This window comes from Aeromonas sp. QDB63, from assembly GCF_027707425.1.
In the GTDB taxonomy this organism is placed as follows: Bacteria; Pseudomonadota; Gammaproteobacteria; order Enterobacterales; family Aeromonadaceae; genus Aeromonas; species Aeromonas caviae.
In genome coordinates this window covers 54,481-150,430 of the sequence record NZ_JAPCIS010000002.1, presented here as the reverse complement: position 1 = coordinate 150,430, position 95,950 = coordinate 54,481, and the positions used below count along the sequence as shown (strand labels likewise).

The window sequence follows — 95,950 nt, the reverse complement described above, 5'->3', positions numbered from 1 at the left end:
AGAATGGTGGCTATGACGGGATTCGAACCTGTGACCCCCGCATTATGAGTGCGATGCTCTAACCAACTGAGCTACATAGCCAACCGTGCTTCCAGTGAGTCGTTGCCTCGTCACTGTGCGGCCGGAATTATGCGTATCTGGCTCTGGGGCGTCAACCCTTTTTTTGTTTGAAAAAACGAATTTGGGTGCGTTTGGCGAGTTATTGGCCGCTGTCGTGCAAAAGCCCAACAATCTGGTTTTTTTTACGACATTCGCACCCAGATCGCGCCTCTGGCCAGATAAAAAAGAGGCCAGCAAATGCTGGCCTCTCATGGGGTTAGACGTTGAACAGGAAGTTCATGATATCGCCATCCTTGACGATGTAGTCTTTCCCTTCCGCGCGCATCTTGCCTGCTTCCTTGGCGCCTTGCTCACCCTTGTAGGTGATAAAGTCGTCGAAGGCGATGGTCTGGGCGCGAATAAAGCCTTTTTCGAAGTCGGTGTGGATCTTGCCCGCGGCCTGCGGGGCGGTGGCACCGACCGGAATGGTCCAGGCACGTACTTCCTTCACCCCGGCGGTGAAGTAGGTCTGCAGCTTGAGCAGCTCGTAACCGGAACGGATCACCCGGTTCAGGCCCGGCTCCTCAATCCCCAAATCAGCCATGAACTCGGCGCGATCCTCGTCGTCCAGCTCGGCGATGTCCGCCTCGATGGCGCAGCAGACCACGACCACGACGGCGTTCTCGGCGGCGGCGATCTCACGGACCTGATCCAGGTAGGGGTTGTTCTCGAAGCCATCTTCCGCCACGTTGGCGATGTACATGGTGGGCTTGAGGGTCAGGAAGTTGAGGTGGCTGACGGCGTCCAGTTCTTCCTTGTCCAGCTTCATGCCGCGGATCATCTGGCCGTTTTCCAGCGCCACCTTGATCTTCTCCAGCACTTCCACTTCCAGCTTGGCGTCCTTGTCGCCGCCCTTGGCACGCTTGGACTGGCGGTTGATGGCGCGCTCGCAGGCGTCCAGGTCGGAGAGGGCCAGCTCGGTGTTGATCACCTCGATGTCGTCGGCCGGGGAGACCTTGCCCGCCACGTGGACGATGTTCTCGTCTTCGAAGCAGCGCACCACGTGGCCGATGGCCTCGGTCTCGCGGATGTTGGCCAGGAACTGGTTGCCCAGGCCCTCGCCCTTGGAGGCACCGGCCACCAGGCCGGCGATGTCCACGAACTCCATGGTGGTCGGCACGACCCGCTGCGGGTTGATGATGGCCGCCAGCTGGTCGAGGCGGGGATCCGGCATGGGGACCACACCCGTGTTCGGCTCAATGGTGCAGAACGGGAAGTTGGCGGCTTCGATGCCGGCCTTGGTCAGCGCATTGAACAGGGTGGATTTGCCTACATTGGGCAGGCCCACGATACCGCATTTAAAACCCATGGATAGTTACCTTACGTGATGGATGCTGTGGGAGGGCCGCAGAACCTGTCCACGCTCTTGCTGCGAGGCTGTGATCAAGGCTCATGTGCTGCTCGGAATCCTCACGTATGACTATACGCTCCGGTTCCTGCGCTGCGCTTTACCTTGCTGACAACCTCTCGTTACAGAGCATGAACAGGTTCTTGGGCGACCCCGTCATATTGTTCGACCCTGACGCGTGTCAGGCATCTGTATTCAGACTTTCTCGGCCTTGAAGCTGTGCAGGCGATGCATGGCCTTGGTCATGTCCTGCTTGAACAGGATGTCGGTGGCGCGCAGGGACTCGTCCAGCGCGGCCTCGATCAGGCTCTGTTCGCTGCTGGGGGCCTTGGTCAGCACGAAGCCGGCCACCAGCTCCTTGGCGCCGGGATGACCTATCCCGAGACGCAGGCGGAAGAAGTTATTGTTGTTGCCCATCCTGGCGATGATGTCCTTGAGGCCGTTGTGGCCGCCGTGGCCGCCACCCTGCTTGAACTTGGCGATGCCGGGGGGCAGGTCCAGCTCGTCGTGGGCCACCAGGATCTCTTCCGGGGCTATCTGGTAGAAGCGCGCCAGCGCCGCCACCGCCTTGCCGGAGAGGTTCATGTAGGTGTTCGGGATGAGCAGCCGCACATCCTGCCCGTCCACCAGGATGCGGGCGGTATGGCCGAAGAACTTGGGCTCTTCGCGCAGGCTGACATTGTGCCAGCGGGCCAGTTGCTCCACATACCAGGCCCCCGCGTTGTGGCGGGTCTTGGCATATTCGGGGCCGGGATTACCGAGCCCGACAATCAGTTTGATTTGACTTGTCACGCTTGATGTCTTCACTCGCTACTTGCCATGAGCGGATGGCCCTGGGCAATGGGACGCAATATTCTAGCCGCCGACTGGCGAACACTCAACCAAAGTGCGGCAGCGGGGAGGATAACGGCCGTGCATGGCGGCCAGAACGGGCATCGCCCGGCCCTTGTCTGCCGTGCCAGCCGCCCTCATCGGCGCACCAGGGCGGGATCGAGCGGAAACAGAAAAACAAAAACCGCCATTCGGCGGTTTTTGTCACGACAGGGCCTATCAATGCTCGAACATGGCAGAGATGGACTCTTCGTTGCTGATGCGGCGAATCGCTTCGGCCAGCACGGAGGAGAGGGTCAGCTGCTTGACCTTGCCGACTGCCTTCATCTCCGGGGTGAGCGGGATGGAGTCGGTGATGATCAGCTCGTCGATGACCGAATTCTTGATGTTTTCAACGGCGGTGCCGGAGAAGACAGGGTGGGTCGCATAGGCGAACACGCGCTTGGCACCACGCTCTTTCAGCGCTTCGGCCGCCTTGCACAGGGTGCCACCGGTGTCGATCATGTCGTCGACGATGACGCAATCGCGACCGGCCACGTCGCCGATCAGGTGCATGACCTGGGAGACGTTCGGGCGGGGACGACGCTTGTCGATGATGGCGATGTCGGTGTCGTCCAGCAGCTTGGCGATGGCACGGGCACGGACCACGCCGCCGATGTCCGGTGACACGACCACGGGGGATTCGAGGTTCTTGGCCTTCATGTCTTCCAGCAGCACCGGGCTGCCGAACACGTTGTCGACGGGGACGTCGAAGAAGCCCTGGATCTGCTCGGCATGCAGGTCAACGGTCAGCACACGGTCCACACCCACGCTGGAGAGGAAGTCGGCGACGACCTTGGCGGTGATGGGCACACGGGCGGAGCGGACGCGGCGGTCCTGACGGGCATAACCAAAGTAGGGGATAACGGCAGTGATACGGCCAGCTGAAGCACGACGCAGTGCATCCACCATGACGATCAATTCCATCAAATTGTCGTTGGTCGGGGCACAGGTGGATTGAATGATGAAGATATCGCCACCGCGTACATTCTCGTTGATCTGTACGCTGATCTCGCCGTCGCTAAAGCGACCTACGGCAGCATTGCCGAGTTTGATAAACAGGCGATCTGCGATCTTCTGGGCTAGTTCCGGCGTTGCGTTACCAGCAAACAGCTTCATGTCAGGCACGGTTTGAAACCTCGGGGTTGCATCCAGTATGTGGGGAGTCTGATTTTAGACCCGTATCGTTTGGGGGCAAACGATTTAGCAAGATGACGGACAAGGTCTCTGGGCGATGTCGAGGATGGCGTCTCATCACCCGCAGGGTGGGTGGACGGGAATCCACCTTGAGCGCCATCGCGTCAGATTGGCCCAAGACACATCGACGAGGTCAACACCTCCCGATGCTGCCTCAACAAGGAGAGAGTTGGCTGGGGTACTAGGATTCGAACCTAGGAATGGCGAGATCAAAACCCGCTGCCTTACCGCTTGGCGATACCCCAATCACTCACTTGTTGCAAAGTGACGAAGAGTGGTGATATGTTCTCGCCCTTGGCGACAAACCCATCCCAGCCTTCCGGCACTCTTGCCAACACCTTCCGAGCAGCCATTTCGTCTTCAAATCGAGCAAAGACGCAGGCGCCAGTGCCCGTCATTCTTGACGGCGCGTATTCTAGCAACCAGCCGAGCGCATTGGCAACCTCGGGGTGGCGCTTTTTCACCAGCAGCTCGCAATCGTTTTTCCACTCTCCTGCCAGCAGATTGTCCAGGGTCATCTTGGGGGTGTTGCGGGGCAGGTCGGGATCCTGGAACACGGCGGCGGTGGCCACATGGCAATCCGGCTTGAGTACCAGGTACCAGGCATCCGGCACCTCGATCTGTTGCAACCGCTCCCCCACGCCTTCGGCGAAGGCGGCCTTACCCCGCACGAACACCGGCACGTCGGCGCCCAGCTGCACGCCGAGCTCGGCCAGCTCGTCTTCACTCAAGCCGGCTTGCCAGAGGTGGTTCAGGGCCACGAGGGTGGTGGCCGCGTCCGACGAGCCGCCCCCGATGCCACCGCCCATGGGCAGTACCTTCTCCAGCCGGATATGGGCTCCCTGCGGACTGGCCAACCGGCTCTGCAACAGTCGCGCAGCCCGGATGATGAGGTTCTGTTCATCGGGCACGCCGGGAATGGCCGGGCTCAAGGTGAGCTGGTCGCTGCCGGGGATCGGCTCGAATTCGAGCCAGTCGCCGTGGTTGAGGAAGATGAAGAGGGTCTGCAGTTCGTGGTAGCCATCGGGGCGGCGGCCGTTGACGTGCAGGAAGAGGTTGAGCTTGGCCGGGGCGGGCCAGCGGATCGGCGTCTGGTCGTGCATCATGGTGCCAGGGTCCACTCGTTGATCTGCAGCTTGAGACGGCTCTCCTGCCCGGTCATGGTGAGCAGGTGGGGTAGGCGATAGCCGTCCTGATCCCGATAGTCCCCGTAGACGATCTGCCACTGGCCGTCGCGCACGCTGGCGAGGCTAGCATCGGGGTTGAGCTCGAATTCGGCCTGCCCCGGCAATCCCTTGATCCACTCAGGCAGCCCGGCCACCGGAATGTGCCAGCCGGTGAGCTGATAGACCAGGGTTTCAGCATCCTGGCTCTGGTGCTGTTTTCCGTCGTTGTCGAGCAGAGTCACCTCGCCGCCGGTACGGGAGAGCTCCAGAATATGGGTGCCGATGAGGCTGGTGAGGTTGAGGCGATAGTCGTCGCCGTTTTGCTGCCAGTTGAGGCGGGCGCTGCCCTTCTGGCGGGCGGTGATGATGGCCATCTTGCCCGACAACTGCCAGTGTGTGAGGCGTTCGAGGCGGGCGCGCTCCTGCTGCCAGTTGACCTGATCCCGCTGGGGTTGGGTGGTGGTACAGCCCGCCAGCACCAGCAGGCAGGCGAGGGAGAAGATACGCAACAACAAGGTGGAGCTCCGCAGATGAGGTTTGCGACAGTATAAGGGGCGGCCGTATTGCTTTTAAAGACTTACCCTTTCTCGTACAATTGTCGGCCTCTACACCCTGTGCATGAAACGATCATCACCCACCCATGAGTCTGCTTGCCCTCGGAATCAACCACAACACCGCCAGTGTCGCCTTGCGGGAGCGGGTCGCCTTTGGCCCGGACCGCATCGATCGCGCCCTGCGTGAGCTGGTGGAGCAGCCTGGCGTCAGCGAGGCGGTGATCGTCTCCACCTGCAACCGCACCGAGCTCTATTGCAGCCTGGAGCAGGGGCAGGGGGAGCAGGTGCTGAACTGGTTGCAGCGGTTCCACGCGCTGGAGGCGAGCGAGGTGCTCTCCGCCATCTACCGGCACCAGGACGAGGAAGCGGTGCGACACCTGATGCGGGTGGCCTGCGGCCTCGACTCCCTGGTGCTCGGGGAGCCGCAGATCCTGGGGCAGATCAAGCAATCCTACGCCCACGCCCAGCAGGCGGATGCGGTGAAAGGATCCCTGGAGCGCCTGTTCCAGAAATCCTTCTCGGTGGCCAAACGGGTGCGCACTGACACCGAGATCGGCGCCAGCGCGGTGTCGGTGGCCTTCGCCGCCGTGAGCCTGGCCCGCCGTATCTTCTCCGATCTCTCCCAGACCAAGGTGCTGCTGGTGGGCGCCGGTGAAACCATCGAACTGGTGGCCCGCCACCTGCGCGAGCAGAGCGTGACCCGGATGATGGTGGCGAACCGGACCCTGCAACGGGCCCAGTTGCTGGCAGAGGAGTTCGGTGCCCAGGTAATGACCCTGGAGGAGATCCCGGACTACCTGCACGAGGCGGACATCGTCATCAGCTCCACGGCAAGCCCCCTGCCCATCATCGGCAAGGGCATGGTGGAGCGGGCGCTCAAGGCGCGTCGCTTCAAGCCCATGTTCCTGGTGGACATCGCCGTGCCCCGCGACATCGAAGCCGAGGTGGACGAGCTCTCCGATGCCTATCTCTACACGGTGGACGATCTGCAGGGCATCATCGAGCAGAACCTGGAGACCCGCAAGCGGGCGGCCGCCGAGGCGGAACTCATCGTGCAGGAAGAGCGCGACGAGTTCATGGGCTGGTATCGCAGCCAGCACTCGGTGGATCTCATTCGCGATTATCGCCATCAGTCACAGCAGGTCGCCGACGAAGAGTTGCAGCGGGCCCTGCTGGCCCTGCAACAGGGTGAAAATGCCGAGCAGGCGCTCAAGGCCATGGCCCATCGCCTCACCAACAAGCTGATCCACGCACCGACCCAGGCCCTGCGCCAGGCCGCCGCCCAGGGGGACAGCCACAAGCTGGCCCAACTGCGTCAGGTGCTGGGATTGTCACAAGAATCATAGTGTTGGGACGGCCCTTTGCCGTCCCGTCCTCCATCGAGAATCCAAGAGTCATGAACCCCTCATTGATCAGAAAGCTGGAAGGCCTCATCGAGCGCCATGAAGAAGTACAGGCCCTGCTCGGGGAGCCCGGGGTCGCCTCGGATCAGGACAGATACCGCGCCCTGACCCGGGAATACGCCCAGCTGGAAGATATCGTTCACGCCTTCCAGCGTTTCCGCCAGGCCGAAGAGAACCTCGACACCACCCGGCTGATGCTGGAGGAAGAGGATGCCGAGCTGCGGGAGATGGCGCAGGAGGAACTGCCGCTCGCCAAGGCGACCTTCGAGGAGCAGGAGCAGGCGCTTCAGGTGATGCTGTTGCCGCGCGACCCCAAGGATGACAACAACTGCTATCTGGAGATCCGTGCCGGTGCCGGTGGCGACGAAGCGGCCATTTTCGCGGGGGATCTGTTCCGCATGTACTCCCGCTACGCCGAGCGTCAGGGGTGGCGTGTCTCCATCGTCAGCTGCAATGACGGCGAACACGGTGGCTACAAGGAGGTGATCGCCAAGGTGGACGGTGAGCACGTCTACGGCCGCCTCAAGTTCGAGTCCGGCGGCCACCGGGTGCAGCGAGTCCCCGAGACCGAATCCCAGGGCCGGGTGCACACCTCCGCCTGTACCGTGGCCGTGCTGCCGGAAGTGCCGGAAGCCGAGCAGGTGGAGATCAACCCCTCCGAGCTGAAGATCGACACCTTCCGCGCCTCCGGTGCCGGCGGCCAGCACGTCAACAAGACCGACTCCGCCATCCGCATCACCCACCTGCCCACCGGGCTGGTGGTGGAGTGCCAGGACGAGCGCTCCCAGCACAAGAACCGCGCCAAGGCGATGTCGGTGCTCTCCGCTCGCCTGCAGGCGGCCGAGGACGAACGCCACCGCGCCGCCGAGCAGAGTACCCGCCGCAACCTGGTGGGCTCCGGGGATCGCTCCGAGCGCATCCGCACCTACAACTATCCCCAGGGGCGTCTCTCCGAGCACCGGATCAACCTCACCCTCTATCGTCTGGGCGAAATCCTGGAAGGGGATCTGGACTGCGTGATCACCCCCCTGGTGCAGGAGTATCAGGCGGATCAGCTCGCCTCCCTGGCCGAGAGCAACTGATGCAGATCCAGCAGGCCCGCGCCCACATCATGGCGACCCTGGCCTCCGGGGAATCCCCCCGTGCCGACGCCGATGCCCTGCTCTGTCATCTGCTGGATTGTCGGCGCAGCTATCTGATGACCTGGCCGGAGCACGAGCTCGATGCCGCCCAGCAGGCGACCCTGGCGGGCTGGCTTGCCCGTCGCCTCAATGGTGAGCCCATTGCCCACCTCATCGGCGAGCGGGAGTTCTGGTCGCTGCCGCTGAAAGTGAGCCCGGCCACCCTGATCCCGCGCCCTGATACCGAGGTGCTGGTGGAACAGGCGCTGGCCCGCCTGCCGGGCGGCCCCTGCGCCCTGCTGGATCTGGGCACGGGCACCGGTGCCATCGCCCTTGCGCTCAAGTCTGAGCGACCGGATGCCGATGTATGGGCGGTGGACAGGATGCCGGCCGCGGCCGCGCTGGCCCGCACCAACAGCGCCGCCCTGGGGTTGCCCATCGAGGTGCGCGACGGCAGCTGGTTTGCGCCGCTCTCGGATGCACCGCGCTTTGCGATGATCGTCTCCAACCCGCCTTACATCGACGGGACGGACCCCCATCTTCACGAGGGGGACGTGCGCTTCGAGCCGCGCTCCGCCCTGGTGGCGGAGGAGCAGGGGCTGGCGGATATCCGCCTCATCGTCACCCAGGCGCCCGCCCATCTGGTGCCAAGTGGCTGGCTGTTGCTGGAACACGGCTGGGATCAGGGGGAGGCGGTGCGTCAACTCCTGCTGCAACAAGGCTACGTCCAGGTGGAAACCGTGCGCGATTACGGCGATAACGAGCGGGTGACCCTGGGGCGCCTGGCTCAGTGATATGACGGGCGGGCCCGGTCTGCCCCTGTTCAAGGAAATCTTATGTATGTTGTTCTCAAGCATCTGCACCTCACCCTGATTGCCGGGGCCGTGCTGATGTTTATCCTGCGCTTTTACTGGTTGCAGACCGGCTCCGCGCTGGCAGGGGGCGCCCGCACCCTCAAGATCAGCGGCTGGCTCAACGGCCTGGTGGTGCTCTCCGGTGTGCTGCTCTGCATGGTACTGGGTCTCAACCCCCTCAACAACGCCATTCCCTGGCTGGCCGAGAAGCTGACGTCCATCCTGGTGGTGGCGTTTCTGGCCATGATGGCGCTGCGCCTGGCCCGTAGCAACGGCATCCGCTGGTTTGCCTTCCTGGGTGCACTGGGGTGGATCTTCTTTATCGCCAAGCTTGCGGTGCAAAAGCAGGCCAGCCTGTTCGGCTAGGAAGGATGACGATGATACGTGTGGATGAGTGGACCGACTTCGAGGCTCACGATCTGGCCGAGCTGGCGCTGTCGGTGAGCGACGAGATCCGGGGCCATGGCGGCACGGGAGAGGCCGAGCTTGCCCTCCTCGATGCCTGGCTGGACGAGACGATTGCCGAGGGAGACTGCGACGAGGTGCGCCGTCAGCTGTTGCAGGGTTTCTACCAGACCCTGGGCTTTCGTGGCGACTGGCAGGATTACTTCTCGTCCGCCAACTGCGATCTGGACCAGGTGCTGGCAAGGCGCAAGGGGATCCCGGTCAGTCTCGGCATCCTCCTCATCCAGCTGGGTCGCAAGATAGGGCTGGATGTGGAGGGGATCTGCTTCCCCGGCCATTTCCTCCTGAGTTTTGCCGGTCTGGACGGGGAGGTCTATGTGGACCCCTTCAACGGTGATGAACTGAGCCGGCACCGCATCGAACTGCTGCTGCGCGGTGCCCTCGGCAACCTGGCGAGTCTGAGCGATGATCATCTGCAGCCATCGGGGCAGTGGGAGATCATCGAGCGCTTGCTCAATGTCAGCAAGGGCGCCCTGCTGCGCGAGGAGCGCATGACGGAGGCGTTGCGCTGCAGCGAGCTGCTGCTGCGCATGAAGCCCGGCGATCCGCTGGAGACGCGGGATCGGGGCTTCATCTATGAGCAACTCGATTGCCCGCGCTTTGCCGCCGACGATTTCGAATACTTTATTGAACAATGCCCTGATGATCCCGTGGCCGATGTGCTGAAAACCCAGCTGGCCACCCTGGACCTCAGTCCCAAGCCCCTCCATTAAGGATCCCTGAGATGGAACAGAAGAATATCAAGGTCAACCAGATCGACGTCGCCAACGACAAACCTTTCGTGCTGTTCGGCGGCATGAACGTGCTGGAATCCCGCGACATGGCGATGGCGGTGTGCGAGAAGTACGTGGAAGTGACCAGCAAGCTCGGCATCCCGTTCGTGTTCAAGGCGAGCTGGGACAAGGCCAACCGCTCCTCCATCCACTCCTATCGCGGCCCGGGTCTGGAAGAGGGGATGAAGATCTTCCAGGAGCTGAAAGCGACCTTCGGCATGCCGGTGATCTCCGATCTGCATGAGCCCCATCAGGCCAAACCGGTCGCCGAGGTGGTCGACGTCATCCAGCTGCCCGCCTTCCTGGCGCGCCAGACCGATCTGGTAGAGGCCATGGCCCGCACCGGCAACGTCATCAACATCAAGAAGCCGCAATTCTTGAGCCCAAGCCAGATGAAGAACATCACCGACAAGTTCGAGGAGTGTGGCAACGATCGCCTGATCCTCTGCGAGCGCGGTGCCAACTTCGGCTATGACAACCTGGTGGTGGACATGCTGGGTCTGGGCGTCATGAAGAAGAGCACCGGCGGCTATCCGGTCATCTTTGACGTCACCCACTCCCTGCAGTGCCGTGATCCCCTGGGAGCGGCCTCCGGCGGTCGCCGCGAGCAGGTGACCGAGCTGGCTCGTGCCGGCATGGCGGTGGGCCTGGCCGGTCTCTTTATCGAATCCCACCCGGATCCGAAAATTGCCCGCTGCGACGGCCCGAGCGCCTTGCCGCTGGAGAAGCTGGAAGGCTTCCTCAAGCAGATGAAGGCCATCGACGATCTCGTCAAGGGCTTCGAGCCCCTCGATACCTCCGCCTGATCGCGATTTCTACTATCAAAAATGCCCCGCCATGCGGGGCATTTTTATTTCCGTCATTTTCATTTGGTGCTCTTCGGCGTCCATTGCGACCATGTTTCCGTGGTGTTAATGATGTTAAGTATATTGTGTGGTTGATGTCTCTTATTTGCTTCTTATGACATGCAAAAGTAGCGACCGTCAGGATGGCAAAAAGGTATGAAGCGGGTGAGATAACCCTATTTCTCGCCGCAGACTGCTGCATGCGTTATTTGCTGTCAGTGGAGTCACACTTATTAACAGGACGTTGAGCATGCACAAGAAAATTGTCAGTAGCCTCTATTTTCAGGTGATATTGGCAATCACCATCGGAATATGTCTGGGACATGTCTATCCGAGTCTGGGCGCAGATATGAAACCCCTTGGTGATGGCTTCGTTAAATTAATCAAGATGATCATCGCCCCCGTCATTTTCTGTACCGTGGTCACCGGCATTGCCGGCATGGAAAGCATGAAGGCGGTGGGCAAAACCGGTGCCATTGCGCTGATCTATTTTGAAGTGGTGAGCACCCTGGCCCTGATCATCGGTCTGTGCGTGGTCAACGTGCTGCATCCCGGGGCCGGTATGAATGTGGATCCCTCCTCACTCGACGCCAGCGCCATCTCCGTCTATGCGGATCAGGCCCAGTCCCAGGGGATAATTCCCTTCCTGCTGGATGTGATACCGGCCAGCGTCATCGGTGCCTTTGCCGGCGGCAATATACTCCAGGTGTTGCTGTTTGCCGTCCTGTTCGGATTTTCCCTGCATCATATCGGGGAGAAGGGAAAACCCATCTTCAATATCATCGATGGTTTCTCCCAGGTTATTTTCGGCATCATCAACATGATCATGAAACTGGCGCCGATCGGGGCATTTGGTGCCATGGCATTTACCATAGGGAAATACGGTATTGGTTCTTTGGTGCAGCTGGGGCAATTAATTGCTAAATAACTGATCCCAATAGTGCTACACCTTCGCTGTACCATAGCCATTCCCCGGGAAAGGAGACACGGTATCCATGAAGTGTTTCACTTGGGCCAGCAGGCTGGCCATTCCTCTGCATTGATGATTGCGCGTGATGGTTTCATGTAACTTGTGCCACAGCCGTTCGATGTGATTAACCCAAGGGCTGTAAACTGGCTGGAACACCAGGCAGAACTTGGGGTTCTTCTTCAACCATCGCTCGGTCTGTTTGCTTTTGTGAATGATGTAGTTATCGAGGATCAGTGTGATGGTTTTGGCTCGTCGGTAGTGGCGACGCAGCTTTTCCAGCATGGCGATAAACAGGGATGAGTTTTTCTTTATCCCGCTGACGTAAAGTACTCTTCCATTGCCTGCATGGAGAACGCCTGCCAGGTAATGTTTGGCGTTCTTTCCAGGTGTGACAACCCGCTTTTGCTGCGCTCTGAACATCCAGTCGGCCCCTAATTTGGGATTAAGGTCTATATCGACTTCATCCTCATAAAACACCGGATTATCTGCATCACAGCGGGCCAGTGCCGCGTCGATATTAGCCATTTTCTCCTGATAGGCAGGGTCTTTTATCCGCAAGGTCGGCACGGGCCTTCGCCAGACAATGCCCATATGCGGTAACCATCGGCGGAGCGTGGAGGCTGCCATATTGAGCCCCATTAACCGATTGATTTTGATAGCCAATAGTTCGGTACACCAACGGCTGCGCTGATAACCAAAATCTTGCGGAGAAAACTGCATGAGCAGCACCAGTAAGGTGACAATCTTGGCGACAGGTAAGATCGGGGCACGGCCAGCCGGTAAGGCTTCTAACGCCCCCACACCTTCATCCCGATACCACCGAAGCCAACGGCCGATGGTCGAGCGAGCAGCGCCGGTAAGGTGATGAACATCAGTGATCGTGCGTCCTTCATGTAACAGCAAGATGGCCATCAAGCGACGAGCATGCCCTTTATCACGCGTGGCATGGATGATTTTGTGAATGCGGCGCCGTTGTGGTCGTGGCAGGGGTGGTAGGATAGGCATCAACTCAGTCCTTTTGGTGTGGCTTGTTTTGTTTCGCGCCTAATGAGATCGCACAAACTGGACTGAGTTCCCTTCTTCCTGTGATCTACTATTCGGAACAGCTATTTAGCTTCTATCTGACCTGCCTGCTGTTTATTTTCCTGGTGCTCGGCAGTATCGCCAAAGCCAATGGCTTCAGCATTGTGCGCTTTATTGCCTATATCCGGGAAGAGCTGTTGATCGTGCTCGGAACATCCTCGTCGGAATCCGTATTGCCGCGCATGCTGGTGAAAATGGAGGCGCTGGGCTGCAAGAAATCGGTGGTGGGTCTGGTGATCCCGACCGGTTACTCATTCAACCTGGACGGCACCTCCATCTATCTGACCATGGCAGCCGTCTTCATCGCCCAGGCGACCAACACCCCGCTGGACCTGTTCCATCAGCTCACCCTGCTGGTGGTGCTGCTTATCTCCTCCAAGGGGGCGGCCGGAGTCACGGGGAGTGGCTTCATCGTGCTGGCAGCCACCATCTCGGCGGTAGGGCATCTGCCGCTAGCCGGGCTGGCGCTGATCCTCGGGATTGATCGCTTCATGTCGGAGGCGCGCGCCCTGACCAACCTCATCGGCAACGGGGTGGCGACCCTGGTGGTGGCCCGTTACTGCGATCAGCTCGACGAGGCCACCATGCAGGACGCCCTGGCGAAACCCGTGGTGGCAAGGCCGGTGGACCTGCGAAGCTGAACCAGGTTCCGGCGGTGATCATCACCCATGAAAAAACGGCCCGAGGGGGCCGTTTTTTTATCTCTTTACGCAGGGTGCCTTACAGGCTCTGGGTGAAGGTGCGGGTGACCACGTCACGCTGCTGCTCCGGGGTCAGGGCGTTGAAACGCACGGCGTAACCGGAGACGCGGATGGTGAGCTGCGGGTATTTTTCCGGGTTGGCGATGGCGTCTTCCAGGGTTTCGCGGCGCAGTACGTTGACGTTCAGGTGCTGCCCCCCTTCGACCACAGGCTCTTGCTGAACCGGCAGTTCACGGTATTCGAATTGACCCAGGTCGGAGAGGCTGACTTCCTGATCGGCGGCAAAGCTGTCGCCCTTGGCGCAGATGCAGCGAGCCTGTTGTTTATCTTCGTCCAGCAGCCAGAAAGAGTTCAGCAGAGCGGCGTTGGCGGACTGGGTGATTTGGATGCCCTTGATCATGGTATGACTCCTCATAGGAAAGCGAATTCAACGGTAAGCACATTACCCTGATGTTTTTAAACCACCTCTTGGAAGGAATGATTTAACGGGGCCTTGCCTTACACCTTTACTTCGTTGGGGCCATATATACCACGACGGTAATATTACGAAAATTGATCCAAATCAATAAAACCCCATTTTACGTGCATTGAAAGGGATTAAATCATTGAGTTGAATCAAAAACAGATCATTTTTCTGTTTTTGTAAGATATATGAATTATGCATTTTTTATTATTCATATCTAGTAATTTAACTACACCTTTAGGGTTTATTTCTGGCGTCAGCGAAAACCGGCCTGCCCAGAGGCCTGTCCGAAGGACGTCCTGTTATTCCTGTGTCGACGCAGTACCGGTCATTGCCCGTGAACGCCGCCGCCACTTCCCAGGCTGGCAAGGCTGAGCCTGACCTCCATGCGGTTGCGTCTTGGGGGCGAGGACCCTATCCTGAGCCCCTTGCTCTATTGACCGAGGAGATAGCGGTGCCAAGCTGGACAGAAGGCGGGGAGTGGGGAGAGGGAGAGGCTGGCATGCCAGCCAGGATGGAAGGAGTGGATTCGCAACGAGAGGAGACGGGTGTGCTGACCTGGAAAGATGTGATTGGTTCGGAGAAAGAGCAGGCGTATTTCATGGACACCCTGGCCACCGTCAGGGCCGAGCGGGAGGCGGGCAAGGTGATCTATCCCCCGGCGACCGAGGTATTCAATGCCTTCAAACTGACCGAGCTGGATGACGTCAAGGTGGTGATTCTGGGGCAGGATCCCTATCACGGCCCGGACCAGGCGCACGGCCTCTGTTTCTCCGTCTTGCCCGGAGTGCGCACGCCGCCGTCCCTCGTCAACATCTACAAGGAGATGCAGCGGGATCTGCCGGGTTTTGTCACACCCAATCACGGCTTCCTGGAATCCTGGGCCAGACAGGGAGTGCTACTGCTCAATACGGTGCTGACGGTACAGGCGGGCATGGCGCACTCTCACGCCCACCTGGGGTGGGAGACCTTTACCGATCGAGTCATCGAGCGGATCAATGCCCATTGCCAGGGAGTCGTCTTCCTGCTGTGGGGCGCTCATGCCCAGAAGAAAGGGCGCTTCATCGACCGGTCGCGCCACCATGTGCTGAGCGCCCCCCATCCCAGCCCGCTCTCTGCCCATCGCGGTTTCATCGGTTGCGGCCACTTCTCCGAGGCCAATCGCCTGCTGGTCCAGCAAGGACGCAGTCCCATCGACTGGCTCTCGGTCTGCGCCGATCCGGCGGCCTGACGCCTTGAATGCACAGGGGAAATGGTCTCCCCTGTGCCCCCTGCGGTGAGAGGCTGGTGCAGCCGCTGTCTGCATCCGACTTGATTGAGTGCAAAGTTCAGGCAATAAATGACCGTATACTCGAGACAGACGTTTTCTCATTTCAGTGCAAGGAGTGCCCATGTTATCCAGTCTGCATAAGGACCACCTCAACATCACCCGGTTGCTGACGTTGCTCAAGCAAAAGCTGGCGGCCATTCGCAATGAGCAGCCGGTGAGCTACTTCCTGCTGCGGGATGTGGTGGATTATCTGCGCGAGGTATCCGACAAGTACCACCACCCGAAGGAAGACATGATTTATGACTACTACCTGAAATACAGGGTGGTGGAGGGGGAGGTGGCCAACCGGCTGCACGAGGAGCACGCCCGTCTGCTGGATGCAGGGACCGAGCTCAAGGAGATGGTGGAGATGATCCTGATGGATGCGGTCATCCCGCTGGATCAGTTCGTGGCCCGTCTGGAGCAGTTCATCGAGCAGCAGGAGGCGCACATGAACTATGAGGAAGGGGTCATCTTCCCCCATCTGCGCGACTCCCTGACCGAGGATGACTGGCGTCATCTCGAACAGCTCTGGCAGAACCGGGCCATCAATGATCCCCTGTTCGGGGCGGAGGTGAGCCAGCATTTCCAGGCGCTGGCCAAACAGCTCTCGCTGCCTGCAGCCTGACAGTAGGTTCACCCATAAAAACAGCGCCCCGGTCAATCCGGGGCGCTGTTTTTATGGCTCCAATCGCTGGAGTGAAACATGGGCGACGTGGGCGTATCAGAGCTCCAGGTCGTCCGATCCTTCATAGGCGATGTCGATGGCCTGCAGCTCCTTTTGCAGGCGGTGCTTGTCTTTAAGCGCCTCAATCTCACGCCATTTGCGTTTTTTTCCCGTTGTCCCGCGGCTACGTGAACCCAGCTCAACGACCTCGTCAAAATCGAAGTTGAACATGTCCATGGCTCCCTCCTTGGTTTTATGGTTTTCACCATCCGTATAACACGACGCCTTTGAAAATAAAACGTTTTTATGACGAAGTTGTGACAACCGGAAACAGGCACAAAAAAACCGGGCTGCCCTTTCGGGAGCCCGGTTTTTGCGGCGCCACTTCGCTCTGTGAGAGCCGTGTGGCGAGCGGCCTTACAGGTGGCTTGCCAGCATGGTTTCCAGCTTGCCCTGGTCGATGGCGAACAGGCGGATGCCTTCCCCCAGTTTCTCGACGGCCATGGCGTCCTGGTTCAGCTCCCAGCGGAATTCGGCTTCGGTCATCGGGGCCGGTTTGGCTGTGCGCTCGCCGGTGTAGTCCAGCTTGCGCACCACGGTGCCTTCGGCCTTGCTCAGCTCTTCCAGCAAAGCGGGGCCAATGGTCAGGCGGTCGCAGCCGGCCAGTTCCAGGATTTCGCCGGTGTTGCGGAAGCTCGCGCCCATGACCACGGTCGGGTAGTCGTGCTGCTTGTAGTAGTTGTAGATGGCGGTGACGGAGACCACGCCCGGATCTTCACTGGCGGTGTAGTCACGGCCGTTCTTGGCCTTGTACCAGTCGAGGATGCGACCGACGAAGGGGGAGATGAGGAAGGCGCCGGCTTCGGCACAGGCACGGGCCTGGGCGAAGGAGAACAGCAGGGTCAGGTTGCACTGGATACCCTCTTTCTCCAGCACCTCGGCGGCACGGATCCCTTCCCAGGTGGAGGCCAGCTTGATCAGGATGCGATCATTGCTGATGCCGGCTTCGTTGTAGAGGCGGATCAGCTTGCGGGCCTTGGCGATGCTGGCGTCGGTGTCGAAGGAGAGGCGGGCGTCCACTTCGGTGGAGATGCGGCCCGGGACGATTTTCAGCACTTCGAGGCCGATGTTGACCGCCAGCTTGTCGCCTGCGTCGATGATTTGCTGTGCCTTGTCCTGGCTCTGGGATTTGGCCCAGGCAATGGCGTCCTGGATCAGGGCTGCGTACTCGGGGATCTCGGAGGCCTTGAGTACCAGAGAGGGGTTGGTGGTGGCATCGATGGGCTGGTAGCGCTTGATGGCTTCGATGTCGCCGGTATCGGCAACCACTGTGGTCAGGGCTTTCAGCTGGGTCAATTTATCGGCCATGGCAAATATCATCTCTTTATGAGGGAGCAATCCCAGGGTGGTGGGCATGAGACGGCAGTTCTGAAATTAAATTACAAGATCCCGGCGGCTCAGGCTCAGAAAGGGGCGATGGGCAGGCCCCATCGTCATTGCCTGCCTAATTAATACGGATGTGGCGCATCCTGCAATAGGGGGGCTTGTATGCGAATCAGCCAGGTGGTGAAAGCGGTACCGGCTGTCGAGTGAAAGTGTTTGATAAAAAACGAGTTTTATTCATGGTGTGGCGGCTGGCTCCGACATAGAAAAGCGCAATTATTTTGGTGGATTCATGAATTTGTGCGGGAGGTCACATAAATAGTTCTGTCAGCTACTTGAAATTTAATTACGTGTAAAACGTTTTGCGTTACAACCCCTTGCCGATGAGGCATGAGAGGCAAACGCTTGTCTCCCTGATGTCGTTTCACTCAGCGGTTTTTACCCCCATGGGATGAGTTGTAAAATGGTTCTCTATTGGCTCCAATTTGTGAGGGGCTGGGTTGCACATCAATTTTTGTTGATTTATTGCGTGCTAAATGAAGCTTTTTTGCATCAAATTGCTCGTTTTTTGTCTCCCCAGTGAGCCCTGTCACTATTCTGAATTCCCTCGCTATGCTAGATTCCGCCCCTTCGGCGCAATGCTGGTTCGGAAATTGACAGAGAGCGGTCAGCGCAGACTGGCCATGGATGTGATAACAACGAGAGAATTATGGACACCTTGATTGCAATGATTAACGACCTGATGTGGGGAGCCGTGCTCATTTACCTGCTGATCGGGGTCGGTATCTTCTTTACCTTCCGCCTGGGCTTTATCCAGATCCGCCACTTCGGCCACATGTTCTCGGTCCTGCGCAACAGTCGCAAATCCGACAGCGCCGGCATCTCCTCCTTCCAGGCTTTGTGTACCAGCCTGGCGGCCCGTGTCGGGACGGGCAATCTGGCCGGTGTGGCCGTCGCCATCTATCTGGGTGGCCCTGGCGCCGTCTTCTGGATGTGGCTGATCGCCTTCATCGGCATGGCCACCGCCTTCGTGGAGAGCACCCTGGCCCAGCTCTACAAGGTCAAGGATGAGGATGGCAACTACCGCGGCGGCCCCGCCTACTACATGGAGCGCGGCCTCGGCATGCGCTGGATGGGAGTGGTCTTCTCCCTCTGCCTGCTGCTGGCCTTCGGTCTGGTGTTCAACGCGGTGCAGGCCAACTCCATCAGCTTGGCCATGAACGTCGCCTTCGGCATCCCTGACTGGGTGAGCGGTCTGGCCCTGGTGGTGCTCTCCGGTCTCATCATCTTCGGCGGCATTCGCGGCATCGCCCGCTTTGCCGAGCTGGTGGTGCCCTTCATGGCGATCGCCTATATCCTGATGGCGCTGTTCGTGGTGTTCATGAACATCAGCGAGCTGCCGGGTATCTTCGCCCTCATCATCAAGTCTGCGTTCGGCATCGAGCAGGCAGGTTCCGGCGCCATGGGCTATGCCATCTCCCAGGCGATGATCAACGGCATCAAGCGCGGCCTCTTCTCCAACGAGGCGGGCATGGGCTCTGCTCCCAACGCTGCCGCCACCGCCACCCCCTATCCGCCGCACCCGGCCTCCCAGGGTTATGTGCAGATGCTGGGGGTCTTCCTCGATACCATCGTCATCTGTACCTGTACTGCCGCCATCATCCTGATGTCCGGCCAGTTCGAGCCGGGTTCCGGCGTGACCGGTGTCGAGCTGACCCAGCGCGCGCTCTCCTCCCAAGTGGGCGGCGGTGGCAACATCTTCATCGCAGCGGCCATCTTCTTCTTCGCCTTCACCTCCATCGTGGCGAACTACTCCTATGCGGAGACCAACCTGGTGTTCCTCGAGCACAACCACAAGGGTGGCCTGATGCTGTTCCGGATGTTCGTGCTGGGCATGGTGATGTTCGGCTCCGTGGGCGAACTGCCGACCGTGTGGGCTCTGGCGGATGTCTCCATGGGGCTGATGGCCATCGTCAACCTGGTGGCCATCCTGCTGCTCTCCGGCGTCGCCATCAAGCTGGCCAAGGACTACAACGACCAGCTCAAGGTGGGCCGCGTGCCGACCTTCGATGCCAACAAATACCCCGAGCTGCGCAGCCAGCTGGAAGAGGGGATCTGGGACAACCCGGGCAAGAAATAAGCCTGCGTTGCAAGGTGATTGAAGGGGAGCCATGGCTCCCCTTTTTCATGGGTAAAAAGAGGGAGCGGCTTCACACTGACTTCACAGAGCCTCATCGGCAGCACACCTCGCGGGACTATGCTGGGTTCATCACTCGCCGCCATGGCGATACCTTGCTAACGACAGTCAGGAGACATGCAATGCAACAACGACAATCCATCCTGTGGGGCGCTCTGGCCACCCTGATGTGGGCCGGTCTGGCTCATGCCGGTGACAAGGCGGCGACCGATCCCCTGCGCCCCGTGGTGGATGCCAGCATCCGGCCGCTGCTCAAGGAGCACAGGATCCCGGGCATGGCGGTGGCCGTGCTCAAGGATGGCAAGGCCCACTATTTCAACTACGGTGTGGCCGATCGGGAGCGCGCGGTCGGTGTCAGCGAGCAGACCCTGTTCGAGATAGGCTCCGTGAGCAAGACCCTGACCGCGACGCTGGGGGCCTACGCCGTGGTGCAGGGGAGCTTCGAGCTCGATGACAAGGCGAGTCTGTTCGCCCCCTGGCTCAAGGGATCCGCCTTTGACAACATCACCATGGGGGAGCTGGCTACCTACAGCGCGGGCGGCTTGCCGCTGCAATTCCCCGAGGAGGTGGATTCGCTCGAGAAGATGCAGGCCTACTACCGCCAGTGGACCCCAGCCTACTCGCCGGGTTCCCATCGCCAGTACGCCAACCCCAGCATCGGGCTCTTTGGCTATCTGGCGGCGAGCAGCATGAAGCAGCCGTTCGATCGCCTGATGGAGCAGACGATCCTGCCGGGGCTTGGCCTGTACCATACCTACCTCAATGTGCCCGAGCAGGCCATGGGGCACTACGCCTACGGCTACTCGAAGGAGGACAAGCCCATCCGCGTCACTCCCGGCATGCTGGCGGACGAGGCCTACGGCATCAAGACCAGCTCGGCGGATCTGCTGCGCTTTGTGAAGGCCAACATCAGCGGGGTGGATAATGCGGCCATGCAGCAGGCCATCGATCTGACTCACCAGGGCCAGTATGCGGTGGGGGAGATGACCCAGGGACTGGGCTGGGAGCGTTACCCCTATCCCGTCAGCGAGCAGACGCTGCTGGTGGGCAACTCCCCGGCGATGATTTACAATGCCAACCCGGCGGCGCCCGCGCCCGCTGCAACAGGGCACCCTGTGCTCTTCAACAAGACCGGCTCGACCAACGGCTTCGGGGCCTATGTGGCCTTCGTGCCGGCCAAAGGGATCGGCGTCGTCATGCTGGCCAATCGCAACTACCCCAACGAGGCGCGCATCAAGGCGGCCCACGCCATCTTGACGCAACTGGCCAGGTAATGGAGCGCCTTCGCTGAGCCTTGAGGGCACGCCGCATCGCCGCGTGCCCGTTACCTCGGACCCGACCCCTCAAGGGCGACCTGGCAGGGGGCGGGTCGATGAGCATGCCAGTCCGGGCCTCTCCTGCGGGAGATGTCCGGATTGGCATCCACCGAGTGCCATCTCGTCACTAGGCCCCGGCAGGCCGCCCGCTCTATAGTGCCCGGCATCTTCCTCTGCTTTTGCAGGATTGAGTTGTCAATCTCGCTGACAGCGCACCTGTGATGGTGAAACCTGCTGCTATGGAGCCTTCATGGGTATGTTTCTGCTGTGTACTTTTCTGATGATCATCCTCTATCCCCTCGGGATCGATCTCTATCTGGTGGCCGTGCCCCGCATTGCGCAAACCCTGCAGGGGAGCGAGGCGCAGATCCACACCGCTTTTTCCATCTATCTGCTGGGCATGGCGGCTACCGTGCTGCCGGGGGGCATGCTGGCGGATCGGCATGGCAGGCGCCCCGTGGTGCTGGGGGGCGCCCTCATCTTCGTGGTCGCCTCCCTGGTGGCGGCGGAGGCGACCGGCATCGCCCAGTTTTATCTGGGGCGTTTCTGGCAAGGGGTGGGCGCTGGAGCGCTCTACATCATGACCTTCACCGTGCTGCGGGATGTGCTGAGCCAGGCGCGCCTCGCGATGGCTCTCTCCCTCATCAACGGCGTGATCTGCGTCATTCCGGTGCTGGCTCCCGTACTCGGTTATCTCATCCTGTCGCACTTCGAGTGGCGCGGCATCTTCGTGGGCATGGCGCTGGTGGCCGCCATCAGTGCCCTGGTCAACCTGCGACTGCTCAAGGAGACCCGCCCCGCCCGCCAGCCTGCGGGGGTATCGCCGCTGGCCCTGCTGGGCACGGCCCCCTTCATGCAGCGCGCCTTGCTGACCAGCGCCAGCGTGACCGCCATCCTGGTCTATGTGAGCGTCTCGCCCCTCGTCCTGATGACCACGTTCGGCCTGCCTCCCGAGCAGTACACCCGGCTGATGATGGCGATGGCCGGGGTGAGCATGTCCGCTTCCTTCCTGACCCCCTTGCTGCTGCGCTGGCTCGGCAAGGCAAGGGTGCTGGCGCTCTCCCATCTCGCCTACCTGCTGGCCTTGCTCGCCCTGTTGTGCAGCAGCGGGCCCGAAGGCGGCCTGTCCTGGCTGCTGGCGGGGTGTGCCCTGGTCTGCATCGGGTTTTCCTGCGGGTTCGGGGTGGCGATGGGGGAGGCGCTGGATGTGTGCGGGGATCAGGTGGCATCGGCCAGTGCCCTGCTCTGCATCATGCAGATAGGGTTGTCCGGGCTCTTCATCTGGGGGATGGGCCATCTGGGGATGCCTGCGCTCTGGATGCTGATCCTGGCACTCCTGCTGGCGCTGCTCGGTTACTTGGTGGTGAAGGTGCTGCTACCATGGCGTGCGGTACGGCGAGTCCGGGCTCGGGGATAGGAGAGAAGTGATGCGCAATCTGGGTGAACTCGATTTGAACCTGCTGGTGGTCTTCAGGCACCTGATGCAGGAGCGCAGCGTGGCGGGGGCGGCCAAGAAGCTGTGTGTCACCCCGTCGGCGGTGAGCAAGGCGCTCGGCAAGCTGCGGGACTGGTTCGGGGACCCCCTCTTCGTGCGCGTGCACCAGGGCTTGCAGCCGACCAACCTCTCCCTGACCCTGGCAGAGGAGCTCAAGACCTGGTTCCAGCTCACCGAGAGCATCAGCACCCTCAACAGCGAGGCGATCCCCGAGGGGGCCCGCTTCAGTCTGGTGATGGAGTCCCCCTTTGGCATCAGCTTCCTGAGCGAGCTGCCCACGACCATCTACCAGAAGTACCCTCACTCCGTGGTCAGGATGCTGGGCTGGGATCACCACTCTCTCAACGACATCGTCAACGGGGAGGCGGATCTCGGCTTCTGTGCCCGGGAGACCCACGGCCGCTCCCATGCCAGGGTCAACCGGCTGCCCTATTACATCGATCACGAGGTGCTGTTCTGCGATCGTCCCGTGGTGTTCCTGCGCAAGGATCACCCCTTGCTCGGGCAGACGTGGTCGCTGACCCGCTTTCTGGCCTGCCCCCAGGTGAGCGTGGTGTGGGAGGCCAGCGACAGCTGGGCACTGGATGATCTGCTGGAGGACGAAGGCCACAGGCGGCAGGTGCCCATCATGGTGGCGAGCTTCGAGCAGGCGCTGCACATCGCCACCAAAAAGAGCCACGAGCTGATCGCCGTGGTGCCCTCATATTGCGCGGACTATGCCGCCAGACACCACCCCGACCTCATCCCCATGCCGTTGCCGCTGGAAGAGTCCCTCTATGCCCAGCTGGAGATCGCCTTCATCCTGCTGTGGCACAAGCGCCACAATCAGGATGCCAAGGTGATGTGGTTGCGGGGGGAGATCCGGCGGCTCTATGGCCTGGCCGCAGCGGGGATGACGCGTTTTGCCTGGAGCGAGCCCATGGGGAGCGGGGCGGTGAAAGAGAAGCAAGGGGGAGGAGGCTCCCCGGTTTAGTCGTACTGCTCTTCCATCCAGGCTTCGACGATGAGCTGGGCGGAGACGCCGTCCACGCTCCCCTTGTCCAGCGCCTTGTAGCCGCCACGTTCAAACAGGCGGGCGCGGGCATCCGTGGTGGTGAGCCGCTCGTCCTTGAACTCCACCGGCTTGCCGAAGCGACCGTGCAGGCGATTACCGAACTTGCGAGCCCGCACCGTGATCTCCTGGTCCGTGCCATCCATGTTGAGCGGCAGACCGACGATCAGCAGATCCGGTTGCCACTCCTTGATCAGCTTCTCTATCTCGTCCCAGTTGGGGATGCCGTCGTTGGCCTTGAGGGAGCGAAGGGGGCGGGCGCTGCCCGTGAGCTCCTGGCCGATGGCGACGCCGATGCTCTTGGTGCCGTAGTCAAAGCCCATGATGCTGCGTGATGACATGGGGTCTCCTCGAAATGGATGGATAAATGAAGGGGAAAGCCCCCTCCCTGTCTCCCCCTGCTCGTGAGGGGGGGGCCGGGGTGTCAGCTATGGCCCACCTGGCTGGAGAGGTGCAGGGGGTTGACCCCAATGCTCGCGGCGGCTTGCTGCCAGCGCAGGTGGATGGGGGTATCGAAGACCAGCTTGGGATTGGGGGGGATCACCAGCCAGGCGCCATCCACCAGCTCCTGCTCGAGCTGGCCTGCACTCCAGCCGGCGTAACCGAGCGCCACCAGCCAGTGGTCCGGCGCCTCGTCGGTGCCCAGGGTCTCCAGGATGTCCTTGGAGGTGGTGACCATCATCTCGTCGCTCACCTGCAGGGTGGAGTTGAAGCCCGGGCGGAAGCTGTGCAGCACGAAGCCGCGATCCCCGTGCACCGGGCCCCCCTGCAACACCGGCTGTTTCATCTCGGCGGTGGCGGGGGGATTGAGGTTGAGCTTGGCCAGCATGGCGTCCAGGGACATGTCGACCGGAATGTTGACCACCAGTCCCATGGCGCCTTCGCTGCTGTGTTCGCACAGATAGACCAGGGAGCGCTGGAAATAGGCGTCCGTGAGGCTCGGCATGGCGAGCAGAAAGTGATTTTGCAGTGTTTGCATGGAGCGTATGTATCTCTTAGCGTGCAAAGGTATTTGGGGTGATTATGGCAGTTGATGGCGGCGGGCAAAACCGCTTTTTGCCGGCAGTCAAAGGGGCCTTCACGGCCCCTTGTGTGTGTTTCCTCGCTGCGGCAACGGGTCGCTGGGCAAGGGGTCAGCGGCCCAGCCGGCGCTCGATGGCGTCCATCAGCATGCCGGTAATGGAGACGTCGAAGGCCGCCTCAATCTCGCGGATGCAGGTAGGGCTGGTGACGTTAATCTCGGTCAGGCGATCGCCGATGATGTCGAGGCCGACGAAGATGAGCCCCTTCTCTTTCAGGGTCGGGCCTACCGCGCGGGCGATGGCCCAGTCCGCGTCACTCAAGGGGCGCGCCTCACCACGGCCGCCGGCCGCCAGGTTGCCACGGGTCTCACCCTGGGCCGGAATGCGGGCCAGGCAGTAAGGTGCCGGTTCACCGTCCACCACCAGCACCCGCTTGTCGCCATCCTTGATGGCGGGCAGATAGGTCTGCGCCATGCAGTACTGGCTGCCGTGAGAGGTTAATGTCTCGATGATGACGCCGACGTTGGCGTCATCTTCCTTCATGCGGAAGATGGAGGCGCCTCCCATGCCGTCGAGCGGTTTGAGGATGACGTCCTTGTGTTTGGCGTGGAAAGCCCGCAGCTTGTCTGCTCTGCGAGTGACGAGCGTGGTCGGGGTGTGCTCGGCAAACCAGGCGGTGTAGAGCTTTTCGTTAGCGTCGCGCAGGCTCTGGGGCTTGTTGACGATAAGGCAGCCCTCATCCTCGGCCCGTTCCAGCATGTAGGTGGCGTAGATGAACTCGGTGTCGAAGGGGGGATCCTTGCGCATCAGGATCACGTCCAGGCTGGAGAGCGGCTGATCCACCACCTCGCCCAGCGTGTACCAGTCGGCATAGTCATATTTGACGGTGAGCGGACGCATGGTACCGAAGGCGCGACCGGCCTCCATGTAGAGATCCTTCATCTCCAGATAGAACAGCTCGTAGCCGCGCTTTTGCGCCTCTTCGAGCATGGCGAAGCTGGAGTCCTTCTTGATGTTGATGGCCGAGATGGGGTCCATCACGATGCCGAGTTTAATGGTCATCCGAGTTTCCTTCCTAATGGCTCGATTGGATGTGATGACCCCCTCCCTGCCTCCCCCTTCACAAGGGGGAGGGGCCTGTTGCTCCCTCCCCTGCGAAGGGGAGGGCTGGGGTGGGGTCGGCTGTCAGGCCAGATCGCCAAAGCGGCACTGAAGCGCAGTAATTGCCGTCAGGGCGGCGGTTTCGGTGCGCAGCACCCGCGGCCCCAGCAGCATCTCCTTGAAATCTTCCTGCACGGTACGGGCGATCTCGTCGCTGGACAAGCCCCCTTCCGGGCCGATCAGCAGGCGCACGCCGTGCTCGGGGATGGGCAGGGTGTTGATGCTGTAAGGGGCGCGCGGGTGCAGGTTGAGCTTGAGCTCCTGGGTCTCTTCCGCCAGCCAGGCGTCGAGCTCCATCGGCATGCGCACCTCGGGCACGGTATTGCGACCGCACTGCTCGCAGGCGCTGATCACCACTTTTTGCCACTGTTCGCGTTTTTTCTCCAGCCGATCGGCGGGCAGCTTGACGCCGCAGCGCTCGGAGAAGAGGGGCGTGATGCAGGTGACGCCGAGCTCCACGGATTTCTGGATGGTGAAGTCCATCTTGTCGCCGCGGCTGATCACCTGACCCAGGTGGATGGCAAGGGGGGACTCCACCGAGCGGGTCTCGCAACTGTCGATGGTCACCTCAACGGACTTCTTGCCCACACTGGTGATGGTGGCGGGGTACTGGTGGCCGTCGCCGTTGAACAGCTCGAGCTGCTGGCCCGGCTGCATGCGCAGCACGCGGCCGATGTGATTGGCACCGTCTTCTGACAGGGCGAGGGTCTGGCCAACCTGCAGGCTGGCCGGTTCATAGATACGTGGAATGCGCATGGCTGATAGTCAGTCTCTTGCTTGGAAACCCTTCAATACCCTACTGCACGGCGGCGAGCAAGGCTCGCGAGACAGAGAGTGAAGGGATTCAGGAGGAGGGGGACGCTCCCCCTCCCTGGTCAAATGGGGTTATTGGCACTGCTTTTCAATGAAGGGATTGGTATTGCCCTGCAGCTTGCCGATACGGCGGTTGCGCTCGCACTCCCAGCGATCAGCCGGATACTGCCTGTCCCAGGCTTCGTAAAGCTTGCGCTGCTGGGCCGCCAGACGCAGTCCGTACTGCTGGCTCATGTAGAGGTAGGCGCGGGCGATCTGGCCACGCACCGGCCCCTTGGGCGGCTGCACCTGGCGCTCCTTGAAGTCCACCAGCATCTGGCACTTACCGTACTGGTTCGGTTTGCCGTTCCAGTCGCTGAAGCGGAAGTTCGCCCGATCGCCGTTCACCTCGCCGATGGCGGGGAAGAGGTTGTGCATGTCTCCCTCCATCCTGTTGAACTCGTCGCTCTTGCCGCAATTCTTGCGACCCCCGTCCTGCCAGCACTGGAGCTGGTGGCCGAACTCCCAGGCGGGCACCACGTGCTCCCATTCGATGCGGGAGGCCCGCTCGGCCTGCTTGCGCGGCAGGTAGCCGCAGCTCTCCCAGTCGGGGGCCATCTTCTTGCCGCTGAACTTGATGTTGCAGCCGCAGTAGAAGGTGACGGGGTGGCTCTGGTAGAGCTTGTTCAGATCCTGCTTGGCGGCGCGAAAGGTCTGGATGTTGTCGGCATGGGCCGGGGCGCTGACCAGCAGGGCCAGGCAGAGGGAGAGCAGAGGGCGAAACATGAATATCCTTGGCAATGAGACAGTTGAATGAAGTAAGCGCGCACCCTATCACAGGAGCGCGACACGGGGTGACTCAATCCGCCGTCGTGTCGCGCTGCCACACCAGGGGCTGGCGACAGCGGCGGCAGTGATAGCGGGCCTCGCCGCGCATCACCTTGTTGTGGCGGCGCACGGAGAGGGGATGCTGCTGGCAGGCGCAGGCATACACGAAGGTGCGCTGGGCCAGCACCCCCAGATCGAAGCTGTGGGTGGTGCTGGGTTCGAGACCGAACAGCTCCCGCATCACCGACTGCCACTGGCGGCCGTGGGGCAGTACCCGGCTCTTGCCGCGCCCCTCTCCCCAGAGCGCATAGACCAGCAGGTGCGCCACCTCGTGGGGCACCACTTCCCTGAGAAACGCCTGCTGATTGGCCTGATAGAGCGTCGGATTGAAACGCAGCTCCCAGGTTTGCAGCCGAGCAGACCCTGCCGCCCGGCCCCGCATGTTGCAGTGGACTTGCGGGCGGGGAAAGGTGCGGCCAAGGCGTGTTTCGGCCTGTACAAAGCAGGCCTCGACGCGCGCGAGCAGCGTCTCGATGAGGGCGGGGTCAAGCCGGGTGGCAGTGGCAGGCATGGGATCCTCGGGACAGGACACAAAAGCAAAAGGGGAGCCAGGCTCCCCTTTTATCACAACCTCGAGCCTTACAGGCCGGCGGCAGCGCGCAGCAGCTCGGCCTTGTCGGTCTTCTCCCAGGGGAACTCGTCGCGGCCGAAGTGGCCGTAAGCGGCGGTTGCCTGGTAGATCGGGCGCTTCAGATCCAGCATCTCGATGAGACCATAGGGGCGCAGCTCGAAGAACTCGCGCACCAGCTTGACCAGCAGGGCTTCGGCTACCTTGCCGGTGCCGAAGGTTTCGACGCTGATGGAGGTGGGCTCGGCCACGCCGATGGCGTAGGAGACCTGCACTTCACAGCGATCCGCGAGGCCTGCGGCCACGATGTTCTTGGCCACGTAGCGGGCGGCGTAGGCGGCGGAGCGGTCCACCTTGGACGGATCCTTGCCGGAGAAGGCGCCACCACCGTGACGGGCCATGCCGCCGTAGGTGTCGACGATGATCTTGCGACCGGTCAGACCGCAGTCACCCATGGGGCCGCCGATGACGAAACGGCCGGTCGGGTTGATGAAGTACTTGGTGTCCTTGTTGATCCACTCGGCCGGCAGCACCGGCTTGATGATCTCTTCGCGCACCGCTTCCACCAGATCGCTGTGGCTGATGGAGTCGCAATGCTGGGTGGAGAGCACCACGGCATCGACACCCAGGATCTTGCCTGCGTCGTCGTAGGCGAAGGTCAGCTGGCTCTTGGCGTCCGGACGCAGCCACGGCAGGGTGCCGTTCTTGCGCACTTCTGCCTGACGCTTCACCAGCAGGTGGGAGTAGGTGATGGGCGCGGGCATCAGCACGTCAGTTTCGTTGGTGGCGTAGCCGAACATCAGGCCCTGGTCACCGGCACCTTGCTCCAGCGGGTCGGTACGGTCGACGCCCTGGTTGATGTCCGGAGACTGTTTGCCGATGGCGTTCAGCACGGCGCAGGAGTCGGCGTCGAAGCCCATGTCGGAGTGGGTATAACCAATCTCGCGCACGGTGTCGCGCACGATCTGTTCGATGTCGACCCAGGCAGAGGTGGTCACTTCGCCGGCTACCATCACCATGCCGGTCTTGACCAGGGTTTCGCAGGCGACGCGCGCCTTGGTGTCCTGCTGCAGGATGGCGTCCAGCACCGCATCGGAGATCTGGTCGGCGATTTTATCGGGATGGCCTTCGGAGACCGACTCGGAAGTAAACAGCTTTGCCATGTTTGGTTCTCGATTCGTAAGGGTTATCGCCTTGGCCATAACCGGATAATGACAGGATGACTGTAGAGGTATCTACATCTGGACGTCTATTTTAAATAGGTCATCCGGTGATTGCCAGCACTATTTGGGGGTGGAGCCGCCCGGGGCGGGACGGGGAAAGGGGGCTACCTCCATGGAGGTAAGGCAGGGGGCGGATTGAATCGTTTTCCCCGCCCAGAAAAGCGATTGTGCTCCCAAAGCCACTTTATTCGCCCAGATAATATTTGCACGCCGCGCCCCCTGCTGGGACAATAACGCGCCTTAATCTTGGCCATCAAATGAAGCAATCGCAGGAGATACAGATGCCTTCTCGTAAAGAGCTTGCCAATGCCATTCGTGCATTGAGTATGGATGCCGTTCAAAAAGCCAACTCCGGTCACCCGGGCGCCCCCATGGGAATGGCGGATATCGCTGAAGTGCTGTGGCGCAGCCACCTCAAACACAACCCGAACAACCCCAAGTGGGCCGACCGCGACCGTTTCATTCTCTCCAACGGCCACGGCTCCATGCTGCTGTACTCCCTGCTGCACCTCTCCGGTTATGACCTCTCCATCGACGATCTGAAAAACTTCCGCCAACTGCACTCTCGCACCCCGGGTCACCCGGAGTACGGTTATGCGCCGGGCGTTGAAACCACGACCGGTCCGCTGGGTCAGGGCATCACCAACGCCGTGGGCATGGCGATCGCCGAGAAGGCCATGGCCGAGCAGTTCAACCAGCCGGGTCACGACATCGTCGACCACTACACCTACGCCTTCATGGGCGACGGCTGCCTGATGGAAGGTATCTCCCACGAAGCCTGCTCCCTGGCCGGCACCCTGGGCCTGGGCAAGCTGATCGCGTTCTGGGATGACAACGGCATCTCCATCGACGGTCACGTAGAAGGCTGGTTCACCGACGACACTCCCAAGCGCTTCGAAGCCTACGGCTGGCACGTCATCCCGGCCGTTGACGGTCACAATCCGGAAGCCATCAACGCCGCCATCGAAGCCGCCAAGGCCGAGACCGGCAAGCCGACCCTGATCTGCTGCCGCACCATCATCGGTTACGGTTCCCCGAACAAGTCCGGCTCCCACGACTGCCACGGCGCACCGCTGGGCAATGACGAGATCGCCGCCGCCCGTGCCTTCCTGAAGTGGGACCACGCGCCGTTCGTCATCCCGTCCGACATCGCCGCCGAGTGGAACGGTCAGGAGAAGGGCGCCAAGCTCGAATCCGACTGGGCTGCCAAGTTCGCCGCCTATGAAGCCGCTCACCCGGCCCTGGCTGCCGAGTTCAAGCGCCGCACCGCAGGCGAGCTGCCGGCCAACTGGGCTGCTGAATCCGCCAAGATCATCGAAACCCTGCAGGCCAACCCGGCCAAGATCGCGACCCGTAAAGCGTCCCAGAACTCCCTGGAAGCCTTCGGCAAGCTGCTGCCGGAATTCATGGGCGGCTCAGCGGATCTCGCGCCGTCCAACCTGACCATGTGGTCCGGCTCCAAGTCCCTGACTCCCGAGAGCGCCGCAGGCAACTACATCCACTACGGCGTGCGCGAGTTCGGCATGTCCGCCATCATGAACGGCATCGCCCTGCACGGTGGTTTCATCCCCTACGGCGCCACCTTCCTGATGTTCATGGAGTACGCCCGCAACGCCCTGCGCATGGCCGCCCTGATGAAGCAGCGCGCCATCTTCGTCTACACCCACGACTCCATCGGTCTGGGTGAAGATGGTCCGACTCACCAGCCGGTCGAGCAGATCGCCTCCCTGCGTCTGACCCCGAACATGAGCACCTGGCGCCCGTGTGACCAGGTAGAGTCCGCCATCGCCTGGAAACACGCCATCGAGCGTACCGACGGCCCGACCTCCCTGATCTTCTCCCGTCAGAACCTGGCCCAGATGGACCGCACCGCCCAGCAACTGGCCGATGCCGCCAAGGGTGGTTACGTGCTGAAGGATTGCGCCGGTACCCCGGAACTGATCCTGATCGCCACCGGTTCCGAAGTGGAGCTGGCCGTGGCTGCCTATGAGCAGCTGACTGCCAAGGGCCGTGCCGTGCGCGTGGTCTCCATCCCCTCTACCGACGTGTTCGATGCCCAGTCCGCCGAGTACAAGGAGTCTGTCCTGCCAGCCGCCGTCACCAAGCGTGTGGCCATCGAAGCGGGCATCGCCGACTACTGGTACAAGTACGTGGGCTTTGGCGGCAAGATCATCGGCATGCGCACCTTCGGTGAGTCCGCCCCGGCCGAGCTGCTGTTCAAGGAATTCGGCTTTACCGTGGAAAACGTGGTGGCGACCGCAGAGTCCCTGTAATAGCTGACCATTGGGCCACTCTGGCCCAGTAGCCGGAAAATAAAACGCCCTCCATCGCAAGATGGGGGGCGTTTTTTGTTAGTTCGTCATTGTTTATTTGATAAGGTAATTTTTATGGGGTTAGTGTATAAGTAATTTTATCAAATATAAGTTTTAGCATACGTATGATCATATTTTATAAATTGATATAAAGTTAAATATAGTGTGGTGCTGAACAGCATTGTGATATGTTTTTTAATTTATCATGAGTTATGTAATCAACAGAGGTTTAGTATGCTGATAACAATGAGTGACTGGTTGATGATGCTAGCAGTAATTCTTGGTCCTATCTTAGCTGTCCAAATTCAAAAGTTTCTTGATCGTAGATCAGAAGATAGAAATAAAAAAATGGCGGTGTTTCGAGATCTTATGACTACCAGAGCCTCAACTTTAGCATTTCAGCATGTATCGGCTCTTAATATGGTTGGATTAGAGTTTAATGGGCGGAATTATTCGAAGGTTGTAAATGCATGGAAGACATATTTAGATCATCTTAATTCATATCCAAATGATGATGAAAGCATGCAAAAAATTTGGGAGGAAAAGCGAAATGATCAGCTGTCTGATCTCTTGTATGAAATGGGTGAGTCCTTAGGTTTTGATTTCGATAAGGTTCATATCAAGAAAGCTGGATATTTTCCAAAGGCGTACGCTGATCAAGAGACTGAGCAAAAATACATCCGAAGTCAATTGGTGGATGTATTTCTTGGTAAGAAGTCTATCCCAATGTCGATTGTTTATTTTCCTAGTGATGATGAGGCTCTAAAAACTCAAAAGGAGCTTCATTGCTTGATGAAGGAGCATTTTGAAGGTAAGCGTTCAATTCCCGTTACAATAAAGGATGAAGTTAACGGAAAGTTGTAATCACAGCTTGTACAGATATAGCTATTACCTGACACCGGCCTAAGCCGGTGTCTTTTCATTATTTAAAGCGAGCTTTAAACCTGCGGCGGGGTACTTTCCGCATTGGACATCACCGCATCCATCTGCACCAGGGCGCCGGCGGGCAGCTCGCTTACCCCGAATACGGTGCGGGCAGGCAGATAGCCCGGGAAATATTTGGCGTAGATGGCATCCACGTCCGCCAGATCCGCGATGTTCTTCACCTGGATATTGACCTTGACGATATCGTCCATCACATGGCCGATGCTCTCGACGATGGTCTTGATATGGCCGAGGCACTGGGCGGTCTGCTCACGGACGCAACCGGTCAGCACTTTGCCGGTGGTCATGTCGAGCGGCAACTGGCCGGCGATATGGTTGTAGTGAGAGAAGGCGACGCTCTGGGTATGCAGCGGGCTTCTCGGTGCCTTGTCGGTATTGCGGGCGCGGATCACCAGATTGTGTCTGTCTTCCACCAGCTGGGGCGGGGTGCCGTCACCGTGGGAGATGACCGCATCCATCTGCACCCGGGCACCCAGCGGCAGGGCAGAGGCCGCGATCACGCTGCGGGCCGGCAGATAGGCGACGGCACGGGCGATGGCGGAGTCCGGGAAGAAGGTGGTGTAGACCTCGTTGACGGCGTCGAGATCCGCCAGATTGGTCAGATAGACGGTCACCTTGACGATGTCGTCGAAGGGCACGTCGATGCTCTCCAGCACGGTTTTGATATTGCGCAGGCACTGGGCCGCCTGTTCGCGAATGCCACCGTCAACCAGGGCGCCGGAGGCGGGGTCGAGGGGCAGCTGGGCACCGATATTGTTGTAGTGGGAGAAGGCGACGCTCTGGCTGGAGAGCGGATCCTGCGGCGCCTTGTCGCTATTGCGGGAGATCTTGAGCAGCGGGCAGGGAGCCTGGGGGAAGGTGCCTTCCCCGTTGGAGAGCAGGGCGTCCATCTGCACCCTGGCGCCGAGCGGCAGACCGGCGACGGCGAGCACTGTGCGGGTCGGCAGCGAGTGGGGGAAGAATTCCCGATAGACGGCGTTGACGGCATCGAGGTCGGCGATGTCCGCGAGGAACAGGGTCACCTTCACCATGTCCTCCATGCCGTGGCCAATGCTCTGGACGATGGCCTGGATATTGGTGAGACACTGTCTGGCCTGCGCCTGGATATCCCCTGCGACCAGCGCGCCCGTTTTCGGGTCGACCGGAAGCTGGGCGGCAATATTGTTGTAGTGGGAGAAGGCCACGCTCTGGGTATAGGGCCCCAGATCCTGAGGCGCATTGGAGGTATTTCTGGCGGATTTGATGATGGTACCACTCATGGCGATACTCCTTTTCGTTTTTGATGTAGGGTCCGGGCCGCATTGTTCTTCCCTGGCCGAATGCGGCACGCTGATGACTCGTGATATTGCGGCAACAGTTGCCCGTTCCCGCCGCAGGGCGACGGAGAAAAGGAGAACGATCATCACAGTGTCGAGCCCTGTTTCGATGCAGACAGCGCGTGCAACAGACAAGGGAGAGAAGTTGGCCTGGTGATTCAGACGGGAGAATTCTAGGGGGCGGTTATCCCGGGATGCAAACCGGGATCCTGTTTCTATGAGGTGGCTCAACAGAGTGAAATATATTCATTTTGCGATTCAATTCATGACGGACATGGCAAATAAAGGTGATGATGATCCCGCTTTACCATGAAAGTGGAACCAGATAGCGCCATATTGTCGCGCATCAGGGTTACAGCCTGTGAATCCTCCGTTAATACTTTTGGAGAAATTGCAGCTTATTCTCCCGGTTTTGCATAGCTATCTATTTATCGCTCTCTCGACGCCCTGTTCAGCGCCGCCAAAATATGCTGCGGTGAGCACACTGAAATAACATTCACCCTCTTTGCATGGCCACAGGTCATGACATAAATACGGGAGAAAGAGAGGGCGCTTTTTAGCCCCTGCGGCGGAGGCTGACATGGGCGGGTCGCCACACCGCCTATGCCATATCTTTTCAGTGGCGCGAACGCAGCCCGCCAACAAGGCTCATAAGCAAGGGGAGGGGGCCTTCCCCTTGCTTGCCCCGACTTGCCGCCCCCCGATGCATATCACTCCTGTCATGACCCTCCCTGTGAGGGGGCCCCGGAGTCCGCCCTGCTTTGCCGCCCTGGCGTATCCCGCACTCCTTGCGATGCAGCCGGCTCATCTTCACCGCACCATCCTTATTTGTGTTCTTTGTCATCAACTGCCGTTATTGCGACCTGGGTCGGGGTTTGGGTGGATTATTAACTGTATGATTAATAATGAAATCAGGGACCCTGCGGACGAGCAGCACGGATCGGCACTCATCTGCCCGGGAGTGGCACATGCGATCGCATCGCGATCCCCGTCATCTGACTTCGGAGGTTTTATGCTTGGATTCATTCTGGGTGACATGTACAGCCGCACCAGCGGGTTTCGGCCACCCCCCCGCCTAGGCAAGCACTTCCCCCTCGCCCCGACTATCAACTGCGTGGTCGCACCGGCGCAGCCATCCTGACCATGGAGACCCTGCTCGATACCCCCTATCCCCAGAAGAAGTTCAGAGCCCTGATCTATGGCGCCTTTATCGAGCGCCAGCGTCGCCTCTTTGCCGAGCAGGTGGTCATTGGCCGGATGGAGGAGGGCCAGGACCTGGCGATCGCCATCGATCTTGCCTTTATCAGCACGGCGGTGCCCATCGGTCTGCTCGCCATCTCGGAGGAGATCGCGCTGCTGACCACCCCCCGTCCCACCCAGACCCATCCTCATCAGGCGGCCTTGAGCCAGGCGCTCGACTGCACCGCCATGCTGATGTTCTATGCCAAGGTCATTCGCCAGCGCAATGCGGTGCTTGAGCACATCGGCCACCAGTTCGGCTACAGGCCGCAGGCCGGGCTGGTGGCCAGGGTGGGCCACGGCGGGGAAGATGACTATGCCGCCTTCATGGTCAATGTGATGACCTGCATCGCCCATTCGGGCTCCTTCAAGGAGGCGCTGGAGAATGGCGTCAGGATGGGCATGCACGAGCCCGCCTTCTTCTGTATCGTCGGCGCCCTGGCCTCGACCCTGTGGGGAGTCCCCAAACCCTGGGCCCATGAGATCTCTCGATTCATCCAGCGCCAGCATCCCCACTATCTCCAGATCCTGCTGCGGGGCGAAGCCAGGGTGGGCCGCAGACAGATCAACCTGGAGCCTCCCAAACCGCCGCTCTGTGCACCGGTCAAGCGCCAGGTAAACCGCTTCCTGAAGTGGGCCTTCTAGGGCCATGGGAGTGCTCTCGAGGTGCGGGCCCATGGTGCCATCCCATCGGCCCGCCCCTCCTGAGGGTCATCACGGGGCTGTTATCTCACTGACCCCTGATCCCCCGGCTACCTTGCCCAAGAGGGGATGGCCAGAAAAGCCAACGGCTGCACGGGGGACAAGGGGCGGGTAGAAGGTGATCCACCTCGCCTTTTGATGTGAACGTCTTTTGATGTTTGGCGCCATACGCATACCATGCGCAGCGTGTGTTCCTGTTGGGGGAGGTGCCGCCCATCGCCTCGTGGCTGGCTGCTGGTCCGTCATGATCACGGGATGCACAATCCGGGGCCGCCACGGCAACCCCTTATCGCCATAGCCAACAGGACGGAGTATCAGGATGGCCATTGCCATTGAACAGTCGGACAACACACTGAGGGTGAACAAGGATTGCTACGATCTGGGCCGCATCGTCGGCGTGCAGGTAAAAGCACTCGGCTGGATGGATCGGCTCAAGAAGACCTTGTTGCTGGGAGTGGTCACCTCCAGTGTGCTCTTTTACTTCACCCCTTCCTACGAGCAGGCGGGCAACTGGCTCATCGTGCTCTTCCTGCCCCTGGTGGGTTTTCTGTCTGGGGCCCTGATGGGGCTGCTCTCCAGCGCGAAATATGAGTTTTGCATCGAATTTTCCCACGCCGACGAGACGGGCGTGCAGTGGATCACCGCCGCCAGGAGCCGGCATGTCGCCGATTATGAGACCTTCAAGGCGCAGGCGGCCAGGTTGAAAGAGCGGCTCGGGTAGGGAGCACAGAGTGACGGGTCTGCGCCATCTGGCGCCAGGCATAACAACAAGCCCGATCAGGTGCACCTGTTCGGGCTTGTTCCATTAGGGGGAGGGCGCTCGGGAAGCGGCTCAGGCGGGATAGAGGGCGCCCAGTACCGCCGGGCGGCTAGCGCCGGTCACCGCAGGCAGGTTGCCCGGCTTTCGCTGGATAAAGCGTTGTGCCAGCCAGGCAAAGGCGGCCCCTTCCACCCAGTCCGGTGCAAGGCCGAGCTGGGCGGTGCTGGTCAGATGCCAGTCGGGCAGCAGGCAGGCCAGCTCCGCCAGCAGCGGGGCGTTGTGGGCGCCGCCGCCGCAGACAAACAGCTCGGGCCGGGTTGGCGCATCACGGTGGGCGGGCAACTGGCGGGCGATGCTGTGACAGGTGAGGGATTGCAGGGTACGCTGCACATCTGCGGGGGCGTATGCGCTGCCGTCCAGCTCGCCGTCGAGCCAGTCGAGGGTGAACATCTCACGCCCCGTGCTCTTGGGGGCGGGGGCGGCGAAGTAGGGGTGAGCCAGCAACTGCTCCAGCAGCGCAGGGATAAGCCTGCCGCTGGCGGCCCACTGGCCACCGGCATCGTAGCTGCCGCCGTGGGGCTGGTGGCGGCGATACCAGCCGTCGAGCAGGGTGTTGGCGGGGCCGGTATCGAAGCCATATACCCCTGAACCAGCCCCCCCGTCGGTCTGGCCGGGCAGCACCGAGATATTGGCAATGCCGCCGAGGTTCAGCACGACCCGTAGGGCGCCGGGACGGGCAAAGAGCGCCTGATGGAAGGCGGGCACCAGGGGCGCCCCCTGACCGCCGAGGGCCATGTCCATGGTGCGAAAATCGGCCACCACGTCGATGCCGGTCAGGGCAGCCAGCAGGGCCGCGTTGCCAATCTGCAGGGTAAAACCGAGGGCTGGGCGGTGGCGTATGGTCTGGCCGTGACTGCCGATGGCGCGAATCTCCTTGGGAGTCAGCGCCGCCTTGGCGAGCAAAGCCTGGGTGGCGGCGGCAAATTCGCGGGCCACCAGGTTGTCGGCGACCCCCATGCGGTCGATTTCGTTCTCCCCCGGGGTGCAAAGCGCATGCAGGGTGCGAGCCGTATCGGCAGGCCAGGGATGGCAGAGGGCCGCCTCGACCCGCAGTGCATCCCCCTCGATCTGCACCAGCACGGCGTCGATACCATCCATGCTGGTACCGGACATCAAGCCTATATAGCGTTCCGTCATGACAACCCTCTTTCAATGATGCAGGGGAACGGTTCGATGCCATGCCCCGCTCTGGTACCGGACATCCAGCCTATATAGCGTTCAGTCATGACAACCCCCTTTCAATGATGCAGGGGAACGGTTCGATACCGTGTTCCGCCTTGGTCGACAGCGCTCAGCTGTCGTCGCCGTTGCCCTTGTTTCTGGCCAGTTGCAGATCGGGGCTGTCCAGCTTGGCCAGTTGGGGCATGGCCTGGGCCTTGAAGCTGGCAAGCGCCCGCCCGCTGAGAGACTCCGCCTGGGGCAGGTTGAGGGTGCGCGGGTTCTTGTGCACGCCGCCCACCACGAATTCATAGTGCAGGTGTGGGCCTGTGACCCGGCCGGTGCCACCGAGCAGGCCGATGGTCTGCCCCTGCTTCACTCGCTGCCCCTTGTTGACGGTGCGCTTGGAGAGGTGCAGGTACTTGGTCACGTAGTTGTCCGCGTGCTTGATGAAGACGTAGTTGCCGTTGAACTGGTTGTAGCCGGCGGCCACCACGCTGCCGCCGCCCGCCGCCATGATGGGGGTCCCCACCGGCGCCACGTAGTCGATACCATTGTGGGGACGCACCTTGCCGGTGACCGGGTGAAGGCGGCGCGGATTGAAGTTGGAGCTGATGTATTTGAAGTTGACCGGTGCGCGCAGGAAGCTCTTGCGCATCGCCTTGCCGTCCGGGGTGTAGTAGTTGCCATCCGTGTTCAGCACGGCGCGGTAGATGGCCCCCTGATTGACGAACTCGGCGGCCAGGATGTCGCCGGAAGCAACCCGCTCGTCATCCTGGTATTTGTCCTGGTAGACCACCCGGAAGCTGTCCCCCGGTTGCAGGTCCTGGGCAAAGTCGATGTCCCAGCCGAAGATGGCGGCGAGATCCATGATCTGGTCTTCCGTGATGCCCGCTTCGACGGCGGCGCCCCAGAAGCTGGAGCGGATCTCCCCCTGGGCCACCTGTTCGCGGGTGTCGAGCTCGATCTTCACCGGCCTGGCCACGAAGCCGTCATCCCGGCGGTTCACCTTGAGCGCCTGCTCCAGGCTGTGGGGGTAATAGAGGCTGTGCAGCTCGCCGCCCTTGGTGAGCTTGAAGGTGAGCTCCTGACCGGGTTTGAGCAGGCGCAGGGTATCCGTGCCCTCGAGCTGGTCGATGAGGTGCAGATCCGTGGTGCTGAGGCCCAGGCGCTGGAAGATGACCCCCATGTTGTCGCCGCTGCGCACCTTCACCTGTCTGGTGACATAGCGCGGTTTGGGCGGGGTGACGGGCTCGGCCCGTGCCAGCTGGGCCTCCTCGTCGACCTGCTGCTCGACGGCCAGTTCGTTGTCGTTGTCATCGACCCGGGTGGCGACTGCCTGTTCGCTCGGCCAGGCCGCCAGCATCATCACCAGGATGCTCAGGATCAGCACCATCTTACGGTGCCAGTGAGGGAGAGAGTTGAAGGCGTGCCAAAGGACCATGAGAAGCTGACAAAGTTGAACCCGGAAGAAGGTCGGAGTTTACCGCCTTTCCAATTGGCCCGCCATTCCAGTAATATGTCTGGCCCTGTGGAATCGTGATTGGAGAGTCAAAAAATGTCCCAGCTCGAGGTGGCGCTAGCCGAGATCAAGCGCGGAGCGGAAGAAATTCTGGTTGAAGAAGAACTGATCGCCAAGTTGAAGGAAGGGCGCCCCCTGCGCATCAAGCTGGGGATGGACCCGACCGCGCCGGACATCCACTTGGGTCATACCGTGATCCTCAACAAGCTGAAGACCTTCCAGGATCTGGGCCATGAAGTGATCCTGCTGATCGGTGACTTCACCGCCATGGTGGGTGACCCCTCCGGCAAGAACGCCACCCGTCCGCCGCTCTCCGAAGAGGCCATCAAGCACAACGCCCTCACCTATGCCGAGCAGGCGTTCAAGATCCTCGACCCGGCCAAGACCCGCATCGAGTACAACTCCACCTGGCTGAGTGAGCTGGGCGCGACCGGCATGATCAAACTGGCGGCCAAGCAGACCGTGGCCCGCATGATGGAGCGCGACGACTTCAAGAAGCGCTACAGCAACGGCCAGTCCATCGCCATTCACGAATTCCTCTATCCGCTGCTGCAAGGCTATGACTCGGTCGCGCTGAAGGCGGACGTCGAGCTGGGCGGTACCGATCAGAAGTTCAACCTGCTGATGGGTCGCGAGCTGCAAAAAGATGCGGGCATGGCGACCCAGTGCGTGCTGATGATGCCGCTGCTGGTAGGCCTGGACGGTGTCAAGAAGATGTCCAAGTCCGCTGCCAACTACATCGGCGTGCACGATGCCCCGGGGGAGATGTTCGGCAAGATCATGTCCATCACCGACGATCTGATGTGGAACTACTACGAGCTGCTCTCCTTCCGTCCGCTCGCCGAGATTGAAGAGTTCAAGGCAGGTATCGCTGCCGGCACCCTCAACCCGCGCGACGTGAAGATCTGGCTGGCCAAGGAGATCATCGCCCGTTATCACGACGAAGCGGCGGCTGAGGCGGCCCACGAAGATTTCACCCAGCGCTTCTCCAAGAACGCCATTCCGGACGACATGCCGGAAGTCGAGCTGGCACTGGAAGGGGAAGGGCTGGCCATTGCCAACCTGCTCAAAGACGCCGATCTGGTGGCCACCACCTCCGAAGCGCTGCGGATGATCAAGCAGGGCGCGGTCAAGGTGGATGGCGAGAAGCTGGATGATGGCAAGGCCCTCATCGGTGCCGGTACCGCCGTCTACCAGGTTGGCAAGCGCAAGTTTGCCCGGGTGACCGTGAAGTAAGTCGCCACCTGCGGCCCTGCCATAAGAAAGGCCTCCCTTGCGGAGGCCTTTTTGTTGGCTCATTGCTGCAAAGAGGGATCAACCCTCGGTTTTCAGGAAGTTGCGATAGAGCATGTAGAGGTGGGCCGAGCTCCAGCTGAAGTTGCTGGCACCCTGCATGGCGCCGGTTTCCGGGTTGTAGTTCTCGCGGATGGGGCCGCTACCCGCCAGCCCCTCGGCGTTGGCAAACAGCTTGTTGACGAGCTGTTGGGCATCGCTGCGATAGCCGTAGTTCTCCAGCCCCTTCACCCCGAAGTAGAACTGATCCAGCCAGACCCGACCGCGCCAGTAGATGTCGGGGTCGTAGGCCGGGTTGGTCAGTGCCGCCGTGCCGAGCGGCACCCTGGTGTTGAACTCCTGGGCATTGAGCATCACCTCGCGCACCCGCGCCGCCTTCTCCTTGTCCGCTACCTCGGCCCAGAGCGGGCTCCACCCTTCCGGGCCACGGCCGCGGGCGGTCAACAGCTTGCCGACGCAGCCGTTGGCGTCGGGCAGATCCCCCTGGGCTATCTGGCGGTCGTAATAGAAGCCGGAGGCCTCATCGAACAGGCAGCTGTTGATGTAATCGGCCAGCTGGGTCGCCCCTTCGCGGTAGCGGCTCGCCTCGTCCGGCTTGCCGAGCAGCTCGGCCATGTCGGCCAGGATGCGCTTCTCCTTGGCGAGGAAGGCGTTGAGCTCCACCGACTCCTGATCGATGGAGAAGCCGATGAGGTTGCCGTCGTCCTGATGGTTTTCAAAGAAGAAGACGTTCCAGTCCTGGCGCGCCCTGGCCATGTCGCCGCCATAGGTCTTGTCGGCATAGCGCTTGAGCTGATCCGGCTCGATAAAGCCGAAGCGGGCGGCGTTGTCCATGCCGGACTCCCAGCCTGCGCCGTGCTGGGCGCCGATATCCATGTCGGCGTAGCCGCCAACGCTCAATACCTGCTGATAGAGCGCCATGCCGGCGCAGCCATACCAGCCATCTCCCTCATTGGTACAGCTCGACAGATCCAGCCCGACCGGTGCCCCCGTCGGGTACTGCACCTTGAAGGTGATGTTGCCGAACTCGTCGTTGTGCTCGACGTGGCGGGTGGCGCCATATTCGATGATGCCGTTGCGGTTGTTGTCCCGCGCCCGATACCACCAGTCGTGATAGGCCTGGATCTTCGGGTACATCTCGGCGATGAAGGCCTTGTCCTGGGTGGCGCTGTAGATCTCCCAGATGGCCCAGGCGGAGAGGGGCGGCTTGGTGTCGCGCTCGTTCCAGTTGCCGCCGTCGCCACCGCGATCGGCGAGCTTGTTGTAGAAGACGGCGTCGATCACCATGCCGGCATCCTGCGGGCGTACCGGGTCATCGGCCTGGATCTGGTAGTCATACATGGCGCGCACGTTGTTCTTGGCTACCTCGGGGTTGAAGTGGGCCATGGCGTAAGCGTGCTTCCAGCTGTCCCAGGCCCAGACCCCGTCGAACCAGCGGGCGGTGTTGGAGGGGGTCACCCCGTCGTGCAGGATGGCACCGGCCGGCGAGCGCCAGTTGCCGTTGAGGGTCTCCATCGCCTTGACCGCGATGCGCCGCTCCGACTCCGGGATCCCCTGATTGGAGAGGCCGCGCGCCAGGTAATCCTCCCAGCGGCGGATGGCGTCGTCGAAATGGCTGGCGGGGTCGGCCAGCAGCGCCAGGCGGCTTCGCTCGAAGCGACTCGCGTCAGCACTGCTGTGGACATAGCTCTGCAGGGTGTAGATATCCTGCTGGCCCTTGGCGGCCAGGGTGAGGCTGGCCTCGCTCACGTAGCCGAGCCCCTGCTCGTCGAGGGTGGTGCGACTGGGCAGGGTGCGATCGATGCGGTAGCTGGCGCTGCCGCTTTGCATGATGTTCCAGGTGCTGCGCAGTTTGCCGAACTGGAATGCCACGCCACGCTCGGTCTGGCTGATGGTGCGGGTCCAGGCGGGGTACTGCTCGGCGACCGTCTTGTTGGCATCCCACTGGTTGAGCAGCTCCCCCTGCCAGTTGAGCTTGAGGGTGAGGGGGGCATCAGTGTGGTTGATGAGGCGGGTACGAACCAGCGCAGTGCGGGCATCGCCGTAGCGCAGCTCCAGCTCCAGGGTGAAGGGGTCGAATTCGAAGCGTTGCACCAGCGCCCCCGGGATGGCGTACAGCGCCTGCTTGCTGGCGCTGGTGAGGGGAAAGGCGCGGCCGCTCTCGTCGCTCAGGGTCAGCTTGTCCAATTCGCTTGCGAAGAACAGGCTGTACTCCTCTGCGATGACCATGGGGCCGGTAAAGCCGCCCCATTCGCTGTCGCTGGCGGGCAGCAGGAAGCCGTGCCAGGCACCGAGATCGAGCAGCGGGTTGTATTTGAGGTTGGCGTAGCTGTCAAAGTCACGGAACTGGAGCGGGGTGCCGCTGCGGTCGATCACGTTCTGATACTGGTTCGCCAGGGTGGCGCTGGGGGCGGCCGGGCTGCTGGAGTCATTGCCGTTGCAGGCAGTGAGGCCGAACAGGGCGACGCTCAGGGTGATGGAAAGTAAATTATTACGAAACATCTCTCGCTCCAATGACAGTTTTTGTAGGTTGAGGAAGGTGTTTTTAGTGATTATTTTAGTGAAAGCGTTTACGGGAGCCATTATAGGGCGATTTTGACGGGATTATTGGCGCTGTGTCACAGTGCAGGAGGGGCGAGTGTGAGCCTGATCACCCGGTTACATGAGGTTACATAGCTTTGTGTTTTAGTAATTATTTACTTTTGTGGTGGCAGTCAGTGAGAGAGAGGAGGGGCAGGTACGCAGGTATTGGTGGGGGGTCAGGCCGAACTCCTCCTTGAAGCGCGCGGCAAAGCGGCCGGGGGAGTCGTAGCCACAGGCGAGGGCGGTCTGAAGCGGCGTGAGCCCCTGTTGCAGCAGGGTGAGGGCGTGCCCCAGGCGTACCTGGGTCAGCACCTGGCGAAAGCTGCGCCCCTCGGCGGCCAGCTTGCGGACCAGAGAGGCGCGGCTCATGGCGAAGTGGGTCGCTACCGTCTCCAGCCGGTGATCAAGACCAGGCTCCACGCTGAGGTAACGGGCCAGCCGTTCCCCCAGGGTCATGGTGGTGGCAGGAAAGAGCAGGCCAAGGCCCCCCGCTTCCCTGAGCTCGCCATAAAACCCTTGCAGCAGCTGGGTCTGGGTCGTCTCGCAGAGCTGCCGCTGCGCCATGGTGGTGACGAGATCGAAGCAGAAGGCGAGGGCCGACGTCACCCTGATGGCCGGTGGCTTGAGGAGATCGAGGGTGCTCTCTGCCAGCCACTCGGCCGGTGGCGGGGCCAGCAGGGTGAGCGCCTGGGAGCGAAACGTGCCCTGCTCCGGCTGGTTGACGAAGGTGAGCCGGTGACCCGCCGGGATCAGCAGCCAGCTCTCCTTGTCAAAGGAGAGGCGCTGCTCCCGCCACCACAACTGCTTGCGGCCTTGCTGCACCCAGATGAGGGTCGGCGCGTAGATGAGCACCCGGCGCAGGGGCTGCTGGCGGATCCCGAAGTAGTGATTCAGTTGCAGCAGGGGCGTGCTCATCGGGCGGGCTCCTAGGGGGTGGTGAAGGTGGCGGTCAGGGTGGCCTTGCCAAGGGCGAGGCTGTTGAGCATGTAGCCTACCATGGCGGGCGGGGTGTTGGCCTTCACCTCCAGTGCCTTGGGCAGGGCCCAGACGGTGAACTGGTAGCGGTGCATGCCGTGACCGGCGGGCGGGCAGGGGCCGCCATAACCCTGGGTACCGTAGTCGGTGCCAAGCTCCAGCCCCTGCTTGATCTTGCCGGAGGCATTGCTCGGCAGCTCGCTCTGGCTGGCCGGCAGGTTCACCACCAGCCAGTGCCACCAGCCGCTGCCGGTGGGGGCGTCCGGGTCATAGGCGGTGATGGCGACGCTCTGGGTGCCGGCGGGCAGGCTCTGCCAGCTCAACTGGGGGGAGCGGTTCTCGCCGCTGCAACCAAAGCCGTTGAAGCTGAAGACCTTGTCCATGGGTTCACCCTCGCGGATGTCGGTACTCTTGAGGGTCATGGCGCCGGCGGGCAGAGCCGCGAGGCAGAACAGGGGCAGCAGCGGGATAATGGGGGATCTCATGATGGGCACTCCTTTGTGTGAATATGGCATTCACTCTAAGGGGGCTGGCTCAAAACAGAGTGCCCGTATGGCTCAAATTATGCCATGTAGGCGGCTTTTGTGAGCTGTTCGGGGCTTTTGAGGGGCATAAAAAAACCGGCATCCTGGGATGCCGGTTTTTGGGAGAGGCGAGGGGCCTTAGCGCAGGATCATCTCGTCACGGCCCGGGCCGACGGAGACCATGGGCACCGGCACGCCCAGCAGGGCTTCGATGCGCAGCACATAGTCCTGGGCAGCCTTGGGCAGCTCGGCGAAGGTGCGGCAGGCGCTGATGTCTTCGCTCCAGCTCTCCATCTTCTCGTAGACGGGGGTGAGGGCGGCGGTCTGCGGCCAGATCGGGTTCTCGGTGTGGGCACCTTCGTAGGCCACGCAGATCTTCAGATCCGGCAGACCGGTCAGGCAGTCCAGCTTGGTCAGGGCCACTTCGGTGGCCGCCTGCAGCTCGACGCCGTTCTTGGTGGCGACGGCATCGAAGTAACCCACGTCACGGGGACGGCCGGTGGTGGCGCCGAACTCGTTGGTGATCTTGCGGAACTCGTCCTGGTTCTCCATGGCGGTCAGCAGGGTGCCGGTACCGACGGAGGAGCTGAATGCCTTGGCCACGGCGATGACGCGCTCCGGGCGCAGGCCCGGCAGACCGCCACCGATGCCGGCGTAGGCGCCGGAAACGTGGGAGGAGGTGACCCAGGGGTATTCGCCGTAGATGAGATCACGGCCGGCGCCCAGCTGGGCTTCGAACAGCAGGGTCTTGCCTTCGGCTTGCAGTGCCTTGAGGGGCATGCTGACGTTGCAGACGGCGTCCAGCCAGGGAGCGGACACTTCCAGCAGCCAGTCGGCCATCTCCTGGGCGGTCTGGGTGAATTCGAAGTCCGGATAGAGAGCCTTCATCTGCGGCAGTTTCCAGTCCAGCATGAACTGGATGCGCTCGACCAGCACGTCCGGCTGTTTCAGCCAGCCCACCAGGATCGCCTTTTTCATGACCCGATCACCGTAAGCCGGGGCGATGCCCTGACGGGTGGAGCCGTAGGCGCCGTCACCCAGGCGTTGCTCTTCCAGGGTGTCTTCCAGCGCGTGCAGCGGCAGGCAGAGGGTGGCACGGTCAGAGATGGCGAGCTTGGGAGTGACGCCGGAGGCCTTGACCTCTTCCAGCTCGACGGTGAGCTTCTCGGGGCTGATTACCATGCCGGGGCCCAGCACGACCAGACAATCCGGGTTGAAGACGCCGCTCGGCACCTGGTGCAGCTTGAAGGTGCCCAGATCGTTGACCACGGTGTGGCCGGCGTTGTTGCCGCCCTGGAAACGAATACTGGCGCCAGCCTGGCCTGCCAGATAATCGACGATGCGGCCTTTGCCTTCATCACCCCAGTTAGCACCTACGACTACGATAGACGACATGACTCTTTCTCCTAAGACGTTAGGCGTCCATCCTAGGAGCCCCGTGAGGATTAGAAAAATTAATTATCTTTATAATTCCGATAAGGAAGCCATATAATTCCGGTGCAATTATCGACACCGCGCTCCCTTTCGTGGTGACCGTGCCCTGGCGGCGCTGGCCCTGCCATCGACCCGAGAGAAGAGGAACCCCATGCTGGACATTCACTGGCTGCACACCTTCGTCACCCTGGCCCGGTTGCAGCACTTCGGCCAGACGGCCACCGAACTGCACATGACGCAACCCAATGTGAGCCTGCACCTCAAGAACCTGGAGCAGGCGACCCGGGTCAAGCTGGTGGAGCGCAGCCCGTTTCGCCTGACCCAGGCGGGGGAGCGGCTGCTGCAAAGCGCCGAGCGCGCCATCAACGAGTTGCAGCTCTGCCAGTCCGATCTCAATGCCCTGAGCCAGTTGAGCCAGGGTACGCTCGCCATCGCCGCCAGCGACATCATCTCGCGCCTGCTGCTCATCCAGCCGTTCCAGCGCTTCAAGCAGGCCTTCCCCGGCATCGACCTAACCCTGTTCAACACCACCTCGGATCAGGCGGCGGATCTGGTGCGGGCGGGCAAGGCGGATCTGGGCTTCGTGATGGCACAAAAGCGCAGCGAGCCGCTCTTCTACACCGAGTTGCAGCAGGTGACCTGGTGTGCCCTGGGGCACGGCCTGGCCCGCTGGCAGGCGCGGGCCAGCTCGGGGGAGAGCGATCCTCTGGACGAGCCGACCCTGATCCTGCTGGGGCACGACACCCGGACCCGGGCATTGATCGACCCCTCCCTGCCCCTGCTCGGCCTGCCGAGCTGCCGCATCATGGAGGTAGGGAGCGTGGATGCCCAGCTCGACTGGGCCGAGGCGGGCTTTGGCGTCGCCATCGTGCCGGATTTCTCCCTTCACCCCAGGCTCAAGCTGACCGCCCCGGTGACCCGGCTCACCGATTTTCCCGGTACCAGCCTGGGGTACGTGGTGCGCCAGAACCAGGTGCTGTCGCGGGCCATCAAGCAGCTGCTGCACTGGGTGGAGGAGGAGATCCAGAATCCGGCGCTGCTGCTGGCGCCGTGACAGGCCAGGCGCCCGTTCCCGATAACCAAGAGGCCACCCCTGGGGTGGCCTCTTGGTTGGTGTTCATTGCCCGGCGGGGGCTGTGGTCCCCACCGCGTGGCTGGGCGGGCTGGCCGGCATGGCCTCCGGTGATGGCGCCTCCAGCGGCGTTGCCGACGAGGCGGGCGCCTCAGGCGGGGTCAGGGGATGGCCTGGTTCCAGGGTTGCGCTGCCCGGTGTGGGCGGCTCGGTCAGTGCCGGGGCCTGGTTGGTTGAGGCCGCCCCCGAACTGGTTGAGAGGGTCGCGGCGGCCGGCTGCTCCGGCAAGGTGTCGGACCCCTCTAGTGGCGCGGTGCCTTCCAGGGGGCCTGTCCCATCGGTCGGTGTGGCCGCGCTGCTCGCCGGGGACAAGGTCGGCAAGGCACCCGAGGTGGCCCCTGCCCCGGATGCCGTGAGGGTGTCCGCCGGGAGGGTGGGCACGGCATCCAGCATGCCGGGATGGAGCAGGGCGATGCTACCCGCCTGCATGCCTTCCCAGGTGAGGGTGGTCAGTGCCGGATGCAGCCGGGTGAACTGCTTGAGCCGCTCGTTCAGCACGTCCCGCAGGGTGCGCACCTCGCTCTCGGGCAGACTGGCCAGCGCCACCAGTTCGGCGGTGACGGCGAAGGTATTGACGCCGCTTGTCTGCCCCGGATAGAGGTTGGCGCCAATGCGGCTGCGATCGTAGTAGGGGTGCTGCTTGAGCAGCTTGTCCACCTGTTCCCCCTCGATGGGAATGAGGCGGGCCTGACAGCGGCCGGTGAGATCGCCGATGGCCTGATTGGGGTGACCGGCGACCACGAAGGCGGCATCCAGGGTGCCGTCACAGAGCCCCTCCAGCCGGTTGCCCGCGGAGATCACGGGCGGGCGGCTGAAGTCGGCGATCCGCCACCCCATGGCATCGAGCAGGGCCCGGCTGGTGACCCTGTCCCCGGAGTTGGGGGCGCCGACATCGACCCGCTTGCCCTTGATGTCGGCCAGGGTGGTGATGTTGCTGGTGGCGCTGGCAATCAGGGTCAGGGACTCCTTGTGGAGCCGCAACAGGCTGCGCAGCTGATCGTCCGGGGCCTGGCCCGCGAAGGGGCCGCTGCCGTGCACCGCATGGTAGAGCACATCCGACTGCATCAGGGCGAGCTGTACCTCACCCTTGGCGAGCGCCGCCAGATTGGCGATGGAGCCCGAGGTACTCTGCACCGTGCAGTGCAGGCCGAGGCGGGCACTCTCCTCGTTGAGCAGGCGGCAGATGGCGCCTCCTGTCGGGTAGTAGACGCCGTTGAGGGCCCCCGTGCCGATGGTGACATAGGCGGGGGAGGCGAAGAGGGAGGGCGCCAGCACGGCCGCGAGCCAGGGCAGGGCGGTACGTGACAGACGCAACAGGGCAGAGAAGGCGAATGGGCGCATAGTGGACCGAAACCGTGGCTGAACATGAGGAGGAGGCGGGCTCATCCCGTGATGAGCCTCATCTTATCCGTATCAGACGGGAAGCTGAACGGATTTTACCGCTTTTGCGCGCACCGGGCGGCCTGGGGCCGCCGCCCGGGACGGTTCGCTAGCGGGTCTGGAGAATGGCTTTCTCCATGCGGGCCAGGGCCTCGGTGAGACGGGCCCGGGTGCAGCCAAAGTTGAGCCGCACGAACTGGCCGTTGCCGAACTGGGCGCCGGGGGAGAGACCCACGCCCGCCTGTTCGAAGAAGGCGACGGGATCGTCCAGGCCCAGGGCGCTCATGTCGATCCAGGCGAGGTAGGTGGCCTGGTTGCGGGCCAGCTTGACGCCGGGCCAGCGGGCCACGGCCTGCTCGATCAGGGCCAGGTTGCCGGCCAGGTAGTCGAGCTGTTCATTCAGCCACTGCTCGCCCCCCTCATAGGCCGCCTCGGCCGCCACGAACCCCAGCAGATTGACGTCGGCGCTGATGCCGCGCATCGCCTGTTGCAGCTTGAGCCGCAGGCGGGCATTGGGGATCACGGCGAAGGAGCAGCACAGCCCCGCGATGTTGAAGGTCTTGCTCGGCGCCATCATGACGGCGGAGCGCTCGGCCGCCTCCGGGTTCAGGGCACCATAGGGGATGTGGCGGGCATCCTTGTCCAGCAGCAGGTCGCAGTGGATTTCGTCGGAGCAGATCACCAGGTTGTGGCGCTCGGCGATGGCGTCGATGGCCAGCAGTTCTTCCCGGGTGAAGACGGTGCCCCCCGGGTTGTGGGGGTTGCACAGCAGCAGCAGATCCGCCGAGGGGGCCTGACGCTCAAGCTCTTCGAGATCCAGCACCCAGCGGCCTTCTTCCTCTACCACGGGGACGGTGAGCAGGGGGCGGTCATTGAAGCCCGGTGCCTGCAGGAAGGGGTAGTAGACCGGCTTGGGGGTGATGATGCCGCGCCCGTGCTGGCTCCAGGCCTTGCAGGCGAGGTTGAGGCCCGGCACCACCCCGGGCAGGAAGACGAGCCATTCGGGCTGGATGGTCCAGCCATAGCGGCTGGCCAGACGCGATACGATCAGTTCGATGAGCCGGGGAGAGGGGCGCGAATAGCCGAAGATGCCGTGGGCGACCCGTTTGGTGAGGGCCTCCAGTACGGCGGGGGGAGAGACGAAGTCGGTGTCTGCGACCCACATGGGCAGGACATCCTGACCCTTGTATTTGTCCCATTTCAGGCTCATGGTACCGCTGCGATCTATTTCCCGGTCAAAATCAAACATGTTAAATCCTTGTACTGGCGCTGGATGGGCTTCCAATGTACGGACTTGGACGCCCCCCCGCAACCCTTGAGGTGGCTGTTGATAATGGCATAAAATAGCCGCCGCCATACGCCAAGCCTGCCCGCATCTGGCTCCTTTTTTTCTTCCATATCAATGGTATCTCTATGAGTTTGCTGTCTGCTGCCCGCAAGAGGCCGGATCCCGTCTCTCTTTCGTTTCTCGCCGTGACCTTCATGTCCGGGGTGGCGGTGGCGCTGCAGGTGCCGACCTTGAGCCTGTTTCTGGCCGAGGAGGTGCAGGTGCGCCCCTTCCTGGTGGGGCTCTTCTACACGGTGAACGCAGTGATCGGCATCCTCATCAGCCAGTGGCTCGGCCACCGCTCCGACAACAAGGGGGATCGCAAGCAGCTGATCCTGCGCTGCTGCTTCGCCGGCATCGTGCTCTCCCTGCTGTTTGCCTGGAACCGGCAGTACTGGTTGCTGGTGAGCCTGGGGGTGCTGCTGGCGAGCCTGACCGCCACCGCCAGCCCGCAGTTGTTCGCCCTGGCGCGGGAATACGCCGACAGCCGCAACAAACAGGCCGACATGTTCAGCTCGGTGCTGCGGGCCCAGTTCTCCCTGGCCTGGGTGATAGGGCCGCCCATCGCCTTCGCGCTCGCCATCGGCTACGGCTTCGAGGTGATGTATCTGGCCTCGGCGCTGGCCTATGTTATCTGCGCCTTCGTGGTGTGGCGCTGGCTTCCCTCCCTGCCGCTGCCGGTGATGGACAGCGAGGTGGAGCGGGTGAGCAGCTGGCGGGATCCGTCGGTGCGGGCGCTCTTCATCGCCTCCACCCTAATGTGGACCTGCAACAGCATGTACCTCATCAACATGCCCCTCTACATCACCCGCGAGCTGGGGCTGGAGGAAAAACTGGCCGGTTTGCTGATGGGCACGGCGGCGGCCCTGGAGATCCCCTTCATGCTGCTGGCTGGCTACTACACCCGGCGCTTTGGCAAGCGGCCCATGATGCTGCTGGCGGTGCTGGCCGGGGTCGGTTTCTATGGCGGTCTCGTGACCCTGTCGAGCCAGCATGCCCTCATTGCGCTGCAACTGCTCAATGCCATCTTCATCGGCATCGTGGCCGGCATCGGCATGTCCTATTTCCAGGACTTGATGCCGGGGCGCGCCGGGGTGGCGACCACGCTCTTTTCCAACAGCATCCGCACCGGCTCCATCATGGCGGGGGCCATCGCGGGGACGGTGGCGGAGCTCTGGAGCTTCCACGGGGTCTTCATGGTGGCGGCGGCCCTGGCGCTGATGGCGCTGGCCGCCTGCTGGCGGGTCCCCAACGTATAGGGGATGCAAAAGGGAGCCGATGCCCGGATGTGCCGGCACCAGTGCCCCGGTCGTGCGGGGCTGAAGCGGCCTTACCTGGGGTTGTCTCCCTGGTATTCGATGCGCAGGCAGCGCAGCAGCAGCTCGGCCGCCGGCCCCAGCGCCTCCACCGAGGGGGTGAGCAGGTAGGTGTAGAGATAGCGTTCGTTGCCGCCGGTGAGATCGAGCTGCACCAGCGAGCCCTCGGCGAGCTCCTCCTGCACCAGGTGGCGGGGCACCCAGGCGTAACCCATGCCAAGGCGCACCATGTTGAGCACCTCGTGATAGTGGGTCGCCTTCCAGCCGGTGTCGTCCGCATCGTTCCAGTCCACCGAGCGGTGGATGGGGGGATGCAGGCTTATCTGGTTGTGGCTGGCCAGCACCTCGGCGGTGATGGGCTCTCCCTGCTCCGCAAGGGGGTGGCCCGCTGCGCACAGAGGAAGCAGACAGACTTCGTCCAGCGGCAGGCCGGTGCGATCCTGGGGCAGGTGCTCGGAGAGCATCAGATCTCCCGCCTGCAGCGCATTGAAGTGGCAGTGGATCCGCTCGTGCAGGTTGATGCGGCAACCGCGGCTGCGGGGGTAGAAGTGGGCCAGCGCCCGGTAGAGGCGCTCCCGCGGCTGCACCACGGACACATAGAGGTTGATCTGCGGCTCCCACTGCCGCTCCAGGTTGTTGGCCAGGTTCTCCAGCTCTTCCACCTGCTGGCTGAGCTGGCGCGCCCGCTTGAGGAAGATCTCCCCCGCCGGCGTCAGCACCGCCTTGCGTCCCCGCACCTCCAGCAGGGCCACCCCCAGACTCTGTTGCAGCTTGGCAACCGCATGATTGAGGGAGGATTGGCTCTTGTTCAGCGCCTCGGCAGCCTGGGCATAACCGCCGCAGTCCACCACTGCCTGAAAGATCCGCCATTGCTCAAACGTGCTCTTGGGACGAAACATAGTGCAACCTGTCTGGGGCCGATGGGATTCAACAGGGCGCGCCTTGGCACCCCCTCTTCACTGTAATCCCATCCGGTTGATTTGTTGATTTATTTGGGCTGGGCCACGAAGGTCTTGCCGCTCTGGCCCTGACTGTCACGCCCCATCAGGTAGAGATAGAGGGGCATCAGATCGGCCGGGGTCTTGAGGGTTTGCGGATCTTCCGCCGGGAAGGCGCTGGCCCGCATCCTGGTGCGGGTGCCGCCCGGGTTCAGGGTGTTGACCCGCACAGTGGTGTTCTCCAGCTCGTCCGCCAGCACCTCCATCATGCCTTCGACGGCGAACTTGGAAATGGCATAGGTGCCCCAGTAGGCGCGCCCCTTGCGGCCCACGCTGGAGGAGGTGTAGACGATGGACGCCTCGCCGTGCTCCTTGGCGGTCTGGCGAAGGAGGGGCAGCAGCGCCTGGGTCAGCAGGAATTCGGATTTGACGTTGACCTGCATCACCTCGTCCCACTCCTGCTCCTGAATGTGTTCGAACGGCGACAGGGTGCCGAGCAGCCCGGCGTTGAACAGCACGCCATCGAGGCGGCCGAACTGCTGGGCGAAGGTCTCCGCCATACCGCGGTAGTGGGCGGCAGTAGCCCCTTTCAAGTCCACCGGCACGATGGCGGGCAGGGGGTGACCGGCCGCTTCAATCTGGTCGTAGACCGCCTCCAGCTTGGCACTGGTACGCCCGAGCAGGATCACGGTGGCACCGTGGGCCGCATAGGTGAGGGCCGCTTCGCGGCCGATGCCGTCACCGGCACCCGTCACCAGAATGACCTTGTCCTTGAGCAGATCACGGGGGGCCTGATAGTCGAGCATGTGGACTCCTGTTAACAATGCCTGGCGGCTTGGCGCAACGAATCGAGTGGGCAAGTGTACTGATCCGGCCCGGCAGTTGACCAGTATGAGACGGCAAAAATGTGAATAAAACAGGGCGATAGCGTCGATCCCTCCGCCCTTGGCACGGGAGATGGCAGAGTTTTTGCGCGAGGGGGGCAAACTCCTTACTATGTGAAAAAACCGGACATTGAGCGGAGCATCAAGTGGCATTTTTGACCGAGTACGGCCTGTTTCTGGCCAAGACCCTCACCTTCCTGCTGGCCATCGGCGCCGTCATCCTGATGGTGGCGAGCAGCCGCCAGCCCAAATCCCGCAAGGGGGAGCTGGTGGTGACCGATCTCTCCGGCGAGCTGGAGCAGGGGCGCCATCAACTGCAGGCAGCCCTGGCGGGCAAGGCCGAGCGCAAGCAGATGGAGAAGACCCGCAAGGCGGAGCACAAGGCCAAAGCCAAGGGGGAGGATGAGCGCAGCCGGCTGTTCGTCATCGACTTCAACGGCAGCATGGATGCCAAGGAAGTGGCCTCCCTGCGGGAAGAGGTGAGTGCCGTGATAGGCGTGGCCCGGCCCGGGGACGAGGTGCTGCTGCGCCTCGAATCCGGCGGCGGCGTGGTGCATGGCTACGGCCTGGCCGCCTCCCAGTTGCAGCGGCTGCGGGACAAGGACATCACGCTGACCGTGGCCATCGACAAGGTGGCGGCGAGCGGTGGCTACATGATGGCCTGCGTCGCGGACAAGATCCTGGCGGCGCCGTTCGCCATCGTCGGCTCCATCGGGGTGATTGCCCAGATGCCGAACTTCAACAAGCTGCTCAAGAAGCACGACATCGAATTCGAGATGCACACCGCAGGCCAGTACAAGCGCACCATCACCATGTTCGGCGAGAACGACGATCTGGGGCGGGAGAAGTTTCGCGAGGAGCTGGGGGCCATCCACGAGCAGTTCAAGGCCTTCGTGGCCGAGCACAGACCCGGTCTCGACATCGACAAGGTGACCACCGGCGAGCATTGGCTGGCGAGCCAGGCCAAGCAGCTCGGTCTGGTGGATGCGCTTTGCACCAGCGATGACTACCTGCTGGCCCAGGCCAGCCATCACAAGGTGGTCGGCATCCGCTACAGCAAACCCAGGAGCCTGACCCAGAAGCTTGGCAAGCAGGCGGCACTGGGGCTGGAGGCCGGCCTTGGCCGGCTGTGGCAGCAGAGCCCCTGGCGCTGAGAACCTGTTTCGAGCTTACTGCGAGGTCGTGATCAAGGCTCATGTGCTGCTCGGAATCCTCATGTGTATCTACACACTCCGGTTCCTGCGCTGCTCTTCACCTTGCTGACGATCTCTCGCTACAGCTCGTGAACAGGTTTTATAGCTCAGTGCAAAGGACTAAAAAGAGAGCCGGGCATTGCCCGGCTCTCTTTTTTTATTGCGTCGGCTCTGCAGGCCGATGGCGCACCTCAGCGCTGGAAGGGGTAGACGGAACCGAGTTTCAGGATCTGGGTCAGCTCGTCCAGGGCGGTGCGGGTCTCCAGCACCAGGGAGGGGTCCCGCAGATCGTCCAGCGCCAGGCTGTCGCGATAGTGCTTCTCGACCCACTGATCCAGGCGGGCAAACTGGCTGTCGGTGATGAGGCAGGCCGGGTTGACCGCGGCGAGCTCGGTGTCGTTCATGGCAACCCGCAGGCGCAGACAGGCGGGGCCGCCGCCGTTTCTCATGCTCTGCTTCACATCCATGTAGTGGACGTCCTTGATGGGGGTGCCCAGGGTCACCAGCCTGGCCAGATAGGCGGACACAGCCGGGTTGTCGCGGCATTCGGTGGGGGCGATGATCGCCATCTCGCCGGATGGCAGGGTGAGGATCTGGGTGTTGAACAGGTAGGACTTCACCGCATCCTGCACCGACACCTCTGCAGTCGGCACCTCGATGAAATGCAGTTCCCCGTCGCCGAACTTGGTACGCACCTCGGCAAGCGCCGCCTCGGTATGGAGGAACGCCTGCTGGTGGAAGAAGAGCACGTTCTGGTTGCCCACCGCGATGACGTCGTTGTGGAACACCCCCTGATCGATCACGTCCGGGTTCTGCTGGATGAAGACCGCGCTCTCATCCCCAAGGCCATGCAGGCGGGCGATGGCCTGGCTCGCCTCCAGGGTCTGGCGGGCCGGATAGCGTTTGGGGGCGGGCTGGGAGACGTCGAAGGCGCTGCGGCCATAGACGAACAGCTCGACCCCCGCTTCGCCATAGGCGCGGCACAGCCGGGTGTGGTTGGCGGCGCCTTCGTCACCGAAGTGGTCGTTTTCCGGCAGATGCTGGTGGTGATAGAAGTGGCGATCGTTGTTGAACACGGCCCGCAGGATGCGCCCGGTCACCTCGGGCTCCAGGGAGCGGTGGAACTTGTTGGTCAGGTTGGCGGGGGTGAAGTGAATGCGGCCATCCTGGGTGTCGGCGCTCGGGGAGACGGTGGCGGCGTTGGCGGTCCACATGCTGGAGGCGGAGTAGCAGGCGGCCAGCACGGCGGGGGCCTGTCTGGCGGCCTGGGTCAGGACGCTGGCATCGTTGCCGGTGAAGCCCAGGCGGCGCAGGGTCGCGAGATCCGGTCTCTCCTGTGGCGCCAGCACGCCCTGCACCATGCCGAGGTCGGTCAGCGCCTTCATCTTGCGCAGCCCCTGCTTGGCCGCTTCCTTGGGGTTGGAGGCCTCTTTGGCGTTGCTCTGGGAGGCGACGTTGCCATAGGAGAGGCCGGCATAGTTGTGGGTGGGGCCGACCAGGCCGTCGAAGTTGACCTCGAAGTGCTTCATGATCACATCCTTTCGATTTTTATATGGGGAGCGGTTCCTTCCGCGCACAAAGCTGCGGTGTGCGGCCATTATAAAGAGATTTCATCCTTTGTAACAAGCTGATAACCAGAATGGGTTTTTATGTCACAAGGGTGGCTGGATATGTCATTTCCAATCTAAAAAAGGGGGGGATATAGCATAAAAACAAAAAAGCGGTTGCTTCCCGCGCCCCGGCTTCGCATTAATAAATAAAGAAGCAGGGCGGTTCGGGCTGTCGGGCAAATTGACCCGCAAGATTGCTTTTTCCCGTCAAATCTCTTATACAGCCCCACAAAACCGCACGCCAACCCCGTCGGGTGCAATGAGGATAATAGTTACAGCATGGGCAAATCACTGGTCATCGTGGAGTCTCCGGCCAAGGCCAAGACCATCAACAAATATTTGGGCAAGGACTACGTGGTGAAATCCAGCGTAGGCCACGTGCGCGATCTGCCGACCAGCGGCAGCGCCAGCACCGAGCCCAAAAAACCTGTCATTCGCGGCATCAAGCTCAGCGAATCCGAGAAGGCGGCCAAGGATCGCAACGCCCTGTTCTCAAGGATGGGCATCAACCCGACCGCAGGCTGGCAGGCCAACTACCAGATTTTGCCCGGCAAGGAAAAAGTGGTCAGCGAGTTGCAAAGTCTGGCCGCCAAGGCCGACACCATCTATCTCGCAACCGACTTGGATAGAGAGGGGGAAGCGATCGCCTGGCACCTGCGCGAGATCATCGGTGGCGACGACAGCCGCTACAAGCGCGTGGTGTTCAACGAGATCACCAAGAGCGCCATCCAGGAGGCGTTCGCCCAGCCGTCCGAGCTGAACATTCATCGTGTCAACGCCCAGCAGGCCCGTCGTTTCCTCGACCGGGTGGTGGGCTACATGGTCTCCCCGCTCTTGTGGAAGAAGCTGGCCCGCGGCCTCTCCGCCGGTCGGGTGCAATCTGTCGCGGTGCGCCTCATCGTCGACAAGGAGCGCGAGATCAAGGCGTTCGTGCCGGTGGAGTTCTGGGATCTCAACGCCGACCTGCTCACCGCCGAGAAGAGCGAGCTGCGCATGGAGGTGGTCAGCCGCAATGGTGCCGACTTCAAGCCGGTGACCCAGGCCGAGACCTTCGCCGCCGTGGCGGCCCTGGAAGGGGTCGACTACAAGGTGGTGAACCGGGAAGACAAGCCGACCGGCTCCAAGCCGTCCGCTCCCTTCATCACCTCCACCCTGCAGCAGGCGGCTTCTACTCGTCTGAGCTTCGGGGTCAAGAAGACCATGATGATGGCCCAGCGTCTCTATGAAGCGGGTTACATCACCTATATGCGTACCGACTCCACCAACCTCAGCAAAGAGGCGGTGGACGCGGTGCGGGAATACATCGGCGAGCAGTATGGCGCCGCCTACCTGCCGAGCGAGCCGAACCTCTACGGCGCCAAGGCCAATGCCCAGGAGGCCCACGAGGCGATCCGCCCCTCCAGCGTCCAGGTGACTGCCGAGATGCTGGAAGGGATGGAGCCCGATGCCATGCGGCTCTATGACCTCATCTGGCGCCAGTTTGTCGCCTGCCAGATGACCCCGGCCCAGTACGACTCCTCCACCCTGACCGTCAAGGCTGGGGAGTTCGAGCTCAAGGCCCGTGGTCGCACCCTGCGCTTCGCCGGCTGGACCAAGGCCCTGCCGCCCATGGGCCGCAAGGGTGAAGACAGCCAGCTGCCGGCGGTGACCGTCGGCGAGGTGCTGAAACTGGTCAAGCTGGATCCGCGCCAGCACTTCACCAAGCCGCCCGCCCGCTTCACTGAAGCGGCCCTGGTACGCGAGCTGGAAAAGCGCGGCATCGGCCGTCCGTCCACTTACGCCTCCATCATCTCCACCATCGTCGACCGTGGGTATGTACGGGTCGAGAGCCGCCGCTTCTTCGCCGAGAAGATGGGGGAGATCGTCACCGACCGCCTGGTGGAAAACTTCGTCGAGCTGATGAACTACGAGTTCACCGCCAAGATGGAAGACAAGCTCGACGGCATCGCCGAGGGGAGCCTGGAGTGGAAGAAGGTGCTCGACGCCTTCTACGCCGAGTTCACCCAGGAGCTGGAGCAGGCCGACAAGCCCCATGAAGAGGGGGGCATGCGTGCCAACCAGATGGTGCTGACCGATATCGACTGCCCGGATTGTGGCCGCAAGATGGGTATCCGTACCGCCACCACCGGCGTCTTCCTCGGCTGCTCCGGCTATGCCCTGCCGCCCAAGGAGCGCTGCAAGAAGACCATCAACCTGGTCAGTGCGGACGAGTTCGTCTCCGCCACCGACGGGGACGAGGCGGAAACCGATGCTCTGCGTGCCAAGCATCGTTGCGGGATCTGCGGCACCGCCATGGACGCCTACATCATCGACGACAGCCGCAAGCTGCACGTCTGCGGTCGCAACCCGGATTGCGATGGCTACGAGGTGGAGCAGGGGCAGTTCAAGCTCAAGGGCTACGAAGGGCCGAGCATCGAGTGCGATCGCTGCGGCTCCGAGATGCAACTCAAGAACGGCCGTTTCGGCAAATACATGGGTTGCACCAACGAGAGCTGCAAGAACACCCGCAAGATCCTGAAAAATGGCGACATTGCACCGCCGAAAGAGGATCCGGTACCCCTGCCCGAGCTGAAATGCACCCAGTCCGATGCCCACTTCGTGCTGCGGGACGGCGCTGCCGGCCTCTTCCTGGCCGCCAGCAACTTCCCCAAATCCCGCGAGACCCGTGCGCCCCTGGTGGAGGAGCTCAAGCGCTTCCGCGATCGCCTCTCTCCCAAGCACCAGTACCTGGCGGACGCCCCGGCGTCAGATCCTGACGGAAACGCCTCCGTGGTGCGCTTCAGCCGCAAGACCAAGGAGCAGTACGTGATGACCGAGGTCAACGGCAAGGCGACAGGCTGGACAGCCCATTATGACAACGGAAAATGGCAGGAGAGCCTGCCCAAGGCGAAGAAAGCCTGATGGCGACGCCGCTCACAGCATGATGAAAGAGGCCCCTTGCGAGGGGCTTCTTTGTTGGTGGATGGCGATATACTGGAATGGCTGCATGGATGGCAGCGCAAGACAGGGAGTTGTCATGGAGATACATGAAATACGGCCGGGCATGACCTGCCTGACCCGTGAAGGGACAGCCTATGTGCTGGAGGTGGACAGACAGAGTCTGCTGGTGCTCTTGCAACGGGAGGATGAGACCATCCCGGTACAGGTGCGCAGCGATGACATTCTGGGGCCCATTGCCGGCGACTAGGGAAGAGAACGTGACGGAGGGCGACCACAGAGGCCCTCCCTTTGTTGCAAGAGCCCCCATCCCTTCGGGGCGTGCCAGCCTCGTCAGAAGGGAACCAGAAAGAGCAGCTCGGCCAGGTCGGGCTGCCACTGCCACTCCCGCATCCTGACCCGCCCGCCAATCACGGGCACCCCCTCCTCCTGCAGCAGCCCCGCTTGCTTGTCAAAGCCTGCGGATCCTTTTGGCAGCGAAATGGTGCCTGCCGCCCCCAGCACCCGGTGCCAGGGCAGCACCTTGTCGGTCTCCCGCAAGACTTTTCCCACCAGTCGTGCCCGTCCGGGCAGGCCCGCGAGATCCGCCACCTGGCCGTAGCTCACCACGCGGCCGGGGGGGATCAGGGCGAGGATCGCCTCGATGCGGGCCGTCTTGTCCAGGGGGGGCGCGTTCGTTCTCATGATGATGGCTCGTCAAAAAAACAGCAGATGCGCCATTGTGGCGCTTCTGTCATGGGGCTTGCAATCTGTCAGCCGAAGGTCTGGCTCAGTCCCCTGAGCTCGCGGGCCCGCCTGAGCAGCTCCTGGCTGGAGTCGTCCACCGCCTGGATCTTCTGGCTGTTGGCGCGGGAGTATTCGGAGATCTGGTGGATGTTGCGGCTGATCTCCTCCACCACCACCTGCTGCTGCTCCGCGGCGGCGGCGATCTGGGTGGAGAATTCGGTCACCTGATCGATTTCCCCCAGCACCAGGTGCAGGTTGCCTGATCCCTGGCGGGTCATCTCGACACATTCCCGGGTCTGGGCCAGGTTGTCCTGCATCATGCCCTGCCAGCGCTCCAGGGTGTGCTGGATCTGGCTGATGCTGCCCTGGATCTGCTCGGTCGCCTTGTGGGTACGGGTCGACAGGGTGCGCACCTCGTCCGCCACCACCGCAAAGCCGCGCCCCTGCTCGCCGGCACGGGCGGCCTCGATGGCGGCGTTGAGGGCCAGCAGGTTGGTCTGCTCGGCGATGCCCTGGATTTCACCCATCACGCTGCCAATGCGCTCCGACTCGCTGGCGAGCTCCACCGCGGAGTGGAAGGCCTGCTCCGCCTGGCTGGCCAGCCTGGTCATCTGCTGCTGGGTCTGGTCCAGCTGTTCCACCGTGCTCTGGCAACTGCTGCGCGCCTCGGTCACCTGGCCGTTGGTGTCCTGGATGTTGCGGGCGATTTCGTGGGCGGTGCTGGCCATCTGGGTCATGGCAGCTGCCATCTGCTGGGTCTGGGCATCCTGCTCGTTGATGTCGAGGAAGGCGCGGTGTGAGGAGTCCTGCAGATCGGTTGCCAGGGCCTGAAGCGGATGGGTGGCATCGTCGACCCGCCCCAGCACGGTGCGGATCCGGGCCTGCAGCATCTTCAGGTGAAAATCGGCGATGGCCCCCGGGGCATCCCCCGAATAGACCAGCCGGGTCAGGCTGTCATATTGCTGACCGAGCTGCCTGAGATAGCGGGGCAGGGCGATGAGCTCGCGCCAGTAGGCGCCCGCGATGGCGAGTGGGGGAAGCAGCATCAGCAGTGCGGTGAGGGGGCCCTGGGTGAGGGCGGCCCAGACCAGCAGCGCCAGCAGCGGCAGGCCGAGCATCAGCGGCCTGAAACGGCGCAGCGAGGGGCGGGCCGGGGTGCCCCGTTGCTCGGCCGAAAGCAGGGCCCGATAGGCCTGGGCGGCAGCCTGCTTGAGCTGGGGGTCGGGCTTGCAGCGCACCGACTGGTAGCCGCTTATCTTGCCGTGCTCGTAGATGGGGGTGACGTAGGCGTCGACCCAGTAATAGCGGCCATCCTTGCAGCGGTTTTTCACCACTCCCCGCCAGGGGTTGCCCTCCTTGAGGCGATCCCAGAGGTCGGCGAAGGCGGCCTTGGGCATGTCGGGGTGGCGAACCAGGTTGTGGTTGTGGCCGACCAGTTCATCGACCTGGTAACCGGCGATGCGGCAGAAGGCGGGGTTGGCGTAGGTAATGACGCCGCGCAGATCCGTGGTGGAGACGAGTTGCACGTCGGCGGGAAATTCCACTTCACTGTCCACGACCTGGGCGTGTTTGCGGGCCATAAGGGTAAGCTCCGATCTGTTTGCTGATTGTTATTGTGGCGGAACCGCAGGGAGGTGCATCCCCTGTCTGGTTTCATCGGGGGCCTTATTTTGCCAACAAAGGCAGATGAAAAGTAGGGGCTAGGTTGGGTTTTTGTTGTCGATGGGTAAAAAAACGGCGACCAAAGGTCGCCGAAAAGAAAAAGATAACACTACCTCTGTGGCACCCGGTAACGCACTTGCAACTGGTCGAGGATGTGCAGCTGGCCGGGCAGACGGGCGACGAAGTGCTCCCACACCTTGCGGGCGGGAGTGCTCCAGGCCACCTCTGCCGTGGCCAGCATGCGCGGGAACAACATGTAGTCGAGACGATCGCGAGAGGTGATCAGTTCCGACCACAAGGGGCTCAGCACCCCCAGGATGTTATCGTTGGCATGGAAATCGGCCGGGGCAGGATCGCATGCATGCACCTGCGCTAGGTTGAGGGTACCCGCCCAGTAGAGTCCCGGCTCGTGGATGTCCTGACTCCAGGCGAGATCCAGATAGAGGTGCTGGGCAGGCGCCATCACCACGGGGTAACCGGATGCGGCGGCATCCAGGCCGGCCTGGAAGCTGGTCCAGGCGAAGACGGTGGCCTCCCGGCTCACCTTGTCACCGTGCAGTATCTCCTCCCACCCCAGCATCTGCTTGCCCTTGCGGGCCAGGTATTGCTGGCAGTGGCGCAGCAGGTGCCCCTGCAGCTCGCGGCAATCCTGATACCCCTGCTCGGCCATCAGCTGCTGGCAGGCGGGACTGTCGGTCCAGACGCCAGTGGGCACTTCGTCACCCCCCATGTGAACCTGACTCCCGGGGAAGAGATCGCACACCTCGTCCATCACGGCGTCCAGGAATCGATAGGTGCCGGGCAGGGCCGGGTTAAGCACGTTGTCGTCGAAATATTGCACCGAGAGGTAGCGGGAGCGGTCTGCCTCTTCCACCAGCAGCTCGGGCAGTGCCTTGATGGCGGCGTGACAGTGCCCCGGGATGTCAATTTCCGGAATGATGGTGATGCCAAGCCCGGCGGCGTAGGCGACCAGTTCGCGCACCTCGCTCTGGGTGTAGTAACCGCCATAAGGGTCGGGGCCGCCGCTCAGCTGGGGCCCCACCGCCAGGCCATGGCCGCGCCAGGCACCCACGGCGGTCAGCTGGGGGAAGGCCTTGATCTCCAGGCGCCACCCCTCGTCATCGGTCAGGTGCCAGTGGAAGCGGTTGAACTTGTAGAGGCTCATCTGCTTGAGCAGGCGCTTGAGGGTGGCGAGGGAGTGGAAGTGGCGGGCACAGTCGAGGAAGATGCCGCGAAAACCGAAGCGCGGTGCATCCCGCACCGTCAGGCAGGGCAGGCTCTCTCCGTGTTGGAGCGCCCACTGGGCCAGGCTCACCAGCCCGTGGCGCCAGCCCGCCTCGCCGGCGGCCCGGATGACGATCTCCTCAGGGGTGATGGTGAGCTCATACCCCTCGGGGGGAAGTGTCGCCTCGACGAGGTGGATCTCCGCATCGTGATCCTGGGTCAGGGCCAGGCCTGTCAGCTCGTTGAAATGGGCGAGCAGGGAGGCGAGGGGAACGGGACCGTCGACGTGGGCCCGCTCGGCCAGCCGGAAGTTGCCTTCTGTATAAATCAGGTGGGCGGGCTGGGGCACGAGGCCGTTGATGGCCTCCACCGGTGGCAGATCGGGGCCCGGGGAGGGCGGGTTGGTCAGGCCAAGGTCTTCCCCCTCCAGCACCAGGGGCTGCAGCTGTCCCTTGCTCTCCAGGCTCAGGAAGAAACCCTTGGGCATATCGGAGTCATGCTTGAGCGGGGTGTTGCGACAGCAGAAGCGCAGCTCGCTCACCCCCTCGTGGGGCACCATGACCTTGTAACTGCCGCTCTGGCGCTCCAGAGCGCCCCCTTCGATCGAGTGGGGATCGATCTGGCGGGCGAGGCAGAAGTGGAGTTTCCAGGGGGCTGCTGGCAGTTGGCTCAGGGTGAAGCGAAACCAGACATCGTCACCGTCACGGTGATCGACCCGGGTGTGGATCAGGGGTGCGGACATGGGAATTCCTCTGATGGGGTGAAGGAAACGGGAGCCTGTCCCGCAGGTGTTGTCGGCCCGGCAAGGCTCAGGGATGCAGACATGGCAGCGCCTCCGTCCTGGCAAACAGGATGGCCCCCTCCAGCGCGTCGCGCTTGGGGGCGACCAGATGGAAGTGGCCCAGACGGGGGGCGAGGCGCGTGCCGATGCCGCCCAGCAGGGCGATCCGGTCTGCCCCGAGCTGGGTCATGCCCTCCAGCAGCATGCCGAGCTGGGCACAGGTCTCATCCAGCAGGGCGGTGGCGAGATCGTCCCCGTCGCTCGCGGCATCGAACACCCAGGGGGCGAAGCGGCCATAGTCGGCCGGGATGGCGCGCGCAGCCCAGCGCACCACCTCGGCCTGATCCCGCTTGAAGTGATCCATCAGGCGCACCGCCAGGGTGCTGGGGGGCAGGATGCCGTCGTGGCAGAGCAGGGACTGCTGGATGGCGCGCAGCCCCAGCCAGGCGCCGCTGCCGAGATCCGAGACGGGGAATCCGCGACCCGAGCAGGTGCGAAGGCGTCCCTCCCGGTAGATGAGCCCCGCCGAGCCGGTGCCCGCGATCAGGATGGCCCCCTCCTGGCCGTCGAAGGCGCCGAGGCAGGCACCAAAGGCATCGGAGGTGAGCTTCACCCGCGCAAACGGGAAGGGCATGGTCAGCATGGCGTGGTAGCAGTCGGCGAGCTCGGCGGAGGCGAGTGCGAGCCCGACTCCCATCCGCTGTTCGCTCTCTCTGGGCAGACCCGCGTCGATGCGGGCCTGATCGATGGCAGCCAGCACATGGCCGTGGGCGAGGGCGATGCCCAGCTCCAGGTTGGAGCCGGCGGCGCGCCCCTCGCCGAGCAGCTTGCCTGCGCTGTTGCGAATGCGGGCCCGGGTGTGGGTGCCGCCGCCGTCCACCCCGACCCAGAACTCAATCATGGGGGCCTCCCTGCGCACTTTGCCAGGTGATGGCCAGGGTAAACCTGGCTGGCGGTATGGAGGATCCAGGGCTCTCCCCGGTGCCAGTGATGTGTGAACTGCTCTCAATCATGGTGGCCTCCTTGTGCGCTCTGCCAGGTGATGGCCAGGGCGAACCAGGCGGCGTGCGGGATCCATTGCTCCCCCCAGCGCCAGTTCTGATCCAGTCGATCCTTGTACGCCTCTGGAATAAAGGCCACGTCATTTTCGTCATCGAAGCCGGCGGTGATGCCGTTGCAGATCCCCCCCTGTGCATTGGGGTAGCCGGCGGTGTATTCCGGGTTGTTGATGCCCTGACCCGCCAGCATGCAGGCGTTGAAGGGGTTTCTCCCCAGGATCCAGTCGAGCTGCTGCTGGCCGAAGGTGCGCAGCAGTGCGCTCTGCCCGGGCAGGTGCTGTGCGGCAGCAAACGCCATGGTGGCGAGCGATGCCAGCCGGGCGTTCTCCCCCTGCCACCAGTAACCGGATTCGTTGTGGTGGGGCATAAAGAAGCTGATGCGCGCTTCTTCGCCGACACCTTTCACATACTGGCGGGCGAGGGCGAAGGGATTGCCTGCCCGGGCCGCGAGAGCCAGCTCGGCCGCCAGGGCCTGCTCGGCGACGGTCCGGGCCGCCCACTGGCGCGCCGGATCCGGCTCGATGGCGAGATACTCCAGCAGCGCCAGTACCGGCAGGCCCGCCTCGGCGGCGTGGTAGTAGGGGCGAGAGCCATCGTCGTTGGCGGCCCAATGGTGGCCGAGATCGGGGTGGGCGCGCTGGCGGGCGCACAGCCGGCCGGCCCGATCCCGCGCCTCGGCGAGCCACTCGGCGCCCAGCGTTCTGGTGAGCTCGACCGCCGCCAGCAGGGAGCAATAGTCGTCGATGATGTTCTCGACCCCGTCATCCAGGTAGGCGAGGTTGTGTTCGCGCAGGTGCAGGTAGCCGCGTCTGGCCGCGTCGGCGTACTGGCTTGTGTCAAGGTCGCCGCCAATCGGTTCCCGGGCGGCGCGGGCCAGGGCGGCGATGGTCATGCCGCCCCCTTGACGAAAACCCGCCTGCCAGTGGGCGGACTTGATCCCCTGCTGGGTCGAATAGGCGCACAGCTCCCGCTGCTCGGGATCCTTGCTCCACTTGTCGAACAGGGTCATGTAGAAGAAGCCGCTCTCGTCCTGCATCCGGCAGAGAAAATCCGCCCCGTGCAACCCCTCGTCATTGAGCCGTTTGCACAGGTTCACCCCGTCGATGTCACGACGTGTCGCCAGGAGTTCCCGGCACTTGAGCAGGGACCAGACCACCATGGGGGTCTGCTGGGGATTGAGGTAGTTGGCGTAGGAGAGGTGACTCAGGTACTTGCTCATGTCGCCGCTGGCGTCGAACCAGCCGCCATGTACGTCCCGGTGCTGATCGGTGCCAAAGAGGCGTGCCCTGCGGTCCGCCCGGTCGAAGGTGCCGCTGGCGCGTTGTCCCTTGAAGTAGTGGATGACATCGGAGAGGCAGCGGCGCGCCAGCAGCCCCCGGTCGATGGCAAAGGGGGGGGCGCGCACCAGACGCTCCTGCGCTTCCGTGGTCACGACGGCCTCCAGCCGGTAGTGGCCGGGCTCGGTGAAGGCGGAGAAATCGGCCCGCCAGTAGTGGCGCCCCTGCCAGCCGGGGACGCTCCCCGCCGCCACCAGCGGCGTCTCCAGCAAAAGGTGGTCGTCCTGCTGGCGCAGCAACCTGACGTGGCCGCGGATATCGAGGTCGGCGCCGCACTGCAGCAGGGCGCTCTTCTCCCCGTGACATTCGTAACCCACCTGGTTGATCAAAAGTTCTATCAAGGTCTTACTCCGAAGGCTCGCCCCTGGCGGGCGAGGCTCATTGCGGGGCCTTGCGGCCCCGACGCGAGGCATGGCCGGGCGACGGCGCCCGGCCGCGGGCCTGCTTACCCCTGTTCGTGGAGGTAGCAGCGCACGAAGTGGTTGTCGGCGAGCCGGGTCACCGGGGGCAGGCTCTCCTTGCAGCGGGGCATGGCCTGATGGCAGCGCCCGGCAAAGGGACAGCCACGGGATTCCGGGGTCCAGAGCGGGATCTCCCCCTTGCGGCCTCCCTCCAGCTCGGCGTGGATGCTCTTCTCGGGATCCGGCACCGCCGAGATGAGCAACTGGGTGTAGGGGTGCTGGGGGTGGTGCAGGATCTCGTCCACCTCTCCCCACTCCACCATGTGACCCACGTACATCACCGCCAGATCTTCCGCCACGTAGCGGGCGGTGGCGATGTCGTGGGTGATGTAGAGCATGGAGACGCCGAGCTCGTTCTTCATCTGCTCCATCAGGTTGAGGATGCCGATGCGAATGGAGACGTCGAGCATGGAGGTGGGTTCGTCCGCCAGCACCACTTCCGCCTCCACCGCCAGGTTGCGGGCGATGTTGACCCGCTGGCGCTGGCCGCCGGAGAGCTGGTGCGGGTACTTTGCCGCGGTCGCCTTGGCGGGGGTCAGCCCCACCTTTTCAAGGAGGCCATAGACCATGTCGGGCAGATCCCGCTTGTCGCTCACCTTGCTGTGCAGCAGCAGGGGGCGGGCGATGTGGTGGTAGATGGTGTGGGTCGGATTCAATGAACCGAACGGATCCTGCCACACCATCTGCACGCTCTGGCGATAGTCCAGCAGGGCGGTGCCCTTGTTGAACTCCTCGAGGTCGCGGCCACGGTAGAGGATGCGGCCGTTGGAGAGCTTGTACATCTTGGCGATGATCTTGGCGATGGTGCTCTTGCCGGAGCCGGATTCCCCCACCACTGCCAGGGCGCGGCCCCGGTGCAGGTTGAAGGTGATGTCGGACAGCGCCCGCATCTTGCCGCTCTTGATGGCGTTGGAGTTGACGGCGAAGTCCTTGTAGAGGTGCTGGACCTCGATGATGGGCGCGTCGGTTTGGGCGATTTGCATGACAGACATCCTTAACAGCCAGCGGCCTTGTCCAGATGGATCGGAAGATCCGGTTGTTCCTCTGCTGCCTCATGAAGGTGGCAGGCAGCCTGTTGGCCGGGCCGGATCTCGGCCAGCCGGGTGTATTCCTGGCGGCAGCGCGCGTGCACCTTGGCGCAGCGTGCCTGGAAGCGGCAGCCCACGGGCACCTCCAGCAGGTTGAGGGGGCTGCCAGGGATCCCCTCCAGCACGGTCTTGGGCCCGTGCAGGGGCGGGAAGGAGTTGCCAAGGCCCCGGGTGTAGGGGTGCAGAGGCGCGGTCAGGATCGCCTTGGCCGGCGCCACCTCCACCAGCTCTCCCGCGTACATGATGCCGATGCGATCGCAGAACTCGACCATGAGCGAGAGGTCATGGGTGATGAAGAGGATGGAGAAGTTGAACTTCTCTTTCAGGGCATAGACCTTCTGCAGGATCTCCCGCTGCACCACCACATCGAGCGCCGTGGTGGGTTCGTCCATGATGAGCAGCTCGGGATTGAGCGCCATGGCAATGGCGATCACCAGCCGTTGGCGCATGCCGCCGGAGAACTGGTGCGGGTAGTCCTTGAGCCGGCTCGGGTGGATGTCGACGATCTCCAGCAGCTCCTGGGCGCGCTTGATCGCCTCATAGCGGGTCAGCCCCGGGTTGTGGGCCAGCAGCACGTCGCAGAACTGCTCCTCCATGCGCAGCACGGGGTTGAGCGCATTCATGGCGGACTGGAACACCACCGACACCTGCTGCCAGCGGTAGCTGCGCAGCCGCTCATCGCCGTAGTGGAGGATGTTCTCCCCCTTGAACAGGATCTCGCCGCCACTGATGTAAGCGGGCGGCTTGTGCAGCCGCGCCACCGAGAAGGCGACAGTGGACTTGCCGCAGCCCGACTCGCCGGCCAGGCCGAACACTTCACCAGGGGCGATGTCGAAGTTGACCGAGTTGACGGCGCGCACGTCGCCGTTCTCGGTGATGTAGTCGACGCAGAGGTTGCGTACCGACAGCAGGGGTTGTTGCGATCTCATGCTGTCTTCTCCTGTACGGCCGGCACCGGCGTGGTGACGGGGGCGGCGAGTTTCTTCCAGCGATTGAGCCCCTTGTGGGAGCGCAGCTGCGGGTTGGCGATTTCGTCGATGGCAAAGTTGAGCAGGGCCAGGCCGGCACCGAGCGTTGCGATGGCGAAGCAGGGGGCAAGGATCTCCCACCAGGCGCCGACCAGGATGGCGCTGGAGGTCTGGGCGTTGTAGAGCATGATGCCCCAGCTCACGACTGTGGGGTCGCCGAGGCCCAGGAACTCCAGGGTCGCCTCGGTGACGATGGCGTAGATGATGGAGCCGATGAAGCTCACACCGATGATGGAGATGAGGTTCGGCAATATCTCTACCAGGATGATGCGCCAGGCCGGCTCACCCAGCACCTCGGCGGCGATGACGAACTCTTTCTCGCGCAGGGCCAGGGTCTGGGCGCGGATGACCCGCGCGCCATAGGCCCAGGAGGTAAAGCCTATGATGAGGGCGATCACCGCCGGTGACGCCTCCCCGATAAAGCTGGCCAGCACCAGCAATAGAGGGAGGTTGGGGATCACCAGCACCACGTTCATCAGGAAGGTGAGGCACTCGTCCACCAGGCCGCCGAAATAGCCGGCGGTGATGCCGATGGCGACGGCGAGGGCGCACACCAGCAGGCCCGCGCTGAAGCCCACCATCAGAGAGATGCGGGCGCCGTTGGTGAACTGGGCCCAGATGTCGTGGCCCATGCGGGTGGTGCCCATCACGAACTCGGTGCTGGGGGGCTGGTGGGGGCGGGCCACCCGCTTGGTCGGTTCGTTGCCTGCCAGAATGGGGGCGAACAGGGCCATCAGCACGAAGCTGACCACGATGAAGAGGCCGCAGGCGGCCTTCTTGTTGCCCAGCAGGATTTTCAAGATAGTCGGCATGCGCATCTTATTTGCCTCCGGTACGCAGACGGGGATCCAGGAAGACGTAGAGCACGTCGGCCAGGAAGTTGAAGCTGAGCATGGTGATGGTCATGATGAGCAGCTGCCCCTGAATGAGCGGGTAGTCACGGGCCAGAATGCCCTGATAGAGGGTCAGGCCCAGGCCGGGATAGTTGAAGATCACCTCGGTGATGAGGGATCCGCCGATGACGAAACCGAGCGCCATGGAGAGGGCGGTGACACTCGGCAGGATGGCGTTGCGGGCGCCGTAGTTGAAGATCACCCGGTTGCTGGAGAGCCCCTTGGCCTTGGCCATGGTGATGTAGTCCTCGCCCAGCAGGTTGATCATGTTGTTGCGCATGGTGATGAGAAAGCCCCCCACCTGCACCATGGCCAGGGTGCCCACCGGCATGATGGCGTGGGTCAGGATGCTCTTGATGTGCTCCCAGCCCCAGTCGGGGGTGATCTCCGGGCTGTAGGCGTAGCCGATGGGCAGCCACTCCAGGCTCACCCCGAACAGGAAGAGCGCCAGCAGCGAGATGACCACAGGCGGAATGGCCTGCATCACCAGAGTGAGCGGGGAGAGGATGCTGTCGAGGCGACCGCCCCGGTGCCAGGCGGCGAAGATGCCGACGATGGAACCGATGGAGAAGCTCAGAATGGTGGAGGTGCCCACCAGAAACAGGGTCCAGCCGATGGCGCGGCCGAGCACGTCGGCGACCGGTTGGGGGTAGTAGCGCACCGAGGTGCCGAGATCCCAGGTGAAGACGCTCTTCACATAGGTGAGAAACTGGGTGCCGATGGGGCCGTCCACGAAACCGAAGGTGGCCTTGAGGGCCTCCAGCGCGGCGGGTTCCATCATGGCGCCGGCCCGGGCAAACATGACGGAGACGGGGTCCCCCGGCATGGCTCTGGGTAGCAGGAAGTTGATGGTGGCGGCCACCAGGAAGGCGACCAGATAGAAGGAGAAGCGTCTAAGTATAAATCCCATGGTGATACCTTTTACTGCAAGCCTGCCCCGCGCCGGGCAAAGCTCCCCCAACCCCGGCAGGTGCGGGGGATGGAAGACATGGCGGGGAAGAGGGCCCCCCGCAGGGGGCCGGGGTGATTAGCTGTTTGGCTTGAGTGACAGCACGTGCAGCAGACGCTCCGGAGTGTCCGGGTGAACCTGCGGCTTGGCGACCGGGTTGTCGGCACTGAACCAGCCGTTGAAACGCTTGGTGCTGTATTCGTACCAGGTCGGGTTGTTGAACACCGGGATGATGGTCTGGTTGGCCCCGACACGCTCCTGGATGGCGAACATGATCTCCTTCTGCTTGGCCGCATCGGCGGTCTGGGTGAAGTCGTCGATCAGCTTGTCGAGCTCGGGATCCTTGTAGCGGGGCGCCGCGAAGCGGTTGCCGCGCTCACCCATGTTGCGGGAGTGGAAGGCGGTCTCGAAGTACTTGTGCGGGTTGGCACCGGCAAAGTAACCCTGCAGGGCGACGTCGAAGTCACCGGTGATCAGGGACTCGGTCCAGACGGTGGCTTCCGGGGTGGCGGTCTTGGCGTTCAGGCCCAGGGCCTGCAGGCCTTCGACCCCGATCTGGACGGTGTTGACCCAGTCGGTCCAGCCGTTCGGTACCAGCACCTTGAACTCGATCTTCTTGCAGCTCGGGGTGTCGAGGAACTTGTCGCCGTCACAGTCCTTGTAGCCCGCCTGTTTCAGCAGGGCCTTGGCCCCTTCCAGGTCGAACTTGTTGTACTTGCCGTACTTCTTCTCGACGTCCGGGTTGTCCCAGGAGGCGAATGCCTTGCCAAGCCCTGACGGGTACTCGTTGACGGTGGGGTAGCCGTAGCCTGCGATGTCCACCATGGACTGGCGGTCCATGGCCATGGAGAAGGCGCGGCGGAAGTTGATGTCGTTGAAGGCTTCGTGGTTGCCCGGGTTCTTGCTCTGGAAGTTGACGTTGAACGCCACTGTGCCGGAGGCGGGGAACCAGTACTTGTTGTTCTTCGGATCGTTGCCGACGTAGAGACGCTCGATGTCCGGCACGAAGGAGCCGAACCAGTCCACGTCACCCTTCATCACGGCGGCCAGTACCTGGTCGTTGGTGGCCATCTGCGGCATGCGCAGGCAGTCGATGGAGAGGCTGGCATTGTCCCAGTAGTGCGGGTTGCGGCACTGGGTGTAGAGCTGGGCGGAGAAGTTGTCCACTTCGGTGAAGGGACCGGTCCCGACCGGCTTGTCGTTGGTGAAGGCCACCGGGTCTTTCACCGACTTCCACTGATGCTCCGGCACGATGGGCACCAGCACCAGGTCGTTCACCACGTTGGTGTTGACCTCGGCCAGGTCGAATTTGACCTTGTGGTCACCCAGCTTCTCGACACCCTTGATCTGAGTCCAGATGGAGCGCTCGTCCAGCGCCTTGTTGGCCTTGACCAGGTTGAAGGAGAAAAGGATGTCGTCGGCAGTGAAGGCTTCACCATCGGACCACTTGACCCCTTCGCGCAGGTCGAAGGTGACGGATTTCAGATCATCGCTGAAGGCGTAGTGGGTGGCCAGACGATAGACGGGTTTGCCACCCTGCATATCGTTGAAGATCACCAGCGGCTCATAGATGAAGTGACGGGTGGTGTGGAGCAGACCCGCTTGCAGGAAGGGGTTGAAGTTCTTGACCCATGCGGTTTCCTGCTGGGCAACCAGGGTCAGCACCGTCTTGTTGTCGGCGGCCATGGCTGTGCCGGTGGCACCGGCGAGCAGAGTTCCCAGCATGACTGAGGTTGCGATTTTGGATACTTTGGCAAGCATATTTTTTCCTTTCTTATTGGTCTTCCATGGTTTTGGAATGGAGCACCGACATCGCATGCTTGGATACCGGCCCTCGCTGTTGGTCAGGTTTTGCACCCTTGTAGTTGTGTCGTCCAACGCCCTTAGAAAAGCAGAATTAACAGGAAAACAACAACCCTTCATTTCGTCGATATCGTAAAAATTGCACGGCGCACGTCATTATCGTCAAAATGTATTTTAAATCCTTTTAAATTATAAAGTTGCGTTAATTCTCACAAAGTAAAAAGTCACCTTGCCACTCCCTGTGGCAACGATAATGTGAGCTGGATCGTGCTCGTTTTTTCTCCGTTGACACGGCTTATTTTTGTGCAGGAAACAAGCGGCTCACGCGAGCGGAGAGAAGTGTGCGCTGGTTCACGGGCGCGTGCGAAAAGAGCAAGGGGAGGGAGATCGGTGATGAGGGGTGGGACAGGGAATGACAGGGGGACATGCAAGAGCCTGACGGGCGGCGGACATTAAAAAAGCCAGTCGGTGAGACCGACTGGCTTTGAGGGGGAGTGGCGTGATTATTCCACCAGGCTGGCCCAGAGGTCGTACTCGTCCGCTTCGTCGATGCGGACCTTGACCATGTCGCCGGGCTTGAGGCCGGTTTCACCGTTCAGGTAGACCAGGCCGTCGATCTCGGGGGCATCGGCGGCGGAGCGGCCGGTGGCACCCTCTTCGTCCACCTCGTCGATCAGCACCAGCATCTCTTTGCCCACTTTACGGGCCAGCTTGCGGATGGAGACCTGCTGTTGCAGCTCCATGAAGCGCTGGAAGCGTTCTTCCTGCACCTCGGCCGGCACCGGATCCGGCAGCTCGTTGGCCTTGGCCCCCTCGACCGGGCTGTATTTGAAGCAGCCAACCCTGTCCAGTTCCGCCTTGTCGATGAAGTCCAGCAGCATCTGGAACTCTTCCTCGGTCTCGCCGGGGAAGCCGACGATGAAGGTGGAGCGCAGGGTGATCTCGGGGCAGATCTCGCGCCACTTCTGGATGCGCTCCAGGGTGCGCTCGACGGAGCCGGGGCGCTTCATCAATTTGAGGATGCGCGGGCTGGCGTGCTGCAGCGGGATGTCGAGGTAGGGGAGGATCTTGCCGTCGCGCATCAGGGGGATGACGTCATCCACGTGCGGGTACGGGTAGACGTAGTGCAGGCGCACCCACATACCGAGCTTGGCCAGCTCTTCGCACAGGGCCACCATGCTGGTCTTGACCGGCATGCCGTCGTAGAAACCGGTGCGGTGCTTGACGTCCACGCCGTAGGCGGAGGTGTCTTGGGAGATCACCAGGATCTCCTTCACGCCAGCCTCTTTCAGGCGCTTGGCCTCGGCCAGTACTTCGCCGATGGGGCGGCTCACCAGATCCCCGCGCATGGAGGGGATGATGCAGAAGGTGCAGCGGTGGTTGCAGCCTTCGGAAATCTTGAGATAGGCGTAGTGGCGCGGGGTCAGCTTGACACCCTGGGCCGGCACCAGGCTGGTGAAGGGGTTGTGGGTGGGTTTTTCCACGTATTTGTGGACGTGGCCCAGCACCTCTTCATAGGCGTGGGGACCGGTGATCTCGAGCACCTTGGGGTGGATCTCGCGGATCTGGTTCTCTTTGGCACCCAGGCAGCCGGTGACGATCACCTTGCCGTTCTCGGCCAGGGCCTCGCCGATGGCTTCCAGGGACTCCTGCACCGCGCTGTCGATGAAGCCGCAGGTGTTGACCACCACCAGCTCCGCATCGTCATAGCTGGGCACCACGTCGTACCCTTCGGTACGCAGCTGGGTCAGGATGCGTTCGGAATCGACCAGGTTTTTGGGGCAACCCAAGGAGACGAATCCTACTTTGGGGGCCTGTTTTGTGTTGGACATCGCTCAATCACTCTTAGGTGGCTCTTCTTCAAGGGCGCGGATTTTACCGGAATGGCTAACCAAAAACTATACAGCCGACACGTCGGAAGCGAACAATCTCTTTGTCCGGGGACGCGGGGTGGGGCGGGCGTGACATGACCACGGGCAGGGAGGGGGCCGTCGCCGGTGCGGGCGGGATCACGATCCCTGTGCGCCGTCACCATTTGGCAGGAGGGGCAAAACGGGTGTCACTATACTCCCAACAGGCCTATCAGAAGGATGTGCGGGATGGAGAGTTCATTTGGTGAGAAAGTGCAGAACGTGCACGCCACCCTCAGGCAGCGGTTTGACAAGTTGAGCCGGGTGGCGATCGCCATCTACGACCCGCAGACGGACCAGCTCAAGACCTTTGCCCACAGCACGGACGGGGGCTCGCCGCTGTTGCAGTACGAGGTCAGGCTGAGCGAGGTGCCTTCCCTGCGCTACCTGGCCGAGCACCAGCAGCCCAGGGTGCTCGATACCCTGGATTCCCTGCTGGGCTCCCCCTCCGAGCACAGCCGCAAAGTGCTGGCGGCCGGTTACGCGTCGAGCTATACCGAGCCGCTGCTGCTCAACAGTCGCTTGTTCGGCTTTCTGTTTTGCGATGCCAAAGAGCCCGGTTACTTCGATGGCGCCATTTGCGGTGAGCTGGCGGCCTATGCCCAGATCCTGGCGGCCATCATCGCGGTGGAGTTCTTCTCCATCCAGACCCTGAACGGGGCTCTGACCACGGTGCGGGAGTTCAGCCGCTACCGGGACGAGGAGACCGCCAATCACCTGCACCGGATGTCGGCCTATTCGCGGCTCATCGCCCGGGAGGTGGCGGCCCATTACCCCTTGAGTGACGAGGAGGTGGAGTTCATTCACCTCTTCTCCGAGCTGCACGATATCGGCAAGATTGCGGTGCCCGACGCCATCCTGCTCAAGCCGGGCAAGCTCACGGCCGAGGAGTACGGGGTGATGAAGACCCACCCCTTCAAGGGGCGGGAGATGATCGCCCTGATGATCCGCGAGTTCGGCCTCGACGGCATCCATCACACCGACATGCTGAAGAACATCATCGCCTACCACCACGAGCGTTTCGACGGTCAGGGTTACCCGGAAGGACTGGCGGGGGAGGCGATCCCCCTGGAAGCCCGCATCGTCGCGGTGGCGGATGTGTTTGACGCCCTCACCAGCGAGCGACCCTACAAGCAGGCCTGGCCCCTCGAAACGGCTTTTGAATACCTCAAGACCCATGCCGGCAGTCAGTTCGACCCTGTCTGCGTCGCGGCGGCGCTGCAAAGCCGGGAGGCGTTTTGTGCCATCCATCGGCAATATCGGGATCCCGTGATCACCTGATTGCGCCCCTCTCTCCTCCCCGGTTTCTCCCGGATTCCCCAGGCCCCGTCATCTGACGGCGGGGCCCTGGGGCCCTCTCTCGTTTCATCGCCTTTAGGTGCATCCGGCGCCGGGGTTGTTCTGCGGCATTGCGGCATTGCGGCTTTGCGGCGAGGCAGGGCGCCGCGGTGAGCGGGGCGGCCAACGGGAGGATTGTCCGGGGTAAGGTCATAAGAGTGCCTTATAAAAAGAGGCCAGATATTAGCCATATGACTGGCATGAGGCCGCTAGTGGGCACGACATGGCCGGGGCGGCGCCTCTGGCGGCCTGTTCCGCCGCGATGCCGACTCGGTGGTGACGCTTTGATCATTTCAATAATTCTTGTATAGTTGAAATGAAGCATTCAAGGGGGGAGACCCATGAACAAAGAGACGGCCACCAAGGTCTTTGAATCGCTGGCTTCCGGGATCCGGCTCGAGGTGTGGCGACTGCTGGTCAAGGCCGGGCTGGAGGGGCGGGTCGCGGGGGAGCTGGCCGGCGAGCTCGACATCGCCCCCAATACCCTCTCGTTTCACCTCAAGGGGATGCTCAACGCCGGGTTGCTGTCGGTGGAGCAGGAGGGGCGCTTTCTGCGCTACCGCGCCAACATCCCCCTGATACTGGGGGTGATCGCCTACCTCACCGAGGAGTGTTGCGCTGGTCATCCCGAGGCGTGCGGCCTGCTGCCCGCCGGGCCCGGCAGCGCTTCCCGCGCCGAGGGGTCGTCGCCCTGCTGCGGCGAGTCGTAACGGGCCAGGGCGGGCTGTCGATGCCCATGCGCCGTGTCATTCATCTATCCAACCTGGGGTGCGAGCGTGGATCGCACCGGGAGTCATCATGTCTGCAAGCTGTGAGGCCAAGGCAGCCCCTGCCATCGGCTTTTTTGAACGTTATCTGACCGCCTGGGTCGCCCTCTGCATCCTGGTGGGCATTGGTCTGGGGCAGGGGTTACCGAGCCTCTTCAAGGCCATCGGCGCCATGGAGGTGGCCAGGGTCAACCTGCCGGTGGGGCTGCTTATCTGGGTGATGATCATCCCCATGCTGCTCAAGATCGACTTTGGCGCCCTGCACCAGGTGAAGGGGCACCTCAAGGGAATCGGGGTCACCCTCTTCATCAACTGGCTGGTCAAGCCCTTCTCCATGGCCTTCCTCGGCTGGCTCTTCATCCGCGTGCTGTTTGCCGACTGGCTGCCGGCGGATCAGCTGGACAGCTACGTGGCGGGCCTCATCCTGCTGGCGGCAGCCCCCTGCACCGCCATGGTGTTTGTCTGGAGTCGCCTCACCAACGGCGATCCCTACTTCACCCTGTCGCAGGTGGCGGTGAACGACCTCATCATGGTGTTTGCCTTTGCCCCGCTGGTGGCGCTGCTGCTCGGGGTCTCCAGCATAGTCGTGCCCTGGGATACCCTGCTCACCTCTGTGGTGCTCTACATCGTCATCCCTGTCATCCTCGCCCAGCTGCTGCGCAAGGCCTTGCTGAGAAAGGGGCAGGCCCATTTTGACGGCGTCATGACCCGCATCCAGCCCTGGTCGGTGGCGGCCCTGCTGCTCACCTTGGTGCTGCTGTTCGCCTTCCAGGGCAACGCCATCATCGAGCAGCCGCTGGTCATCGCCCTCCTGGCGGTGCCCATCCTGATCCAGGTGCTGTTCAACTCCGGGCTCGCCTACTGGCTCAACCGCAAGGTGGGGGAGAAGCACTCGGTGGCCTGCCCTTCCGCCCTGATCGGGGCCTCCAACTTCTTCGAGCTGGCGGTGGCCGCCGCCATCAGCCTGTTCGGCTTTCATTCGGGCGCGGCGCTCGCCACCGTGGTCGGGGTGCTCATCGAGGTGCCGGTCATGCTGCTGGTGGTGCGCGTGGTCAACGCCAGCAAACCCTGGTACGAGGCGGGACTAAGGCGCTAACGGATGGCCACTAACCCATTTCTATTCACTTGAGTCATGAGAGACAGGCAAATGAGTGCAATCACTATCTATCACAATCCAGAGTGCGGCACCTCCCGCAACACCCTCGCGCTGATTCGCAACAGCGGCGTGGAGCCCACCATCATCCACTATCTGGAGACGCCCCCCTCCCGCGACGAGCTGGTGGCCCTGATCGCCGCCATGGGCATGCCGGTGCGCGATCTGCTGCGCAAGAACGTGTCCCCCTACGAGGTGCTGGGGCTGGCGGAAGCGCGTTTCAGCGATGACGAACTGATTGACGCCATGCTGGCCCATCCCATCCTCATCAACCGGCCCATCGTGGTCACCCCCCTCGGCACCCGGCTGTGCCGCCCGTCGGAGGTGGTGCTCGATATCCTGCCCGACCCGCAGCAAGGGGCGTTTGCCAAGGAGGATGGCGAGCAAGTGGTGGACGGTCAGGGCAAACGGCTTCGTTGAGACCCTGCGCGTCAGCGTCTGACCCGCGCCGGGGGGATGCTCTTAACGGGCAGGCGCCAGATCTGCTACTGTGACCTTCGACTCATCACAGAGGGTGGAAACAATGAAGATTCGATTCCTGGTGATAGCCACGGCACTGGCGCTGGCCTCAACCCCCGGTCTGGCCGACTGGGCAAAGCTGAAGGAGGCCGCCTCCGAACTCGGTACCGCGGTGAGCGATACCAGCAAGGAGGCGTGGAAGGGGATCACCGATTTTTCCAAGGAGACCTGGGAGTCGGTGTCCAGCTGGGGGGCCGAGGCCTACAACAAGGCGGGGGCCTGGACGGCAGAGAGCGCGGCCACCGGCAAGGAGTGGCTGACCGCCGCCGACAAGAAGCTCGACACCATGCTCGAGCCCAAGACCCCGGAGGAGGCGAGAACCGCCCTCGATACCATGGCCGATACCGCCCTGGTGCGGCTGTTCAACGAGCAGCCCTCGGCCAAGTTGCTGTTTGACAAGGCTTATGGCTATGCGGTGTTCGACTCGCGCAAGTTCTCCCTGATGATCCACACCAATCAGGGGGCCGGGGTCGCCGTCAATCGCACCAGTGGCAAGCACACCTACATGAAGATGTTCGGTGCCGGTCTTGCGGCCGGGATCGGCGGCAAGTTCTACCAGCAGGTGATCCTGTTCGAAGACAAGGCGAGGTTCGATGCCTTCGTCAGCAAGGGGTGGGAAGCCACCTCCGAGGTGGGCGCCGTGGCGGGCAAGGAGAGCGCCGAGCTCACCGCCAAATACAATGGCGGCATGGCCATCTACCAGATTGGCGAGAAGGGGCTGTTGCTTGACGCCAACATCTCGGGCTCCAAGTACTGGCTGGATGATGACCTGAACAAGTGATCCCTGCCAATCTGACCCGGCATTTCATGGATGGCTAGAGATGCACCCTGTTTACTGGTCGGGATTTGCAGTAAAAAGAGGGCCCAAGGCCCTCTTTTTCATGGGCGCCGCACAGAGTCCGGCGACCAGGAGAGCAAGATGACCCATGAGGCCAAACAGGAGCGGATGGCTGCCCAGCGCCGGGAGTGGGACAAGCAGAGCATCTACCTGCGGCTGCTGCTGGGCGATCCCCTCGGATCGGCAACCTGATCCCCGGATGGCCGGTGCCCGTCGGCCTGATCGCGCCCCGCTTTTATCCCTGATCTCGAGATCTCGCTCTGGTTGGCACCTTTATTGCTTCAAGCCAGTCAGTGTCAATGATTTGTCTGGGAAGGGAAGATGGAAATTAGCGCAAGCAGCCTGATGCAAGAGATGCAGGCCCTCAAGGTGGAAGCCGGTGCCACGCCGTTGACCCAGCCCGGTCGTCCGGTCAGCTCGGATTTCGGCCAGATGCTGCAACAGGCCCTGGACAACGTCAACGAGTTGCAGGGCACCGCCAACGATCTGCGTACCCGCTTCGATCTCGGCGACAAGTCGGTGGATCTCTCCCAGGTGATGATCGCCGGCCAGAAATCCTCCATCGCCTTCGAGGCGACGGTGCAGGTGCGCAACAAGATGGTCGATGCCTACAAGACCATCATGAACATGCCGGTGTAACTCGGGCCCATGACGACCGAGCATCATGAACATGTCAGCAACAAGGACATAAACCGTGGCAACTGATCAAAACGGCGATCTGCTGATCAACAACGAGGGGGCGGCCGCCCTCGACGAGCACGAGCAGAAGAGCTCGGCGCTGGGCTTCCTATCCAACACCGATGTGTTGCGCCAGATCACCCTGATCCTGGGGCTGACCATCTGTCTGGCCATCGCCGTCTTCATCCTCTTGTGGGGCAAGGAGCCGGAGATGCGTCCCCTCGGCACCTTCACCACCCAGGAGCTGGTCTCCACCCTGGATTACCTGGATCAGCAGAAGATCCCCTATCAGGTGGACGGCAAGAGCGTGCTGGTCAGTGCTGAAAACTATGCGGACATCCGGTTGCGCCTGACCCGCGCCGGTCTGGCCAACAACAGCGACGCCAGCAACGACGGCGAAGCCATCCTGCTCAAGGACTCCAGCTTCGGCGTCAGCCAGCGCATGGAGAGCGAGCGCCTGAAACTGAGCCGCGAGCGTCAGCTGGCGAGCGCCATCGAGCAGTTCCAGAACGTCGCCAAGGCCCAGGTGCTGCTGGCCATCCCGAAAGACAACGTGTTTGCCCGCAACGAACGCAAGCCCAGCGCCACCGTGGTCCTGAGCCTCAAGGGCAACGCCCTGGGCCAGGGTGAGGTGGACTCCATCGTCGACATGGTCGCCTCCGCCGTTCACGGTCTGGAGCCGACCCGCGTCACCGTGACCGACCAGAACGGTCGCCTGCTCAACTCCGGCTCCCAGGATCCCCTCTCTGCCCAGACCCGCAAGGAGTTTGCGATGCAGCAGAAGCAGGAGCTCGAATACAAACAAAAAATTGACGCCATCCTGATCCCGGTGCTGGGGGCCGACAACTATACGGCGGAGGTGGATCTCTCCCTCGACTTCTCCCAGCAGGAACAGACCCGCAAGACCTACAACCCGGACCTGCCGGCGGTGCGCTCCGAAATGACCATGGAAGAGAACAGCGCCAGCGGCAGCAACGGCGGGGTGCCCGGCGCCCTCTCCAACCAGCCGCCCGCCGCGTCCAACATTCCCGAGCAGGCTGCCGGTGCAGAAGGAACCGCCTCTTCCGGCCGTTCCCGCAAGGAAGCGACCCGCAACTTCGAACTGGACACCACCGTCAGCCACATCCGGCGCCAGCAGGGCGGCATTCGCCGCATGACGGTGTCGGTGGCGGTGGATTACAAGGCCATCCCCGGCGCCGACGGTGCCGTGACCCGGGAAGCCCGCAGCCAGGCCGAACTCGATACCCTGCGCCGTCTGCTGAGCGGCGGTCTGGGTTTTGACGTGACCCGGGGGGATACCCTGGAGGTGGTCGCCATTCCGTTCAACCGCCCGGAACTCGAAACCGTTGCCGACATTCCTCTCTACGAGCAGCCCTGGTTCTGGCGCGCGGTGCGCATCGCCGCCTCCGTGCTGGTCATCATAGTGCTCATCGTCACCGTGGTGCGGCCCATGCTCAAGCGCCTGCTCTACCCGGACGCCAAGCCGGAAGGGGAGCTGGACTTCGACAACCACACCGTGCTGGGTGGCGACGACGAACTGAGCCTGCTGGCCGCCCAGGCCGAGGCCGAACCGGTATTCGGTCTGCGGGATGGTCAGCTCAAGCTGCCTGACCTGCACCGTGACGAGGATCTGCTCAAGGCCGTGCGCGCCCTGGTAGCGAACGAACCTGACCTGGCCGCCCAGGTCATCAAAGAATGGGTAACCAAAGATGCCTGAAGAGAATAAAAGCCAGGTCACCGGCAACGACATCACCGAAAGCCAGCGCCTGATCCTGGATCAGATGGGGGGCATGGAGATGGCGGCGGTACTGATGCTGAGCCTCAACGAGGAGGACGCGGCCCAGATCTTCCGCCACCTCGAGCCCAAGCAGGTGCAGCGGCTCGGCATGTCCATGGCCTCCATGTCGGATTTCAGCCACGATCGGGTGGCGGCGGTGCATCGTCAATTTATCGACGACATCCAGAAGTACACCAACATCGGCATCGGCAGTGAAGACTTCGTGCGCAAGGCCCTGGTGGCGGCGCTCGGGGAGGACAAGGCCAGCAACCTGGTGGATCAGATCATCCTGGGCTCAGGCGCCCGCGGCCTCGACTCCCTCAAGTGGATGGATGCCCGCCAGGTGGCCAGCATCATCCAGAACGAGCACCCGCAGATCCAGACCATCGTCCTCTCCTATCTGGAGCCGGAACAGTCCGCCGAGATCCTGAGCCAGTTCCCGGAGCAGGTGCGCCTGGATCTGGTGATGCGCATTGCCAACCTCGAAGAGGTGCAACCGGCGGCGCTGCAGGAGCTCAACGACATCATGGAGAAACAGTTCGCCGGTGCAGCCGGTGCCCAGGCGGCCAAGATGGGCGGCCTGAAGGCGGCGGCCAACATCATGAACTACCTGGACACCAACATCGAAGGGCAGCTGATGGACTCCATCCGCGAGTCGGACGAGGAGATGAGCCAGCAGATCCAGGATCTGATGTTCGTGTTCGAAAACCTCATCGACGTGGACGATCGGGGCATCCAGACCCTGCTGCGGGAAGTGCCCGGGGATCTGCTGCAACGGGCCCTCAAGGGGTCGGACGACCAGATGCGGGAAAAAGTCTTCAAGAACATGTCCAAGCGGGCCGCCGAGATGCTGGCGGACGACCTCGAGGCCATGGGGCCGATCCGGGTCTCCGAGGTGGAAGCCGCCCAGAAGGAGATCCTCTCCACGGCGCGCCGCCTGGCGGATGCCGGCGAGATCATGCTGGGGGCGGGTGGTGGCGAAGAGTTCCTCTAAGCCATGGGCCATGGAATGTGCGATGATGTCGGCCCCTGTACCCGGCCCTCGATAGGAGTCTCTTCGGCACATGAATGACAAGAACAGCAAACTGCGCGGCTATCTGAGGCCCGAGTCCGACACGGCGCAGATTGAGACCTGGGGCTGGCCAGAGATGGAGACCGAAGCCGAGGTCGAGACCAATGCCCTGGGGCTGGCTCCTGACTGGTATCGTCAGGAGCAGGCCGATGCGGCCCTGCCGGAAGAACAACCCGAAGAGCCCGCCCCCAGCATCACCGCCGAAGAGGTGGAGGCGATTCGTCAGGCCGCCTGGGAAGAGGGGATGCGCGATGGGCGCGAGGCCGGTTTTGCCAAGGGGCTGGAAGAGGGCAAGCTCGAAGGCTTGCAGCAGGGCCACCAGGCCGGGCTGGAGCAGGGCAGGGAAGAGGGCCTCGCCATGGGGCGGGAGCAGGTGGAGCTGGAGATAGCCCGCTGGCAAGCCCTGGTCTCACGCCTGGCCACTCCCCTTGGCGAGATGGACGAGGCGGTGGAGCAGCAGCTCATCGCCCTGGTGCAACAGCTCGCCCGCGCCCTCATCCGCCATGAGGCGCAAACCTCCCCCACGCTGCTGCTGGAGGCCCTCAAGCAGGGGTTGGCCCTGCTCCCTGCCGCCGAGCAGGGGGTCACCCTGATGCTGCACCCGGAGGATGTGACCCGGGTAGAGGCCGCCTTTGGCGCCGAGGAGTGCGCCAGGCGCCACTGGCGGCTGCAAAGCGAGCCCACCTTCTCCCCCGGCGATCTGCAACTGGCCACCGAGCTTTCCAGCATCGATCTCACCCTCTCCGGGCGCATCGATCAACTGCTGCGCAATTTCCTGCGTGACAACGCGAGCTGAGCCATGGCCCGGTTCGAACCCGTCGTGCAGCGCCCTGCTGACGGCATCATCAGGCACTCATCGTCGGAGGCGACATGACGGCACCCCTTCTTGATCGGCTTAAAGGCTACCGGGTTCGCGAGCAGGCCCCCATACCGCCGGTGGCAGGCAAGCTCACCCGGGTGGTGGGGTTGACCCTGGAAGCCATTGGCTGCCGCGCCGCCATCGGCTCCCTGTGCCGCATCGATACCCAGGATGGGGCCCTGGAGGCCGAGGTGGTGGGGTTTGCCGGGGATCGCCTGTTCTTGATGCCGAGCGAGCAGCTCAAGGGGGTTATTCCCGGCGCCCGGGTGGTGCCCGTCACCGAAGATCACGGCATCCCGGTGGGCATGAGTCTGCTTGGCCGGGTCATCGACGGCATCGGCCAGCCCCTGGACGGGCTCGGCCCCATCCTCTCGTCCCAGACGGTGCAGTTCGCCCAGCACCGCATCAATCCCCTGGCCCGTCGCCCCATCCATCAACCCATGGACGTGGGGGTACGGGCCATCAATGCCGTGCTCACCGTGGGGCGGGGTCAGCGCATGGGGCTGTTCGCCGGATCCGGTGTCGGCAAATCCGTGCTGCTTGGCATGATGACCCGGGGCTCGGTGGCGGATGTCGTCGTGGTGGGCCTCATCGGCGAGCGGGGCCGGGAGGTGAAGGAGTTCATCGAGGAGATCCTCGGCGCCGAGGGGCGCGAGCGCGCCGTGGTGGTGGCCGCCCCTGCCGATGCCTCGCCGCTGATGCGCCTCAAGGGGTGCGAGACGGCGCTCGCCATCGCCGAGTATTTCCGCGAGCAGGGGCTCAACGTGCTGCTGCTGATGGACTCCCTCACCCGCTACGCCCAGGCACAGCGGGAAATTGCACTGGCGGTGGGGGAGCCGCCGGCCACCAAGGGCTATCCCCCCTCGGTGTTTGCCAAATTGCCGGCGCTGGTGGAGCGGGCCGGCAACGGCAGCGACGGCCAGGGCTCCATCACCGCCTTTTTCACCGTGCTGACGGAGGGGGACGATCTGCAGGATCCCATCGCCGACGCGGCCCGGGCCATCCTCGATGGCCACATCGTGCTGGCGCGGGAGCTGGCGGATGCGGGCCACTATCCGGCCATCGACATCGAAAAATCCATCAGCCGGGTCATGCCCATGGTGACCTCACCGGAGCACATGGAGCTGGCGCGCACCTTCAAGCAGTTCTACTCCCTCTACCAGCAGAACCGGGATCTCATCACTATCGGCGCCTACAGCCAGGGATCGGATCCGCGCATCGACCGGGCCATCATCCAGAAACCCTATCTGGATCAGTTCTTGCAGCAGAAAATGCGCGAGGTCATTCACTACGATGAAGGCCTGCAATCCCTGCAACTGGTGGCCATGCCCCTGATGCGTTGATCGGTGGAGAGCCCTTATGAGTAAAGGATTGACGTTGCTGGCGAGTCGGCTGGAGGAGGCCGAACAGCAGGCCGCCATGGCGCTGGCCAAGGCCCAGCAGGATCTCAAGCTGTTCATGGATCAGCAGAACGCCCTCAACCAGTACCGCCAGATCTACCACCAGCAGTGGACGGAGCGCGGTCTGCAGGGGATCAGCCCCCAGCAGAACAGCCAGTATCACGCCTTCATCAACAAGCTCGAAAACGCGGCGACCCAGCAGTACCAAGGGGTGTTGCAGGTGCGCGAGGCGCTGGCCGAGTGCCGCACCCAGTGGCTCGAAGCCCAGCAGCGGCGCAAGGCGGTCGAGCTGCTGCTGGAGAAGAAGGCGGACAAGGTGCGCCAGAAGGCCCAGCGCCAGGAGCAGAAGATGCTGGATGACTACGCCATCCTGCGTCGTTATCACCAATCTGGCCTGTAATTTGCTTTCTTCCGGTCATGCGAGGCCGATGGGCCAAGCCATGACCGCACGTGCGGCCGTCACCGAATCGTCGTCAGGGATCCCAGCATGATACAGACCCCCTTGATTAGCACTCTCCCCCAGGCGCCTTCTGCCGATGGCAGCGCCACCCTGCTGGCTCCCACCATTGGGGGCGAAGGGGGCGTGCAGCCGTCAGGCGAGGGCAAGGCCGCCTTCTCGCAAGCCATGGCCATGGCCCAGCTGATGGGCAAGGCGCCAGCCAGTCAGGGCAACCCACCGCTCCAGGGCCCCGCCGAGGGCGCCCGGGAGGGGCTTGCCCCGGCTGCCAAATCTTTGGCGTCTGACGAGCCCGCCACCGAGTCCGCGTCTTCCTCGAAGGGAGCGGACGACGAGGGCGAGCTGCCTCCCGACGACTTCCTGCAACAGTTGCAAGCCTCCCTGCGCCAGGATGTGAGCCTGGTGGTGCCCCCGACATCGCCCGCCCTGGCCGGTGAGGCAGCGGCGCCTGTGGACGGCAACCCCTTGCCGCCTGGCGTCGCTGCGCCTGGGATGGCAGAGGGGGGGGGAATGGCGAAGGACGTGGGGATGGCAGAGGGCGTGGAGGCGGCAGAGGGGAGCGCCTCCCTGCCGCAGATGACGCCAGAGCGTCAGCATGAAGGGAACAAAACGAAGGCAGCTCCCGGTGCGGCCCAAGGCGCCAGCGCCGTGCCAAGCGGTCAGGGTGCTCTGCCGCTGGGGGTGGAAGAGCCCCCCTTGGCCGATGACACTGCCGTGGCCGACCAGGGCGGAGCGACACGCCAGCCCATGGCAGGGAAGGGAGCGGAGCCGGATGCCAAGGGGGTCGAGCCCCCTCTCTCGGGTCAGGAGCGTGCCGCCCTGCTCGCCAAAGTAGTGGAAGGAGAAAACGCCCAGGCTCCCACTGTCACCCGGGCTGACTCATCGCAAGAGGCACGGGTGACCGATCCCCTGGCGTCGGCCGGACAGGGGACAACCACTTCCCGTGCCGCCAGCGCCTATGGCGATGGCGTGATCCTGACGGTGGCGCAGGGGCCGGCCCCTGCGGCCACACCGGAGTCCGCCCCGCCCGCGACGGCGGCAGGAGCAGAGAAGGACGCCCCTGTCGCCGGTGAGGCCAGACAGGCCGAGGCCGCGAGCGGGCAGGGAGCCCGTGCAGGGGCCGAGCCTGTAGCGAATGCAGGGAGCAGCCAGCCCGTGACGACGGAGGACCCGGCCCCAGTCCAGGCGGCGCCGCAGATCCTGGCCCGTCACGAATCCCAGGGGGCACAGGCCCCCCTGACGGCCCTCTCGGCGGGCCTGGACCAGATGGAGAGCGCCCCCGTGGTGGTGGCCGGCGCGGCCATGTCGGTGAAGCCCGCGGTGGACAAGTCCCGGCTCGATGAGCTGGGCAAACAGCCGGGGATGGAAGTCAATGGCAGTGAACCCGCCGAGGGGAGCCAGCCTTTGCATCAGGCACAGAGCCAGGTCGGCGAGAACAGACCGCTGGCAGAGGCGACCGTCAGACGGGAGCCCCAGAGCCTGCCCCACCTCAAGCTGGCGACCCCTGAGGCCCCCGAGCAGCTGCACCACAAGGTGAACCTGATGCTGGCGGACAAGCTGCAACAGGCGGAGATCCAGCTAGACCCCCTGGGGCTTGGCAAGATGAAGATCCAAATCCAGATGGATGCCTCCAGCCAGGCCAGCGTGCACTTCGTGGTGCAGCATGGCCAGACCCGTGAGATGCTGGAGCAGGCCATGCCGCGCCTGCGCGACATGCTGGCAGGGCAGGGGATTCAGCTCGGCCAGACCGTGGTGCAACAACAGGCGCAGCAGCAAGCCTTCCAGCAGCAGGGGCAGTCATCCTCCCAGGGTCAGTCCGGTTTCGGTGACCAGGGGCGACAGGGGGGAAATGGCGGCGGCAGCGATGGCAGAGAGGCCGAGGGGAGCGCTCGCAACCTCACGCTGCTGGTGGAATCGGCAAACGATGCCGGAATCGATTTCTATGCTTGATGCATTCTTAAGTAAGTTTATGATACCGAACAAGTTTGAGACTAGGGTGGACAAGGGATGGCAGACGATAACGAACTGACGCTGAAGGATCCGGCGGCAGGCAAGAAAAAGAAGCTGATCATGATAGTCGCCCTGGCCGTCGTGCTCCTTGGCGGGGGCGGCGCCGGCGCCTGGTTCATGCTCGCCGGTGGGGATGAGCCCGCCGCCGAAAAGAGCGAGGCCAAGCCGGAGGCGAACACGCCCCAGCCCTCGCTCTATGTGGGCATGCCCCGTCCCTTCGTGTTCAACGTGGCGGGAGGCCAGCGGGATCGGCTGGTGCAGATCAAGATCCAGCTGATGGTGCGCGGCACCGCCGACGAAACCCTGGCCAAACAGAACATTCCCCTGATCGAAGGCACCTTGCTGCGGGTCTTCAGCTCGGCGACCGCTGAACAGCTGATGACCTTCGAGGGCAAGGAGAAGCTGCGTCAGGATTCGCTGGAAGAGTGCCGCCGGGTGCTGAACGACCTGGTCTCTTCTCCCGTAATCGAACAAGTGCTGTTTACCGGCTTTGTCATGCAATGAAAGGTGAAGCGTGAGCGATCTGTTAAGTCAGGACGAGATTGATGCCCTGCTGCACGGCGTCGACGATGTCGAGGAGGAGGAGCTGGGAGCTGCCGGGGATCCCGGTATCGCCCAGTTCGACTTCTCCTCCCAGGACCGCATCGTCCGCGGCCGCATGCCGACCCTGGAGCTGGTGAACGAACGGTTTGCCCGCCACATGCGCATCAGCCTGTTCAACATGATGCGGCGCACCGCCGAGGTCTCCATCAACGGCGTGCAGATGCTCAAGTTCGGCGAATATGTCCACACCCTGTTCGTGCCCACCAGCCTGAACATGGTGCGTTTTCGCCCCCTCAAGGGGACGGCGCTCATCACCATGGAGGCGCGGCTCGTCTTCATCCTGGTGGAGAACTTCTTTGGCGGTGATGGCCGCTACCACGCCAAGATCGAGGGGCGGGAGTTCACCCCCACCGAGCGGCGCATCATCCAGATGCTGCTCAAGCTGGTGTTCGAGGACTACAAGGATGCCTGGGCGCCGGTGATGGACGTGGGCTTTGAATACCTCGACTCCGAAGTGAACCCGGCCATGGCGAACATCGTCAGCCCCACCGAGGTGATCGTGGTGAGCTCCTTCCACATCGAGCTGGACGGCGGCGGCGGTGACTTCCACGTGGCCATGCCCTACTCCATGCTGGAACCCATCCGCGAACTGCTGGATGCCGGCGTGCAGAGCGACAAGGGGGATACCGACGTGCGCTGGAGCAAGGCCCTGCGCGACGAGATCATGGACGTCAAGGTGGAGCTCAAGGCCAAGCTGCTGGAGACCGAGCTCTCCTTGCGTGAGCTGATGGAGCTCAGACCCGGGGACATCATCCCGGTGGAGATGCCGGAGAACCTGCTGGTCTTTGTGGAGGATCTGCCTACCTTCCACGCCAAGATGGGGCGCACCAAGGAGAACGTGGCGCTCAAGATCACCGACAAAATCAAGCGCCCTGACGGGGTCAAGACAGAGATGCATCTGGTGACCCGCGGGGGCGTGCGCATTGATGGCGAAGCCGAGCTGGAAGAGCTCGAGCGAAGCATCTCTGACAAACACCCTGATTGATCCTCCCCTCGGGGGAGGTGTTGCAACACTGAGGAATTGAAGATGAGCGGAACCGATGACGAGCAGGATTTGATGGCTGACGCCTGGGCGGCCGCACTGGAGGAGCAGGTTACGGCCGAAGCCAAGCCTGCCCCCCTGGAGGAGTTGAAGGACGAAGCCCCCATCAGCGCCGAAGAGCGGCGCAAGCTGGACACCATTCTGGACATCCCGGTGACCATCGCCATGGAAGTGGGCCGCAGCCAGATCAGCATTCGCAACCTGCTGCAACTGAACCAAGGCTCGGTGGTGGAGCTGGATCGGGTGGCGGGTGAACCCCTGGACGTGCTGGTCAACGGCACCCTGATCGCCCACGGCGAGGTGGTGGTGGTGAACGACAAGTTCGGTATCCGTCTCACCGACGTCATCAGCCAGATTGAAAGGATCAAGAAGCTCAAATGATCCGTGTGCTCCCGTTGTGGCTGTTTTCCCTGCCAGCCCTGGCCAACCCGGGGGTAGGGGCGAATCCCCCCAGCCTCACCTCCTGGCTGCTCTCCAGCCTGATGGTGATCGGCCTCATCCTGGTGCTCGGCTTCCTGCTCAAGAAGAGCAAGCTTTCCCAGGTGATGGGAGGGGGCCAGATGAAGGTCATCGCCACCCTGCCCCTTGGCTACAAGGAGAAGCTGATGGTGGTCAAGGTGGGCGGCCAGCAGCTGCTGGTCGGGGTGACGCCGCAGCAGGTCAACTTCCTCTATCGCCTGGAGGAGCCGCTGGACGAGAGCCAGCCCCAGGCGTTCTCCGAGCAATTGGGCAAACTGATGGGCAAGCATGAAAAACGTTAACTGGACCCGGTGGCTGGCACTGCTCTCCCTGGTGCTCTCGCCCCTGGCGATGGCCCAGGACGGCATGTCGGCACTCACCGTCAAGACCATGGCGGATGGCAGTCAGGAGTACAGCCTGACCCTGCAGGTGCTGGCGCTGATGACCGCGCTCTCCTTCCTGCCGGCCATGGTGATCATGATGACCTCCTTCACCCGGATCATCGTGGTGCTCGGCATCCTGCGCCAGGCCATCGGTCTGCAGCAGAGCCCCTCCAACCAGGTGCTGATCGGCATCGCCCTCTTCATGTCGTTTTTCATCATGTCGCCGGTGCTGGATCGCATCAACAACGAGGCGTTGCAGCCCTATCTGGCCGAGACCATCGGGGCCAAGGAGGCCCTGGAGAAGGCGGAGCTGCCCATTCACCAGTTCATGCTGGCCCAGACCCGGGTCAAGGATCTCAATACTTTCATGGAGATAGCGAACGTGCAGGTGGCCGAGCCTGCGGACGTGCCGCTGCGGGTGCTGATCCCGGCCTTCGTCACCAGCGAGCTCAAGACCGCCTTCCAGATAGGCTTCATGCTGTTTCTGCCCTTCCTGGTCATCGATCTGGTGGTCGCCAGTATCCTGATGGCCATGGGGATGATGATGCTCTCCCCCATGCTGGTCTCCCTGCCGTTCAAGCTGATGCTGTTCGTCATGGTGGATGGCTGGAACCTCATTCTGGGCTCCCTGGCCACCAGCTTCGGGCTGGGCTCGGGTGGTTAGGGGAGGGCAGACCCTCCCCCTGGCTCTCCCCTTCACTCGGGGAGGAAGCGAAGAGGCCTGCAAACCCATCAAAAGGAGCGAGCAATGAGTCCTGAAACCTTCGTCGACGTCTTTCGCGAGGCGCTTTGGCTGGTGACCATCATGGTGTGCGCCGTGATCCTGCCGAGCCTGATGGTGGGGTTGGTGGTCGCCATCTTCCAGGCCGCCACCTCCATCAACGAACAGACCTTGAGCTTCCTGCCCCGTCTGGTGGTCACCCTGCTGGCCCTGGGAGCGGGTGCTCACTGGGGATTGCAGAGTCTGATGGACTTCTTCCAGCTGATGGTGAGCCAGATCCCCGAGGTGGTGGGCTGATGCCAGCCAAGGGCCACCCTTTCGCTCTGGCCGAGGCAGACCGGGGCCTGCGTCCTCCCGTTGGCTTGCCCCTGCCGGGAGTGCCGCTGTCATGACCTACACCACGGCGCTCATCATGGAGTGGCTCTCCTCCATCCTCTGGCCCCTGGCCCGGGTGAGCAGTCTCCTGATGGTGATGGCGGTCTTCGGCAGCCGGCTCGCCCCCGCCCATATCCGTATCGGCCTGGCGCTGGCGATCACCCTCATCATCGCCCCCCTGCTGCCCCCGATGCCGAAGATCGAGCTCTTCTCCCTCGGCAGCTTCCTGGTGCTGGGGCAGCAACTGCTCATCGGCATCGCGCTCGGCCTCATGACCCAGTTCCTGCTGGAGACCTTCGTGATGGCGGGTCAGGTCATCGCCATGCAGACCAGCCTGGGCTTTGCCACCCTGGTGGATCCCATGAACGGCCAGTCGGCTCCCGTGGTGGGCCAGTTCTACCTTATGCTGGCGACCCTGGTGTTTCTCGCGGTGGACGGCCACCTGCTGATGCTGCGCATGGTGGTGCTGAGTTTCGAAACCCTGCCGGTATCTGACAGCGGGCTCACCCTGCCTGCCATCCGCAGCCTGGTGAGCTTTCTCGGGGTCATGTATCAGGCTTCTCTGGTGATGGCGCTCTCGGCCATCATCGCCCTGCTGCTGATCAACTTCGCGTTCGGGGTGATGACCCGTGCGGCCCCCCAGCTCAACATCTTCAGCATCGGCTTTGCGGTGAGCATGATGTCGGGCCTGTTCATCCTCTGGCTCACCATAGGTGGCTTCATGGGGCACTTCGACGCGCTCTGGGAGCGGGTGCAGGAGACCAGCTGCGAGCTCATCAACGTCCAGTGCTTCGGGGGCCAGCATGACTGAGGCCCTCCCGGTTGCGGCCCTTTTGCCGCCAGTCTGGCGGGCCGCCAGTCGGCTGATGCCGGCAGGAGGCCAGCATGGCTGATACCGATCAGGAACGCACAGAACAACCCACGGGCAAACGACTGCAACAAGCCCGGGAAAAAGGGCAGATTGCACGTTCCAAGGAGCTGGGTACCGCCAGCGTCCTGCTGGCGACCGTGTTCGGCCTCCTGATGATCAAGGAGAGTCTGGCAGGTGCCATGATCAAGGTGCTCACCATGGGCTTTACCCTGGACCGGGATCAGGCGTTCGACCCCAATGCCATGGGGGCCATGGTGCCTGCCCTGCTGGGAGAGCTGATCCAGCCTCTGGGGCTGCTGTTCATGCTGGTGATCATCGCCGCCTTCGTCGGCAACACCCTGCTCGGCGGGATGAACTTCTCCTCCGAGGCCATGCTGCCCAAGTGGAGCAAGCTGAGCCCCCTGAGCGGCATCAAAAGGATGTTCGGGGTGCAATCTCTGGTGGAACTTGTCAAATCCATCGCAAAAGTGGTGTTTATCAGTCTGTTCGCCTGGTGGATGCTGTCGAGCCAGTTCAACCATCTGCTGAATCTCTCTCTCGAGGGTTTTCCCGGCGGCATCGTCGATGCCCTGGACCTGCTGCTCTGGATGTTGATCATCCTCTGCTGCGCCCTGATCCCCATTGTCGCCATCGATGTGCCGTTCCAGAGCTGGAACCACAATCGCCAGCTCAAGATGACCAAGCAGGAGATCAAGGACGAGTTCAAGGACAGCGAAGGCAAGCCCGAGGTCAAGGGGCGGATACGCCAGTTGCAGATGCAGATGGCCATGCGCCGCATGATGGGGGATGTCCCCAAGGCCGATGTGATCATCACCAACCCGACCCACTACTCGGTGGCGCTCAAATACGATGCGGGCAAGCCGGGGGCGGCGCCCAAGGTACTGGCCAAGGGGGTCGACGAGGTGGCGATGAAGATCCGGGAGATCGGGCGCGAATACGACATCCCCGTCATGTCCTCCCCGCCGCTCACCCGGGCCCTTTACCACGCCACCGAGATTGGCCAGGAGATCCCGGAGGGGCTCTTCGCCGCCGTCGCCCAGGTGCTGGCCTATGTCTATCAGCTCAAGAAGTTCCGCCGTGGCCGCGGCCGGCGTCCGACCCCCATCGCCACGGATCTGCCCATTCCACCCGAGTTTCGCAAATAACGCAGTGGAGGCAGCCTGATCCCGGGTTCTCTCCCTTGCGCCCCCGCGTTTCGCAAATAAAGCGGTGGGATGTCCCCACCATCCGATCTCTCCCTTGTGTCGAAAACAAGGCCGCAATCTCCCTGTCGAGGCGCGGCGCCTCGCCCCATGGCCTGGGCTGGCCTTTGGCCGGCTTGGTGAAGGCAGCTTCCCCCTGTCACCATTCCCCGTGACGCCAACGACGGACTTCTGACAGCGTTAAAATAAAAGCCATATAGATCAATGCATTGAATCCTTGGCTTGATATTTGCTTTAATCCGTCATTGGCAGTTTATCATTGAGAAGCACGATGGGATTCAAAGCGGGACTGGGCCGTTTCAAAGAGTACAAGTGGCTGCTCAGCAGAGGGGTAGGGACGCCGCTGCTGGTATTGGCCTCTCTGGGGATGGTGGTACTCCCCATTCCGCCCCTGATGCTGGATATCCTCTTCTCATTCAACATCGCCCTCTCCATCGTGGTGCTGCTGGTGGCGGTCTATACCCGCCGCCCCCTGGAATTTGCCGCCTTCCCCACCGTCTTGCTGATCGCCACCCTGCTGCGGCTCGCCCTCAACGTCGCCTCCACCCGGGTGGTGTTGCTGGAAGGCCACAACGGCAGCGCGGCGGCAGGCCATGTGATCGAGGCGTTCGGCAACGTGGTGATCGGCGGCAACTATGCCGTGGGCATCATCGTCTTCATGATCCTGGTGATCATCAACTTCGTGGTGGTCACCAAGGGGGCGGGCCGGATCTCAGAGGTGAGCGCCCGCTTCACCCTTGACGCCATGCCCGGCAAGCAGATGGCCATCGATGCGGATCTGAACGCCGGTCTCATCAACCAGGAAGAGGCCAAGAAGCGCCGTCAGGACGTGACTCAGGAAGCGGACTTCTACGGCTCCATGGACGGTGCCTCCAAATTCGTGAAGGGGGATGCCATCGCGGGCATCATGATCCTCTTCATCAACATCATCGGCGGCTTCATCATCGGCATGATGCAGCACCAGCTCACCTTCGGCGAAGCGGCCCAGGTCTATACCCTGCTCGCCATCGGTGACGGTCTGGTCGCCCAGATCCCCTCGCTCCTGCTCTCCATTGCCGCGGCCATCATCGTCACCCGTCAGAATACCGACCAAGACATGGGAACAGCGGTACTCGGCCAACTGTTCGAAAATCCCAAGGCGCTGGTGATCTCCGCAGGCATCCTGCTGATGATGGGCAGCGTGCCCGGCATGCCGCACCTGGCTTTCCTGAGCCTGGGGGCGGTGGCGGCGGCGGGCGCCTGGTGGCTGCTGCGCCGCGAGAAGCAGAACAAGGCGAAGGCGGCGAGCGGCGAACTCATGCCGGCCCAGGGGGATGCCCCGGTGGAGCAGAAGGATCTCAGCTGGGACGACGTCATGCCGGTGGACATCATCGGCCTGGAGGTGGGTTATCAGCTGATCCCGCTGGTGGACAAGAATCAGGGGGGCGAGCTGCTCAACCGGATCAAGGGGGTGCGCAAGAAGCTCTCCCAGGAGCTGGGCTTTCTGGTGCCTGCCGTCCACATTCGCGACAACCTGGATCTTGCCCCCAACCAGTACCGCATCACCCTGATGGGCGTGAGTACGGGGGAAGCCACCGTCTATCACGACAAGGAGATGGCCATCAACCCGGGGCAGGTGTTCGGCCAGATCCACGGTATCGCCACCCAGGACCCGGCGTTCGGGCTGGAGGCGGTCTGGGTCGCCAAGGAGCAGGTCTCCCAGGCCCAGACCCTTGGCTACACCGTGGTCGATGCGGCCACCGTGGTGGCTACCCACCTGAGCCAGATCCTCTCCAACCATGCGGCGCTGCTGCTGGGTCATGACGAGGTGCAACAACTGCTCGACATGATAGGGAAGCATCAGAGCAAGCTGGTGGAAGGACTGGTTCCCGAGGTGATCAGCATGGGCAACCTGGTGAAGGTATTGCAGAATTTGCTCAATGAAGGCGTGCCAATTCGCGATATGCGCACTATCCTGCAGACCCTCGTGGAATATGCGCCCCGCAGCCCGGACCCGGAAGTGCTGACCGCAGCCTGCCGGATCGCCCTGCGTAGATTGATTGTGCAGGAGATTGCCGGCCCCGAGCCCGAGCTGCCGGTGATCACCTTGTCACCAGAACTGGAACGTATATTGCATCAATCCCTGCAAGCAGGTGGGGGAGATGGCGCCGGTATCGAACCGGGACTGGCGGAGCGGATGCAACGCTCCCTGGTGGAAGCCACTCAACGACAAGAACTGGAAGGCCAGCCGGCCGTGCTTCTGACATCGGGGATATTGCGCAATACCCTGGCGAAATTTGTCAAGAATGCCATTCCTGGATTACGCGTGCTGTCCTATCAGGAAGTGCCTGACGACAAGCAGATCCGCATCGTCAGTGCGGTGGGACAGGGCTAGTTAGCGGAGATGACGGGTGAAGATTAAGCGGTTTTTTGCCAAAGACATGCGCACGGCGCTGGCCGAGGTCAAGGAGACTCTCGGACCCGATGCCGTCATCATGTCCAACAAAAAGGTCACCGGTGGGGTGGAGATAGTCGCGGCCGTCGATTATCAATCCCAGGTACCGGGGCCCAAAGACGCGCCGGTTCGCCGTCAGTTGAATGAAGAGAGCGTCAATATCTCGTCTGCGGGCAAGCAGATGACGAGGTCGGCGCCACCCAAGGAACAGAACGAATACTACGCCGATACCCTGGCGGCCCTGCTGGCACGCCAGCAGAAGCTCAATCCGGCCAACCCGGCGGGTGGCAATGCCGCACCGGGATCATGGTCTGGCAACGGAGGCAACGGTCAGCCGGCCTCGGCCTCCTGGCCCGCCAATGGCGCTGCCGGCACCCAGTCCGCCGGACTGGCGGGCGCGGCCAGTGCTCCCAGAACCCTGGCCGAACAGGGCCAGTGGGGCGCCGCTCCCGAGCCCGCCAAGCCCAAGGCCCGTCCTGCCGCCGCCCCGCGCCAGGCCCAGTCCGCCCAGCGAGATCAGGAGATGGAGGGGATGCGCAAGGAGATGGCCAGCATCCGCAAGCTGCTGGAGCACCAGATCTCCGGCCTGATGTGGCAGGAGGTGGAACGCCGCGAACCCATGCGCGCCCTGCTCATCAAGGAGCTCAAGAAGATGGGGTTTGACGACGCCTTCGCCGATCAGCTGGCGGGCCTCATCCCCGAAGACATGCCGATCCATCAGGCCATGGCCCAGCTGGCCGAGGTGCTGACGGCCCAGCTCAAGATCAGCGAGGACGAGATCCTGCGTCAGGGAGGGGCGGTGGCCCTGCTCGGACCGACCGGGGTGGGCAAGACCACCACCATCGCCAAGCTGGCGGCCCGCTTTGCCATGAAGTATGGCGCCGAGCAGGTGGCGCTCATTACCACGGACAACTACCGGATCGGGGCCCACGAACAGCTGCAGACCTATGGTCGCATCATGGGTTGCCCGGTGCGTCAGGTGCGGGACGCCGAAGAGCTGGCCAGTGCCCTCTATCAGTTCCGCCATCGCCGGCTGGTGCTCATCGACACCGCCGGGGTGGGTCAGCGGGATATCCGCCTGACCGAACAGCTCGACACCCTGGTGAAGAATGCCAAGGTGCGTATACGCAGTTATCTGGTCATGTCGGCCACCTCCCAGCGACGGGTGATGCAGGAGGCGGTGGATCACTTCCGGCGCATTCCGCTCTCCGGCTGCATTCTGACCAAGCTCGACGAGAGCCTGAATCTGGGTGAAGTGATCAACGTGTGCATTCAAAACGCCCTGCCCATCAGTTACATCACCGACGGGCAACGGGTGCCGGAAGATATTCAAGTTGCCAACGCGGCGCTGCTGGTCGGTGCCGCCATGGGGTCGCTGGAACGGGAAGCAGAAGATCCCTATTTCTGGGGATCGGGTTTTGGCGAATCCGAAGATTCGGAGTTTTATGAGTAACATGTATATGGATCAGGCGAGTGGTCTGCGCAAAATGCGTCAAAACAATCGAGTGAAAGTGATCGCCGTGTCCGGAGGCAAGGGGGGCGTCGGCA

Annotated in this window: 85 protein-coding genes, 2 tRNA genes and 1 pseudogene (1 of these 88 cut by a window edge); 47 read left to right on the top strand and 41 right to left on the bottom strand. The window is 62.6% G+C overall.

The genetic code is table 11. From position 1 onward, the window contains the following. Nucleotides 1-4 precede the first annotated feature (4 nt). The 7 genes from PG879_RS02180 to lolB all read right to left on the bottom strand — a co-directional run bounded on the left by PG879_RS02180 (nucleotide 5) and on the right by lolB (nucleotide 5,195). Nucleotides 5-81: transfer RNA gene (locus PG879_RS02180), tRNA-Met, on the bottom strand. Between the two features lie 235 nt (nucleotides 82-316). After that, nucleotides 317-1,408: a redox-regulated ATPase YchF gene (gene ychF / locus PG879_RS02175; RefSeq protein WP_042078059.1), complete on the bottom strand. Its 1,092-nt coding sequence runs from the start codon at nucleotides 1,406-1,408 to the stop codon at nucleotides 317-319. Between the two features lie 234 nt (nucleotides 1,409-1,642). After that, on the bottom strand, nucleotides 1,643-2,239 hold the full coding sequence (gene pth / locus PG879_RS02170; protein WP_113977790.1) for an aminoacyl-tRNA hydrolase: 597 nt from the start codon (nucleotides 2,237-2,239) through the stop codon (nucleotides 1,643-1,645). A gap of 258 nt (nucleotides 2,240-2,497) precedes the next feature. Continuing rightward, complete coding sequence (locus PG879_RS02165; RefSeq protein ID WP_010673845.1) at nucleotides 2,498-3,445, bottom strand: ribose-phosphate pyrophosphokinase; 948 nt, start codon at nucleotides 3,443-3,445, stop codon at nucleotides 2,498-2,500. Between the two features lie 239 nt (nucleotides 3,446-3,684). Then, a tRNA-Gln gene (locus PG879_RS02160) sits at nucleotides 3,685-3,759 on the bottom strand. Beyond that, on the bottom strand, nucleotides 3,739-4,617 hold the full coding sequence (ispE, locus tag PG879_RS02155) for a 4-(cytidine 5'-diphospho)-2-C-methyl-D-erythritol kinase (protein ID WP_052814546.1): 879 nt from the start codon (nucleotides 4,615-4,617) through the stop codon (nucleotides 3,739-3,741). Before ispE ends, PG879_RS02160 begins: the two co-directional genes overlap by 21 nt. Then, a complete protein-coding gene (lolB, locus tag PG879_RS02150; protein WP_161957696.1) occupies nucleotides 4,617-5,195 on the bottom strand; it encodes a lipoprotein insertase outer membrane protein LolB in 579 nt (192 codons plus the stop codon). Before lolB ends, ispE begins: the two co-directional genes overlap by 1 nt. 125 nt (nucleotides 5,196-5,320) lie before the next feature. Between lolB and hemA the strand changes: the two genes are divergently transcribed. The 7 genes and pseudogenes from hemA to PG879_RS02115 form a co-directional block, all read left to right on the top strand. Further along, nucleotides 5,321-6,580, top strand: coding sequence for a glutamyl-tRNA reductase (hemA, locus tag PG879_RS02145; protein WP_041212583.1), 1,260 nt, complete (start codon nucleotides 5,321-5,323; stop codon nucleotides 6,578-6,580). Between the two features lie 50 nt (nucleotides 6,581-6,630). Further along, complete coding sequence (prfA, locus tag PG879_RS02140) at nucleotides 6,631-7,719, top strand: peptide chain release factor 1 (RefSeq protein ID WP_041215613.1); 1,089 nt, start codon at nucleotides 6,631-6,633, stop codon at nucleotides 7,717-7,719. Beyond that, nucleotides 7,719-8,552, top strand: coding sequence for a peptide chain release factor N(5)-glutamine methyltransferase (prmC, locus tag PG879_RS02135; protein ID WP_113977787.1), 834 nt, complete (start codon nucleotides 7,719-7,721; stop codon nucleotides 8,550-8,552). Before prfA ends, prmC begins: the two co-directional genes overlap by 1 nt. Before the next feature lie 42 nt (nucleotides 8,553-8,594). Continuing rightward, nucleotides 8,595-8,978 (top strand): SirB2 family protein, encoded by a 384-nt coding sequence (locus tag PG879_RS02130; RefSeq protein WP_039039603.1) that lies wholly within the window; start codon nucleotides 8,595-8,597, stop codon nucleotides 8,976-8,978. 11 nt (nucleotides 8,979-8,989) lie between these two features. Then, nucleotides 8,990-9,790 carry a SirB1 family protein gene (locus tag PG879_RS02125; protein WP_042015581.1) on the top strand — a complete coding sequence of 267 codons (801 nt, stop codon included), beginning with the start codon at nucleotides 8,990-8,992 and terminating at the stop codon, nucleotides 9,788-9,790. Between the two features lie 11 nt (nucleotides 9,791-9,801). Next, nucleotides 9,802-10,656: a 3-deoxy-8-phosphooctulonate synthase gene (gene kdsA, locus PG879_RS02120; protein ID WP_039039605.1), complete on the top strand. Its 855-nt coding sequence runs from the start codon at nucleotides 9,802-9,804 to the stop codon at nucleotides 10,654-10,656. A gap of 289 nt (nucleotides 10,657-10,945) precedes the next feature. Beyond that, nucleotides 10,946-11,617, top strand: a pseudogene (locus PG879_RS02115) (cation:dicarboxylate symporter family transporter); the annotation flags it as partial. A 21-nt stretch (nucleotides 11,618-11,638) separates the two neighbouring features. Here PG879_RS02115 and PG879_RS02110 read toward each other — a convergent pair. Continuing rightward, entirely contained in the window at nucleotides 11,639-12,670 is a 1,032-nt protein-coding gene (locus tag PG879_RS02110; protein ID WP_157160652.1) for an IS630 family transposase, read from the bottom strand. Nucleotides 12,671-12,693: 23 nt separating this feature from the next. On the opposite strand from PG879_RS02110, the gene PG879_RS02105 reads away from it, so the two are divergent. Continuing rightward, on the top strand, nucleotides 12,694-13,389 hold the full coding sequence (locus PG879_RS02105) for a cation:dicarboxylate symporter family transporter (RefSeq protein ID WP_270829642.1): 696 nt from the start codon (nucleotides 12,694-12,696) through the stop codon (nucleotides 13,387-13,389). A 79-nt stretch (nucleotides 13,390-13,468) separates the two neighbouring features. Here the strand turns inward: PG879_RS02105 and grcA are convergent, their stop codons facing one another. After that, nucleotides 13,469-13,849, bottom strand: coding sequence for an autonomous glycyl radical cofactor GrcA (gene grcA, locus PG879_RS02100; RefSeq protein ID WP_270829641.1), 381 nt, complete (start codon nucleotides 13,847-13,849; stop codon nucleotides 13,469-13,471). 613 nt (nucleotides 13,850-14,462) lie between these two features. Here grcA and ung point away from each other — a divergent pair. Both ung and PG879_RS02090 read left to right on the top strand, forming a co-directional pair. Further along, nucleotides 14,463-15,143: a uracil-DNA glycosylase gene (gene ung / locus PG879_RS02095; RefSeq protein WP_010673856.1), complete on the top strand. Its 681-nt coding sequence runs from the start codon at nucleotides 14,463-14,465 to the stop codon at nucleotides 15,141-15,143. 160 nt (nucleotides 15,144-15,303) lie between these two features. Further along, nucleotides 15,304-15,849: a hemerythrin domain-containing protein gene (locus PG879_RS02090; protein WP_041212588.1), complete on the top strand. Its 546-nt coding sequence runs from the start codon at nucleotides 15,304-15,306 to the stop codon at nucleotides 15,847-15,849. Nucleotides 15,850-15,945: 96 nt separating this feature from the next. Here PG879_RS02090 and PG879_RS02085 read toward each other — a convergent pair whose 3' ends face one another. Continuing rightward, nucleotides 15,946-16,125, bottom strand: a complete 180-nt coding sequence (locus tag PG879_RS02085) for a DUF3545 family protein (RefSeq protein ID WP_010673858.1) — start codon at nucleotides 16,123-16,125, stop codon at nucleotides 15,946-15,948. A 180-nt stretch (nucleotides 16,126-16,305) separates the two neighbouring features. Further along, on the bottom strand, nucleotides 16,306-17,256 hold the full coding sequence (tal, locus tag PG879_RS02080; RefSeq protein WP_010673859.1) for a transaldolase: 951 nt from the start codon (nucleotides 17,254-17,256) through the stop codon (nucleotides 16,306-16,308). A 724-nt stretch (nucleotides 17,257-17,980) separates the two neighbouring features. Here tal and PG879_RS02075 point away from each other — a divergent pair. The 4 genes from PG879_RS02075 to yidZ all read left to right on the top strand — a co-directional run bounded on the left by PG879_RS02075 (nucleotide 17,981) and on the right by yidZ (nucleotide 23,252). Continuing rightward, nucleotides 17,981-19,411: an alanine/glycine:cation symporter family protein gene (locus PG879_RS02075; protein ID WP_043155782.1), complete on the top strand. Its 1,431-nt coding sequence runs from the start codon at nucleotides 17,981-17,983 to the stop codon at nucleotides 19,409-19,411. Nucleotides 19,412-19,590: 179 nt separating this feature from the next. Continuing rightward, nucleotides 19,591-20,742: a CMY-1/MOX family class C beta-lactamase gene (gene blaMOX / locus PG879_RS02070; protein WP_113977784.1), complete on the top strand. Its 1,152-nt coding sequence runs from the start codon at nucleotides 19,591-19,593 to the stop codon at nucleotides 20,740-20,742. A gap of 292 nt (nucleotides 20,743-21,034) precedes the next feature. Next, nucleotides 21,035-22,201, top strand: a complete 1,167-nt coding sequence (locus PG879_RS02065; protein ID WP_113977782.1) for an MdtL family multidrug efflux MFS transporter — start codon at nucleotides 21,035-21,037, stop codon at nucleotides 22,199-22,201. A 10-nt stretch (nucleotides 22,202-22,211) separates the two neighbouring features. Continuing rightward, nucleotides 22,212-23,252 carry an HTH-type transcriptional regulator YidZ gene (gene yidZ, locus PG879_RS02060; RefSeq protein WP_270829638.1) on the top strand — a complete coding sequence of 347 codons (1,041 nt, stop codon included), beginning with the start codon at nucleotides 22,212-22,214 and terminating at the stop codon, nucleotides 23,250-23,252. Here yidZ and ruvX read toward each other — a convergent pair. From ruvX to metK, 7 genes are all read right to left on the bottom strand, one after another. Further along, nucleotides 23,249-23,671: a Holliday junction resolvase RuvX gene (gene ruvX / locus PG879_RS02055; RefSeq protein ID WP_010673863.1), complete on the bottom strand. Its 423-nt coding sequence runs from the start codon at nucleotides 23,669-23,671 to the stop codon at nucleotides 23,249-23,251. The genes yidZ and ruvX overlap by 4 nt on opposite strands. Nucleotides 23,672-23,754: 83 nt before the next feature. Then, nucleotides 23,755-24,309, bottom strand: coding sequence for a YqgE/AlgH family protein (locus tag PG879_RS02050; protein WP_270829637.1), 555 nt, complete (start codon nucleotides 24,307-24,309; stop codon nucleotides 23,755-23,757). 154 nt (nucleotides 24,310-24,463) lie between these two features. Then, the gene (gene gshB / locus PG879_RS02045) at nucleotides 24,464-25,414 is read right to left on the bottom strand and encodes a glutathione synthase (RefSeq protein WP_270829636.1); all 951 of its coding nucleotides are present in this window, start codon (nucleotides 25,412-25,414) and stop codon (nucleotides 24,464-24,466) included. Between the two features lie 123 nt (nucleotides 25,415-25,537). Beyond that, entirely contained in the window at nucleotides 25,538-26,269 is a 732-nt protein-coding gene (rsmE, locus tag PG879_RS02040) for a 16S rRNA (uracil(1498)-N(3))-methyltransferase (protein ID WP_052816450.1), read from the bottom strand. A 129-nt stretch (nucleotides 26,270-26,398) separates the two neighbouring features. Next, a complete protein-coding gene (locus PG879_RS02035) occupies nucleotides 26,399-27,091 on the bottom strand; it encodes an endonuclease (RefSeq protein WP_039040144.1) in 693 nt (230 codons plus the stop codon). Between the two features lie 73 nt (nucleotides 27,092-27,164). Then, the gene (locus PG879_RS02030) at nucleotides 27,165-27,704 is read right to left on the bottom strand and encodes a SprT family zinc-dependent metalloprotease (protein WP_270829635.1); all 540 of its coding nucleotides are present in this window, start codon (nucleotides 27,702-27,704) and stop codon (nucleotides 27,165-27,167) included. Nucleotides 27,705-27,772: 68 nt separating this feature from the next. Next, complete coding sequence (gene metK / locus PG879_RS02025; RefSeq protein WP_010673869.1) at nucleotides 27,773-28,924, bottom strand: methionine adenosyltransferase; 1,152 nt, start codon at nucleotides 28,922-28,924, stop codon at nucleotides 27,773-27,775. Nucleotides 28,925-29,265: 341 nt separating this feature from the next. Here metK and tkt point away from each other — a divergent pair, with 341 nt between their 5' ends. Together tkt and PG879_RS02015 are read left to right on the top strand one after the other, a co-directional pair. Then, a complete protein-coding gene (gene tkt / locus PG879_RS02020) occupies nucleotides 29,266-31,257 on the top strand; it encodes a transketolase (RefSeq protein WP_182976411.1) in 1,992 nt (663 codons plus the stop codon). A gap of 273 nt (nucleotides 31,258-31,530) precedes the next feature. Beyond that, nucleotides 31,531-32,160, top strand: a complete 630-nt coding sequence (locus PG879_RS02015) for a DUF6680 family protein (RefSeq protein ID WP_270829634.1) — start codon at nucleotides 31,531-31,533, stop codon at nucleotides 32,158-32,160. A 74-nt stretch (nucleotides 32,161-32,234) separates the two neighbouring features. On the opposite strand, the gene PG879_RS02010 is transcribed toward PG879_RS02015, so the two are convergent. After that, the gene (locus PG879_RS02010) at nucleotides 32,235-33,500 is read right to left on the bottom strand and encodes a RidA family protein (protein WP_270829633.1); all 1,266 of its coding nucleotides are present in this window, start codon (nucleotides 33,498-33,500) and stop codon (nucleotides 32,235-32,237) included. 1,200 nt (nucleotides 33,501-34,700) lie between these two features. Between PG879_RS02010 and PG879_RS02005 the strand changes: the two genes are divergently transcribed. Together PG879_RS02005 and PG879_RS02000 are read left to right on the top strand one after the other, a co-directional pair. Beyond that, entirely contained in the window at nucleotides 34,701-35,441 is a 741-nt protein-coding gene (locus PG879_RS02005; protein ID WP_270829632.1) for a hypothetical protein, read from the top strand. A gap of 376 nt (nucleotides 35,442-35,817) precedes the next feature. After that, nucleotides 35,818-36,219 carry a hypothetical protein gene (locus PG879_RS02000; RefSeq protein WP_234929074.1) on the top strand — a complete coding sequence of 134 codons (402 nt, stop codon included), beginning with the start codon at nucleotides 35,818-35,820 and terminating at the stop codon, nucleotides 36,217-36,219. Between the two features lie 111 nt (nucleotides 36,220-36,330). Here the strand turns inward: PG879_RS02000 and PG879_RS01995 are convergent, their stop codons facing one another. Further along, nucleotides 36,331-37,455 carry an anhydro-N-acetylmuramic acid kinase gene (locus tag PG879_RS01995; protein WP_270829629.1) on the bottom strand — a complete coding sequence of 375 codons (1,125 nt, stop codon included), beginning with the start codon at nucleotides 37,453-37,455 and terminating at the stop codon, nucleotides 36,331-36,333. Nucleotides 37,456-37,609: 154 nt separating this feature from the next. Continuing rightward, the gene (locus PG879_RS01990; RefSeq protein ID WP_270829628.1) at nucleotides 37,610-38,920 is read right to left on the bottom strand and encodes a peptidoglycan DD-metalloendopeptidase family protein; all 1,311 of its coding nucleotides are present in this window, start codon (nucleotides 38,918-38,920) and stop codon (nucleotides 37,610-37,612) included. 114 nt (nucleotides 38,921-39,034) lie between these two features. Here PG879_RS01990 and tyrS point away from each other — a divergent pair, with 114 nt between their 5' ends. Then, nucleotides 39,035-40,234, top strand: coding sequence for a tyrosine--tRNA ligase (gene tyrS, locus PG879_RS01985; RefSeq protein WP_039040151.1), 1,200 nt, complete (start codon nucleotides 39,035-39,037; stop codon nucleotides 40,232-40,234). 78 nt (nucleotides 40,235-40,312) lie between these two features. On the opposite strand, the gene ygjK is transcribed toward tyrS, so the two are convergent. From ygjK to PG879_RS01965, 4 genes are all read right to left on the bottom strand, one after another. Then, nucleotides 40,313-42,793: an alpha-glucosidase gene (gene ygjK, locus PG879_RS01980; protein ID WP_270829626.1), complete on the bottom strand. Its 2,481-nt coding sequence runs from the start codon at nucleotides 42,791-42,793 to the stop codon at nucleotides 40,313-40,315. Nucleotides 42,794-42,976: 183 nt separating this feature from the next. Continuing rightward, the gene (locus PG879_RS01975; protein WP_236276400.1) at nucleotides 42,977-43,789 is read right to left on the bottom strand and encodes a helix-turn-helix transcriptional regulator; all 813 of its coding nucleotides are present in this window, start codon (nucleotides 43,787-43,789) and stop codon (nucleotides 42,977-42,979) included. 11 nt (nucleotides 43,790-43,800) lie between these two features. Next, the gene (locus PG879_RS01970; RefSeq protein ID WP_049637270.1) at nucleotides 43,801-44,334 is read right to left on the bottom strand and encodes a YbhB/YbcL family Raf kinase inhibitor-like protein; all 534 of its coding nucleotides are present in this window, start codon (nucleotides 44,332-44,334) and stop codon (nucleotides 43,801-43,803) included. A 177-nt stretch (nucleotides 44,335-44,511) separates the two neighbouring features. Next, nucleotides 44,512-45,768 (bottom strand): adenylosuccinate synthetase, encoded by a 1,257-nt coding sequence (locus tag PG879_RS01965; protein WP_045525181.1) that lies wholly within the window; start codon nucleotides 45,766-45,768, stop codon nucleotides 44,512-44,514. Nucleotides 45,769-45,958: 190 nt separating this feature from the next. Between PG879_RS01965 and PG879_RS01960 the strand changes: the two genes are divergently transcribed. Next, nucleotides 45,959-46,861: a LysR family transcriptional regulator gene (locus tag PG879_RS01960; protein ID WP_041212603.1), complete on the top strand. Its 903-nt coding sequence runs from the start codon at nucleotides 45,959-45,961 to the stop codon at nucleotides 46,859-46,861. A gap of 63 nt (nucleotides 46,862-46,924) precedes the next feature. On the opposite strand, the gene PG879_RS01955 is transcribed toward PG879_RS01960, so the two are convergent. Together PG879_RS01955 and PG879_RS01950 are read right to left on the bottom strand one after the other, a co-directional pair. Further along, nucleotides 46,925-48,280, bottom strand: coding sequence for a TAXI family TRAP transporter solute-binding subunit (locus tag PG879_RS01955; protein WP_270829624.1), 1,356 nt, complete (start codon nucleotides 48,278-48,280; stop codon nucleotides 46,925-46,927). Nucleotides 48,281-48,428: 148 nt separating this feature from the next. Further along, nucleotides 48,429-49,568: a MalY/PatB family protein gene (locus PG879_RS01950; RefSeq protein WP_257707193.1), complete on the bottom strand. Its 1,140-nt coding sequence runs from the start codon at nucleotides 49,566-49,568 to the stop codon at nucleotides 48,429-48,431. Nucleotides 49,569-49,732: 164 nt separating this feature from the next. Between PG879_RS01950 and PG879_RS01945 the strand changes: the two genes are divergently transcribed. Then, nucleotides 49,733-50,905, top strand: a complete 1,173-nt coding sequence (locus PG879_RS01945) for an MFS transporter (protein WP_270829623.1) — start codon at nucleotides 49,733-49,735, stop codon at nucleotides 50,903-50,905. Nucleotides 50,906-50,976: 71 nt separating this feature from the next. Here PG879_RS01945 and PG879_RS01940 read toward each other — a convergent pair whose 3' ends face one another. Then, complete coding sequence (locus PG879_RS01940) at nucleotides 50,977-51,861, bottom strand: LysR family transcriptional regulator (RefSeq protein WP_042015608.1); 885 nt, start codon at nucleotides 51,859-51,861, stop codon at nucleotides 50,977-50,979. Nucleotides 51,862-51,950: 89 nt separating this feature from the next. After that, a complete protein-coding gene (locus PG879_RS01935; RefSeq protein WP_042015611.1) occupies nucleotides 51,951-52,706 on the bottom strand; it encodes a YciK family oxidoreductase in 756 nt (251 codons plus the stop codon). A 224-nt stretch (nucleotides 52,707-52,930) separates the two neighbouring features. Between PG879_RS01935 and sohB the strand changes: the two genes are divergently transcribed. Next, a complete protein-coding gene (sohB, locus tag PG879_RS01930) occupies nucleotides 52,931-53,938 on the top strand; it encodes a protease SohB (RefSeq protein ID WP_039040521.1) in 1,008 nt (335 codons plus the stop codon). Between the two features lie 230 nt (nucleotides 53,939-54,168). Here the strand turns inward: sohB and astB are convergent, their stop codons facing one another. Continuing rightward, nucleotides 54,169-55,506, bottom strand: a complete 1,338-nt coding sequence (astB, locus tag PG879_RS01925) for an N-succinylarginine dihydrolase (protein ID WP_270829621.1) — start codon at nucleotides 55,504-55,506, stop codon at nucleotides 54,169-54,171. A 360-nt stretch (nucleotides 55,507-55,866) separates the two neighbouring features. On the opposite strand from astB, the gene topA reads away from it, so the two are divergent. Both topA and PG879_RS01915 read left to right on the top strand, forming a co-directional pair. After that, nucleotides 55,867-58,488, top strand: coding sequence for a type I DNA topoisomerase (topA, locus tag PG879_RS01920; protein WP_010673895.1), 2,622 nt, complete (start codon nucleotides 55,867-55,869; stop codon nucleotides 58,486-58,488). 115 nt (nucleotides 58,489-58,603) lie between these two features. Further along, nucleotides 58,604-58,774, top strand: a complete 171-nt coding sequence (locus tag PG879_RS01915) for a hypothetical protein (protein ID WP_164882955.1) — start codon at nucleotides 58,604-58,606, stop codon at nucleotides 58,772-58,774. Nucleotides 58,775-58,857: 83 nt separating this feature from the next. Here the strand turns inward: PG879_RS01915 and PG879_RS01910 are convergent, their stop codons facing one another. The 11 genes from PG879_RS01910 to rimO form a co-directional block, all read right to left on the bottom strand. Then, nucleotides 58,858-59,208, bottom strand: coding sequence for an MGMT family protein (locus tag PG879_RS01910; protein ID WP_039040524.1), 351 nt, complete (start codon nucleotides 59,206-59,208; stop codon nucleotides 58,858-58,860). A gap of 68 nt (nucleotides 59,209-59,276) precedes the next feature. Further along, nucleotides 59,277-60,830 (bottom strand): methyl-accepting chemotaxis protein, encoded by a 1,554-nt coding sequence (locus tag PG879_RS01905; RefSeq protein ID WP_041212609.1) that lies wholly within the window; start codon nucleotides 60,828-60,830, stop codon nucleotides 59,277-59,279. Nucleotides 60,831-61,021: 191 nt separating this feature from the next. Beyond that, complete coding sequence (locus PG879_RS01900) at nucleotides 61,022-62,878, bottom strand: beta-N-acetylhexosaminidase (RefSeq protein ID WP_270829620.1); 1,857 nt, start codon at nucleotides 62,876-62,878, stop codon at nucleotides 61,022-61,024. Nucleotides 62,879-62,945: 67 nt separating this feature from the next. Continuing rightward, nucleotides 62,946-63,818: a BadF/BadG/BcrA/BcrD ATPase family protein gene (locus PG879_RS01895; RefSeq protein WP_270829619.1), complete on the bottom strand. Its 873-nt coding sequence runs from the start codon at nucleotides 63,816-63,818 to the stop codon at nucleotides 62,946-62,948. Between the two features lie 104 nt (nucleotides 63,819-63,922). Then, nucleotides 63,923-65,650: a glycoside hydrolase family 9 protein gene (locus PG879_RS01890; protein WP_270829688.1), complete on the bottom strand. Its 1,728-nt coding sequence runs from the start codon at nucleotides 65,648-65,650 to the stop codon at nucleotides 63,923-63,925. A 107-nt stretch (nucleotides 65,651-65,757) separates the two neighbouring features. Next, nucleotides 65,758-66,756 carry an ABC transporter ATP-binding protein gene (locus tag PG879_RS01885; protein WP_039040529.1) on the bottom strand — a complete coding sequence of 333 codons (999 nt, stop codon included), beginning with the start codon at nucleotides 66,754-66,756 and terminating at the stop codon, nucleotides 65,758-65,760. Nucleotides 66,757-66,767: 11 nt separating this feature from the next. Continuing rightward, a complete protein-coding gene (locus PG879_RS01880) occupies nucleotides 66,768-67,790 on the bottom strand; it encodes an ABC transporter ATP-binding protein (protein WP_270829618.1) in 1,023 nt (340 codons plus the stop codon). Next, nucleotides 67,787-68,707: an ABC transporter permease gene (locus PG879_RS01875; protein WP_017778439.1), complete on the bottom strand. Its 921-nt coding sequence runs from the start codon at nucleotides 68,705-68,707 to the stop codon at nucleotides 67,787-67,789. The genes PG879_RS01880 and PG879_RS01875 overlap by 4 nt, the downstream gene beginning before the upstream one ends. 1 nt (nucleotide 68,708) lies before the next feature. Then, nucleotides 68,709-69,692, bottom strand: a complete 984-nt coding sequence (locus PG879_RS01870) for an ABC transporter permease (RefSeq protein ID WP_005303257.1) — start codon at nucleotides 69,690-69,692, stop codon at nucleotides 68,709-68,711. 117 nt (nucleotides 69,693-69,809) lie between these two features. Beyond that, a complete protein-coding gene (locus PG879_RS01865) occupies nucleotides 69,810-71,492 on the bottom strand; it encodes an ABC transporter substrate-binding protein (protein WP_039040531.1) in 1,683 nt (560 codons plus the stop codon). Nucleotides 71,493-72,037: 545 nt separating this feature from the next. Continuing rightward, nucleotides 72,038-73,366, bottom strand: coding sequence for a 30S ribosomal protein S12 methylthiotransferase RimO (rimO, locus tag PG879_RS01860; protein WP_010673908.1), 1,329 nt, complete (start codon nucleotides 73,364-73,366; stop codon nucleotides 72,038-72,040). A 267-nt stretch (nucleotides 73,367-73,633) separates the two neighbouring features. Between rimO and PG879_RS01855 the strand changes: the two genes are divergently transcribed. The 23 genes from PG879_RS01855 to PG879_RS01745 all read left to right on the top strand — a co-directional run. Next, nucleotides 73,634-74,725, top strand: coding sequence for an HD domain-containing phosphohydrolase (locus PG879_RS01855; protein ID WP_039039918.1), 1,092 nt, complete (start codon nucleotides 73,634-73,636; stop codon nucleotides 74,723-74,725). Between the two features lie 398 nt (nucleotides 74,726-75,123). Beyond that, nucleotides 75,124-75,492 carry an ArsR/SmtB family transcription factor gene (locus tag PG879_RS01850; protein ID WP_270829617.1) on the top strand — a complete coding sequence of 123 codons (369 nt, stop codon included), beginning with the start codon at nucleotides 75,124-75,126 and terminating at the stop codon, nucleotides 75,490-75,492. A gap of 88 nt (nucleotides 75,493-75,580) precedes the next feature. Next, the gene (arsB, locus tag PG879_RS01845) at nucleotides 75,581-76,645 is read left to right on the top strand and encodes an ACR3 family arsenite efflux transporter (RefSeq protein WP_219604558.1); all 1,065 of its coding nucleotides are present in this window, start codon (nucleotides 75,581-75,583) and stop codon (nucleotides 76,643-76,645) included. 51 nt (nucleotides 76,646-76,696) lie between these two features. Continuing rightward, complete coding sequence (gene arsC, locus PG879_RS01840; RefSeq protein WP_155418874.1) at nucleotides 76,697-77,122, top strand: glutaredoxin-dependent arsenate reductase; 426 nt, start codon at nucleotides 76,697-76,699, stop codon at nucleotides 77,120-77,122. 103 nt (nucleotides 77,123-77,225) lie between these two features. Then, on the top strand, nucleotides 77,226-78,002 hold the full coding sequence (gene befA / locus PG879_RS01835; protein WP_041212621.1) for a beta cell expansion factor BefA: 777 nt from the start codon (nucleotides 77,226-77,228) through the stop codon (nucleotides 78,000-78,002). Nucleotides 78,003-78,380: 378 nt separating this feature from the next. After that, complete coding sequence (gene fliE / locus PG879_RS01830; RefSeq protein WP_029314161.1) at nucleotides 78,381-78,698, top strand: flagellar hook-basal body complex protein FliE; 318 nt, start codon at nucleotides 78,381-78,383, stop codon at nucleotides 78,696-78,698. 55 nt (nucleotides 78,699-78,753) lie between these two features. Next, the gene (gene fliF, locus PG879_RS01825; protein WP_010673916.1) at nucleotides 78,754-80,454 is read left to right on the top strand and encodes a flagellar basal-body MS-ring/collar protein FliF; all 1,701 of its coding nucleotides are present in this window, start codon (nucleotides 78,754-78,756) and stop codon (nucleotides 80,452-80,454) included. Next, a complete protein-coding gene (fliG, locus tag PG879_RS01820) occupies nucleotides 80,447-81,508 on the top strand; it encodes a flagellar motor switch protein FliG (protein WP_010673917.1) in 1,062 nt (353 codons plus the stop codon). The genes fliF and fliG overlap by 8 nt, the downstream gene beginning before the upstream one ends. 70 nt (nucleotides 81,509-81,578) lie before the next feature. Further along, nucleotides 81,579-82,382: a flagellar assembly protein FliH gene (fliH, locus tag PG879_RS01815; RefSeq protein ID WP_042878970.1), complete on the top strand. Its 804-nt coding sequence runs from the start codon at nucleotides 81,579-81,581 to the stop codon at nucleotides 82,380-82,382. Nucleotides 82,383-82,456: 74 nt separating this feature from the next. Beyond that, entirely contained in the window at nucleotides 82,457-83,788 is a 1,332-nt protein-coding gene (gene fliI, locus PG879_RS01810) for a flagellar protein export ATPase FliI (protein ID WP_029314163.1), read from the top strand. Nucleotides 83,789-83,804: 16 nt separating this feature from the next. Further along, entirely contained in the window at nucleotides 83,805-84,245 is a 441-nt protein-coding gene (gene fliJ, locus PG879_RS01805) for a flagellar export protein FliJ (protein ID WP_039039911.1), read from the top strand. An 87-nt stretch (nucleotides 84,246-84,332) separates the two neighbouring features. Beyond that, nucleotides 84,333-86,252: a flagellar hook-length control protein FliK gene (locus PG879_RS01800; protein ID WP_270829616.1), complete on the top strand. Its 1,920-nt coding sequence runs from the start codon at nucleotides 84,333-84,335 to the stop codon at nucleotides 86,250-86,252. Between the two features lie 57 nt (nucleotides 86,253-86,309). Next, nucleotides 86,310-86,816 (top strand): flagellar basal body-associated protein FliL, encoded by a 507-nt coding sequence (fliL, locus tag PG879_RS01795; RefSeq protein ID WP_010673922.1) that lies wholly within the window; start codon nucleotides 86,310-86,312, stop codon nucleotides 86,814-86,816. A gap of 10 nt (nucleotides 86,817-86,826) precedes the next feature. Then, complete coding sequence (gene fliM, locus PG879_RS01790) at nucleotides 86,827-87,900, top strand: flagellar motor switch protein FliM (protein ID WP_010673923.1); 1,074 nt, start codon at nucleotides 86,827-86,829, stop codon at nucleotides 87,898-87,900. 42 nt (nucleotides 87,901-87,942) lie between these two features. After that, on the top strand, nucleotides 87,943-88,338 hold the full coding sequence (gene fliN, locus PG879_RS01785; protein WP_010673924.1) for a flagellar motor switch protein FliN: 396 nt from the start codon (nucleotides 87,943-87,945) through the stop codon (nucleotides 88,336-88,338). After that, nucleotides 88,335-88,718, top strand: coding sequence for a flagellar biosynthetic protein FliO (gene fliO / locus PG879_RS01780; protein WP_010673925.1), 384 nt, complete (start codon nucleotides 88,335-88,337; stop codon nucleotides 88,716-88,718). The genes fliN and fliO overlap by 4 nt, the downstream gene beginning before the upstream one ends. Continuing rightward, complete coding sequence (fliP, locus tag PG879_RS01775; RefSeq protein ID WP_010673926.1) at nucleotides 88,705-89,463, top strand: flagellar type III secretion system pore protein FliP; 759 nt, start codon at nucleotides 88,705-88,707, stop codon at nucleotides 89,461-89,463. Before fliO ends, fliP begins: the two co-directional genes overlap by 14 nt. 84 nt (nucleotides 89,464-89,547) lie before the next feature. Next, nucleotides 89,548-89,817, top strand: coding sequence for a flagellar biosynthesis protein FliQ (fliQ, locus tag PG879_RS01770; protein ID WP_010673927.1), 270 nt, complete (start codon nucleotides 89,548-89,550; stop codon nucleotides 89,815-89,817). 91 nt (nucleotides 89,818-89,908) lie between these two features. Further along, on the top strand, nucleotides 89,909-90,706 hold the full coding sequence (fliR, locus tag PG879_RS01765; protein WP_010673928.1) for a flagellar biosynthetic protein FliR: 798 nt from the start codon (nucleotides 89,909-89,911) through the stop codon (nucleotides 90,704-90,706). Nucleotides 90,707-90,780: 74 nt separating this feature from the next. Beyond that, nucleotides 90,781-91,911, top strand: coding sequence for a flagellar biosynthesis protein FlhB (gene flhB / locus PG879_RS01760; protein ID WP_010673929.1), 1,131 nt, complete (start codon nucleotides 90,781-90,783; stop codon nucleotides 91,909-91,911). Nucleotides 91,912-92,239: 328 nt separating this feature from the next. After that, on the top strand, nucleotides 92,240-94,342 hold the full coding sequence (gene flhA / locus PG879_RS01755) for a flagellar biosynthesis protein FlhA (RefSeq protein WP_010673930.1): 2,103 nt from the start codon (nucleotides 92,240-92,242) through the stop codon (nucleotides 94,340-94,342). 16 nt (nucleotides 94,343-94,358) lie between these two features. Beyond that, nucleotides 94,359-95,855: a flagellar biosynthesis protein FlhF gene (gene flhF / locus PG879_RS01750; RefSeq protein WP_041212630.1), complete on the top strand. Its 1,497-nt coding sequence runs from the start codon at nucleotides 94,359-94,361 to the stop codon at nucleotides 95,853-95,855. Between the two features lies 1 nt (nucleotide 95,856). Next, a protein-coding gene (locus PG879_RS01745; protein WP_041215585.1) for a MinD/ParA family protein crosses the window boundary here: on the top strand, nucleotides 95,857-95,950 show its beginning. The gene runs 782 nt beyond the window's last position; 94 of the gene's 876 nt are visible here — the first part of the coding sequence; the start codon lies at nucleotides 95,857-95,859; the stop codon falls past the right edge of the window.

Bases quoted from the DNA above. Each gene is read 5' to 3' on its own strand.
- ychF (WP_042078059.1), bottom strand. From the start codon at position 1,408: ATGGGTTTTAAATGCGGTATCGTGGGCCTGCCCAATGTAGGCAAATCC.
- ispE (WP_052814546.1), bottom strand. From the start codon at position 4,617: ATGCACGACCAGACGCCGATCCGCTGGCCCGCCCCGGCCAAGCTCAAC.
- hemA (WP_041212583.1), top strand. From the start codon at position 5,321: ATGAGTCTGCTTGCCCTCGGAATCAACCACAACACCGCCAGTGTCGCC.
- prfA (WP_041215613.1), top strand. From the start codon at position 6,631: ATGAACCCCTCATTGATCAGAAAGCTGGAAGGCCTCATCGAGCGCCAT.
- prmC (WP_113977787.1), top strand. From the start codon at position 7,719: ATGCAGATCCAGCAGGCCCGCGCCCACATCATGGCGACCCTGGCCTCC.
- PG879_RS02130 (WP_039039603.1), top strand. From the start codon at position 8,595: ATGTATGTTGTTCTCAAGCATCTGCACCTCACCCTGATTGCCGGGGCC.
- PG879_RS02125 (WP_042015581.1), top strand. From the start codon at position 8,990: ATGATACGTGTGGATGAGTGGACCGACTTCGAGGCTCACGATCTGGCC.
- kdsA (WP_039039605.1), top strand. From the start codon at position 9,802: ATGGAACAGAAGAATATCAAGGTCAACCAGATCGACGTCGCCAACGAC.
- PG879_RS02110 (WP_157160652.1), bottom strand. From the start codon at position 12,670: ATGCCTATCCTACCACCCCTGCCACGACCACAACGGCGCCGCATTCAC.
- grcA (WP_270829641.1), bottom strand. From the start codon at position 13,849: ATGATCAAGGGCATCCAAATCACCCAGTCCGCCAACGCCGCTCTGCTG.
- PG879_RS02090 (WP_041212588.1), top strand. From the start codon at position 15,304: ATGTTATCCAGTCTGCATAAGGACCACCTCAACATCACCCGGTTGCTG.
- PG879_RS02085 (WP_010673858.1), bottom strand. From the start codon at position 16,125: ATGGACATGTTCAACTTCGATTTTGACGAGGTCGTTGAGCTGGGTTCA.
- tal (WP_010673859.1), bottom strand. From the start codon at position 17,256: ATGGCCGATAAATTGACCCAGCTGAAAGCCCTGACCACAGTGGTTGCC.
- PG879_RS02075 (WP_043155782.1), top strand. From the start codon at position 17,981: ATGGACACCTTGATTGCAATGATTAACGACCTGATGTGGGGAGCCGTG.
- blaMOX (WP_113977784.1), top strand. From the start codon at position 19,591: ATGCAACAACGACAATCCATCCTGTGGGGCGCTCTGGCCACCCTGATG.
- PG879_RS02065 (WP_113977782.1), top strand. From the start codon at position 21,035: ATGGGTATGTTTCTGCTGTGTACTTTTCTGATGATCATCCTCTATCCC.
- yidZ (WP_270829638.1), top strand. From the start codon at position 22,212: ATGCGCAATCTGGGTGAACTCGATTTGAACCTGCTGGTGGTCTTCAGG.
- ruvX (WP_010673863.1), bottom strand. From the start codon at position 23,671: ATGTCATCACGCAGCATCATGGGCTTTGACTACGGCACCAAGAGCATC.
- PG879_RS02050 (WP_270829637.1), bottom strand. From the start codon at position 24,309: ATGCAAACACTGCAAAATCACTTTCTGCTCGCCATGCCGAGCCTCACG.
- gshB (WP_270829636.1), bottom strand. From the start codon at position 25,414: ATGACCATTAAACTCGGCATCGTGATGGACCCCATCTCGGCCATCAAC.
- rsmE (WP_052816450.1), bottom strand. From the start codon at position 26,269: ATGCGCATTCCACGTATCTATGAACCGGCCAGCCTGCAGGTTGGCCAG.
- PG879_RS02035 (WP_039040144.1), bottom strand. From the start codon at position 27,091: ATGTTTCGCCCTCTGCTCTCCCTCTGCCTGGCCCTGCTGGTCAGCGCC.
- PG879_RS02030 (WP_270829635.1), bottom strand. From the start codon at position 27,704: ATGCCTGCCACTGCCACCCGGCTTGACCCCGCCCTCATCGAGACGCTG.
- metK (WP_010673869.1), bottom strand. From the start codon at position 28,924: ATGGCAAAGCTGTTTACTTCCGAGTCGGTCTCCGAAGGCCATCCCGAT.
- tkt (WP_182976411.1), top strand. From the start codon at position 29,266: ATGCCTTCTCGTAAAGAGCTTGCCAATGCCATTCGTGCATTGAGTATG.
- PG879_RS02015 (WP_270829634.1), top strand. From the start codon at position 31,531: ATGCTGATAACAATGAGTGACTGGTTGATGATGCTAGCAGTAATTCTT.
- PG879_RS02010 (WP_270829633.1), bottom strand. From the start codon at position 33,500: ATGAGTGGTACCATCATCAAATCCGCCAGAAATACCTCCAATGCGCCT.
- PG879_RS02005 (WP_270829632.1), top strand. From the start codon at position 34,701: ATGGAGACCCTGCTCGATACCCCCTATCCCCAGAAGAAGTTCAGAGCC.
- PG879_RS02000 (WP_234929074.1), top strand. From the start codon at position 35,818: ATGGCCATTGCCATTGAACAGTCGGACAACACACTGAGGGTGAACAAG.
- PG879_RS01995 (WP_270829629.1), bottom strand. From the start codon at position 37,455: ATGACGGAACGCTATATAGGCTTGATGTCCGGTACCAGCATGGATGGT.
- PG879_RS01990 (WP_270829628.1), bottom strand. From the start codon at position 38,920: ATGGTCCTTTGGCACGCCTTCAACTCTCTCCCTCACTGGCACCGTAAG.
- tyrS (WP_039040151.1), top strand. From the start codon at position 39,035: ATGTCCCAGCTCGAGGTGGCGCTAGCCGAGATCAAGCGCGGAGCGGAA.
- ygjK (WP_270829626.1), bottom strand. From the start codon at position 42,793: ATGTTTCGTAATAATTTACTTTCCATCACCCTGAGCGTCGCCCTGTTC.
- PG879_RS01975 (WP_236276400.1), bottom strand. From the start codon at position 43,789: ATGAGCACGCCCCTGCTGCAACTGAATCACTACTTCGGGATCCGCCAG.
- PG879_RS01970 (WP_049637270.1), bottom strand. From the start codon at position 44,334: ATGAGATCCCCCATTATCCCGCTGCTGCCCCTGTTCTGCCTCGCGGCT.
- PG879_RS01965 (WP_045525181.1), bottom strand. From the start codon at position 45,768: ATGTCGTCTATCGTAGTCGTAGGTGCTAACTGGGGTGATGAAGGCAAA.
- PG879_RS01960 (WP_041212603.1), top strand. From the start codon at position 45,959: ATGCTGGACATTCACTGGCTGCACACCTTCGTCACCCTGGCCCGGTTG.
- PG879_RS01955 (WP_270829624.1), bottom strand. From the start codon at position 48,280: ATGCGCCCATTCGCCTTCTCTGCCCTGTTGCGTCTGTCACGTACCGCC.
- PG879_RS01950 (WP_257707193.1), bottom strand. From the start codon at position 49,568: ATGTTTGATTTTGACCGGGAAATAGATCGCAGCGGTACCATGAGCCTG.
- PG879_RS01945 (WP_270829623.1), top strand. From the start codon at position 49,733: ATGAGTTTGCTGTCTGCTGCCCGCAAGAGGCCGGATCCCGTCTCTCTT.
- PG879_RS01940 (WP_042015608.1), bottom strand. From the start codon at position 51,861: ATGTTTCGTCCCAAGAGCACGTTTGAGCAATGGCGGATCTTTCAGGCA.
- PG879_RS01935 (WP_042015611.1), bottom strand. From the start codon at position 52,706: ATGCTCGACTATCAGGCCCCCCGTGATCTGCTCAAGGACAAGGTCATT.
- astB (WP_270829621.1), bottom strand. From the start codon at position 55,506: ATGAAGCACTTCGAGGTCAACTTCGACGGCCTGGTCGGCCCCACCCAC.
- topA (WP_010673895.1), top strand. From the start codon at position 55,867: ATGGGCAAATCACTGGTCATCGTGGAGTCTCCGGCCAAGGCCAAGACC.
- PG879_RS01915 (WP_164882955.1), top strand. From the start codon at position 58,604: ATGGAGATACATGAAATACGGCCGGGCATGACCTGCCTGACCCGTGAA.
- PG879_RS01910 (WP_039040524.1), bottom strand. From the start codon at position 59,208: ATGAGAACGAACGCGCCCCCCCTGGACAAGACGGCCCGCATCGAGGCG.
- PG879_RS01905 (WP_041212609.1), bottom strand. From the start codon at position 60,830: ATGGCCCGCAAACACGCCCAGGTCGTGGACAGTGAAGTGGAATTTCCC.
- PG879_RS01900 (WP_270829620.1), bottom strand. From the start codon at position 62,878: ATGTCCGCACCCCTGATCCACACCCGGGTCGATCACCGTGACGGTGAC.
- PG879_RS01895 (WP_270829619.1), bottom strand. From the start codon at position 63,818: ATGATTGAGTTCTGGGTCGGGGTGGACGGCGGCGGCACCCACACCCGG.
- PG879_RS01885 (WP_039040529.1), bottom strand. From the start codon at position 66,756: ATGCAAATCGCCCAAACCGACGCGCCCATCATCGAGGTCCAGCACCTC.
- PG879_RS01880 (WP_270829618.1), bottom strand. From the start codon at position 67,790: ATGAGATCGCAACAACCCCTGCTGTCGGTACGCAACCTCTGCGTCGAC.
- PG879_RS01875 (WP_017778439.1), bottom strand. From the start codon at position 68,707: ATGCGCATGCCGACTATCTTGAAAATCCTGCTGGGCAACAAGAAGGCC.
- PG879_RS01870 (WP_005303257.1), bottom strand. From the start codon at position 69,692: ATGGGATTTATACTTAGACGCTTCTCCTTCTATCTGGTCGCCTTCCTG.
- PG879_RS01865 (WP_039040531.1), bottom strand. From the start codon at position 71,492: ATGCTTGCCAAAGTATCCAAAATCGCAACCTCAGTCATGCTGGGAACT.
- rimO (WP_010673908.1), bottom strand. From the start codon at position 73,366: ATGTCCAACACAAAACAGGCCCCCAAAGTAGGATTCGTCTCCTTGGGT.
- PG879_RS01855 (WP_039039918.1), top strand. From the start codon at position 73,634: ATGGAGAGTTCATTTGGTGAGAAAGTGCAGAACGTGCACGCCACCCTC.
- PG879_RS01850 (WP_270829617.1), top strand. From the start codon at position 75,124: ATGAACAAAGAGACGGCCACCAAGGTCTTTGAATCGCTGGCTTCCGGG.
- arsB (WP_219604558.1), top strand. From the start codon at position 75,581: ATGTCTGCAAGCTGTGAGGCCAAGGCAGCCCCTGCCATCGGCTTTTTT.
- arsC (WP_155418874.1), top strand. From the start codon at position 76,697: ATGAGTGCAATCACTATCTATCACAATCCAGAGTGCGGCACCTCCCGC.
- befA (WP_041212621.1), top strand. From the start codon at position 77,226: ATGAAGATTCGATTCCTGGTGATAGCCACGGCACTGGCGCTGGCCTCA.
- fliE (WP_029314161.1), top strand. From the start codon at position 78,381: ATGGAAATTAGCGCAAGCAGCCTGATGCAAGAGATGCAGGCCCTCAAG.
- fliG (WP_010673917.1), top strand. From the start codon at position 80,447: ATGCCTGAAGAGAATAAAAGCCAGGTCACCGGCAACGACATCACCGAA.
- fliH (WP_042878970.1), top strand. From the start codon at position 81,579: ATGAATGACAAGAACAGCAAACTGCGCGGCTATCTGAGGCCCGAGTCC.
- fliI (WP_029314163.1), top strand. From the start codon at position 82,457: ATGACGGCACCCCTTCTTGATCGGCTTAAAGGCTACCGGGTTCGCGAG.
- fliJ (WP_039039911.1), top strand. From the start codon at position 83,805: ATGAGTAAAGGATTGACGTTGCTGGCGAGTCGGCTGGAGGAGGCCGAA.
- PG879_RS01800 (WP_270829616.1), top strand. From the start codon at position 84,333: ATGATACAGACCCCCTTGATTAGCACTCTCCCCCAGGCGCCTTCTGCC.
- fliL (WP_010673922.1), top strand. From the start codon at position 86,310: ATGGCAGACGATAACGAACTGACGCTGAAGGATCCGGCGGCAGGCAAG.
- fliN (WP_010673924.1), top strand. From the start codon at position 87,943: ATGAGCGGAACCGATGACGAGCAGGATTTGATGGCTGACGCCTGGGCG.
- fliO (WP_010673925.1), top strand. From the start codon at position 88,335: ATGATCCGTGTGCTCCCGTTGTGGCTGTTTTCCCTGCCAGCCCTGGCC.
- fliP (WP_010673926.1), top strand. From the start codon at position 88,705: ATGAAAAACGTTAACTGGACCCGGTGGCTGGCACTGCTCTCCCTGGTG.
- fliQ (WP_010673927.1), top strand. From the start codon at position 89,548: ATGAGTCCTGAAACCTTCGTCGACGTCTTTCGCGAGGCGCTTTGGCTG.
- fliR (WP_010673928.1), top strand. From the start codon at position 89,909: ATGACCTACACCACGGCGCTCATCATGGAGTGGCTCTCCTCCATCCTC.
- flhB (WP_010673929.1), top strand. From the start codon at position 90,781: ATGGCTGATACCGATCAGGAACGCACAGAACAACCCACGGGCAAACGA.
- flhA (WP_010673930.1), top strand. From the start codon at position 92,240: ATGGGATTCAAAGCGGGACTGGGCCGTTTCAAAGAGTACAAGTGGCTG.